Here is a 115343-nt window from a genome sequence, read left to right as displayed (position 1 = left end):
CACATCGCCGTCGGCGAGGCTCGCAAGCTGAAGATCCCGGTCATCGCGATCCTGGACACCAACTGCGACCCCGACGTCGTCGACTACCCGATCCCGGGCAACGACGATGCGATCCGTTCCGCTGCACTGCTGACCAAGGTCGTCGCTTCGGCCGTCGCCGAGGGTGTCCAGGCTCGCGCCGGACTGAACACCTCGTCCGACGCCAAGCCCGAGGTCGGCGCAGGCGAGCCGCTCGCCGAGTGGGAGCTCGAGCAGCTGGCACAGGCGTCGCCCGCAGCCGAGGCCACGCAGGAAGCTGCTGCCGAGGCGCCGGTCGCCGATGCTCCGGCCGGAGAAGCGTCCGCAACTCAGGCATGATCTTCGAAGGTCCCGAACGGCGTGACCACGCCGCTCGGGACCTTTCTTGCGGATCACCGAGATTCAAGCTCTGCCCACCCACAGCATTCGAGGAGGGTCGCCCAACATGGCGAACTACACCGCCGCTGACGTCAAGCGGCTCCGCGAGCTCACCGGCTCCGGAATGATGGACTGCAAGAACGCACTCGCGGAGACCGACGGCGACTTCGACAAGGCCGTCGAGCAGCTTCGCATCAAGGGCGCGAAGGACGTCGGCAAGCGTGCCGAGCGTTCCACCGCCGAGGGCCTCGTCGTCGCCAAGGGCGGCGTACTGGTCGAGATCAACTCGGAGACCGACTTCGTCGCGAAGAACGAAGAGTTCCAGGCGTTCGCCGACTCGGTTGCCGCTGTTGCCGAGGCCGGCAAGCCCGCCGACGTCGACGCTCTGAAGGCGCTCGATCTGAACGGCAAGACCGTCGACACCGCTCTGCAGGAGCTCTCGGCCAAGATCGGCGAGAAGCTCGAGATCCGTCGCGTCGTGTCCTTCGACGGACCGGTCGCCACCTACCTGCACAAGCGCAGCGCAGACCTGCCGCCCGCCGTCGGCGTGCTCGTCGAGTACACCGGAGAGGGCGAGGCGGCAGCCGAGGCCGCTCGCGGTGCTGCCATGCAGGTTGCCGCGCTCAAGGCCAAGTACGTCACGCGCGACGAGGTCCCCGAGGAGATCGTCGCGTCGGAGCGTCGCATCGCCGAGGAAACCGCTCGCGAAGAGGGCAAGCCCGAGCAGGCACTGCCGAAGATCATCGAAGGCCGCGTCAACGGCTTCTTCAAGGACGTCGTGCTGACCGAGCAGTCTTCGGTCCAGGACTCGAAGAAGACCGTGAAGGCGATCCTCGACGAGGCAGGCGTCACCCTGGTTCGTTTCGCTCGCTTCGAGGTCGGCTCCAACTGATCTCGGCTTCACACCAGTAACACGCGCGATGCCGCTCGCCCGGCCGAACAGCCGGGGCGAGCGGCATCGCTGTGTGGGGACATTCCCCGCGGGCGCGTCACGTCACGAGTGGCGGATGCGTCGGTCGTGTCCCGAATAAGGCAGGATAAGGGTGACGGCGTAGGTGAACGCGCCGTGTTCACCGTGCGCATTCGACAGGCGAGTACCGAGGAGAGCAATGACCGATCCCGCCACCGACCGCCCCGGATTCAAGCGTGTGATGCTCAAGCTGGGTGGTGAAATGTTCGGCGGAGGGCAAGTCGGCCTCGACCCGGACGTCGTCAACAACGTCGCGGAGCAGATCGCCGAGGTCGTCGGCACCGGCGTTCAGGTAGCCGTCGTCATCGGCGGTGGCAACTTCTTCCGCGGCGCCGAACTGCAGGTGCGAGGCATGGACCGGTCCAGGTCGGACTACATGGGCATGCTCGGAACGGTCATGAACTGCCTTGCGCTACAGGACTTCCTCGAAAAGCAGGGCGTCGCCACTCGCGTCCAGACCGCCATCACGATGGGCCAGGTCGCCGAACCGTACCTGCCGTTGCGTGCGCGCAGGCACCTCGAGAAGGGCCGAGTCGTCATTTTCGGTGCAGGCATGGGTATGCCGTACTTCTCGACCGACACCACCGCAGCGCAGCGCGCGCTCGAGATCGGCGCCGAGGTACTCCTGATGGCGAAGGCCGTCGACGGTGTGTACTCGGCCGATCCCCGTATCGATCCCGACGCGACGATGTACGACTCGATCACGCACCGGCAGGTCATCGAGAAAGGGCTGAAGGTCGCCGACGCGACTGCTTTCAGCCTCTGCATGGACAACCAGATGCCGATCATGGTGTTCAATCTGCTGACTCAGGGCAACATCGCTCGCGCGGTCGCGGGTGAGAAGATCGGAACACTGGTCCAGTCGTGACCGGGCCGACCACGGACACAGACTTGCCAGCAACACGAACGAGGACGATGGAGGACAGATCGTGATCGACGAAGCGCTCTTCGACGCCGAGGAACGAATGGAGAAGGCGGTCACCGTAGCCCGGGACGACCTGTCGACCATCCGTACCGGTCGTGCGAACCCCGGCATGTTCAACCGCATCGTCGTCGACTACTACGGCGCGCCGACACCCATCACGCAGCTCGCGAGCATCAACGTTCCCGAGGCTCGCCTCGTCGTCATCAAGCCGTACGAGCAGGCGCAGCTCGGACCGATCGAGACGGCCATCAGGAACTCCGATCTCGGCGTCAACCCGACCAACGACGGCAACCTGATCCGTATCGGTGTGCCGCAGCTGACCGAGGAGCGCCGCCGCGAGTTCGTGAAGCAGGCGAAGGGCAAGGGCGAGGACGCGAAGGTGTCCATCCGCAACGTTCGTCGCAAGACCATGGAAGAGCTCAAGCGCATCCAGAAGGACGGCGAAGCAGGCGAGGACGAGGTCGTGCGCGCCGAGAACGAGCTCGACAAGACCACGTCCAAGTACACCGCGTCGATCGACGAGCTGGTCAAGCGCAAGGAAGCCGAGTTGATGGAGGTCTGACACCTCGTTCGACCAGGGACCGGAGAGTTTTTCGATGCAAGGAGATGGCGGCGTGGTGGGATCGGAACGACCGCGAGGGCCGGCCACGCCCGACCCGGACGGCGAACCCATGGCCGGCGAGAACGGGTCGGCCACCGGCGCGGTCGCGAGTCCAGCCGGGTCCGACCGGAAATCGCCGGGGCGCGCCGGACGTAACCTTCCCGCCGCGATCGCCGTCGGCGGCGGACTCGGTATCGGCCTCATCGCTGTCATGGTCTTCGCGCCGCTGGTGTGGATCGGAGTCGTCGCCGTCGCGCTCGCGGTCGCGACCTACGAGGTATCCAAGCGGCTTCGTGAAGCAGGAGTGCTGGTTCCGCGCGTTCCGCTGATTCTCGGTGGTCAAGCAATCATCTGGTTCGCCTGGCCGTGGGGTACGACCGGCGTCCTGACTGCGACGGCAGGCACGGTGCTCGTGTGCATGGTCTGGTTGCTGTTGCAGCAGGGGCTCGGCTCTGCTCCCAAGAACTACCTTCGAGAACTCGCGGTCACCATCATGGTCGCGTGCTGGCTACCGCTGCTGGCCTCGTTCGCCGTTCTGATGGTGCTCGACGACGACGGTGCAGGCCGCGTGCTCGTGTTCCTCATCGCGGTGGTGTGCTCGGACGTCGGTGGGTACATCGCGGGTGTCCTGTTCGGCAAGCACCCGATGGCTCCTGCCATCAGTCCGAAGAAGTCCTGGGAAGGGCTGATCGGTTCGCTGCTCTTCTGCGTCATCGGCTGTCTGCTGACCGTCACGCTCATCCTCGACGCGAACTCGATGATCGGCGTTCTGCTGGGCGTCGTACTGGTGGTGACGGGCACGCTCGGTGACCTGATCGAATCGCAGGTCAAGCGTGACCTTCGGATCAAGGACATGGGCACGTTGCTGCCCGGCCACGGCGGCATCATGGACCGTCTCGACTCGTTGCTTCCGTCGGCCTTCGTCGCGTGGTTGGTCTTCACGGTCCTTCTGTGAGCGGTCCACGCATCATCCCCAGTCCGAACATCTGGCACTGGCCCAGGGTGTACGAGGCCGAGAATCGGGCGCAGGACATCGACGGCCGCATTCCCGCAGTACTGAAGCGCGTCGCGCCGTGGGAGGGCGCGACCGTCGTCGACGTCGGATGCGGCAGCGGGTTCCACCTTCCGGAGTTCGCGGCGACGGCTGCCCGGGTCGTCGGCGTCGAACCTCATGCTCCGCTGGTGAGGGCCGCTCGTGCACGTACCGCGTCGCTCGACAATGTCGAGATCGTCGACGGCAACGCGGAATCGCTTCCGCTCGACGACGCGTCGGCGGACGTCGTGCACGCGAGGACGGCCTACTTCTTCGGGGCCGGTTGCGGTCCCGGCATCACCGAGGCCATGCGTGTGCTGCGGCCCGGTGGGATCCTCGTCGTCGTCGATCTGGATGTGTCGGCGTCGCCGTACGGAGACTGGATGCGCGCGGATCTGCCGAAATACGACTGCGCTGCCGTGGAAGCGTTCTTCGACGCGGAAGGATTCTCCCTCGAACGCGTCGACACGCGGTGGCAGTTCGACAGCCGCCAGACGATGCGTGCGGTGCTGGGAATCGAGTTCACCGAACGCACCGCGACCAGGGCTGCGCGGAGCATCCCTGGCCTCGGATTCGACGTTCGATATCGCATTCATTGGCGACGAAGGCCCGCAGGCCTCGTCACCTAGGGTCGATCAGTCTGCGGAGATTCCGAAGACCTCGGCGGCCTCGCGGATCTTCATCGCTTTCGCCAGTCGCGGCAGATCGCTGCCGTCGCGAACACCGGCACCGTCGACTCCGAGATCCTCGATGACCTCGTTGGACCAACTGACATCGCCGGGGGTCGGCGCGAGTTCGCGGTTGACGGTCGGCGCCTGCTCGGAGCGCATGCAGAGCTTGCCGCTCATGCCCATCGACAGTGTCAGCGCAGAATCCCGGCTGAGGATGGCCTCGTCGGCGGCGAGCGTCGGTCCGTCGATCGGGCCAGGCAGGCGTGCCGCACGTGACGCCACGACGAGGCGCGAGCGCGGGTACGCCATCGCCAGGGGCTCGTCGCTCATGCCGGTGTCACGCCGGAAGTCGCCGCTTCCGAATGCAAGTCGGAACGTGGCGTCGGCACGTGCGATTTCGGGCGTCGCCTCGAGACCCATGGCAGACTCGATGAGCGCGAGGACACGGGTGCCCTCGGGGAGGCGAGCAGCAGTTGCCTCGACCTGGCTGCCGCTCTCGGTCTTGGCCAGCATAACGCCGGCGAGACTCTTCAGGCCGGACAGTGCGGCGAGATCATCGGCCCAGAACGACGTGGTCGCGTCGTTGATGCGAACCCAGGCAGAGTTGCCGGCTTCGAGCCACTCGACGACGGCTCGACGCGCTGCGGGCTTCGCGGCGGGTGCGACAGCGTCCTCGATGTCGAGGATGACGGCGTCGACCTCGGATTCGACTGCGGCAGAGAAGGCCTCGGGCTTGGTAGCGGGAACCAAGAGCCACGAACGGGCGCGGTCGGGCGCGACGCCGGACGTCACGGGGGTCTCCATGAAAGTGGTCACGTAAGGCTCCTTGCGGTGAAATCGGGCACGACCAACCTTATCGATTCAGTCCGCAGGTGCCAGCTTGCGTGCATAGTGTTCAGCGAGCTGTGATCATTTTCGCTTCGCCGCCCGACGAATCTGCAGGATCCGGACGCCGCCCGCGAGAGCCATGACCAACGCGCCTGCGATCGCCGCGAGAAGCATGCTGACGCCGAGCGGAAGTTCGAACGTCCAGACGAAGATGTTCACCGGCACCGAGCCGAGATTCTGCAGGATGAAGATCAGCAGAATCACCAGAACGATCGCGCCGACCACCAGTCCGGTCCAGGTAGCCGCGGCCTTGGTGTGGGCGATACCTTCCGGCGACTTCCCGACGGGTCGGCGCGTGTCGCGAACCGCCTCGGGGTCCGGTGCGCTGTGGTCGTCGGAGTCCGGGTTCGTGATCGGGGCGGGCGTGCGGTCGTCGAACGTATCGGGGACCGGGGTGGTCTCGTGAATTCGGTCGTTGCGGTCACCTGATGCTGTGGACATGATCGGATCCTTTCGCACACCGGAACTGGATGCACTCTCTTCGCTGACGGTTCGCTTACCCGTCGGTCACCTCCCGAAACCGAGCAGAATATGCGGAAACGCGCACTAGTGGGACACTGGGAGCACTATGAGTGACTCCGCCACGACAACCGACGATTCCGCAACACCGAACCCCCGCACGCAGACGAGGCCGTCGCTGCCGTTGGTGTTCGCGGATCGACGTCGAGGGATGCCGCCGCGGCATCTCGCGGACCTCGACAAGGAGGGTCTGCAGGCTGCGGTCAAGGAGCTCGGGTTGCCCGCTTTCCGTGCCGACCAGCTCGCGCGGCACTACTACGGTCGCCTCGAAGCGGACACCTCGAAGATGACCGATCTTCCGGCTGCGGTCCGCGAGAAGGTCGGTGCCGATCTGTTTCCGCCGCTGCTCACGCCGCTGAAACACCTCGCATGTGACGACGGGGACACTCGGAAGACTCTGTGGAAGGCGAACGACGGCACACTGTTGGAAAGCGTGCTGATGCGGTACCCGGACCGAGCGACGCTGTGCATCTCGAGCCAGGCGGGCTGCGGTATGGCGTGCCCGTTCTGCGCGACGGGACAGGGTGGTCTCGATCGGAACCTCACGACGGCGGAGATCGTCGACCAGGTCCGAGCGGCAGCTGCCGACCTGCGGGACGGCGTCGTGCACGGGGGAGAGGGAAGACTCTCGAACGTCGTCTTCATGGGTATGGGCGAACCGCTGGCCAATTACAAGCGTGTCGTCGCTGCCGTGCGCAAGATCACCTCGCCTGCACCGGAAGGGCTCGGTCTGTCGCAGCGATCGGTCACGGTCTCGACCGTCGGTCTCGCGCCCGCGATTCGGAAGCTGGCCGACGAAGGCCTGTCGGTCACGCTGGCCGTGTCGCTGCACACACCGGACGACGAACTGCGCGACACACTGGTGCCGGTCAACAACCGCTGGTCGGTGGCCGAGGTGCTGGCGGCTGCGCGGTACTACGCGGACCAGACGGGCCGACGGGTGTCGATCGAGTACGCGATGATCAAGAACGTCAACGACCAGCCGTGGCGGGCGGACATGCTCGGCAAGAAGCTGCACAAGGCGCTCGGGTCACGCGTGCACGTCAACCTGATTCCGTTGAATCCGACGCCCGGCAGCGAATGGGATGCGAGTCCGAAGGACGTCGAGCGCGAATTCGTGCGTCGCGTCATCGCGCACGGCGTGTCCTGCACCGTTCGTGACACGCGCGGTCAGGAGATCGCCGCGGCATGCGGGCAGCTCGCCGCCGAGAACTGAGCACATACGACGAAGCCCGGTACGAGATTCTCGTACCGGGCTTCGTGGCGTGACGGGTGTTACCGAGGCTTGCGCTTGACGATGACGTCGCGGACCACGAGACCGACCAGGACGATCGCAAAGCCGATGAGCCACAGGTCCTCGACGAAGCCGTGGTGGTTGCCATGCATCATGAACAGCAGCATCGCCGCGACGACCAGGGCTGCGACGCGCATCGCCTTGGGCGATTCACCGCTCCAACCCCACTTGGCCGACGGGACCTCGGCGATGTCCTCGTGCGTGTACTCGACCGGGTCGTACGAAGCGGGGTTCAGCTCGGTTTGTGCCACCGGTCGATCCTCTCGGGTCAAAGGCGCGCCGACATGCTCGGCGCGTGTGTGGTCACAATATTTGCATACGACCGTCCGTCGTAGCGAGGTGGGTGCGACGCCCGGCGTGCCTTTCGCCGGGCATGAGGTCGTCATTGCTGGGAGACTCCTGATTCGTGACCTCGGAACGACTCTCGCACCCACTCGTCCCGTACCCGCGAGACATGGTCGGTTACGGCGCACACCCGCCGGACCCGAAGTGGCCGGGTGGGGCGAACGTCGCCGTGCAGTTCGTCTTGAACTACGAGGAAGGCGCCGAAAGCACCGTTCTCGACGGCGACGCGACGTCCGAGACCTTTCTGTCCGAGATGATCGGCGCTCAGGCCTTTCCGAACCGCCACATGAGCATGGAGTCGTTGTACGAGTACGGATCTCGGGCCGGAGTGTGGCGGGTGCTGCGCGTGTTCGAGCGCCGGGGTCTGCCGCTGACGATCTTCGCCGTCGCGCGCGCAATGCAACGCAATCCGGACGCGGCAGCGGCGTTCGTCGAACTCGGGCACGAGATCGCATGCCACGGTCTGCGGTGGCTGAGCTATCAGCAGGTCGACGAGCAGGTCGAACGCGAGCACATGGCCGAGGCCGTCGAGATTATGACCGAACTCACGGGCAGCGCGCCCCAGGGGTGGTACACCGGACGCGACTCGCCCACCACGCGTTCGCTCGTCGTCGAGCACGGCGGTTTCGTCTACGACTCGGACTCGTACGCCGACGATCTGCCGTACTTCCTCCGCGTCGGTCGTGGTTCGAGGACCGTCGACCATCTCGTCGTGCCGTACACGCTGGATACCAACGACATGCGCTTCTCGTCGCCTGGCGGTTTCTCGACGGGGGAGGAGTTCTTCGCGCATCTACGCGACGCGTTCGACGTCCTGTATGCCGAGGGGAAGGCCGGAGCGCCGAAGATGCTGTCGATCGGGTTGCACTGCAGATTGGTGGGCAGACCCGCACGCACTGCCGCGCTCGAACGATTCCTGGACCACGTCCAGTCACACGACAAGGTGTGGGTCACCCGTCGGATCGACATCGCCCGGCACTGGCTCGAGAACCATGCCCCTACGCCGCGGCCCGCATAGCTGCCACGTATCGGTCGGTGAACCAGCGCTGCACCGCACGGCCGATCGGCCCGCCGAGCTTCGTGTACCAGGTGCCCGGTCGCGAGAAGGCTCTGATGTGGGCGTACACCTCGCCGTCGTCGTCGATCTCGACGAGGAAGCATTCCTCACCCCGCTCGGGATGACCGGGAAGGGTTCCGTAGGCGAACCCGGCACGCTGCGGTTCGTCGACGACGTACACGACGCGGCACGGAATGCGCACGGGCCCGAGATGCAGCACGACCGTCGTCCCGTCGTCCGCTGTCGGCGACGACGCCTCGGCGCGTAACCCGGCTCGGCGGTGTACCTCCCAGCTTCGGAGCGCAGCCGCGACGGAATCGAACGAAGCGCGGCCGTCGCCGATCCGTACGCGCCGTTCGACGTGGTGATAACCACTCGGCAGACGGCCCCGGGTTGCGCCGATCTCGGCGTAGGAGAGGTCCATGTCGGCCAGCGTGCCATGCGTAACCAAACCGCACAGCAGACTCTCAGGCGCGATCAGGAACAATGGACGGGTGCCAGAGCCCAGAGCGCCACACGAACCGTCGTCGGACACCCCGAAACGGGTCCTTCTCCTCGGCAGCACCGGATCGATCGGTACCCAAGCGCTCGACGTCATCGCGGCGAATCCGTCCCTCTTCGAGGTGGTGGGTCTTGCCGCAGGCGGCGGCAACATCGACCTGCTCAACCGTCAGATCAGGGAGACCGGCGTCGAGTCGGTCGCCGTCGCGCGGTCGGCAGGGGAGCTGCACTGCCCGAACGTCCTGACCGGTGACCGCGCGGTCACCGAACTCGTCGAATCGACGTCGGCGGACATCGTGCTCAACGCCCTCGTCGGGTCGCTCGGCCTCGAGCCGACACTCGCCGCGCTGAAGACCGGTGCGACACTCGCACTCGCCAACAAGGAGTCGCTGGTCGCCGGCGGCGAGCTCGTCCAGGCCGCAGCAGCGCCCGGCCAGATCGTGCCGGTCGACTCGGAGCACTCGGCGCTGGCACAGTGTCTGCGCGGCGGCCGTGCGGACGAAGTCGAGCGATTGGTCCTCACCGCGTCCGGCGGGCCGTTCCGCGGCTGGTCCGAGACCGAGCTGAAGTCGGTGACGCCCGAGCAGGCGGCCGCGCATCCCACCTGGTCGATGGGTCCGATGAACACGCTGAATTCGGCGACGTTGGTGAACAAGGGCCTCGAGCTCATCGAGACGCATCTGCTGTTCGGCGTACCCTACGACCGGATCGACGTCACGGTGCATCGACAGTCGATCGTGCACTCGATGGTCACGTTCTTCGACGGCTCGACCATTGCGCAAGCGAGCCCGCCCGACATGCGTCTGCCCATCGCATTGGCCCTCGGATGGCCCGACCGCGTGCGTGACGCGGCCCGCCCCCTCGACTTCACGACGGCGTTCACCTGGGACTTCGAGCCGCTCGACGACCGCGTGTTCCCCGCGGTCCAGCTCGCCCGCGAGGCCGGCATCCTCGGCGGATGCATGACGGCGGTCTACAACGCGTCGAACGAGGTTGCGGCCGAAGCGTTTCTGGCCGGGCGTATCGATTTTCCGCAGATCGTCCGGACCGTCGCCGAGGTCGTCCAGTCCGGTAGTTCGGAATGGACGTCGACTCCGACGAGTGTCGACGACGTACTGGCAGCCGATTCCTGGGCTCGTCGGCAGGCCCGCACACTTCTGGATCGGAAGGACTAGTCGCGATGGTGTTCGTGTTCGGCGTCATCCTCTTCGCGTTGGGGATCACGGTGTCGATCGCCCTGCACGAGGCGGGTCACATGTGGACGGCCCGGGCCACCGGCATGAAAGTGCGACGGTTCTTCGTCGGGTTCGGTCCCAAGGTCTTCTCGTTCCGACGGGGCGAGACCGAGTACGGGCTGAAAGCGATTCCGGCAGGCGGGTTCTGCGACATCGCGGGCATGACGGCCATCGACGAACTGGCGCCGGACGAAGTCGACCGCGCGATGTATCGGCAGAAGACCTGGAAGCGTCTCGTCGTCATGATGGGCGGAATCGGGATGAACTTCGTCCTGGGATTCCTGCTGATCTTCATCCTCGCCGTCGGATGGGGGCTGCCGAACCTGAACCCGCCGGGCGGTGCGATGGTCGGCAACATGCCGTGCGTCACCGCGACGCAGAACGACGACCTGACCTACCCCGACTGCACCGGCACGAGCCCGGCGTACGACGCGGGGATCCGTCAGGGCGACGTCATCACGAAGGTCGGTGACACCGAGACGGCAACCTTCGCCGACGTCGTCGCCGCGACCCAACCGTTGTCCGGAACGGTCGACTTCGTCGTCGAGCGTGACGGCCGGGAACTGACCTTCCCGGTCCAGGTGCAGCAGGTTCAACGCTGGGTGTCCGACGGAACCGAGACCGGCAGGAAGTCCGCGACCGTCGGCGCCGTCGGCGTCCAGATGGAGACGTTCGGCCCGACGAAGTACAACCCGCTCGCGGCGATTCCGGCATCGGTCGCGTTCACCGGGGACATGTTCGTCGAGACGGCGCATCGCCTGGTGCAGATGCCGAGCAAGGTTGCGGACCTGTGGACGTCCGTCACCGGCGGCGAACGCGATCCGGAGACACCGATCAGTGTCGTCGGGGCGAGCGTCATCGGTGGCCAGCTCGTCGAGCGTTCGCTGTGGCCGGTGTTCGTGCTGCTGCTCGCGAGCCTCAACTTCTTCCTGGGAATCTTCAACCTCCTGCCGTTGCTTCCGTTGGACGGCGGGCACATGGCAGTGACGATCTACGAGCGGATCCGCAACTTCTTCCGTCACCGTCGGGGTCTGCCCAACGGCGGACCCGTCGACTACATGAAGCTCATGCCCGTCACGTACGTCGTGATCGTCATCGGCGGGGCATACATGTTGCTCACGTTGACGGCGGACATAGTGAACCCCATCAAGCTGTTCTAGCTAAACTCACGGATAGAGCTAGGAAAGAAGGCATCGAAGTGACTGTTCCCGTCGGACTCGGCATGCCGGCACCGCCGGTACCCGTGCTCGCCCCTCGTCGCAAGACTCGTCAGCTGCAGGTCGGTTCGGTCGGGGTGGGCAGTGACCATCCCATCTCGGTTCAGTCGATGTGCACCACCAAGACTCACGACATCAACGCCACGTTGCAGCAGATCGCCGAGTTGACGGCGTCGGGCTGCGACATCGTTCGGGTGGCGTGCCCCACGCAGGACGACGCCGACGCGCTGGCGACCATCGCGAAGAAGAGCCAGATCCCGGTCATCGCAGATATTCACTTCCAGCCCAAGTACATCTTCGCCGCGATCGATGCCGGATGCGCTGCGGTGCGCGTCAACCCGGGCAACATCAAGGAGTTCGACGGTCGGGTCAAGGAGGTCGCGAAGGCTGCGGGCGATGCGGGCATTCCGATCCGTATCGGTGTCAACGCCGGTTCGCTCGACAAGCGCATGATGCAGAAGTACGGCAAGGCGACGCCCGAGGCGCTCGTCGAGTCCGCGCTGTGGGAAGCGGGACTGTTCGAGGAACACGGCTTCGGCGACATCAAGATCTCGGTCAAGCACAACGACCCCGTCGTCATGGTCGAGGCGTACGAACAGTTGGCGGCACAGTGCGACTATCCGTTGCACCTCGGTGTCACCGAGGCCGGTCCCGCGTTCCAGGGCACCATCAAGTCGGCCGTCGCGTTCGGCGCGTTGCTGTCACGGGGCATCGGCGACACGATTCGTGTCTCTCTGTCGGCTCCGCCGGCCGAGGAGATCAAGGTCGGCAACCAGATTCTGCAGTCGCTCAACCTGCGTCCGCGCAAGCTGGAGATCGTGTCCTGCCCGTCGTGCGGCCGCGCGCAGGTCGACGTCTACACACTGGCCGACGAGGTGACCGCGGGTCTCGAAGGCATGGAAATTCCGCTGCGCGTCGCCGTCATGGGATGCGTCGTCAACGGTCCGGGTGAGGCGCGCGACGCCGACCTCGGTGTGGCGAGCGGTAACGGCAAGGGCCAGATTTTCGTCAAGGGCAAGGTCATCAAGACCGTCCCCGAAGCTCAGATCGTCGAGACCCTGATCGAGGAAGCAATGCGCATCGCCGAGGAATTCGACGAAGACGGAAGCGCCGAGGCAGGCGCGCCGGTCGTGACAGTGAGCTGAATCGCCCACTTCTCGGCCTGCGTCTGGCACGCTGTCATCGACGGACGAGGCACGCGTTGATCTGGAGGTGACCATCGGTGCTCAAGCTCCTCGGCGCGAAGCCATTGGGCAGCAAGGACACTGCCCATGTGCTGCGTGTGCTGGACGCCGACCCGATCGCGTCCTGCATGATCGCCGCGCGCGTCCAGGAGTCCGGTCTGGATCCTCGATCGTTCCACGGTGAGCTGTGGAGCCGGGGCGGCCCCGACGAGTCGCTGTGTTTCTACGGCGCGAATCTCGTGCCCCTTCTCGGGTCGACGGACGACCTTCGATCGTTCGCGGACCGCGCATGTCGCGGTCCGCGCATGTGTTCGTCGCTCGTCGGGCGGGCGGAGCTGACGCTGCCGCTGTGGGAGATGCTCGAGGCGGATTGGGGTGCGGCTCGCGAACTTCGCAGCGATCAACCGCTGTTGGCGACGTCGCAGTACTCGTCGTACCCCGCGGATCCGCACGTGCGTCTCGTCCGCGCTGACGAACTCGACGTGTACCTCGCGGCCGCGGTTGCCATGTTCATCGAAGAGGTCGGCGTCGACCCTCGTGCCAACGACGGTGGCCGCGGTTACCGTCGTCGCATCGCCAGCTTGATCGCGGCAGGACGCGCCTGGGCGCGGTTCGAGGACGGTGCAGTCGTCTACAAGGCCGAGGTGGGGTCGCAGTCCGCGTCGGTCGGGCAGATTCAAGGCGTCTGGGTCGATCCGGTCCACCGAGGGAACGGCCTCGGATCCGCGGGCACCGCCGCAGTCGTCGACGCGGTCGTGCGGAGCGGACGCGTCGCGAGCCTGTACGTCAACAGTTACAACTACGCCGCACGACGCGCATACGAACGCATCGGTCTGACACAGGTGGCCACGTTCACGACAGTTCTCCTCGACTGACCGCGATTCGTTCGACGACGGTGGGGCACCGGCGATCTACGATGAGCGCGATGAGATTCTCCGATGTTCGGCGCGTTCGCCGGTGTGCAACAACTGTGGTGGTGGGCGTCGTCCTCGTCGGTTCGATCTCCGCCTGCACACCGGGTCCCGACGGTCCGGAACCCGCGGCTCAGGCGTTTCTCGCGGCGTTCTCCGAACGCGACATCGACACCGCGTCGGCCGACACCGACCGTCCGGACGCGGCCGCTACGGCCCTGAACGACGCGTGGAACAACCTGCAGGCCGAATCACTGGACGCGCGAACGACTTCCGTGGAGGTGAACGGCGACACGGCGACCGTCGGGTTCACCTACGACTGGCATCTGCCGAAGGACCGGGTCTGGACCTACGACGGCCAACTTCGGATGGGCCGCACCGACGGTCAGTGGGGTGTCCGGTGGTCGTCGACGAACATTCACCCCGGCCTCGGCGACACGCAGACGATGGCGCTGCGTTCGACGGCTCCTCCTCGGGCTCGTGTCAACGAACGATCCGGATCCGATGTTCTCGTTCCCGGAACTGTGCACCGCATCAAGATCGATGCGTCCGAGTCGAGCGACATCGTCTCGGCGGCCACGGGATTGGCGAGACTCCTGGCGCCGTTCGACAACACGATCTCGGCGCAGAGCATCGTCGAGTCGGCGACGTCGACCAAGGGTGACTATCCCGTCGCCTTGCTGCGTGACGAGGACTACAAGACCGTCGCCGCAGCGCTGACGGCGCTGCCGGGGGTCACCGCGTCGGACGAATCCGACCTGATCTCCACCGACCGGACGTTCGCGCCGGATCTGGTGTCGCAGGTGAAGAAGACGGTCATCGACGAGGTCGACGGCAAAGCCGGCTGGAGCGTGGTGACGGTGAATCGCAACGGCGTCGAGATCGACGTGCTCACCGATACGCCGCCCGAGCCTGCCCCGTCGTTCTCGATCAGTCTCGACCGTAACGTCCAAGTTGCCGCCCAGAACGCCGTGAATGCTCGCGTCGAGCAGGCGATGACGGTCGTCATCCAGCCGTCGACAGGCGCCGTGCTCGCCGTGGCTCAGAACAAGGAAGCCGATCGAGACGGGCCGGTGGCATCGGCAGGTCTGTATCCGCCCGGGTCGACGTTCAAGATGGTCACCGCCGGTGCGGCGATCTCGAACGGTCTGGCCGGTCCGGACACCATCGTGCCGTGCCCGGGCCGAATCACGATCGGCGAGCGGAGCGTCCCCAACTACAACGAGTTCTCGCTCGGCAACGTGTCGATGGGCACGGCGTTCACTCGGTCGTGCAACACCTCGTTCGCGAAGCTCGCCAGCGAGATGCAGCCCGACGCGTTGACGGTGGCCGCGTCGCAGTTCGGCATCGGAACCGACTACGAGGTCGTGGGACTGCCGACCGACAGCGGATCCGTCCCTCCCGCAGAGGAATTGGTGCAGCGTACCGAGGATGGGTTCGGTCAGGGCAAGGTCGTCGTCTCCACGTTCGGGATGGCCCTCGCGGCGGCGACTGTCGCTCACGGTTCGACGCCGGTGCCGAACCTGATCGTGGGTCGAGAGACCAAGGTCGAGGGCGACCATCCGCCCATCACGCCCGAGATGGTCGACGGCCTTCGCGGCATGATGCGGTCGGTGGTCACGAGCGGCACGGCCGAACGCATCGCCGACCAGGGTGAGGTGTACGGCAAGACCGGTGAGGCCGAGGTCGAAGGCGGATCACATGCCTGGTTCGTCGGCTACCGAGGTGACCTGGCCTTCGCGACGCTCGTGGTGCGCGGCGGTAGTTCGGACAATGCCGTCGCCGTGACCCGAGAGATGTTCGAGCAGCTGCCCCCCGGCTATTACGCCTGAGGTCCTACGGCAGCAGGCCATGACGTCGAGCCGCGACGACCGCTTCGTGACGCGACCGCGTGCCGAGCTTGCCCATCGCAGACCGCAGATAGGACTTCACCGTCTCGGGCCCGAGCGACAACCGTTCGGCCGCTTGCGCATTGGTGCACCCGAGCGCGATCTGCGCCAGCACGTCGATCTCCCGCGCGGACAGCGTCACCGTGCCGTCGGGTGCGTCCTGATGCAAGGCGCGAGCGATGCGCTCCGACAGCTGCGTCAGCGACGACCGCAGGGACGCGTCGTCGGCTTTCGTTGTCAGCGTACGAAGTTCGGCGTGTACATCTCGCAGGATCTCACCGGCAACCGTGGATTCGGTGTTGACGGTCCTCGCGGCGAGCATGCGTATCCGTCGATCCACCTCGTCGCGTACCTCGATCTCCCGGGAGAGCCGTCGCGACGCGTGCACCATCGACGTCGCGACGCGATCGCCGATCGGCCCGCGTTCCCTCACGGCCGCGTACATGACAGCGCGCGAGGTGCCGGCGACGACGACGGGCACCGCCAGGATGGACCGAAGGCCCTCTCCGAGCACGGGCTGGTCGAAGTCGTGGGTGATGTATTCCGAGCTTCCGTAATCGCTGACCGCGGCCGGGCGAAGCTGATCCATGACCCGGCCACCGAGCCCGAACATGCTCGGAATAGTCAGCCCGTCCAGGCCGCGGGTGCGGGTGCCGTGGAACTCGGTCAGATGCAGCGTCGTCGCGGACACCTCACCGCCGAACACCACCGGCACGCCCGAGGCCTTCACGACGTGACGAAGTTCGGCGCGGAGCGCGTCCCCATCGCGGGGGCGGAGCAGATCGGTGGTCGGCACGGGTCCACTGTAAGCGTCTGCGGTACCCGTGCGTGCAGGTTTGCCTACGCTGTTACCACGCACGCACGGATGCTGCAGGCGCACGGACTACCCTGGTCCCCATGTCTGTGACCGCCGAGAGCAAGCCCCGTCAGCCACTCGTGCCGGGTGTCGTATCGCCCATCCGTTCCGTGCCGAAAGCGATCGAACGACCGGAGTACGCATGGAAGCCGACGGCCGTCGAGGGCAACGAGCCGTGGGTCCAGACGCCCGAGGTCATCGAGAAGATGCGTGTTGCGTCGAAGATCGCGGCGCAGGCCCTGCAGGAGGCAGGTAGAGCCGTCGCACCGGGTGTGACGACGGACGAGCTCGATCGCATCGCGCACGAGTACATGATCGACCACGGTGCCTACCCGTCGACGTTGGGCTACAAGGGTTTTCCGAAGTCCTGCTGCACGTCTCTGAACGAGGTCATCTGCCACGGCATTCCGGATTCGACGGTGATTCAGGACGGTGACATCGTCAACATCGACGTCACCGCGTACATCGACGGCGTGCATGGAGATACCAATGCGACGTTCCTCGCCGGCGACGTCTCCGAGGACGTGCGACTTCTCGTCGAGCGCACACACGAGGCCACGATGCGGGCTGTGAAGGCCGTCAAGCCAGGCCGTGCGCTCAACGTCGTCGGCCGTGTCATCGAGTCGTACGCCCACCGGTTCGGCTACGGCGTCGTCGAGGACTTCACGGGGCACGGCATCGGCACGACGTTCCACAACGGTCTCGTCGTGCTGCACTACGACCAGCCGTCGGTCGAGACGATCATCGAGCCGGGCATGACTTTCACGATCGAGCCGATGATCAACCTCGGCGGCATCGAGGCCGAGATGTGGGACGACGGCTGGACCGTCGTGACTCGCGACCGGAAGTGGACGGCGCAATTCGAGCACACTCTCGTCGTCACCGAAACCGGTGCCGAAATCCTGACGTTGCCGTGAGTGGAGCCTGCGGAATGAATCGAGAAGATCTGCCGTGAGTGGAGCCCTGCTGGTTGCGGGGACGACGTCGGATGCGGGAAAGAGTGTTCTCGTCGCCGGGATCTGCCGCCTGCTGAGGCGTAAGGGTCTGTCGGTCGCCCCGTTCAAGGCGCAGAACATGTCGAACAATTCCGTGGTCACGCTCGACGGCGGTGAGATCGGTCGCGCGCAGGCGTTGCAGGCGCGCGCGTGCGGCCTCGAGCCCAGCGTTCGGTTCAATCCTGTTCTGCTGAAACCCGGAAGCGACCGTACGTCGCAATTGGTGGTTCGTGGCCGGGCGACGGCTCAGGTGTCGGCGTCGAACTACATCGAACATCGGCAGGCTCTGCGCGCGATCGTCGCCGACGAACTCGCCTCGCTGCGTGAGGAATTCGACTATGTCATCTGCGAGGGTGCGGGTTCGCCCGCCGAGATCAATCTGCGTGCAACGGATCTCGCGAACATGGGCTTGGCCACCGCGGCATCGCTTCCGGTGATCATCGTCGGCGACATCGACCGCGGTGGAGTGCTGGCGCATCTGTACGGCACGGTCGCGGTGCTGTCGCCCGAGGATCAGGCACATATCGAAGGCTTCGTCATCAACAAGTTCCGCGGCGATCAGGCGCTGCTGGCGCCGGGGCTCGACCAACTCGAACGCCTCACCGGCAAGCCGACTCTCGGTGTCATCCCGTACGCCGACGGTCTGTGGATGGACGCCGAGGATTCGTTGGGCACCGTCGCCGATGCGCCGGTGGGGAGGCCGCGGCCTCCCGTCGGTGCCACGTGGTTACGCGTCGCTGCCGTCAGATTGCCCCGTATCTCGAACACCACGGACGTGGAGGCGCTGGCGTGCGAACCCGGTGTGTCGGTGCAGTGGGTGACCGAGCCGTCCCGCGTCGTCGACGCCGATCTCGTGGTCGTCCCCGGCAGCAAGTCGACGGTCTCCGACCTGGAATGGCTGCGCCGGACCGGAATGGCCGACGCCGTCCTCGCGCACGCCGGGGCAGGCAAACCCGTCCTGGGTGTGTGCGGCGGCTATCAGATGCTCGGGAAGACCATCGTCGACGGAGTCGAATCGTCTGCGGGTCGGGTCGACGGGCTCGGATTGCTCGACCTCGCAATCGAATTCCATGCCGACAAAGTGTTGGATCGCGTGTCGGGTCGATCCTCGTTCTTCGACGCCGACGGCGCATCCGGGTACGAGATCCATCATGGACGGGTCGTGCACTCCAACGATGCCAACCTGTTGGTCCACGACGACGGTCGCCCCGAGGGCAGTGTGCGCGGTTCGGTCCTCGGTACTCATTGGCACGGTGTGCTCGAGTCGGATGTCTTTCGACGGGCTTTCCTGCGATGGGCCGCGCGTCGCGCCGGACGGACGGGCTTCGAGGTGGCGGACGACACCGTCGTCGCGGCGATGCGCGAGCAGCAGCTGGATCTGTTGGCCGATCTCGTCGCCGACGGACTCGACGTCGACGCCGTGCTCGAGGTCATCGAGCGCGGCGTCGTGCACCTCTGACGTCGTCCTACGCCGTCGCTCTGCGAATTCCGGTCCATCCTGCCCCGGTGAACGCGATGCCGAGCGTGAGGGGGATTACCGCGAGCACCACGTACCGTGGGGTGTCGACGACGAAGTCGATGACGTCGGGCCACCATCGTTGCCAGGTGATCAGAATTGCCCCTCCGCCGAACAGGACGATGCCGACGAGAAGAAGTCCGAACAGCCCGTTGACGCGGTAATGCTGATAGACGACGCCGATGAACAGACCTATGGTGGTGACGAGTAGAAGCGTCGCGAAGAGTGCCGCCCATTCGAGGGCGGCACTGTCGGTCGCATACCGGAAGATGCCGAACATGCGTAACTTGACTCCGAACCCTCCGGTTGCGGCCTCCAGCGCTGACAGCGCGAACAGCACTGTTGCCAGAGCGGCAGACTGAATGACTCCAACCAAGGCGCTGGCAGTATAGAATTCGCGGCGAGTTACGCTGAGCCCCACTGCAAACGGGAACGTCTGAGTTATCGCCTGTATGTAGAACGCCACGGCGAACCCGTAGACCGAGAACACGGCGCCGGTGAAATTGAACTGCGCGTCGGTGGTCGGGATGAGTGCGAATATCGCGTAGCAGATAGCAAACGATAAGGCCAGAATTCCCACGGGCCACCCGATGATCAAAGGCCAAGCGACGGTATGCATGCGGGCGACGTCGAGTGTGCGTTTCATGAAGCCGACTCCTTGTCCACAGCGGTCTCGCGACCGAAAGCGGTGTTCTGAACGATGAGCTGCTGCAGCGACAACGGCTCCACGTCGAGACGCTGCGAAGCGGCGTGCGCGCGCTCCTCGGCGGTAAGTGCACCGTCGACGCTGACGCGCGCAACGGACCCGAGTGCGTCGCGGTGCAGGATGTGTTTGCCGTCGACGAATCTGTCGACGGTCTTCGATGGCCCGGACACGACGTGCGCTCGTTGCCGGAGCTCGTCGGCGTCGGCGTCCATCACGACTCTGCCCTTGTCGATCAGCAGGACGTGTTCGATGAGATCGCTGACCTCGTCGATGAGGTGGGTGGACAGCACGACGGTGCGCGGGCGCTCCGCGTAGTCGGCAAGCAGCCGGTCGTAGAACATGTGCCGTGCGACCGCGTCGAGCCCGAGATACGGCTCGTCGAAGAACGTCAGGGGAGCGCGGGCAGCAAGCCCGATGACGATGCCGAGTGCCGACGTCATCCCGCGGGAGAGTTTCTTGACCTTCCGCCCGGCCGGGAGGTCGAAGTCGCGCATCAGGTCGTCGGCAAACTCGTGGTCCCAATTCGGGAGAAGCCGTGCGGCGCAGGTCAACACGTGTCGAACCTTGAAGTCGTCGGGATATTTCTGGCTTTCCTTGACGAAGCAGACTCGCGACAACGCGGACGAGTTCTCGTACGGATGTGCCCCGAACACCTCGATGTCGCCCGACGTGTGATGCGACTGTGCGGTCATCATCTGCATGATCGTCGTCTTGCCTGCGCCGTTGCGGCCCAGCAGTCCGTAGATCTTGTCGGCGCGCAGATCGAAGCTGACGTCGTCGACTGCGGTGACGGCGCCGAACCGTTTCGTCAGTTTGCGCGCCGACGCGATGACCGGTGCGTCGTCGACCAGGGTGAGGTCGCTGCGATCGATCACGGTGTTTCCTCCCATTCGTCGAGCATGGATTTCAGTTCGTCGACACTCATACCGAGCTTGTCCGCTTCGGCGACGAGTGGCGCGATGTATTGACGTGCGAACTCGTCGCGGCGTCGGAAACGCAGTGCGTCCCGTGCTCCTGCCGTCACGAACATTCCGATTCCCCGCTTCTTGTAGAGGATCCCGTCGGCGGCGAGCTTGGCGAGGCCCTTCCCTGCCGTGGCGGGGTTGATGCGGTGGAAGGCGGCCAGTTCGTTCGTGGACGGCACTTGGCCCTCTTCGACGAGCGAGCCGTCGATGATCGAGTTCTCGATCATCTCGGCGATCTGTACGAAAAGCGGGCGACCCTCGTCCATCAACCCGATCTCCCCGGAGTTCGCCGGTACAGTGGTTCACTACTCATGTAATGAACCATAGAACGTCGGATACGTGATGGCAACAGCGAACCGAATGCAAATTCACCCGCGTGCGGTGCAGTAGCGTCGTGACCCATGGATTACAAGCAAGTGACTGCCCTCGGCGGACGCTGTTCGGTGCGCGTGGCGGGCCCGGAGTCGAGGCACACCGTATTGCTGCTTCCCGCGGTGGGCGACGCCCCCGACGTGTACGACGAGGTGGCCGAGAAGCTGCACAACTCGGACCTGAAAACCGTTGCGGTGGAAGATGTCACGGGTCTCGACCACGAAACGGTTCTTGCCGTTCTCGACGAGCTGTCGCTCCCGTGGGTGCATCTCGTGGGCAGTGGGGAAGGGGCGGAACTGGCGTGGAGTCTCGCCGCGCGGACGTTCGGCCGTTTCGCGAGTCTCGTCGTGTGCGATCGGGGGCATCCCTCCGTCGCCGACGATCAGGGTGTCGTCCTCGCCGCGGACTGCCCGCCGGTCGAACTGCCGACGACGCTCGTCATCTCGAGTTCGCTGAGGCGCGGCAGTGCCGACGCCAGCGGCCGCGTCGTGTACTCGGATTTCCGTGTGGTGCAGCTGGACGGAATCGATTCGATTCCGGCCGGCGCCACCGCGGAACTCGCGACGGAGATCACGCTACGCACCAGCCCCTGGTGACGTGCCGTGCTTGGATAGTCGGCCCCTGGGCCAACTATCCACGCACGAGCCGCGCAGCGGCACTACAGGCCCAGCAGAGCGTTCTCGACGACCTCCGGCAGACCCGGGTGAATCCAGTACTGACCTCGGGCCATCTCGGGCGCCGTGAGCCCGAAGCTCATCGCCTGGATCAGCGGCTGGATGACCGTCGGAGCTTGATCGCCGATGATGTGGGCACCGAGAATGCGTCCCGTCTTCTTCTCGGCGATGATCTTGACGAATCCCTCGCGGTCTTCCATCGCCCAGCCGTAGGCGACGTCTCCGTAGTTCTGGATCTTCACGGTGATCTCGAGACCGGCTTCGTGGGCTTCGAGCTCGCTCATGCCGACCGCGGCGATCTGCGGGTGCGTGAACACCGCGGCGGGGACGAAGCGATGATCGAACGCCTGGAACTTCGCAGTGTCGTCCCACGTGCGCTGCAGGAGATTGTGCTGCACGACGCGACCCTCGTGGTTGGCGACGTGCTTGAGCTGGAACGGCGACGAGACGTCGCCGATCGCGAAGACGCCCTCGGCGCTGGTGCGTCCGAACTCGTCGACGACGATGCGGCCGTCGTCGAGTTCGATGCCGCCTGCCTCGGCGCCTATGCGGTCGCCGTTGGACTCACGACCGATGGCGACGAGCAACGCGTCGCCGAGTACCTTGTCCCCGTCGCGAAGCTGGACGCCGACCTTGCCGTCTTCCGAGATCGCCGTGGACTCGCCGACATTGAGGTGGACGTCCCAGTACTTCTGTGCCAGCTCGGTGAACCGGTCGGAGATGTCCGGGTCGAGTCCGCGCAGCAGGTTGTCCTTGCGAGCGATGATCGACACCTCGGATCCCAGTGCACCGAAGACGTGCGCGAATTCTGCTGCGATGTAACCGGATCCGAGAATGACGAGATGTTTCGGCAGCGTCGGCAACCGCATGATGTCGTCGTTCGTGTGGTACGGCACGCCGCTGTCACGAACCTGCTGCGGGATGATCGGGCGCGAACCTGCTGCGACGACGATCTGGTCGGCGGTGATGATCTCGCCGGTTCCGGTGTCGATGGTGCGCGGTCCGACGAACGTCGCATGGCTGGAGTACAGCGTGACGTTCGGGCTGCCGTTCTCGCGATAGTGCTTGCCGCCCTCGGAGATCGGATCGATGCGACCGAAGACGCGATCGACGATGTCCTCCCAACGAACCTTGTCGATCGACGCGTCGATCCCGTAGCGCGCCGAGTCACGGATGGTCTGGGCGACCTCGGCCGCGTAGACGAACATCTTCGTCGGGATGCATCCGACGTTGAGGCACGTGCCGCCGAACGGCGAATGTTCCTCGAACAGGGCGATCTTCATGTCGGAGAAGCGTTCGTCGGCGATGGAATTGCCGGAGCCGGATCCGATGACGACGAGGTCGAAGTGCTTCCGGTCGCTCACGAAATGGCTCCGATCTCGGTGTGGTTCTTGCCCGACGGGTGTTCGACGCGGCTGCGGTCGAGCCAGCCCAACCATTCGTCGACTTCGGCGAATGCTCGTGCGCGTGGCTCCTCCTGCGAGAGAAACACGTCGTGGCGCGCGCCTTCGATCGGAACGACGGTCGTTCGGTCGCCCAGGCAGCCTGCCCAGCGTGCGATCTGCTTCACGTCGAGCACGGCGTCGGCGACGTCGATCCTCGAGCTGTACTTCCGTGAGAAATGCGTCACCTTCGAGCGCAGGATCAGCGACGGCACTCCGATGTCGAGTCCGCGGTGCAGTGCGGCGTGTCCGTGCCGGATCGCGCGGATCCACCCGAATCTGACGGGGAAGCCGGTCAGAGGCTTCCATTCGAGGTTGTAGGTCCACTCGCCCTCGTGTGAGCTGGCGAGTGAACGGCCGTAGGTGTCGAGCCCTTGGCCCGGCACCGGAGTCTTGGCCCTGAATCGTCCGATGACGTCGATGGCGGTCGTGCCGACGCTGCGGATCGCGGCAGGTCCCTGCAGGTCGAACCACGGGCTGTTGAGAACGACGCCCGCGATCCCCAGGCCCGCGCTTCCGCCTCGCCGACGGTTCAGCCGGTCGAGCCACAGCGGCAGGATCAATCCGCCGGTGGAATGCGCGACCAGCACGATGGACCGACCGCTCGGCTCCGCGGACACGATGCCGAGCGCGGCGTTCAGCTCGGCGTCGTAGAAGGACAGGTCGGTCACGAAGTGCGGGGTCTGCCCGTCGCGAAGCGAGCGGCCGCACTTACGCAGGTCCAGCGCGTAGAACGCGTAGCCCTGCGCGGCGAAGAACTCGGCCACGTGCTGCTGGAAGAAGTAGTCCGTGAATCCGTGAACGTAGACGACCGCCTTTTCGAACGGCGGGGAATCGGCCGGTTGATAGCGGACGAGGGTGGCCTCGACCTGGCCCTCGCCGTCCGGGTCGTCACCGAGGGGAATGGTCGTCTGCTCGTAGCCGTCGCCGAGGACATCGGGCATCCAGGTAGTCACAGATCACAACTGTAGTGGTCACGGCAGGGGCGTCACGAGGAGCACAATCGAGGTATTGCGCAAAGGGCGTCGGGACGGTGTCGTACGGACGGGTAACGTAACCGCCATTCGTACACCACTCGGTAGCCGAGAACTCACGGACAAAGGAAGTCGAAACTCCAGTGTCAAATGAACAGCGGTCGAATCAACAGCAGGTCACGAACGTGAAGACCGACGTGGTCCTGGTCGGCGCCGGAATCATGAGTGCCACTCTGGGTGCGCTGCTGCGGCAGCTGGAGCCGGAATGGTCGATCGACGTGTACGAGCGGCTCGACGCGGCGGCAGCCGAGAGCAGTGACGCATGGAACAACGCGGGCACCGGCCACTCGGCCCTGTGTGAGCTCAATTACACGCCGCAGAACAAGGACGGCTCGGTCGACATCGCCAAGGCGTTGAACGTCAACGAGCAGTTCCAGGTGTCGCGACAGTTCTGGGCCCACAGCATCGAATCCGGTGTTCTGTCCGATCCGAAGAACTTCATCAACCCGATTCCGCACGTCAGCTTCGTGCACGGCGAATCCAACGTGAAGTACCTGCGCGCTCGGTACGACGCTCTGGCGTCGAACCCGCTCTTCGAGGGCATGGAGTACATCGACAGCCCCGACGAGTTCACCCGTCGTCTGCCGTTGATGGGCAAGGGTCGTGACTTCTCCGATCCCGTCGCCCTGAACTGGAGCGATGAGGGTACCGACGTCGATTTCGGCGCTCTGACGCGTCAGCTGTTGAACTACGTGTCCGAGTCCGGCGGCACCGTCCACTTCGGTACCGACGTCAAGAACATCTCGAAGCAGTCCGACGGCACGTGGGACGTCAAGATCGCGAACCTGCGAACCGGCGCGAAGAAGACCGTCAACGCGAAGTTCGTCTTCGTCGGCGCGGGCGGCGGGGCGCTGCATCTGCTGCAGAAGTCCGGCATCGCCGAGATCAAGGGCTTCGGCGGATTCCCCGTCAGCGGCGAGTGGCTGCGGTGCACCAACCCCGACCTCATCGCCCAGCACTCGGCGAAGGTGTACGGCAAGGCGTCGGTCGGTGCACCTCCGATGTCGGTTCCGCACCTCGACACTCGCGTCATCGGCGGCAAGCCGGGTCTGCTGTTCGGACCGTACGCAGGCTGGTCGCCGAAGTTCCTCAAGCAGGGTAAGTTCACCGATCTTCCCGGCTCGGTCAAGCCCGGCAACTTGATGTCGATGCTCGGCGTCGGCGTCACCGAGCTCGGTCTGGTCAAGTACCTCGTGGGCGAGCTCGCGCAGTCGCAGGCCGACCGCGTGGAGACGCTCCGCGAGTTCGCGCCCCAGGTGATCGGCAAGGACTGGGAGCTCGTCACTGCAGGCCAGCGCGTGCAGGTCATCCGCAAGAAGGGGCGCGGCGGCGTGCTCGAGTTCGGCACCGCCGTCATCAACGCCGCGGACGGATCCATCGCCGGTCTGCTCGGTGCGTCGCCCGGTGCGTCGACCGCCGTGCCTGCGATGCTCGACGTGCTCAAGCGCTGCTTCGGCGACCGCTACACGGCGTGGCAGCCCAAGCTCACGCAGATGGTTCCGTCGCTCGGAAAGAAGCTCGCCGAGGAGCCTGCGCTGTTCCGTGAGGTCTTCGACTGGACGTCCAAGACGTTGCAGCTCGACGAGACCACCCGGCTCGCACAGCCCACCGGTGTGTGATAGCAACAGCAGATGACTACGCAAGCGGCTGCCCTCAAGCGATCCTGGGCCTTGGATCTGTCCAACAAGACCCTGTACGACTTGCTCAAGCTGCGTGTCGAGGTGTTCGTCGTCGAGCAGGCGTGCGCGTACCCGGAGCTCGACGGCAGAGATCTGCTCGCCGAGACCCGTCACTTCTGGCTCGAGCGTGACGGCGACGTCGTCTGCACGCTGCGCCTGCTCGAGGAACACGACGACGGCGAGAAGTCCTTCCGGATCGGGCGTCTGTGCACGCAGCGCTCGGCCCGAGGACAGGGGCATACGACGCGTATTCTGCGGGCCGCTCTCGCCGAGGTCGGCTCGGCTCCGTGCCGCATCAACGCGCAGAGCTACCTCGTCGACATGTACGCCAAGCACGGCTTCCTTCCCGATGGCGAGGAAGTGCTCGAAGACGGCATTCCGCACACCCCGATGCGTCGTGGTGGCGGTTCGCCGTGGAGCGAAGCCTGAAGTTTCTGGAGCGAAGCCTGAAGACTCTGGAGCGAAGCCTGGAGTCGTGCAGTAACCGATCGACACGCCGATGCGGGGAAGTCCTGTGTGATTCAGGCGCGGTCCCGCCACTGTGTACCGAGTACCCGTGGGCACTCGGAAGCCAGATCACCGCGCGGCGCGTCATGGCCCACCGATCCCGGTGGTCCGTCCCAGTCCTCGGCGAGGAGTCCGAGGGATGAAGGAGAGTGTGTCGTGCAGCCCGGATATCCGTTCAGTGCGGTGGTCGGTCAGGATCAGCTCCGGCTGTCCTTGATTCTCTGCGCCGTGCACCCCGGCATCGGCGGTGTGCTGGTGCGCGGTGAGAAGGGCACCGCGAAGTCGACGGTGGTGCGCGCACTCGCGACGCTTCTGCCCGCCGTCGAGGACGAGGGCGGTAGCCGTCCGGCCCGTCTCGTCGAACTACCGGTGGGCGCCACCGAGGATCGCGTCGTCGGCTCGCTGGATCTCGAGAAGGTGCTGCGCGACGGCGAACGCGCGTTCCAACCCGGTCTGCTGGCCGCGGCTCACCGAGGCGTTCTCTACGTCGACGAAGTGAACCTGCTGCACGACCACCTCGTCGACGTGCTGCTCGACGCGGCCGCGATGGGGCGCGTCCACATCGAGCGCGACGGTGTATCCCATTCTCACGCAGCACAATTCGTGCTCGTCGGCACGATGAACCCCGAAGAGGGCGAGTTGCGACCGCAGTTGCTGGACCGTTTCGGTCTCGCGGTCGACGTGACGGCCTCGCGAGACGTCGACACCCGCATGGACGTCATCCGACGACGTCTGGACTACGAACGGAATCCGTCCGAGTTCGCAGGTCGATACGCCGACGAGGACGCCGATCTCGCCGCTCGTATCGTCGCTGCCCGGGCGGCCATCGACGACGTCGTGTTGAGCGACACCGAACTACGACGGATCGCAGCGCTGTGTGCGTCCTTCGACGTCGACGGCATGCGCGCGGATCTGGTAGTCGCGCGCACGGCGACGGCCCACGCGGCGTGGCGAGGGTCGGCGGCCGTCGAAGAATCGGACGTCCGCGTTGCTGCGGAACTCGCGCTGCCGCACCGTCGCAGGCGAGATCCGTTCGACGAACCGGGAATCGACGAGAGCGCCCTCGACGACGCCATGCGTGACGCAGCCGAGCAGGCGGAGCAGCAGCCCGAACCCGAGCCCGATCCGGATCCCGACGGGGGAGGCGCGCCGCCGCCCCCTGCCGGCGAATCTCCCGAGTCGAACGGCTCGGACGCGCCTGAACGGCAACAGAGCGGCGACAACTCGCGTGACAAGCAGGCGGCGGCTCCCGGGTCGCAGTTCCGTGCGCGGTTGATGCAGGTCCCCGGCGTCGGGGAAGGCGCTCCGGGGCGTCGGTCGCGTTCTCGGTCCTCGCAGGGTCGTGTCGTGCGCGCAACGACGGAGCGCGACAAGGGAATTCACCTCCTGGGTACCCTGTTCGCTGCCGCCGAGCAGCAGGTCGCTCGCGGTCGGACTGCTGGACGGTTCCGGTTGGAGCCGGCCGATCTGCGGGGCGCGCTTCGCGAGGGGAGGGAAGGCAACCTCATCGTCTTCGTCGTCGACGCCTCCGGCTCGATGGCTGCGCGTGATCGGCTGTCGGCGGTGACGGGCGCGGTCCTGTCCCTGCTGCGCGACGCGTACCAGCGGCGAGACAAGGTCGCCGTCATCACGGTGCGTGGACGTGACGCCGAGGTCGTGCTGCCGCCGACGTCGAGCGTCGACGTCGCGGTCACCCGGCTGCGTCGCATGAAGACCGGCGGCAGATCGCCGCTGGCACAGGGGTTTCTGACAGCGCGCGAGGTGGTCCAGCGGGAGAAGGTACGTGACCCGCTGCGCCGCGCACTCGTGGTCGCGCTGACCGACGGTCGTGCGACCGGGGGAGTCGACCCCGTCGAGCGAGCGCGCATCGCCGCATCACGGATTGCCGCGGACGGCACCGCCTCGGTCGTCGTCGACTGCGAGACGGGCATGGTCCGGCTCGATCTCGCGCGCGAGTTCGCCGAGCATCTTGCCGGGGGATACGTACGACTCGCCGACCTGTCGGCCGAGCAGGTCGCGGCCGTCGTCCGCGCCGCGGCGTAGGGGGCGCGACATGCCACAGGGAGTACCACTGCCAGGAACCGTGCCTGCCGACGGCTTGACGACGCGGCAGCGTCGGAATCAGCCGGTCCTCGCGGTCCATACCGGGCCCGGGAAGGGCAAATCCACCGCTGCATTCGGTATGGCTCTGCGCGCGTGGAACCAGGGCTTCGATGTCGGTGTCTTCCAGTTCGTCAAGAGTGCGAAGTGGAAGGTGGGCGAGGAAGCTGCGTTCCGGACGCTGGGCGAACTGCACGAGCAGTCCGGTGTCGGCGGCGGCGTCGAATGGCACAAGATGGGCGAGGGCTGGTCGTGGACCCGCAAGAAGGGGTCGGACGTCGACCACGCGGCGGCAGCAGCCGATGGCTGGCGCGAAATCGCCCGCCGGTTGGGTGAGCAGACGCACCGCTTCTACGTCCTCGACGAATTCACGTATCCGCTGAAGTGGGGATGGGTCGACGTCGACGAGGTCGTCGAGGTGCTGACGCATCGGCCGGGCAACCAGCATGTCGTCATCACCGGCCGAGACGCCCCGCAGGCACTGATCGACGCTGCCGACCTCGTCACGGAGATGACCAAGGTCAAGCATCCGATGGACGCGGGCCGCAAGGGCCAGCGGGGGATCGAGTGGTGAGTGTCCCCGCGGTCGTGATCGCGGCCCCGGCGTCGGGAAGCGGAAAGACCACGGTCGCAACGGGATTGATGGGTGCACTGCGTGCCGCAGGCCATCGCGTCGCCCCGTTCAAGGTCGGACCCGACTACATCGACCCCGGATATCACTCGCTTGCGACGGGATTGCCCGGACGTAACCTCGACGCCGTCATGGTCGGCGCCGACCGTATCGGACCGCTGTTCCGGCACGGAAGTGCCGGGTGCGACATCGCCGTCGTCGAGGGCGTGATGGGACTGTTCGACGGCAAGATCGACCCCAGCGGCGCGGGTGATGCGTCGGCCGAGGGGTCGACGGCATCCGTGGCCTCGATGCTGGGTGCACCCGTCGTGCTCGTCGTCGACGCGCGCGGACACAGCCAGAGTCTCGCCGCAGTGCTGCACGGTTTTTCGACGTTCGACTCCTCGGTGCGCATCGGCGGAGTGATCCTGAACCGCGTCGGAAGTCCGCGTCACGAGGAAGTGCTGCGGCATGCGTGCGACCGCGTCGGCATTCCGGTACTCGGCGTGCTGCCGCGGATGTCCGAATTGGCCGTGCCCTCTCGGCATCTCGGGTTGATCACCGCCGTCGAACACGGGCAGTCCGCAGGCGCGGCGGTCGATGCCATGGCGACGCTCGTGGCCGAACACGTCGATCTCGACGCACTCCGTGCGTTGGCTGCCTCGTCGGTCTCGTCGGCCGCGTGGAACCCGGCCGACGAGGTGGGCGCGCCCGTGTCGGAAACTCCTGTCGTCGCCATCGCCGGTGGTCCGGCGTTCACGTTCGGTTACGCCGAGCATGTCGAACTGCTGCGGGCAGCCGGCGCGGACGTGACGGTGTTCGACCCGCTGACCGACGGGCTTCCCGCCGGCACGGCCGGTGTCGTCGTTCCCGGTGGCTTTCCGGAGGAGCATGCCGAGCAGCTGGCGTCGAACGAGCGTCTGTTGGCGGACATTCGCCGTACCGCGGCCGCCGGAATGCCGATTCATGCGGAATGTGCTGGGCTGCTCTATCTTTCGCGCAGTCTCGACGGTCATGCGATGGCAGGGGTGATCGACGTCGATGCCTGCTTCTCGGCATCGTTGACGCTCGGCTACCGCGACGCCGCTGCTCTGCACGACTCGGTGCTGTTTCCTGCGGGCGCACGGGTGACCGGACACGAATTCCACCGCACGATGCTCGTCGACGTCGCGGACGAGAATCCGACGGCTGCATGGGGATGGCGTAACCCGAGCCGTGCCGCCAGGAAGAACGTCGTGCGGGAGGGGTTCGTGCACGGCAACGTGCACGCGTCGTATCTGCACACTCATCCGGCGGGTATACCCGAATCGGTTGCGCGTTTCGTCGCTGCCTGCGCGCGGTTCGCGTCCCGTGACTGACCGCGTCGTCGCGGGAGTCGGGGCGTCCAGCACCGCCCCGATCGACGACATCGTCGACGCGATTCTCACCGTCGTCGGAGCGGATAGGACCTTGGTGTCCGTCGCGACGATCGACACCAAGGCGGACGTCCTGGCGCCCGTCGCTGCTGCGTTGGGTGTCTCGTCGACGTCGTGGACCGCGGAGCAGCTGAACCGGGTCTCCGTGCCGAACCCGTCGGCCCGTGTGCGGCGCGAAACCGGGACCGCCAGCGTTGCCGAGGCTGCCGCGGTTCTCGGAAGCGGCGGCGGACGCGTCGTCACCCCGAAGACGAACATCGGAGCCGTCAGCATCGCGCTTGCTTGCGCAGCGGACTAGAACACGTTCTAATGCGAGCATGCGCTTCGGCCTCGTGCTGTTCACCTCCGACCGCGGGATCACCCCTGCCGCCGCTGCAGCGGCCGGGGAGCACCTGGGGTTCGACTCGTTCTACGTACCCGAACACACGCACATCCCGGTGAGACGAGAGGCGCCTCATCCACTGACCGGTGACGCGTCGCTTCCCGACGATCGGTACGCGCGCACCCTCGACCCCTGGGTGTCGCTCGCGACGGCAGCTGCGGTGACCTCGCGGATACGGCTGGGCACAGCCGTCGCGATACCCGTCGAGCACGATCCGATCACTCTCGCGAAATCGATTGCCTCGCTGGATCATCTGAGTGGCGGACGGGTGGTGCTCGGTGTCGGATTCGGCTGGAACGTCGACGAGTTGACCGACCACGGCGTGCCGCCGAAGCGTCGACGGACGATGCTGCGCGAGTATCTTGCCGCCATGCGCACCTTGTGGTCCGACGAGCAGGCCGAGTACTCGGGCGAGTTCGCCCAGTTCGGGCCGAGTTGGGCGTGGCCGAAACCGATTCGAGGTGACGCGATTCCGACCTACGTCGGGGCAGCAGGCACGGACAAGAATTTCGCGTGGATCGTGCAGTCGGCGGACGGGTGGATCACGACGCCGGGTGAGCAGGACATCGAGTCCCGTGTCGTGCGGTTGCAGCAGATGTGGCGGGACGGCGGACGCGTCGGGGACCCGGAGATCGTGGTGCTCGATGTCAGGCCCGACGTCGACAAGCTCGCGCGATGGGGCGAGCTCGGCGTCACCGAGGTGGTCTACGGCATGCCGGACAAATCCGAAGCCGAGGTGACTGCCTACCTCGATCGGCTTGCGAACAAGCTTCCTGCCCTGCGCTGACTGGCGCAATTCGCCGCGTCGGTGCACTGTGTGAAAGATGAAATCCTCGCCCCTCGTTCTCGGCCCGCTGGTTCGCTACGTCGGTGCCGACGACGCGACCTTCTGGTTCGAATTCGACACCCCTGGTGCCGTCGAGGTGCGGACATCGGTGGGGCAGCACGTGGAGGTGCCCACCTGGGGCGTGCACGGCCACCACTATGCACTCGTCGCGCTCACCGACCTGCCCACGAACACCACGATCACCTACGAGGTGCTGTTCGACGGCAACCCGGTGTGGCCGGTCTCCGATACCGCCGCCATCCACACGTGCGACCCCGAGGGCCCGGTGACCTTCGCCCTCGGCTCGTGCCGACGCGGGGACAACTACGGCGACGAATCGCTGCAGCGTATCGGCGCCGACGCGCTCGCCGGTCTCGGCAACCGTATGCGCACCCAGGACCCGAGCGAGTGGCCGCAGGCGTTGCTGTTCCTGGGCGACCAGGTCTATGCGGACGATCCGTCACCGGAGATTCTCGAACGCCTGCACGCCCGACGCGCCGCAGGCGACGGCCCGGCCGGAGCCCGCGGTACCGAAGCCGAGAACGAGATCTGCGATTTCGAGGAGTACTCGTGGCTGTACCACGAGTCGTGGGGTGTCGAACCTGTCCGAACGCTGCTCGCGAGCGTGCCGTCGTGCATGATCCTCGACGACCACGACCTCCGCGACGACTGGAACTCGTCGGCGTCGTGGCGGGCGGACATCGAGACGAGGCCGTGGTGGCACGACCGGGTCGTGGGCGCGTTCTCGTCGTACTGGGTCTATCAGCACCTCGGCAACCTGTCGCCCGACGAGTTGTCGCGCGACGAGCTCTACGAGAAGGTTCGTTCCGCGACCTCGGACGCCGAGCGGGAGAAGTTGCTCGCGGACTTCGCGCTGCGCGTCGACGAGCATCCGGAGACCGGCAGGTGGAGCTTCTATCGCGACTTCGGCACGACGAGGTTGATCATGATCGACTCACGGTGTTCGCGGAGTCTCGACGCGGACGATCGGCGTATGGTCGACGCCGCCGAGTGGGCCTGGGTGCGTGAGCGGGCGCTGGAGAGTCCGTCGCGTCACGTGCTGTTCGGATCGTCGCTTCCGTTCTTGATGTTGCCCGCGTTGCATCACCTGGAACAGTGGAACGAGGCGGTGGCACAGGGCAGTTGGGGCCGCCGGATGTCCTGGATCGGTGAGAAGCTTCGGATCGCGCTGGATCTGGAGCATTGGGCGGCGTTCGGAAAGTCGTTCGTCGACATGGCAACGCTGACGCGGGAATTGAGTCGGACGGACGATCCACCCGCCTCCATCCTGTGGCTCTCGGGCGACGTGCATTGCTCGTACGTGGCGCGCGCCGATTTCGGGGTCGGCGGTGAGAACGTCCCGGTGACCTATCAGCTGACGATGTCGCCGTTCCGCAATCCGCTGGATCTGCCGATTCGCGCGGTGAACCGGCTGGCCATCCGAAAGCCTGTCGCACGCATGCTCGGCCGCCTCGCGCGATCCGCGAAAGTTCCACCCGTCGACGTGGCCTGGGAGGCCGAAGCCGGGCCATGGTTCGACAACGGCGTCATGTTGCTCACCACCGACGGCGAAACTGCCTCGGTGAGAGTCGAACACGCGCACGTCGACGTCGTCGGCAGGCAGACGCTCGAACAGACTGCGGAAAAGAAGTTGACCGTCTGACATAGATTGGCCGATGTGGCTCATCTCGAACTGACCGACATCGACTACTTCCTTCCCGACGGGCGGCAACTGCTCGGCGGCGTCGGATTCCGCGTCGGCGACGGTGCGAAAACCGCCCTGATCGGGCCGAACGGAACCGGCAAGACGACGTTGACGCGCATCGTCGCCGGCGACATCGAACCCGACGATGGATCGGTGACGCGGTCGGGTTCGCTCGGTGTGATGCGTCAATTCGTCGGCCAGGTCCGTGACGATTCGACGGTGCGGGACTTGCTGCTGTCGGTGGCGGCGCCTGCTGTTCGTCACGCTGCAGAGGCACTCGATGCCGCCGAGAACGCGATGATCGAGGCCGACGACGAGAAAACGCAGCTGAAATATGCTTCGGCGCTGTCGGATTGGGGCGATGTCGGCGGCTACGACATCGAACCGTTCTGGGACGAGGTCACGATGGCAGCCCTCGGCATGCCGTTCGATCGGGCGAAATGGCGTACCGCAGCGACACTCAGCGGCGGCGAGCAGAAACGGCTGGTGCTCGAAGCGTTGTTCGGCGGACCCGACCAACTTCTGCTCCTCGACGAGCCGGACAACTACCTCGACGTACCGGGAAAACGCTGGCTGGAGAAGACGATTCGCGAATCGCCCAAGTCGGTTCTGTTCATCAGTCACGACCGTGAGCTGATCGCGAACGCCGCGACGCGCATCGTCACACTCGAGCCGGGAGCGGCTGGGGCGTCGTCGTGGGTGCACGGCGGCGGGTTCGACACGTACTACCGGGCGCGCGAGGACCGGAACGCCCGACTCGACGAACTACGACGTCGATGGGACGAGGAGCGCGTCAAACTTCGTGCGCTCGTGTTGCGCCTGCGCGAGAAGGCCAAGTTCAACGACGGCGTCGCCGCGCGGTATCACGCGGCGCAGACGCGTCTCGCCCGATTCGAGGAGGCAGGCCCACCGGAGGCCGTGCCGCTGAAGCAGAAGGTGACCGTCCGTCTGCACGGCGGCCGCACCGCGAAGCGCGCGCTCGTGTGCACCGACCTCGAGATGACCGGGCTGATGAAGCCGTTCGACACCGAGATCTGGTTCGGCGATCGCGTTGCGGTGCTCGGCTCGAACGGTTCGGGCAAGTCGCACTTTCTCCGATTGCTCGCCGGCGGTGGGACCGACCCGGAACGCGAACACCTGCCCGTCCAGGAACTCGCACTCACCCCGGTGCCGCACACGGGTACCGCTGTTCTCGGCGCGAGGGTTCGGCCGGGATTGTTCGCGCAAACGCACACACGACCCGACCTCGCAGGTAAGACGCTGCTCGACATCCTGCACATGGGTAACGAGCACCGCGACGGAATGGGACGCGAGGCAGCCAGTCGCGCACTCGATCGATACGGACTGGCGTCGGCGTCCGAGCAGGTGTACGACAACCTGTCGGGCGGACAGCAGGCGCGGGTGCAAATTCTGCTCCTCGAACTGTCGGGCGCCAGCATGCTTCTGCTCGACGAGCCGACCGACAACCTCGATCTGCTGTCGGCGGACTCGCTGCAGGACGCCATCGCCGCGTTCGAGGGAACCGTGATCACCGTCACGCACGACCGCTGGTTCGCGAAGAGTTTCGACCGATTCCTGGTCTTCGGATCCGACGGACAGGTTTACGAATCCGACGAGCCGGTATGGGACGAGAAACGTGTTACACGCGCACGGTAGCGCGTAACACGAGGGCGGTAAGTTGCCTTCCGTGATCGAAAACGAAGGTGATGCGACCGACTCTCCCTATCTCGTCGGCTTGAATCTGTCGGGTCGACGCGTCGTCGTCGTCGGTGGTGGCACCGTGGCGCAGCGACGGCTGCCGCTGTTGATCAGCTCGGGTGCCCGGGTCCACATGATCACGCGCGCGGCGACGCCAGCGGTGGAAGCGATGGCGTCGTTCGGGCAGATCACGATGGAACTGCGTGAGTACGCCGACGGCGATCTGGACGGCGCCTGGTACGCGATCGCATGCACGGACGAGGCCGGCACCAACGCGGCGATCGTCGCAGAAGCAGAGCGGTCGAGAATCTTCTGCGTCCGCGCCGACATCGCGCGGGACGGCACAGCCGTCACCCCGGCATCGGCCGAGTACGACGGGCTCACCCTCGGTCTTCTGGCCGGCGGTGACCATCGCCGATCCGCGGCGGTGCGCAACGCCGTCGTCGAAGCCATGCACTCCGGGCTGATCGCCGACTCGACGGACACGCCGCATACCGGCGTCGCACTCGTCGGCGGTGGTCCGGGCGATCCGGATCTCATCACGGTTCGCGGACGCAAACTGCTCGCGTACGCGGATGTCGTCGTCACCGACCGTCTCGCGCCGCCGGAGCTGATCGCCGAGCTCGGACCGCATGTCGAGGTCATCGATGCGTCCAAGATTCCTTACGGCCGCGCGATGGCGCAGGAGGCGATCAATCAGGCGTTGATCGACCATGCGAAGGCGGGCAAGTTCGTCGTCCGGCTCAAGGGCGGCGACCCGTACGTGTTCGGGCGCGGCTACGAAGAGTTGGAGGCGCTGGCGGCCGAAGGCGTACCGGTAACGGTCGTACCGGGAATCACGAGCGCGATCTCCGTTCCGTCGGCTGCCGGGGTTCCGGTGACCCACCGGGGTGTGACGCACGAGTTCGTCGTCGTCAGCGGTCACGTCGCGCCCGATCACCCGGACTCGCTCGTCGACTGGAATGCACTGGCGAAGCTGAAGGGCACGATCGTCCTGCTGATGGCCGTCGAACGCATCGAGAAGTTCGCGACGGTTCTGATCGACGGCGGCAGGCCCGCGTCGACGCCGGTGCTCGTGGTTCAAGAGGGAACGATGCGAACGCAGCGCGAAGTGCGCGCCGATCTGGCGACCGTCGCCGAGAAGGTCAAGGCCGAGGGCATCAGGCCTCCGGCGATCGTCATCATCGGGACCGTTGCTGGTTTTTCGGCGGACTCTCGGTAACGTGAACTCTCGTGCCCGACCACTCGCAGCCCGCAGCGGCCTCCACGCAGATCGTCTATCCGGTGACCACCAGGGCCTTCGGCCTGGCGATCATCGTGCTGAGTGGTCTCCAGCTGATGGTGGTTCTCGACGGAACCGTCGCGAACCTGGCCCTGGCCCCGTTGCAGGCCGACCTCGGGCTGAGTGACGCCGGCCGAAACTGGGTTCTGACGTCCTACGCACTTGCGTTCGGCGGGCTGATGCTGCTCGGTGGGCGGCTCGGTGATGCGTACGGTCGAAAGAAGATGTTCCTCGGCGGCGTCGTGTTGTTCACGGTGGCATCGTTGCTGTGCGGGCTCGCGGTCAACGAGGCGACACTGGTTGCCGCTCGCGCACTGCAGGGCGTCGGTGCGGCGGTCGCGTCGCCGACGGCGTTCGCCCTCGTTGCGACCACGTTCGCGCCGGGCCCGGTCCGCAATCAGGCCGTGGCGATCTACGCGGCGATGACGGGTGTCGGATCGATCGCCGGGCTAATCATCGGTGGTGCGCTGACTCAGGTGTCGTGGCGATGGATCTTCCTGATCAACGTCCCGATCGGCATCGGCATCGTCATCCTCGCGGTGGTGTCGCTTCGCGAGACCAGCGGAATGCGGCTGGCCTTGGATTTCCCGGGAGCGATACTCGGCACGCTCGGATGTACCGGAGTGGTGTTGGCGCTGAGCGAGGGCACCGAACTCGGCTGGACCAGTCCGCTGGTGATCGGCTCGTTCGTCGCGGGTGTCGTGCTGCTCGGGCTGTTCCTCGTCGTCGAGCGCCGTGCCGACAATCCGCTGCTACCGTTCTCGCTCTTCTCCAGCAAAGACCGTGTCGCAACGTTCGTCGCCATCTTCTTCGCGGGTGGCGTCATGTTCTCGCTTGCAGCGTTCGTCGCGTTGTTCGTGCAGGACGTGCTGGGCTACAGCCCGCTGGCGGCCGGTCTTGCGTTCGTTCCGTTCGCGTTCGGACTCGGTGCCGCTGCGTTCATCACCTCGCAGCTCGCCGTCCGAATCCAGCCCCGCTTTCTCGTCATGGCCGGTGCCGCGATCATGGTCGGCTGGCTGCTGTTCTCGGTGCTGACGATGGACGGCGATTCGTCGTACTTCCCCGGCATCTTCTTCCCGGTCATCGGCATCGGGTTCGGCGTCGGTATGGCGTCCATTCCGCTTCCGCTGTGTGCCATCGCCGGTGTCCAGCCGACCGAGATCGGACCGCTGACGGCGATCGCGCTCGTCGCGCAGACGTTGGGCGGCCCTGTCGCCCTGGCCGTCATCGGCGCACTGGTGACGTCGCGGACCTTGTCTCTCGGCGGCACGACCGGACCTGCGAACCTGATGAACGCAGCGCAGCTCGACGCGCTCAGTTCCGGCTACATGTTCGCGTTGTTCTGCTGCGCGATCGCGGCCGTCGTCGCGGGCATCGCGGCGTACTTCATCCGATTCAGCCCACAGCAGGTCGCGCAGGCGCAGGCCGCGCAGGAGGATGCGCAGAAGGGCTGACGGTCACACTCCGAGCACGAGCTTCGCGATCGCGAAATACACGATCAGCCCCGAAGCATCGCAGAACGTCGAGATGAACGGCGTCGAGAACACGGCAGGATCGACGCCGATCTTCTTCGCGATCAGCGGCATCGCCCCGCCGACCGTCGCGGCGAGCGTGCAGATGGCCAGGAGTGTCGAGCCGATGACGAGGCCGAGATGGAAGTCGTATACGAGCCCGGCGATCACGAATCCCAGCGAGCCGAGCATCGCGCCCATCGTCGCGCCCACGCGCACTTCGCGGAACAACACCGCCGCGATGTCACGGGGTCGGACGTCGCCGACCGCGAGTGCACGCGTCACCGTCGTCGCGGCCTGCGACCCGGTGTTGCCGCCCGTGCCGGTCAGCAACGGAATGAACAGAGCCAGGGTGACGACGGCAGCGAGCGCATGCTCGAAGATCTCGAGAACCTGAACCGTCAGGATCGCGGACAACGCCAGCACGAGCAGCCACACGACTCGGGAGCGCACGATCGACAGGACGGGCGTCGACAGATAGGGCCGTCGAAGGGGCTCGGTACCGCCTGCCCTCGCGGCATCCTCGTCCTCGGCTTCCTCGAGAATCCGCGACGCCTGTTCGATCGTCACGATCCCGATCAGGCGGTGCTCGGAATCGACGACGACCACCGCCGGACTGCGATTGCCGAGACACATGCGTGCGGCGTCCTCGGCGGAGATCTCGGCGGTGACGACGGGTCCCGCACTAGCGAGATCGCCGATCGTCGTGTCCGGTGCAGCGGTGGCGACGTCGGCCAGAGTGGCGACACCGACGAGGCGTCGACGGTCGTCGGTGACGGGCAGCATGTAGACCGACTCGGCATCGGCGCCGGTGGTTCGCACCTGGTGCAGCGCCTGGGCTGCCGTGGTCGACGGGTGCACGCGGATGTACTCCGGGCTCATTCGTCGGCCGACCGAACCCTTCGCGTAGCCGAGCATCGGTGCCGTCAGGTCACGTTCGGTCGCCGACAGTCCCTGCATCAACCGGTGTGCGACGTTCGACGGTAGTTCGTCGACGAGTTCGACGCGATCGTCCGGGTCGAGTTCCTCGAAGAGCGTGATGACGTCGTCGTCGCGCAGAGCGCCGAGCAGTTCGCCGCGCAGTGAGGCGTCGAACTGCTCGAACACGTCGAGGGCTTGGTCCTTCGGCAGAAGTCGGTACAGCACAGCTCTTTCCGCCGAATCCGCGCGTTCGAGGACCCGAGCCGCATCGGCCGGGGACAAGTCGGCGACGAGCTCGGACATCGCAGCCAGATCCTTGCGCTGCAGCAGCTCGGTCGCCCGGGCGATCGTGTCATCGAAAGTGTTCTGCACTGAACCCATTGTGCCCGGCGGGGTCGACGCGTGTTCGCGCACGTGTTCACCAGCTGCGCACCGGACTCCGTCGGCAGATGAATATTTCGTCGGCAAACCCGATTTTAGCTACCGCAACTCCGCCTTGTCCGCCGCTGCCTGCCCCGATTCCCAGCCCTCCGCGTCGAGCCGCGGTCCGCGCATCGCCTTCACCCTCGGGAAGAGTCGGTCGAATGCCTCTTCGACGGCGACGGTCTTGGCGGCGAGCATGGGAAGGAGGTCGCGGGAGTCTCCCGATGCTTCGTCCAGGGCGTGCGCGTCGGCGTCGGCGAGGCGTTCACCGATCCGCACCGCATACGCGAACAGGAACGCCTTGCCGAACGCGGCCGACGCGGAACCCTTGCGCCGCTTGGCTTTCGGAGAGTGCGACAATGCGCGTGTCGCCTGGATGAGGAGCGAGGTGAACAACACGACGGTCTGCTCGACGTCGATCGGTGACCCGACGAGCGTCGCTACGGCGAACTCGGGATCCCAGATCGACTTCACCCGGTTGACCTCGCCGACCACGTGCAGCAATTGAGCTTTCGCCGGCGCGTGCGGATTGTCGATGTGTACGCGGCGGCTGTCGACGTCGACGTTTCCCTCGCTCAGAAGAAGCGAGTCGATCGAGTACCGGGTCATCAATTCCTGCGCCTTGGCCGTCAGGATTTCGGCTTCCTCGTCGAAGTCGGTGGCGTCGGCCTTGGCGAGCAGGCCACGAATACGGCCCAGTACCTTCGAGTTCGGAGAATCCGCACCGGCCGTTGCCGTGACGCGTGGGGTTGCCCGCTTCCTCGGCCACTGCGATGGCAGCGGGCCGATCTGCGGCCACCGCGGCAGGGTCTGCCACTGGCCGAGCAGCGCGAGCACCGCGATCCACTGATCGCTTGCCGCGATGTAGTCGGACTTGCCGCTCGAACGAAGCAGCGCTGCAAGAAAACTGGGCGACGCCTCCACGCGCGACGCAGCCTTCGGATACAGCGCGCAGATCTCCGACAACTGGTCGACCCAGAACTCGGGCGCGCGGTCGTTCGCGTTCGTCAGATCCGACTGATGGAGAATCACCGCAGCCGCGAGCGACGACACGGCGACGGTCTGTTGGCGTCGCACGATGTGCAGCAGATCGAACGGCTGCCACCCGGCCTCGTACATCGTCTGAATCATGTTGGTCAACGCGAGCGACCCCAGCGCCATCGCATCGAAGTCTTCCAGCCCGATCAGACGGTCCGTGATGTCGTCGACGACGCGTAAGTCCTTGTCGCGCCCGAACGACGCGTCGGCGCCCGCCCTGAGCAGCTTCGGCACGGGATTCATTCGGTAACCACGATCAGTTCGGTCGACGACGCGACCTCGACGCGCAGCCCTGCCTTCGACGCGACTCTGGCGAGTCCCTTCACGTCCTTGGGTTCGGCTGTCGTCAGCGTCAACGCGCGAGCCAGCAGTCCCTTGTGATGCTTGTTGAAATGGCTGACGACCGACCGGGATCCGTCGGGCTTCTCGGTCAGCACGGTCGCTGTGATCGCACCGGGTATCGGTCCGAGCTGTTGATACGTACCGGATCGCAGATCGACGACGACGCCGTCGGCCGCGGAGACCACCGCGTCGGTCAGCTCCGGCTTCCAATGCGAACGCAGTGTTCCGAACCCGGGGATCTTCGAACCACCGGACAGACGGTACGTCGGGATCGGGTCGTACGCGCGGACGACACCGAACAGTGCCGAGCCGATCCACAACCGGGCGGCCGCACGGGCGCGACCGGCCTTGGTGAACGATTTCGCGTCGAGCGCGTCGTAGAGAACACCGGTGTAGCGGCTCAGCGCCGGGGCTGTCGGCGACGTGAACAACGACGCATTGCGTTCGATCTCGTCGTCCTGCGTCGGCCCGAGACCGAGTGCCGCGCGCGAGCCGGGGACATCGTCGGCGAGTTCGACGAGGGCGTCGGCCAGCTTCTGCCGAAGTGGGTTGAGCTCGGGCAGCGACAGGCGGGTCAAGTCCAGCGGGGAGTCCTCGCCACCGTCGGACTTCGTTTCGGACGGGGGCAGCAGAACGATCACGGGCACCAACGTTACCCACCGCCGGCAAGAGGTGGGCGGCTGCCGGTCTGCGCCGGGCCACCGACTATTCTCGTACCCCGTGATCACCCGCCTCTCTCAGCTGTTTCTCCGCACTCTCCGCGACGACCCCGCGGACGCCGAAGTCGACAGCCACAAGCTGTTGGTTCGCGCCGGATACGTCCGGCGCATCGCGCCCGGCGTCTACTCCTGGTTGCCGTTGGGGCTCAAGGTGTTGCGGCAGATCGAGAAGGTCGTTCGGGAAGAGATGAATGCGATCGGCGCGCAGGAGATCTCGCTGCCCGCACTGCTACCGCGTGAGCCCTACGAAGCGACGAACCGCTGGACCGAATACGGCGACGCGCTGTTCCGGCTGCAGGACCGCAAGGGCAACGACATGCTGCTCGGTCCGACGCACGAGGAGCTGTTCGCGCTGACGGTCAAGGGTGAGTACAACTCGTACAAGGATTTGCCGGTCACGCTGTACCAGATTCAGACCAAGTACCGCGACGAAGAGCGTCCGCGTGCAGGCATCCTGCGCGGCCGCGAGTTCGTGATGAAGGACTCGTACTCGTTCGATCTCGACGAGGACGGTCTGAAGGCGTCGTACAACGCACATCGCGAGGCGTACCAGCGCATCTTCGAACGTCTCGGTGTCAAGTACGTCATCGTGACGGCGACGTCGGGAGCCATGGGCGGAAGCGCGTCGGAAGAGTTCCTGGCCGAGAGCGAGATCGGCGAGGACACCTACGTGCGCTGCGTCGAATCGGGCTATGCGGCCAACGTCGAAGCCGTCACGACGCCTGCGCCGGACCCGCTGCCGATCGAGGGTCAGCCCGCCGCGGTGGACCACGAGACGGGCGACACACCGACCATCGCGACGCTCGTCGACTGGGCCAACTCGGCCGACCTCGGCCGCACGATCACCGGCGCCGACACCCTCAAGAACATCCTGCTGAAGGTACGGAACGCGGAAGGGGAGTGGGAACTTCTCGCGATCGGCCTGCCCGGCGACCGCGAGGTCGACGAGAAGCGGCTCGAGGCAGCGCTCGAACCTGCGGAGTTCGAACTGCTCACCGACGCGGACTTCGCGGCCAATCCGTTCCTGGTCAAGGGCTACATCGGTCCGCGTGCACTGCAGGCGAACGGTGTTCGCTACCTCGTCGATCCCCGGGTCGTCGACGGCACGTCGTGGATCACCGGCGCCGACATCGAGGGCAAGCACGTCGTGAACCTCGTCGCCGGCCGTGATTTCACACCCGACGGCACCATCGAGGCAGCCGAGGTGCGAGACGGCGACCCGTCGCCCGACGGCCAGGGCACGCTGGTCTCGGCGCGCGGAATCGAGATCGGCCACATCTTTCAACTCGGCTACAAGTACACCGACGCGTTCTCCGTCGACGTTCTCGGCGAGACCGGCAAGCCGGTTCGACTGGTCCAGGGTTCGTACGGTGTCGGAGTGTCCCGGCTGGTCGCCGTCGTCGCCGAGCAGATGCACGACGACAAGGGCCTGCGCTGGCCTGCCGAGATCTCGCCGTACGACGTGCACCTCGTCATCGCCAACAAGGACGACGCCGCCCGCGAAGGCGCCGAGTCCATCGCGTCGGCGCTCGACGTGCAGGGGCTCGAGGTCCTGTTCGACGACCGCAAGGCATCGCCTGGCGTGAAGTTCAAGGATTCCGAGCTGCTCGGCATGCCGCTCGTGGTCGTGGTCGGTCGCGGATGGGCCGACGGCAAGGTCGAGATCCGCGATCGATTCTCCGGTGAGAGCCGAGAGGTCGACAAGGATGCCGCCGTCGCGGAGATCGTGAAGGCAGTCCGCCCTACCGCCTGATTTCCACTCGGGCTCGGTTACCCCTTGATAGCTTCGGGGGTAACCGAGTGTGAGAGGTGATTCGCCGTGGCCGGTTTCTCGCTGTTCGATCCGACGACATTCGACGGTGCTCAGTTCGACGACGAGACGGCGCGGCAACTCCGTGCCGTGATCGACTGGTTCGAGAACCGAGGCAAAGCCAGGTTGCTCGACGACGACCTGAATGCGGTCTGGACGGCTGACTTCCTCGACTTCGTCGCCGAGGAGAAAATCTTCGCGACGTTCTGCACCCCGCAGGCCTATGCGAACGGGGACCCGAACAAACGTTGGGATGCGTTTCGCAACGCTCAGTTGAGCGAGATCCTCGGGTTCTACGGGCTGTCCTACTGGTACGCCTGGCAGGTCACCGTTCTCGGCCTCGGGCCGATCTGGATGAGCGACAACGACGCGGCCAAGCGTCGTGCCGCCGAGCAGTTGGACGCAGGTGGCGTCATGGCGTTCGGCCTGTCCGAGCGCGCGCACGGCGCCGACGTCTACTCCACCGACATGCTCCTCACGCCCACGGACGACGGTTTCATGGCGTCGGGGGAGAAGTACTACATCGGTAACGGCAACGTCGCAGGCATGGTCTCGGTCTTCGGTCGGCGCACCGACACCGTGTCTTCTGGTGACTCCGCGGGCTCCGCTCCTGCCCAATCCGGTCACTCCGCGGGCTCCGCTCCTGCCCAATCCGGTCACTCCGCAGGCTCCGCTCCTGCCGGCCCAGATGCCTATGTCTTTTTTGTCGCAGACTCGTCCCACCCGAATTTCGTGTTGCGCGGCAACGTGGTTCACGGTCAGATGTACGTCAGCACGTTCGCGCTCGAGAACTACCCGGTGCGTGAGGAGGACATCCTCCACACTGGGGCCGACGCGTTCTCCGCGGCGCTGAACACTGTCAACGTCGGCAAGTTCAATCTGTGCACCGGATCGATCGGCATCACCGAGCATGCCTTCTACGAAGCGATCACACATGCGCACAATCGAATTCTCTACGGCAACCGCGTCACCGAGTTTGCGCACGTGCGAGCGAGTTTCGTCGACTCCTACGCGAGGCTGGCGGCGATGAAACTGTTCAGTGCACGCGCGGTCGACTACTTCCGGTCTGCGACGCTGGACGACCGTCGCTATCTGCTGTTCAATCCGATGACGAAAGCCAAGGTCACGTCCGAAGGCGAGACGGTCGTGCGGTTGCTGCACGACGTCGTCGCCGCCAAGGGCTACGAGAAGGACACGTACTTCCGGGAGGCGGCGCAACTGATCGGCACGCTTCCAAAACTCGAGGGGACAGTGCACGTCAACGTCGCGCTGATGCTCAAGTTCATGCCGTCCTACATGTTCGCGCCCACCGAGTACCCGGAAGTCGGTGTGCGCGACGACGCCTCCGACGACACCTTCTTCTTCGCGCAAGGTCCGGCCCGTGGCGCGAGCAAGGTGCGATTTCACGACTGGAAACCCGTGTACGAGAAGCACTCTCACGTGCCGAATGTCGCCCGCTTCCACGAACAAGCCCTGGCGTTCGAGCAGTTCCTGGCCGAGGCGGCACCCGACGAGACCCAGCAGACGGATCTCGACTTCCTGCTGAATGTCGGCCACTTGTTCTCGCTGATCGTGTACGGGCATCTCGTTCTCGAACTGGCGGAACGTATTTCGACGCCCTTGCTGGATCAGATCTTCGACTTCCAGGTTCGCGACTTCTCCGGCTATGCCGTCGCGCTGCACGGAAAGCCGTCGTCGACGGAGGCTCAGCAACGTTGGGCGCTCGGTGCGATCCGCAAGCCCGTCGCCGACAAGGCACGTTTCGACGCGGTGTGGAACGAAGTCGTTGCCTACGACGGTGCCTACGAGATGAAAGCCTGAGGTTATCGACGACTCTCGACCCGGGAAAACGTACAAACTGCGGCTACCTTGATCCTAGAACGGTGCTGGGTCATCGGCGTCTACCCTTTCTTCGCCGGTGATGTCGACGTTCCAGGGGTCGGTGGGTTGATCGTGGGTGGTTGTCTCGCTGGCCTTCTCGGCCTGGCTGGTCTTTTCTGTCGCGTTGGTCTTGTCGGGCTCGACGGGCGGTGGGGCTGTCGATTCCGGTTCGGCGGGTTCTTCTTTGCATGTGGGTCTGCGTTTGCGGGGTATGTGTGGTGTGAGTGTGTGGCCGGTGAGATCGGTTGCGCCGACGCTGCTTCCGGGGAGGGTGACGGCGGTGCTGCCGGAGTTCGATGTCCAGTGTTCGATGGCTCCGGCGAGCATGGTGGTGTGCCAGGCGCCCATGGTTTTGAGGGAGTGGTGGTAGCGGCACAGGCAGTGCAGGTTGGTCAGGATCGTCCAGCCGCCGCGGGCGGGGTCGTGGTGGAGGTAGGGGATGATGTGGTCGAGTTCGCAGCTGGCTGCGGGTACGTCGCAGCCGGGGAATCGGCAGGTGCGGTCGCGGTGGCGGACCAGGTCGGCGAGCTGTGCGCGGGGCTTGTACTGCAGTGCCCCGGCGGGTGATTCGATGAATCCTCCGTGACCGTCGGGGTAGAGCGCTTGCGCGACTGCGGGATTGGCGGCGATCGCTTTCTCAAGAGCGGCGATGAGCGTGTAGGAGCCGCGGTAGGGGCCGGTGTCGGCGGGGACGGTCTGTGCGCGAGCGGCGCCTACAGCCGGTTTCGGCAGGCGTAGTCCGCGTCGGCGTCGCCCGCGTCCGAGTGGGTGGAATGTCAGATGATCGACGGGTGTCGAACGGCCGGTAGCTGCGGGGTTATTCTCGGGTTCGGTCGCGGCGTCCCCGGCATCACCTTCCTGCTCGGCGCTTTCGGTGTCGGTCACGGTGTCGGTGCCGGTGTCGGTGTCTTCCGTGGTCGCGGCTTCGTCGTCGTTGTCGGCCGTGTCGGTGGTGTTGTCGAGGGTGATGTGGAGTTCGTCGGCGATGTTTCTGGCTTCGGTGATGACTATTTGCCAGTCGCTGTTGGCGGCGAGTTCGCGGGCGTAGGCGGCGTCGATCAACCCGTGTCCGGCGAGGTAGGCGGGTAGATCGTTCAATGCGGCGAGGGTGGCGAGGTCGATGGTGATCGACGTCAACGGCACCCGCCGGTCGGGCAGGGTTCGGTTGGCGGTGCAGGGGTGGTCTTCGTCGGCTTCGCAGGTGCAGGCGAGATGGGTTTCGCGTCGTATGCATGCGGTGTAGGCGGCGGCGAGGCGTTGGCTGCGGGTGCGGGGGTCGCGCGGGCATAGTGTGGCGGCCATTTCGGTGATCGATTGCCAGCAGGCGGCGGCGTCGGCGGCGTCGAGGGTTGCTTCGATGGTGGCGATCAGGTCTTTGTCGCGGTAGCGCACTCCGGTGATTTTTTTCAGGTCTTCTCGTGTTTCGGCGACTTCGTCGGGTGCGGTGCGCTGGATGATGGCGGCGATTTCGGTGGCCAATGGTCCGGGCGAGAGCCTTCTGGCGGCGTGTAGTACTTCGGCTTCGATCCGTGTGGCGGCATCCAGGGACAGCGGGGAGGTGACGCGGTAGATCGCGCGGACGCGGGCGAGGTCGAGTTCGCCTAATTCGAATGCTGTTTTGATCGCGGGCAGTCGTAGGCGTAGGTCCATGCCGATTTCGGCGAAGGTGTCTGCGACGGTTTTCGAGCAGCCGAGGATTTTCGCGGTTTCGGAGGCGGCGTAGTTGCCGGCGTCGGTGATCAGGTCCCCGACTTGGATGGTTTGGTGGATGCAGGAATCCCATATGTGGGCTGCGAGAGCGACTTTGCGTGCGCAGGCCTGGTTTTCCAGGACCGCGACCTGCGACAGTTCACCCAACAGGTCGGTGTCGATGACCGGTTTCTTCTGTGGTCCGATGTATTTCGCGAACGCGCTGCGCTCCGTGAACGGCATGGATTCAAGCCCCCCGACTCGATTCGAACTTGTGTTCGACTATATCACCGGAGATCGGATTGTCAAGGAAACTGGTTGTCTCGCAGTGCATTACGATCGAACAGCACTATCACATGCCACCGACAAGAACCGCGAATCGGCGAGCAGCGTCCATCGTGCTCGTCCTGTGAGTGGGGCGCGCTCGGTAAGCGAGCGCCGCCTCGGGGGATAGCGGACAACTGTGTCTCCCGACTTCGTGAACTAGATTGTAGTGAACCGCTGATATACCGCGGCTCGATGAGCGTCAGTGCGCAGCCTGCGGCCCCGAATTATCCACTCGCACAGAGCTCCGAAGCTGTTCCAGGGTCGGCCCGAAGGAGCATGACGCGAGTTCGCTCAGTGCATGGTCGTCGGTGTGTTCGGGTGCTTGCATCGCGAGTAGGCAGTTGAGCAACATGCCGTGGGCGATGAAGTCCCGTGCCTCGTCGGGTGTGCATCCGGTGCCCTCGCGAATCTGGGTGAAGATTGCACCCATCCCGGCGCGGCCCTGAGCTCCGATGTCCGGGGTGCTTCCGGCGGTGAAGCCGTGCATCATGACGAGCAGCAGATCGCGGTCTGCGACGAGTTGGGTGTAGGCGGCACCGAGTGCTGCCCACACGTCGTCGTCGGGGTACGGCTCGTCGCCGCTCAGGACTTTCTCGAACGCGGCCATGATGCCGTCGATGGCGCGTTGGAACACCAGGCGGAACAGTTCGCCCTTGGTCCCGAACATGCGTACGACGTAGGGCTGCGACACACCTGCTTCCTTGGCGACGGCGTCGGTGCTGGTGCCGGCGAACCCGCCCCTCGCGAACGCGCGCATCGCGGCGTCGAGCACGAGCTCGCGTCGGTCCGATGCATCCATGCGTGTGGTCTTCGTCGGCGCTGCCATGTTGACAGATTATCAGTCGATTACTAGCGTCACTGCACAAGTAATCATTCGATGCTTACAACTCCCGTGACAGCGAAGGTGACTCCGATGACCACGACATCCCCGCCAGTTCCACCACCGAGCGAGCGCACCATTCCGATCTGGGTCGGAATCGTGGCCGCGTCGCTCCCGATGTTCATGGCAACACTCGACAATCTGGTGATGACCAGTGCACTTCCGGTGATTCAGGCCGACCTCTCCGCATCCGTCGCGGAACTGCAGTGGTTCATGAACGCGTACACCCTGAGCTTCGCGACGTTGATGCTCGTCGCGGCGACGCTCGGAGACAGGTGGGGTCGACGACGCGTCTTCCTCGGCGGAATCGCCGTCTTCACGCTCGCGTCGATCGCGTCGGCCCTCGCCACGACGCCGGCGATGCTGATCGCGGCTCGTGCGGTGCAGGGTGCGGGCGCGGCAGCGATCATGCCGTTGTCGCTCACGCTGCTCGCGTCGGTCGTGCCCGCGGCCAAGCGTCCGCTCGCCATCGGAATCTGGGGTGGCGTCTCCGGGCTCGGTGTCGCGCTCGGTCCCGTCGTCGGTGGTGCCGTTGTCGACGGCGTCGCATGGGAGGGCATTTTCTGGATCAACGTCCCCGTCGCCTTGATCGCGGTTCCGCTCGCGCTCGTCGCGTTGAAGGAATCGTTCGGGCGCAGACAGCCGCTCGACTACACCGGAGTTCTGTCGGCTGGGGTGAGCGTGTTCCTGCTCGTCTGGGCTGTCGTGCACGGAAACGACGACGGATGGGCCTCGACCTCGGTGCTTCTGACGTTCGCCGGATCCGCCGTCGCGATGATCGTCTTCGTGGCGAGGCAACGACGCGCATCGTCCCCTGTGGTGCCGTTGCGTCTGTTCCGCTCGCGCAGCTTCGCGCTCGCGAACGTGATCGGAGTGACGTTCACTCTCGGCATGTTCGGTGCGGTGTTCCTGCTGTCGCAGTATCTGCAGATCGTCATGGGCTACAGCCCGTTCCAGGCTGGTCTGCGGACGCTGCCGTGGACAGCGGCACCGATGGTCGTCGCGCCGCTGGCCGGGCTTCTCGCGCCGAGGCTCGGTCTGCGAGCCTTGCTCGTCGCGGGCCTGACGCTCCAAGCCGGATCTCTGGTGTGGATGGCCGCGATTCTCGAGCCGGGAACGTCCTACGCGAGCATGGTGCCCGCGCTGGCGATGGCAGGCATAGGTATGGGGTTGACCTTCGCGCCCTCGGCCACCGCCGTCCTGGCCGACATGGCCGAGGTCGACCATGCCACTGCGAGCAGCACCAACTCGACGATCCGCGAGATCGGCGTCGCGCTCGGCATCGCGGTACTGACCGCCGTGTTCCTCGGGGCAGGCGGTGCCCTGACGCCCACCGGCTACACCGACGCGCTCGCTCCCGCGCTTCTCGTCGGCGCCGGAGCGGTCGCGCTCGGAATCGTCGCCGCGCTGTTCATGCCGGGAAGAACCGGTGCCGAGTCGGTCAGGGTTGACCGGGGAACGGAACCGACGACGGAGACACTCCCAGGATCTCGCGCCAATTCGCCAGTCGCAGTGCCGCTTCCGTGAGTGCAGCGATTCCGGTCTCCCGTGTGGGACCGGAATTGCTGCGTTCGATCACCGACCGCCACGCGATCGACGTGTCGACCTCGGCTTGGGCTGCGAGTTGTGCTGCTGAGACAGGGTCGGTCACGGCGAACGGAATCGAGTAGGCCGGACTGGGAAGCGGCGCAGTCACGCTCGCAGCTTTCAATGCATCGATCGTCGCGTCGCGTCGGGCTCGATGCGCCGCGGCGTTCGTCGCGACGAGGTCCGCACGCGTCGGATTCGAGAAGGCGCCGACGACGCCGTAGGCGAATACTGCCGCGTACTCGGCGTTCAGCGCGTCGACGAGAGCCTGCTGTTCTTCTCCGAGCTCGTTCATGCGAGCACCACCGACACCTCGACGGCGCATGCCGCGCTGACGGATCCGAGAAGGCCTGCGCGGTAGCCGGACTCTTCGCGCGCGGAACCGGCTGCGGCACGCTGGGATTCGCTCAGCAGGCTCTTCAACTCGTCCAGTGTCGGTGGGGGAGTTGGTGCCTGGGTGGTCGTCGGACTCGCGGTCGTGGTCTCGTTCGGGTCGGTCCCCGCGACGCGGTCGATCTCCGCGGAAATCGCCGACGCATGGGCTTCCCGTTCGGACTGCACGACCCCGAGCGGGCCTGCGAGATCGGGCAGCGTCGCGATTGCGGCACCCGCGGCCGCCGCGTCGCGGCGCGCGAGATTCAGGTGCTGAGTCAGTGTGTCGACGGTGGCTGCGGTCTCGGCGCCGGACGAACATCCTGCGGTCGCCGCCAGCCCGACGGTGGAGAGAACGACACCGCCGGTCAACCGCAACGCGGTTCGACGACTGAGTGTGGGAGAAATCGCGGACGTCGGCACGTTCGACATCGTGCCAGGTGTCCTTCGGATCCGGCGAACCCGCACCTGGTCACGAACACCTCGAAATGGCGCTAGGCTGTACGTTCGATCCCCGAGACGTTCGACCCCTGTGTCGAACGCGACCACAACTGAACGAGGAGTTCGCGAGAGATGCCTGTTCCGTCGAAGGAGAGGGTCGTCGCGCTCCTGTCCGATCTGGTCCACGACCGAGGTTTCGACCTCGAGGACGTGACGGTCGTCTCGGCGGGCAAGCACAGCGCCGTGCGCATCATGGTGGACCGTGAAGAAGGTACGGGCCTCGACGCGCTTCCTGCTCTCAGTCACGAGATCTCGGAATTGTTCGACGGCGTCTCCGATTTCGGTGAAGCGCCGTACACGCTCGAGGTGACGACGCCGGGGATCGATCGCCCGCTCACCGAGGAGCGTCACTGGCGACGCGCCCGCGGCCGCAAGGTCCGCGTCGAGGTGGCGGACGAGAAGTTCGACGGCCGAGTCGGTGCTCTGGACGGCGGATCGGTCACGTTGGTGACGCGGACCAAAGGCGTACTGGCGACTCGGGTCGTCGCATTGTCGGATATCTCGAAAGCCGTTGTGCAGGTCGAATTTTCGCCGCCCAAGGAAGACGAGATGGAATTGGCGGGCGGGGTGTTCGGCAGTCGTCCCAGGCCGGCAGACGCCGACGAGATCGTGAACGTGGACACACCGGAAGAAGGGTTCGACAAGTGAATATCGACATTGCAGCGCTCCGCGCCATCGAGGCGGACAAGGGAATCTCGATCGACATGGTCATCTCGACCATCCAGACCGCCTTGCTGACTGCATACCGCCACACCGAGGGACACCAGCCGCACGCGTGGATCGACGTCGACCGCAAGTCCGGCTCGGTGCGTGTGATGGCGAAGGAAATCGACGCCGACGGCAACACGATCTCCGAATGGGACGACACTCCCGAGGGCTTCGGCCGGATCGCGGCGACCACCGCGCGTCAGGTCATTCTCCAGCGCCTCCGCGACGCCGAACACGAGAAGTCGTTCGGCGAGTACGCGACGCACGAGGGCGAGATCGTCGGTGGCGTCATCCAGCGTGACACTCGAGCAAACGCCAAGGGCACTGTGATCGTGCGGATCGGCAGCGACGCCAACGGCGCGGACGGCCTGTTGCCGCCCGCGGAGCAGGTCCCGGGCGAGACGTACGAGCACGGCGAACGCATCAAGTGCTATGTCGTCGGCGTCACACGCGGACAGCGCGGACCGCAGATCACGCTGTCGCGTACGCACCCGAACCTGGTACGCAAGCTCTTCGCGCTCGAAGTACCCGAGATCGCCGACGGCTCGGTGGAAATCGTCGCGGTGGCACGTGAGTCCGGTCACCGATCCAAGATCGCCGTTCACTCGACCGTGTCGGGCCTCAACGCCAAGGGTGCGTGCATCGGCCCGATGGGTCAGCGTGTGCGCAACGTGATGAGCGAGCTCGCCGGCGAGAAGATCGACATCATCGACTTCGACGACGATCCCGCCACCTTCGTCGGTAACGCGCTGTCGCCGTCCAAGGTGGTGTCGGTCACCGTCGTCGACGCGGCTGCCCGCGCCGCTCGCGTCGTCGTGCCGGAATACCAGCTGTCGCTCGCGATCGGCAAGGAGGGTCAGAACGCCCGACTCGCTGCTCGTCTGACCGGTTGGCGTATCGACATCCGCAGCGACGCGGCCGCGGCACCCGAGTCGACCAGCGCATAAGGGTGGAATGCGGAGATCGGGGCAAGACAGCGCTAGACTGGTCGATGGTTCGGAACGATCTCACTGCCCGAGGTCACGAGAGCACCGGTTCGATGCATGACAGTCGGCCGGTGCGCACTTGTGTCGGATGCAGGGAGCGAGCTCCGGCCTCCGATCTGCTGAGGGTCGTGGTTCGAGATCGGCATTCTTCGGAATCCGTCGTAGTACCCGACCTTCGTCACCGGCTTCCCGGACGTGGTGCATGGCTGCACCCCGTAGCGGTTTGTCTGGAGAACGCAGAACGGCGCCGAGCTTTCGGTAGAGCGTTACGCGTGTCGGGAACAGTCGACACGTCGGAGGTTGTTGCTTTCATCGAAAGCAGAAACCTGTGAGGTCTCGGCCTCGCACACGCATCGAGGCGGCAAATCTTTACCAGCGACAGAGCTTCACCCGTCGAGAAGAACAGGCAACAGCACTGATGAGCACACCGTGAAGCACCAACGATGAACGTCCATCGGAGATAACCCGAGGTCGTGCGGGCTTAATGCCTCGCTCGGCCTCTCAGTGAGGAGAGCAGTGGCAGGCAAGGCCCGCGTGCACGAGTTGGCCAAAGAACTCGGTGTCACAAGCAAGGAACTACTCGCACGGCTCAAAGAGCAAGGCGAGTTCGTCAAATCTGCATCGTCCACGGTCGAGGCGCCGGTAGCGCGTCGTATCCGTGAGTCGTTCCCGTCCGCGAAGTCGGACGCCCCTTCGGGCAACGGTCGTAGCTCGGATGCACCCAAGCCCAGCACCGGCGCGAAGCCCGGTGGACCGCGTCCCGGTCCCAAGCCGGCACCCCGTCCGGCTCCGTCCGCGCCCGCAGCACCTGCGGCGCAGACTCCCGCAGCACCTGCGGCGCAGACACCGGCTGCCCCTGCGGCACCGGCTGCATCCACCCCGGCGCCGACGTCGGCGCCCCGCCCGACCCCGGCTCGGCCGGCTGCACCGTCGCCGTCCGCGCCTGCGGCACCTGCTCCTCAGGCGCCCGCAGCGTCGGCTGGATCGCGTGAAGCAGCACGTCCGGCAGCTCCGAAGCCCGGCGCTCCCGGCCCGAAGCCGGGTCCGAAGGCGCCTCGCGTCGGTAACAACCCGTACTCGTCCGCTCCGGCGGAACGGCCCGCGCCTCGTCCGGCACCGGGTGGACCTCGTCCGGGCGGCAACCGTCCGGCTCCCGGCCAGGGTGGACCTCGTCCGGCTCCCGGCCAGGGTGGACCTCGTCCGGCTCCCGGTCAGGGCGGTCCCCGTCCGGCTCCCGGTCAGGGCGGACCTCGTCCGGCTCCCGGCCAGGGCGGACCTCGCCCGTCTCCCGGCTCGATGCCTCCTCGCCCGAACCCGGGCGCGATGCCGTCTCGTTCGGCGCGCCCCGCACCGGGTGGTCGTCCGGGTCGTCCCGGCGGAGCACCGGGCGGTCGTCCCGGTGGTGGCGGCGGTGGATACCGCGGCGGCGGCGGAGCTCCCGGTGCACCCGGCGGCGCCCCCGCAGGCGGAGCAGCAGGTGGTTTCCGTGGTCGCCCCGGCGGCGGCGGTCGTCCCGGACAGCGCGGCGCTGCAGCAGGTGCTTTCGGTCGTCCCGGAGGCGCACCTCGTCGTGGACGTAAGTCGAAGAGGGCGAAACGCGCCGAGTACGAGAGCATGCAGGCTCCCGCAGTCGGCGGCGTGCGGTTGCCCCGTGGCAACGGCGAGACCATTCGCCTCGCCCGCGGTGCATCGCTGTCCGACTTCGCGGACAAGATCGACGCGAACCCGGCTGCACTCGTGCAGGCGCTGTTCAACCTCGGCGAGATGGTCACGGCAACGCAGTCGGTCAACGACGAGACGCTGGAGCTTCTCGGCAGCGAGATGAACTACGTGGTCCAGGTCGTCAGTCCCGAGGACGAGGATCGCGAGCTGCTCGACAGCTTCGACCTGACCTACGGCGAGGACGAGGGCGGCGAGGAAGACCTCGAACAGCGTCCTCCTGTGGTCACCGTCATGGGCCACGTCGACCACGGTAAGACCCGACTGCTCGACTCGATCCGCAAGGCCAACGTCCGTGAGGGCGAGGCAGGCGGCATCACGCAGCACATCGGTGCCTACCAGGTTCTAACCGAGCTCGAAGGCAGCGAACGACTCGTCACCTTCATCGACACCCCGGGTCACGAGGCGTTCACCGCCATGCGTGCTCGTGGTGCCAAGGCGACGGACCTCGCGATCCTGGTCGTCGCAGCCGACGACGGCGTCATGCCGCAGACGGTCGAGGCGATCAACCACGCGCAGGCAGCAGATGTGCCGATCGTGGTCGCGGTCAACAAGATCGACAAGGAAGGCGCGAACCCGGACAAGATCCGGCAGCAGCTCACCGAATACGGTCTCGTGGCCGAGGAGTACGGCGGCGACACGATGTTCGTCGACATCTCGGCGAAGCAGGGCACCAACATCGACGCACTGCTCGAAGCAGTGCTGCTGACGGCGGACGCTGCTCTCGACCTGCGAGCGAACCCGGACATGGACGCTCAGGGTGTCGCCATCGAGGCGCACCTCGATCGTGGACGCGGACCGGTGGCGACCGTGCTCATCCAGCGCGGAACGCTCCGCGTCGGAGATTCGATCGTGGCCGGAGACGCCTATGGACGTGTCCGTCGCATGGTCGACGAGCACGGCGAGGACGTCACCGAGGCGCTGCCGTCGCGGCCCGTCCAGGTCGTCGGCTTCACGTCGGTACCGGGTGCAGGTGACAACCTGCTCGTGGTCGACGAGGACCGCATCGCACGTCAGATCGCCGATCGACGCAACGCCCGCAAGCGCAACGCGTTGGCAGCGAAGAGTCGTAAGCGCATCAGCCTCGACGATCTCGATGCAGCGTTGAAGGAGACGTCGCAGCTGAACTTGATCCTCAAGGGCGACAACTCGGGAACCGTCGAGGCTCTCGAGGAGGCGTTGCTCGGGATCCAGATCGATGACGAGGTCGAGCTGCGCGTCATCGACCGCGGTGTCGGTGGCGTCACCGAGACCAACGTCAACCTGGCGTCGGCATCCAACGCGATCATCATCGGCTTCAACGTTCGAGCGGAAGGCAAAGCCACCGAGCTCGCCAACCGCGAGGGCGTCGACATCCGGTACTACTCGGTCATCTACCAGGCGATCGACGAGATCGAGAAGGCCCTCAAGGGCATGCTCAAGCCGGTGTACGAAGAGGTCGCTCTCGGCCAGGCCGAGATTCGCGCGCTGTTCCGTTCCTCGAAGGTCGGAAACATCGCCGGTTGCCTCGTCACCTCCGGTACTGTGCGTCGCAATGCGAAGGCACGACTGCTGCGTGACAACGCGGTGGTCGCCGAGACGGTCACGATCTCCTCGCTTCGCCGCGAGAAGGACGACGTCGTCGAGGTTCGCGAGGGGTACGAATGTGGTCTCACGGTCACGTACTCGGACATCAAGGTGGGCGATGTCATCGAGGCGTACGAGCTTCGCGAGAAGCCACGCGACTAGTTCGCGCGGTGCGAGTGGTAGTGGAGCAAGGGGAGTAACACTGCACTCGATCGGACAACCGGCGGCGGTACTTTCGGGTACCGCCGCCGGATCGTTCGGTCGAACACGATCGAAGGATGGCCGCGTGTATCTGGGTGCTCTCGAGCTGGACGTGCTGCTGGGAGACGTGCGTTCGCTCGACGAAAAGCGTTCGATGGTCGAGCCCGTTCTGGCTGCGCTCAAGCAGTTCGGAGTGTCGGCGACCGAGGCAGGGGAAAGATCGCGCATGCGCCGGTCCCTGTTCGGCGTCGCCGTGGCGGGGTCGGATGTCGACGGTTTGCACGACATGCTGGACGAGTGCGAGCGTCACGTCGCCGAACGCCAGGATCTGGAATTGTTGGCGGTCAGAAGAAGAGTGTTCGGCCCCGAGGACTGAACCGGGGATAGTTGTTCGAGGAGCGTGAAAGATCATGGTGGATCAAGCGAGAGCTCGTAGGCTCGCCAAGCGGATTTCGTCCATCGTCGCGACAGCGATAGATCACGAGATCAAGGATCCACGCCTGGCGTACGTGACGATCACCGACTGCAAGGTGACCGCAGATCTGCACGACGCGACGGTGTTCTACACGGTGCGAGGCGAGAGCCTCGACGCCGAGCCCGATCTCGCCGGTGCAGCCGCCGGACTGGAGAAGGCGAAGGGCGTGCTTCGCTCGAAGGTCGGTGCGGGCACGGGCGTCCGGTTCACTCCGACGTTGACGTTCGCGACGGATACCGTCCCGGATACTGCACGTCACATGGAAGAACTGCTCGAGCGTGCCCGTCAGGCCGACAGCGAGGTGGCTCGCGTCGCCGCGTCGGCGAAGCCAGCGGGTGAGGCCGATCCGTACAAGGCCCCGCGCGAGACGACCGAGAGTTCCGAGTCCACCGACCTGGACTGAACGAGGTGACGATGACTCCAGGCACGTCGTCGGACACGACGGTCGACGACAAGTTCGCCCAGGCGATTTCGTTGCTCGAAGCAGCGAGCACGGTCACCGTGCTGTGTCACGTGCAGCCGGACGCGGACACCATCGGCAGCGGTCTCGCGCTGGCCATCGTGCTGAAGCGTCGCGGCGTCGACGTCGAGGTGTCCTTCGCCACACCGAGCGAACTGCCGGAGTCCATGAGCGAGCTTCCCGGCCGCGAGATGTTGGTCTCGGCCGGGGAGGTTCGTCGCGGTGTCGATCTGGTGGTGTCGGTCGACGCGGGTAGCCGCGGGCGGCTCGGCGATCTCGGCGACTGCCTCGACGCGGCGGACGCGTCTCTCGTCATCGACCACCATCGGTCGAACACACGGTTCGGCACGTTGAACGTCGTCGATCCGGCTGCGGAATCGACGACGGCCGTCATCACACGCCTGCTCGACGCCTGGAGTGTCGACATCGACGCCGACATCGCGCACTGTCTGTTCGCCGGTCTCGTCACCGACACCGGCTCGTTCCGGTGGGTTCGTCCCGGATCCCATTTGCTAGCCGAGCGTCTGCTCGCGACGGGTATCGACGGGGCCGCCATCGCCCGCCGGTTGTTGGACAGTCACCCGTTCGGGTGGTTGCCCATGCTCGGTTCCGTGCTCGGCTCGGCGACGCTCGTGCCGGAGGCCGTCGCGGGGCTCGGACTGGTGTACGCGGCCATCCTCTGCTCCGATTCCGCCGGTCTGCGATCCGAGGAGATCGAGAGCGTCATCGACATCGTGCGCACGACGTCCGAAGCCGAGGTCGCGGCGGTGTTCAAACAGCAGACCGCCGACGAGTGGACGGTGTCGCTGCGGTCGAAGTCGTCCGTCGACGTCTCGGTCGTCGCGGCGACGCTCGGAGGCGGCGGGCATCGCAACGCCGCCGGCTTCACCGCGTTCGGGACCAAGGAAACCGTCGTCGCGGCGCTGATCGAGGCGCTCGGCTGATCGATGGCTTCGACAGACGCGTTCGTTGGCCGTGACGCGAGTGCTCGCAGGATTCTGGGTCTTGCGCTGCCCGCCCTCGGTGTACTGGCGGCCGAACCCCTGTATCTGTTGTTCGACGCCGCTGTCGTCGGTCGACTCGGTGCGCTTCCCTTGGCGGGTCTGGCCGTGGGCGGCCTCGTCCTCGCTCAGGTCAGTACCCAACTGACCTTCCTGTCCTACGGCACGACGGCCCGTGCGGCACGCATGCACGGCGCCGGACGCGAACGCGACGCCATCGGGGAGGGCGCACAGGCCACGTGGCTCGCCCTCATGCTCGGTGTCGCGATCATCGGGGTGATGCAGGTGCTGTGCGGTCCGATTCTGTCGGTCATCGGTGGCGGCGGTGACATCTCGGCGGAGGCGACGCTCTGGTTCCGCGTCGCAGTGCTCGGCGTCCCGTTCATTCTGGTGTCGTTGGCTGGAAACGGCTGGATGCGCGGGGTTCAGAACACTAGGCGACCGCTGGTGTTCGTGGTGTCCGGCCTCGGTCTGTCCGCGATTCTGTGTCCGCTGCTCGTGCACGGGCTGTTCGGTTTTCCGCGGCTCGAACTCGTGGGATCGGCGGTTGCGAACGTCGTCGGCCAGGCGGTGGCCGGAGCGTTCTTCATCGCCGCAGTGCTCCGAGCAGGCGTGCCGCTGCGGCCCGACTGGTCGATCATGCGCGCTCAGCTGGTGCTGGGGCGTGACCTCGTTCTGCGGAGCTTGGCGTTCCAGGCGTGTTTCCTGTCGGCGGCAGCAGTCGCGTCGCGCTTCGGTGCGGCGGCCGTCGCGGCGAACCAGGTCGTCCTGCACCTGTGGAATCTCGTTTCGTTGACACTCGACTCGTTGGCCATCGCCGCCCAGACGCTCGTCGGTGCCGCACTGGGCCGAGGAGACAGCAGGGGCGCGACCCGACTCGGCTGGCGGCTGACGGTCTGGTCCACCGTGTTCGCGCTCGTCCTCGCGGCGGTGTTCGCGCTAGGACTGCCGGTCATCCCGAACCTGTTCACCAGCGACGGCGCAGTCATCGACGAGATGGCGTCGATCTGGTGGATCTTCGTCGTCATCGTTCCGATCGCAGGCGTCGTGTTCGCGCTCGACGGGGTACTGCTCGGCGCAGGCGATGCCGCGTTCCTCCGTACTGCCACGCTGGCGTGCGCGCTCGTGGGTTTCCTGCCGGCGATCTGGCTGGCGCTGGCGTTCGACTGGGGCTTGCGCGGAATCTGGTGTGGCCTCGGCATCTTCGTGACCCTGCGGATGGTCGCGGTGGTCGCGCGTACCTTGTCGGGTAAATGGACCCTCGTGGGAGCCGACATCCAGCGCAGGTCGGCCTGACGGTCATCGGGACGCCGGGTGCAGCGCCACCTCGTGACTCTTGACGACGAAATACACCTGCTTGCCGGGTTCGAGATCGAGCTCCCGCGCGGCCGTGGGCGTCACATCCGCGGCGACGCCGGGGGAGCCGTCGGGGTTGTCGGACCCGCGAAGCCGAACCGTCGCGCCGTGCACGTCGATCTCGGCGAGGGTCACCGGCAGCACGTTGCGAGGGCTGCCGTGGGGTGGCTCGGAATACACGGCGACGGAGGCAGGCGAGAAGACCGCGACCGCCGAGCCGTCGGCGACATCTCCGTGACCGAACACCTCAAGGCCCCACGGCGTTCGAATAGACCCCGAACCGTCGACGTGGCCCGGCAGCAGATTGACCCCCGCGATGCGGGCGGCGAACAGACTGCGGGGTGCGGTGAGGACCTCCGTCGTCGTACCGCGTTCGACGATTCGGCCCGACTCGACGACGACGACGGTATCCGCGAGCGCGAGAGCGTCGAGCAGGTCGTGGGTGACGATGACGGCCGTTCGATGCTGCTCACGTAGGACCGTGCGGAGCAGCCGTCGCACGGCAGGCGCGGTCCCGACGTCCAGTGCCGACATCGGCTCGTCCAACAGCAAAACACGGGGGTCGGCGGCGAGGGCGCGTGCGATCGCGATGCGCTGAGCCTGACCACCCGACAGCTGCGACGGTCTGCGTCCGGCGAGGTCGGCGGCGTCGACGGCCGTCAACCAGTCGTGCGCGATACGGCGTGACTCTCGACGTCCGACGCCCCGGCTCCGGGGTGCGAAGGCGACGTTGGCCTCGGCGGTCAGATGAGGAAACAGCAGCGCTTTCTGCGTCAGTGTTGCGACGCCACGCGCATGGGCGGGGACGAACGTGCCGTCCGTCGTGTCGGCGACGACGTCGGATCCGAGAACGACGCGTCCGCGGTCGGGACGTAGGAGTCCCGCGACGAGAGACAGCAGTGTCGTCTTGCCTGCGCCGTTGGGCCCGAGCACGGCCACCACCTCGCCGTCGTCGATCTCCATGTCGAAGTCGACGTCGCGGCCGGTGATCTCGGCGCAGAGGGAAACGGACGTCACAGTGCACCTGCCAGTCGGCGGCCTCGTGCCGCGAGCACGATGACTGCGGCGACGGCGATCAGCAGCAGCGACAGTGCCACCGCGGCGTCGGCGTCGGTCTCACGCTGGAGATAGATCTCCAGCGGCAGCGTTCTGGTGACGCCCTGCAGTGAGCCGGCGAAGGTCAGGGTTGCGCCGAATTCACCGAGTGCGCGCGCAAACGCCAGCACGGCGCCCGACACGAGACCCGGAAGAACCAGAGGAACGGTGACCCGTCGCAACACCGTCGTCGGGCGGGCTCCGAGTGTGGCGGCGACCGTCTCGAAGTCGCGTCCCGAACTGCGCAGTGCGCCTTCGAGGCTCACGACGAGAAACGGCAACGACACGAACGTCTGCGCGAGAACCACTGCTGTCGTCGAGAAGGCGATGCCGATGCCCCACGCGTCGAGATATTCGCCGAGCAGCCCGAGCCGGCCGAAGGTGTAGAGCAGTGCGATACCGCCGACGACGGGAGGCAGGACGAGGGGGAGCAGCACGAGTGCGCGCAGCACGGACAAGCCGGGAAAGTCCGTGCGGGCGAGCACGAGTGCCATCGGCACGCCGAAGACGACGCACAGGCAAGTGCTCGTCGCGGCGGTCTTCAGACTCAGCAGAAGTGCGCTCTTCGACGCATCCGACGTGATCAGCGGCACGAAATTCGGCCAGTCGATCTTCAGGATGATCGCCACGAGAGGTGCGACGACGAAGAGCGCACCGATCGCGGCCGGAACGAAGACCCACGCCGGAATCTCGACGCGTACGTCGTTCCCGCGCCGAGCAGAGGTCACGGCGCGCCGAATCCTGCCTCTGTCAACACGCGTCGGCCGGTATCGGACGTCACGAGAGCAACGAATGCTGCTGCGGTGCCGGCATTGTCGCTGCTGTTCAGTGTTGCGATCGGGTAGGTGTTGACGGCTTCTGCGGATTCCGGGAAGTCGACCGTCGCCACCTGGTCGCCGACGCCTGCTGCGTCGGTCACGTAGACCAGTCCGGCATCGGCCTGGCCCGAGGTGACCTTGCCGAGCACGTCGGTCACCGCGGATTCCTCGCTGACGGCGGGGATTTCGGTGCCTGTGGCGTCTTCGACCTTCTTCGTCGCGCTGCCGCAGGGCACCTGAGGTGCGCAGATGACGGTCAGTACGTCGGGGTCGGCCAGGTCGGCGAACGAGGTGACGTTCTTCGGGTTTCCGGGCGCGGTGACGATGGTCAGCGTGTTGGTGGCGAAGTTCGTCGGATCGCCCGCGACCAGATCGCCGTCGACGGCCTTCGTCATGTTGCTGGTGTCCGCAGACGCGAACACGTCGGCTGGGGCGCCCTGGGTCAGCTGCGTGACGAGGTCGGACGATCCCGCGAAGTTGAACTCGACGTCGGTGCCGGGGTTCTCGGTCTCGAACATCTCTCCGAGTTCGGTGAACGTCGTCTTCAGCGACGCGGCGGCGAACACCGTGATGTCACCGGTGACGGCGCCGCTCGATGCCGTGGCCGATGCGTCGGAGTCGCTGTTGGTATCCGAGTTCGAACAGCCGGCAACGAGAGCCGCGGATGCTCCGAGAGCAACGAGGGTGGCGAGAGTGCGATGCACGAAAAGTTCCTTCGTCTGTCGTGGCCTGATTCAGGGTGCTTCGACGATGACCGTCGTCGCCTTCACGACGGCGACGGCCACGGTGCCGGGTTCGAGGCCCAGAGTGCGCACCGATTCGGTGCTCATGAGCGAGACGACGGTGAACGGTCCGCACTGCATTTCGACCTCGCTCATGACGGTGTCCGAGGTGACCTTCGTGACCAGGCCGACGAGGCGGTTGCGCGCCGAACTGCCCGTCCCGGTCGGGTCGGGAGGAGGCGACGCGTTCTCCCGGGCGAACCTCGCGAGATCCTGTCCGTCGACGACCTTCCGGCCTGCCTCGTCCTTGGTCGACGCTAGTGTGCCGCCGTCGATCAACCGCCGGACGGTATCGTCGCTCACTCCGAGGAGGGCGGCGGCGTCCTTGACGCGAATCCTCGAATGCGGCATGAACCGAACTCTAGACCAGCACGTGCGGCTCTGGACGGCCGGGTCAGCGGCGTCTGCGTGCGTTGACGATACGTGCGAGAACCATCGCGGCCATCAGCGCGATGCCGCAGACGACGGCGGTCACGAGGAAACCGGTGACGAAATCGTCCGACGCGATGCCTGCCAGGAGTGCTGCCATCACCGTGATGATGATCGCGGCACGCATGCCGCCCTTCTCGGAGGCGGAGAGATTTCCCATGGCTCGATTGTGTCATCGGGGTGTCTACCCGCCCGCACGCCTGCGGGAATCGTCGAGCAAGATAGGGCGTTGGTAGTTCTTCGAATCGAGTAACGCTACATCGGAAGGACCGCGTAGTTGACAGCCAAGCTCTGGGCAGTGAGTGACATCCATATCGGCCACCGAGGCAATCGTCCGGTGACCGAGGCGATCGCACCCGAGTCGCCGGAGGACTGGCTGATCGTCGCCGGCGACGTCTCGGAGAAGACCGACGACATCAAGTGGGCGCTGGAGCATCTGCGCAGCAAGTTCGCGAAGGTGATCTGGGTCCCCGGAAACCACGAACTGTGGACCACCGCCAAGGATCCCGTGCAGATCCACGGCGTCGCCCGGTACGAGTACCTGGTCAACCTGTGCCGCGAGATCGACGTCGTCACCCCCGAGGATCCTTACCTCCTGTGGGAGGGCGAAGGCGGCCCTGCGACGCTCGTGCCGATGTTCCTGCTCTACGACTACTCGTTCCTCCCGCGCGGCGCGATCGACAAGGAGCACGGTCTGACGATCGCGCGGGACAAGAACGTCGTCGCCACGGACGAGTTTCTGCTGTCGCCGCAGCCGTACGCGACCCGAGACGCGTGGTGCCATGCACGAATCGACTCGACACGGGCACGGCTCGACGCGCTCGACCTGTCCATCCCGACGGTGCTCATCAACCACTTTCCATTGGTGCGGCAACCGACGGATGTGCTGATCTATCCCGAATTCGCGCTGTGGTGCGGTTCGACGCTCACCGCCGACTGGCACACGCGCTACAACGCTGTGTGCTCGGTGTACGGCCACCTGCACATTCCGCGCACCACGTTCTACGACGGAGTTCGGTTCGAAGAGGTATCGGTCGGCTACCCGCGGGAATGGCAGCGACGCGGGTTGCCCGAGCAGGTCCTGCGTCAGATACTTCCCGTGCCCGAGTATCCGGCGGGGTCGTTGAACAAGTGGGGTGGCCATTTCAAGGTGACACCCGAGATGGAAGCCGAAGTCGAGAAGATGAGGTCGCAGCGTTGATCGAGTCCATTCTGCCGAGTGGCGTCGTCGCCGCGGAACTCTACGAGGACCCGCCCGGTCTCGCGCCGCATCCACTCGAGGCCCCGCTGGTGGCGAAGGCCGTCGACAAGCGCAAGCGGGAGTTCACGTCGGCGCGACACTGTGCGCGGGTCGCGATGGAGAAGTTGGGTGTCGAGCCCGCACCGGTAATGCGGGGCGCGTCGGGTGCGCCGCAGTGGCCGAAGGGCGTGGTCGGCAGTCTCACGCACTGCGACGGATACCGTGCGGCAGTCCTCGCGTACTCGATGCAGGTGCGTTCGGTCGGTATCGACGCCGAACCGCACGGGCCGCTGCCCGACGGTGTTCTCGACGCGGTCAGCATCGCCGCGGAACGGGACTGGCTCGCATCGCAGAACGACGACGGCACCCACTGGGATCGACTGCTGTTCTGCGCGAAGGAAGCCACGTACAAGGCATGGGAGCCGCTGACCGGCCGCTGGCTCGGTTTCGAGGACGCGCACATCACGTTCGAACGCACCGGGGTCGGCGAGGACGTCTCCGGGACCTTCCATTCACGACTGCTGGTGCCCGGCGACACGCAGGCCGGACCGGCGCTGACGTCGTTCGACGGGCGTTGGCTCGTCCAGGGCGGTCTGATCGTGACGGCGATCGCGGTCGTCTAGCGCGCGTCGGCCGGTCTACGGCGTTCGGGTGGTCCGCCGCCTGGCAGAATGGTCACTCGTGTCTGCGCGTGGAAAATTGTCGTCCGGTCTCGTCGGAGCCGGTTTGTTGGTCGTCGACAAAGGTCAGGGAGTGACGAGTCACGACGTGGTGGCGTCGTGCCGCAAGCTGTTGAACACGCGCAAGGTCGGGCACGCGGGCACGCTCGATCCGATGGCGACCGGTGTCCTGGTCCTTGGTGTCGAGCGGGCGACGAAAATGCTGGGCCTGCTCGCGCTCACGACGAAGGCGTACACGGCCACCATCCGCCTCGGTCGGACCACGACCACCGACGACGCCGAGGGAGACACACTGGCCGACGTCGACGCGTCCGCGGTCACGGACGACGCCATCGCCGCCGAGATCGCGCGGTTGACCGGTGACATCGAGCAGGTGCCGTCGAGGGTGAGCGCGATCAAGGTCGACGGCCAGCGTGCCCACAAGCTCGTTCGAGCGGGCGAGGAATTCACGATTCCTGCTCGACGCGTCAGCGTGACTCGCTTCGACGTCGTCGCCCGACGGGACGTCGAGGACGGTGGTTTCGTGGATCTCGACGTCGAGGTGGACTGCTCGTCGGGAACCTACGTGCGCGCCTTGGCACGGGATCTCGGTGCGGCGCTCGGAGTCGGTGGCCATCTGACGGTGTTGCGTCGGACGAGGGTCGGCCCGTTCACGCTGGCGCATGCTCGCACGCTCGAACAGTTGGCGGACGAGCCCGGAGTGAGTCTCGACATCGACGAGGCAGCGCGAACGGCGTTCCCGCACAGGCAGATCGATGCCGCGGAGGCCGAGTCGATCAGTCAGGGACGGTGGCTCGACCCGATCGGTATGTCGGGCGTCTACGCCGCGATCGACCCGAGCGGACACACGATCGCGCTGCTGCAGGAGAAGGGCAAGCGGGCCAGTTCGGTCATGGTCGTTCGCCCGGCAACCCTGCGTGGGCTGTAGTCAGGACGGAACCATCCAGATCGCCTCGGCCGCACGCTGTCCGAGGTCGATTGCGTTCTTGCTCGGCTGGCCGAGTTCGATGGCGACGGTACCTGCATAGTCCCGTCGCTCGAGCACGGTGATCGACAGATCGAGCTTGATTCCGACGGAGTCGAAGTAGCGCAGCATCGCGGGATCCGAATCCGAGATGCGGGCGACTCGCCCGCGCTGACCGTCGGTGTACTCGCTCAGACGCGTCGCCTCGGGGGAGGAGATCGCACCGTCGACCGACGGAATCGGATCCCCGTGCGGATCTCGTTGCGGGAAGCCCAGTTTCGCGTCGATGCGCGCCATCATGAGATCGGACACGGCATGTTCGAGGATCTCGGCTTCGTCGTGCACCTCGTCCCATCCGTAGCCGAGTTCTCGGACGAGGAAGGTCTCGATGAGGCGATGCCGACGAACCATCGCGACCGCTGCGGTGCGTCCACGATCGGTCAACGAAATCGCGCCGTAGCGCGCATGATCGACCATTCCCTGATCGGCGAGCTTGCGGATCGCTTCCGAGACGGTCGACGCCGACACCCCGATACGTTCGGACAACATCTTCGTGCTGACCGCTTCCTCGCTCCACTCGCTGGCGGTCCAGATGACCTTCAGATAGTCCTGCGCGACGGCGGACAACTGCACGTCGTCGGCCGTGCCGGGCTCATCGGTTCGTTCCACCACGGCACCGAGCTTAGGCAATCGCATCCGAAATGACACGTCGTCGCCTGAGCCGACGCGTCACCATTCCCTGCGTCGGGCTGAACAGGTACGCCAGCGTGAATGCGATTCCCTGTGCGAGCACGACGGTGCCGCCGGACGAGACGTCGAGATAGAAACTGACGTAGATACCGACGACAGCGCATGCGACGCCGATGCTCGGGGCGAGAACCAGCATGCGGCCGAACCGGTGCGTGAGCAGATAGGCCGTCGCGCCCGGAGTGATGAGCATGGCAACGACGAGGATGACGCCGACGGCCTGAAGCGCGACGACGGTCGTCAGCGCGAGCAGCGTCAGCATCAGACCCGACACGACGGTCGGCGAGATGCCCACCGCACGGGCCTGCGTCCGGTCGAACGCGAACAACGTGAAGTCCCGACGCTTGGCGACCATCACGACGAGCGCGATTCCGCCCAGCACGAGGACCTGCCACATGTCTCCTTGCGACACGCCGAGCAGGTTGCCGAACAGGATGTGGTTCAGGTCGATCTGGCTCGGAAACTTCGACACCAGAACGACGCCGAGCGCGAACAGCGTCGTGAACACGACGCCGATGGCCGCGTCCTCCTTGACCGGTGTCGTGTTACGGACGAGACCGATCGTGCCGACCGCGACGAGGGCGAACAGCAGCGCACCGATCGCGAACGGAGCACCGAGCAGATACGACAGCGCGACGCCCGGCAGCACCGCATGCGAGACGGCGTCGCCCATCAGCGACCAGCCGATCAGTACGAGCCAGCAGCTGAGCACGGCGCACACGACGGACGCCACGACGGTCACGAGGAGTGCGCGTCGAATGAACGTGTACTGCAACGGTTCTACGAAGAAATCGATCAGGTACATGTCAACTCTTCTCGGTGACGGACGTGCGCAGCGGGTCCATTCCGAACGCCAACGCCAGGTTCTCCGGACGCAGCACGTCCTGCGGCGTTCCGTGCATCAGCACTCGTTGCTGCAGCAGTACGGCTTCGTCGCACAGATCGGGGAGCCCGTGCAGGTCGTGCGTCGACACGAGCACCGACGCGCCCGCCGACGTCAATTCGCGAAGCAGCCGCGTGATGGTCGACTCCGTCCGCTTGTCGACGCCCGCGAACGGTTCGTCGAGCAACAACAGCGCGGCTTCCTGCGCGATGGCCCGTGCGACGAACGCGCGTTTGCGCTGTCCGCCCGACAGCTGGCCGATCTGCCGGTCGGCAAGCTCGGTCAGTTCGACGCGATCGAGAGCCTCGGTCACCGCGCGACGGTCCTGTGCGCGCGGCGATCGCATCCAGTTCTGCTTGCCGTAGCGGCCCATCATGACGACTTCTCGCACGCTGATCGGGAACGTCCAGTCGACGGATTCGCTCTGCGGGACGTAGCTGACGGTGCCGGACTTGCGTGCGTCGACGGGCGGGCCGCCGAAGATGCGGATGGATCCGGAGTCCGGGCGTACGACGCCCATGATCGCCTTGAAGAGCGTCGACTTGCCGGATCCGTTCATCCCGACCAGGCCGCATATCCGGCCCGGCTGGAGTGTCAGGGACGCGTCGACCAGGGCGGTGACGTCGCGGTAGCGGACGCCGACTCCGGCGACGTCCAACGCGGGTGATGACGTGTTCATCGGTCCTTCCCCAGTAGTGCGTCGGTGATGACTCGTGCGTCGTAGGTGAGCAGATCGAGGTAGGTCGGTACCGGTCCGCCGTCCTCGCTCAGCGAGTCGACGAAGAGTTTGCCGCCGAACTCTGCGCCCGTGTCCTCGGCCACCTGGAGCTGTGCCTTGTCGGACACCGTCGACTCGCAGAAGACGGCAGGAACGTCGTTCTGTTTCACGAAGTCGATTGCGGCGACCACCTGTTTGGGCGTACCTTCCTGTTCCGCGTTGACAGGCCACAGGTAGGCCTCGCGTAGGTCGAAGTCACGGGCCAAATAGCCGAACGCGCCCTCGCACGACACGAGCGCGCGCTGGTGCGGCGGCAGTTCGTCGAGGTCGGTCCGCAGTTCCTCGCCGACCGCCCGTAGTCGTGCCGTGTAGTTCTCGGCGTTGCGGCGATAGTCGTCGCCGTGCACCGGATCCAGCCGGACGAAGGCGTCGGCGATGTTCTTCACGTACGTCTCGGCGGCCACCGGCGACATCCACGCGTGCGGATTCACCTTGCCGGCATAGGCGTCGGAACGGATGTAGACCGGCTCGACGCCGTCGCTGACGACGGCATGTGGAGCGGGAACACGCTCGACGAACTTCTCGAACCACGCTTCGAGACCGAGACCGTTGTCCAGAATCAGCGCCGCCCGCTCGGCGGTGCGCAGGTCGCCCGGCGTGGGTTCGTAACCGTGGATCTCCGCGCCCGCCTTCGTGATCGACTGCACGTCGAGATGCTCGCCTGCGACGTTGCGTGCCATGTCCGCCAGAACCGTGAACGTCGTCAGGACGAGCGGTCTGGCGTCGCCCGTGAACTCCGCATCGGTCTCGCCGACCGACCGCGCACACCCGCCGAGCAGGCCGACGCACAGCACCACCGCTGCGAGCATGCGAAGAAATAAGTTCGGCACACCGAAATCTTTGCACCGGCGGCGAACGTTTGTCCACCTGTGTCGCATGAGACGTCCGATCCGGAAGTGACCCGACGGCACTCGGCCCGTAGGCTCTGACTCGTGCAGAGATGGCGAGGTCTCGACGATGTACCTGCCGACTGGGGTCGTTGTGTTCTCACGATCGGCGTATTCGATGGCGTGCACCGCGGTCACGCCCAACTGATCACCCGGGCGGTGAAGTCGGCGAAGGAACGTGGAATACCCAGCGTTCTCATGACTTTCGACCCACACCCGATGGAAGTGGTTCGGCCCGGATCGCATCCGGCGCAACTGACCACACTCACCAGGCGAGCCGAGCTCGCCGAAGAACTCGGCATCGACGTCTTCTGTGTCATGCCGTTCACTCCCGAGCTCATGAAGCTGACGCCCGAGCGCTACGTCCACGAAATCCTCGTTGAGAGACTGCATGTCGCCGAGGTCGTCGTGGGCGAGAACTTCACGTACGGCAAGAAAGCGCTCGGCAACGTCGCCTTGCTCCGGAAGATCGGTGAACGGGCCGGCTTCGCGGTCGACGGCGTCAACCTGTTGGCCGAACATGCGGTGACGTTCTCGTCCACCTACATCCGATCGTGCGTCGACGCAGGCGATGTCGCTGCGGCCGCCGCGGCGCTCGGTCGGCCGCATCGGGTGGAAGGCGTCGTCGTCCACGGCGACGGGCGCGGCAGGCAGCTGGGATACCCGACGGCCAACGTCGCCCCACCCATGTATTCGGCTATCCCGGCCGACGGCGTCTACGCCGCCTGGTTCACGGTGCTCGGCCCCGGCCCGATCATGGGAACCGTCACACCAGGGGAGCGTCATCGCGCCGCGGTGTCCGTCGGTACCAATCCCACGTTCTCGGGTCGCACGAGGACCGTCGAGGCGTTCGTTCTCGACAGCGACGGAGACCTGTACGGGCAGCACGTCGCCGTCGACTTCGTCGAACGACTGCGCGGGATGGAGAAGTTCGACTCGATCGACGACCTGATCGAGGAGATGGGTCGTGACTCGGACCGTGCACGCGCGGCGCTGACGGAACAGACGTCCTGGTAGGATACTTCCTCGGCGCATGCTGCGGTCCGCGGTGGCTGCGTCCGGTTCGATCCAGGTGATCGAACTTCCTTGCACGCGGACGTCAGTGAGATGGAGTAGTACCAGTGGCATTGACCACCGAAGAGAAGAAGGCCGTACTCAGCGAGTACGGCTTGCACCCGACCGACACCGGTTCGCCCGAGGCTCAGGTCGCGATGCTCACCAAGCGCATCACCGACCTCACCGAGCACCTGAAGAAGCACAAGCACGACCACCACTCCCGCCGCGGCTTGCTGCTGCTGGTCGGTCGTCGTCGCCGCCTTCTGAAGTACGTCGCGAAGGTGGACGTCACCCGTTACCGTTCGCTCATCGAGCGTCTGGGACTGCGTCGCTAGTTTCGGCGCCGACGCGCCCGTACGATGGGCGGTCATCGAAATATCGCAGTAGCCAACGAGGCAGTGCTTAGACTGTTCCTCGTTGGCTATCTGTGTTGGCAGAGCCGGCAAGACCCGCGGGCACATGGGTGCTCGCACATCGCCGTGCACGCCGTTGGACGACGTGGTGTCGGTCTTCGGTAGTGGCCTGTCGGAGGGTTCGCCCATCCGACGGGCTTCGATCGACGGCCGCCTCCGCTCGCAGACGATTCGGCCACGCGAAGAGGACATGGGTTCCTTCACGGACCGGACGAGGCTGGGCACGGCAAAGACGAGAGGACGAGAAGAAAAGACATGACAGAAACCACCACCGTCGACGTCGAAGAGGGCGTCTACGAAGCAACCGCCGTCATCGACAACGGCACCTACGGCAAGCGCAGCATCCGTTTCGAGACCGGCCGCCTCGCGCAGCAGGCTTCCGGAGCAGTCGCCGCCTACCTCGACGAAGACACCATGCTTCTGTCCGCCACGTCGGCGGGCAAGAGCCCTCGCGAAGGATTCGACTTCTTCCCGCTGACGGTCGACGTCGAAGAACGCATGTACGCGGCAGGACGCATTCCCGGATCGTTCTTCCGCCGCGAAGGTCGTCCGTCGACCGACGCGATCCTGACCTGCCGCCTCATCGACCGGCCGCTGCGTCCGACGTTCGTCGACGGACTCCGCAACGAGATCCAGGTCGTCATCACGGTCCTGAGCCTGAACCCCGCCGACTTGTACGACGTCGTCGCGATCAACGCGGCCTCGGCGTCGACGCAGATCGCCGGCCTGCCGTTCTCCGGCCCCATCGGTGGCGTGCGGGTTGCGCTCATCGACGGCCAGTGGGTTGCATTCCCGACAGTCGAGCAGCTCGAGAAGGCCGTGTTCAACATGGTCGTCGCGGGCCGCATCGTGTCCGGTTCGGGTGCAGACGCCGACGTCGCCATCATGATGGTCGAGGCCGAGGCCACCGAGAACGTCATCGACCTGATCGAGGCCGGTGCGGTCGCGCCGAACGAGACCATCGTCGCCGAGGGACTCGAGGCATCGAAGCCGTTCATCGCCGCGCTGTGCACCGCACAGCAGGAACTCGCTGCCAAGGCGTCCAAGCCCACCGGTGACTTCCCGCTGTTCCCCGCGTACCAGTCGGACGTGTTCGACGCCGTCGCCGCAGCAGCGCAGATCCCGCTGTCGCAGGCTCTGACCATCGCGGGCAAGGCCGAGCGCGAGAGCAAGCTCGACGAGGTCAAGGCTCAGGTCCTCGAGCAGGTCTCCGACCAGTTCGAAGGTCGCGAGAAGGAGATCGGCGCGGCGTTCCGTGCACTCACCAAGAAGTCGGTCCGCCAGCGCATCCTGACCGACCACTTCCGCATCGACGGCCGCGGTGTCACCGACATCCGTTCGCTGTCGGCCGAGGTCGCGATCATTCCGCGCACCCACGGAAGCGCACTCTTCGAGCGCGGCGAGACGCAGATCCTCGGCGTCACCACGCTCGACATGGTCAAGATGGCGCAGCAGGTCGACTCGCTCGGACCGGAGACGTCCAAGCGGTACATGCACCACTACAACTTCCCGCCGTACTCCACCGGTGAGACGGGCCGCGTCGGATCGCCGAAGCGTCGTGAGATCGGTCACGGTGCGCTCGCCGAGCGTGCGCTCCTGCCAGTGCTCCCGAGCCAGGCCGACTTCCCGTACGCGATCCGCCAGGTGTCCGAGGCGCTGAGCTCCAACGGCTCCACGTCGATGGGTTCGGTCTGCGCATCGACGCTGTCGCTGCTCAACGCCGGTGTGCCGCTGCGTGCTCCGGTCGCCGGTATCGCCATGGGTCTGGTGTCCGACGAGGTCGACGGCGAAACCCGTTACGTCGCACTGACCGACATCCTCGGCGCCGAGGATGCCTTCGGCGACATGGACTTCAAGGTCGCGGGCACCAAGGACTTCGTCACGGCTCTTCAGCTCGACACGAAGCTCGACGGGATTCCGTCGCAGGTTCTTGCCGGCGCACTGTCGCAGGCCAAGGACGCGCGCACGACCATCCTCGAGGTCATGGCCGAGGCCATCGACACGCCCGACGAGATGAGCCCGTACGCACCTCGCGTCACCGCTATCAAGGTCCCGGTCGACAAGATCGGTGAGGTCATCGGACCCAAGGGCAAGATGATCAACTCCATCACCGAGGAGACCGGCGCCAACATCTCGATCGAAGATGACGGCACCGTCTACGTCGGTGCAGCGGACGGCCCGTCCGCACAGGCCGCGATCGACAAGATCAACGCCATCGCCAACCCGCAGCTGCCGAAGGTCGGCGAGCGCTTCCTCGGAACCGTCGTCAAGACGACGGCTTTCGGTGCATTCGTCTCGCTCCTGCCCGGACGCGACGGCTTGGTGCACATCTCCAAGCTCGGCGGCGGCAAGCGCATCAACAAGGTCGAGGACGTCGTCAGCGTCGGCTCGAAGCTGCGCGTGGAGATCGCCGACATCGACAACCGCGGCAAGATCAGCCTCGTCCCCGTCGAGGACGAGAACGCTGCTCCTGCAGCGGACGCGCCCGCCGAAGCATCTGCCGAGGCCAGCGCTGAGTAAGAAGCACCAGAGCCGAACGGTACGTTCCCTCGGGACGTACCGTTCGGCCGTTTCGGATCACATCGAGCAGGGCGTGCAGCGCACCACCCTGCCCGGTGGACTACGCGTCGTCACCGAATTCGTGCCAGGCGTGCGCTCCGCATCGGTCGGAGTGTGGGTCGGCGTCGGCTCGCGTGACGAACAACCGAGCGTCGCTGGGGCTGCGCACTTCTTGGAGCATCTACTCTTCAAGTCGACCCCGACACGTACCGCCCTCGACATCGCACAGGTCATGGACGGCGTCGGCGGTGAACTCAATGCGTTCACCTCCAAGGAGAGCACGTGCTTCTACGCGCACGTGCTCGACGACGACCTTCCTCTCGCGATCGACCTGGTCAGCGACGTGGTCCTGCGAGGGCGTTGTCGCACAGCGGATGTCGACATCGAGCGTCAAGTCGTACTCGAGGAGATCTCGATGCGCGACGACGATCCCGAAGATCTGCTGGGTGATCTGTTCCTCGAAGCCATGTTCGGCGACCACCCGATCGGACGGCCGGTCATCGGCACCGTGGAGTCGATCGAGGACATGACGCGCGCGCAGATTCGTTCCTTCCACGTGCGGCGCTACACGCCCGACCGGATGGTCGTGGCGGTCGCGGGCAACGTGGACCACAAGCATGTGGTGTCGTTGGTCAGGCGGGCATTCGCCGGAATGCTGGCCAGGGGAGTCAAGCCGGCGCCGCGCCGCGAGGGTTCGATTCGATTGCGCAGCAGGCCGGAATTGCGGTTCGAGAAGCGCGACAGCGAGCAGGCGCACCTGTCGCTCGGTGTTCGTGCCTTCGGCCGTCACGAAGGTCACCGCTGGGCGTTGTCGGTGCTGAACGCCGCTGTGGGAGGTGGGCTTTCGTCCCGGCTATTCCAGGAGATCCGTGAGGAACGCGGCCTGGCTTACTCGGTCTATTCGTCGGTGGACACGTTCTCCGACTCGGGCGCCTTCTCGGTGTACGCCGGGTGCCAGCCCGAAAATCTCGCGGAAGTCACCACGGTGATCCGCGAGGTGCTCGCCGACGTGGCGGCCGAGGGGATCACCGAGGACGAATGCGCCCGCGCGAAGGGCTCGCTACGCGGCGGACTCGTTCTGGGACTGGAGGATTCGGGCTCCCGGATGAACCGTATCGGCCGCAGCGAGCTCAACTACGGCAACCATCGCGACGTGTCGCACACATTGGCCCGTATCGACGCGGTCACCGTGGACGAGGTTCGTGACGTCGCCCAGGTACTACTCACGCGGCCGTTCGGTGCGGCCGTCGTAGGACCGTTCAAGAGCGCTCGTCAGCTACCTGCGTCGGTCAAGTCGCTCGTGGGCTGAGCCGTCCCGACCATCGACGCGACCGTCGCCTCCACGAGGCCGGTCGCGTCGATCGAGGCGGCTTGAACCGTGGTCAGTTCTTGCGGCCGAACAGTAGCTTCCACGGGACCAGCGCCGATTCGAGCTGGACGTACAGGCTCATCTTCGACTCGCCGTCGTTGCGCTCCTCGAACCGGATCGGCGTTTCGGCGATCTTCAGTCCGTGACGAACGGTGCGGTAGTTCATCTCCACCTGGAACGCGTAGCCATTGCTCTCGACGGATGCGACGTCGATGGTGCGGAGCGTCTTCGCGTGCCAGGCCTTGAAGCCTGCGGTTGCGTCCTTGACCTTCAACCGAAGAATGGCGTTGACGTAGAAATTCGCCCATGCTGACAGGGCTTTGCGATGCCACGGCCAATCGCTCGCCAGAGCGCCACCGGGGACGTAGCGGGACCCGAGGACGACGGCAGCGTCGGTGGTCGTCAACGTGTGGACCATCGTCGGGATGACCTCGGTCGGGTGGGACAGGTCGGCATCCATCTGGACGACGATGTCCGCGCCGTCGTCGAGCGCCCGCGTCATGCCTGCGACGTAGGCACGGCCCAGGCCGTTCTTCTCGGTGCGATGCAGAACTGTCACCGGAATGGGCCCGGTCTCGGCGAGCTCGTCGGCGATCTTCCCGGTGCCGTCGGGCGAGTTGTCGTCCACGACCAGAACGTGCAGGTTCTCGAGGTCGAGATCCGCGAGCAACCCGACGAGCTTGGGTAGGTTCTCGCGTTCGTTGTAGGTGGGTACGACGACGGTCGTCTTCGGGGCGCCGTTCGGAAAAGTCACGCTCGTATGATCCGTGATCGGGTAGCGAGAACCAAATAATGCAGGGAGCTACGTAGCTGCCACCGAAGTTTCACCAGCTCGCGAGGGCCGCCCGGTGTCAACAGTGTTGCACGCGTCACAACAACGACCTTCGTCGATGTGGCGCTAGGGCGCCTGCTGCGACGTCGTGGTCTCGTACGGCGACGGGCCCTCCGGTGGTCCGAGGACCTGACGTACGACCAGCGTCGCCACGGCGGCGAGAATCGCGACCGCGACGACCACAGCCACGACGATCAGCAGCCCTCTGGGTCCTCCGAAAAGATTGTTCGAACTCATGGCACCATCATGAGCCATCGCCGGGTCGGCGGAGGCATCGGACCGACTCACCGTCCGCTCCGTCGACGACGACGGAATCTCCGCCGAGCCGCTTGGCTTCGTACATTGCAGAGTCGGCGTGGTGGAGCATCTCGGTCAGCTGTGTCGCGGTGTCACGTGCTTGAATCGGACGGTAGTGAACGCCGATGCTGGTCGTGGTCAGGCCGGCCGGGTTGCAGTCCGGGGCCGCGCGACGCAATCGATCCGCGGCGTCGAGTGCGGTACTCAGGGGGCCGACGACGATCGCCACGAATTCCTCTCCGCCGGTCCGTGCGGTGACCGCGGGCATCGGAAATGCGGTGACGATGGTGTGCGCGGTACGTCGTAGTACGTCGTCGCCATAGCGGTGGCCGTGGCGATCGTTGACGGCTTTGAAGTTGTCCAGGTCCACGACGATCGCTGCAACGCCGACCGCGGCGTCGGCGAACTGCGCGACGGCCGTCTCCAGCCCTCGACGGTTGCGAAGACCTGTCAGCGGATCGAAGTGTGCGACGGCAGCATCTCGGCGGAGAAACATCAGCAGCGACTGCGTCAGCACCGGGGACGACACCAGAACGAGAATCAACACGACCAGGTAACCGGTGTACTGGGCGAAATAGGCTTCCGGTTCCGACACCGCACGGATGTACAGGACGGCGCAGACGAGCATCGTGCACACCTGATGTCCGACGAACACCTTGGCGCTGTGAAACGCGGCGATGTAGTTCCCGGCGACTCCGAGCAAAGCTGCGCAGGGCAGGATGGCCGTCGGGCCGTCGAGAATGATCAGGACACTGGCCACCCCGACGTCCGCGTACACCACGAATGCGAGTGACCAGTTGTACGAAGGAAACGGACCTCTGATCCACGCATAGCCCACGAACAGCGTCGTGGCGGCGATGGCGATCAGTATCCATCGCGCGTTGCCGAGTCGAGCTGCGTACGGGGTCAGAAGGGCGAGCGTGCACGCAAGACCGTACATCCAGCAGTACACGCCGATGAGGTAGCCCGTGACTCGAATGATCGGGTGGGACAGCGTGTAATCGACGGTCCACGCGTAATCCGACGGTTCCGACCACCATTGACGCAGCGAACCCATCGACCAAGAACCTCTGCACTCCCCGACCCGCGTGTGTTGATGGATATTGAATCAGAACCGCGGACCGCGCGGTTCGAAACCCGGGTTCGGCGGCCCGGACTCGCACGAACAGGTGTGGCGACGCGTAAATCCATATGGGCCGAACGGTAGTGATCGGGCGCGAAGTGGCCGTACACGGCGGAAGTTCTCTGACGAATGTCAGACGCTGTTTTGCCTGTTCGGATCGATTCAGTGACCGGGTTTCAGGTGGGAGGGGCTTGTGATCCAGTTCTCAGCGGACTATGAATATGTCAAGACATACGTACAAGGGAACCCCGCAAGCGAACGATTGGATTCGAACAGCACCTCCGGCGCACGCTGTCGGAAGCGGTCTCGGTCGAGCGGACGCGTGCGAATCAGATTGGATCTTCGATGACCCATAGTGACGGATCGGCCGGTGCAGTTCTGCCACCGGATACAGCAGGCAAGCACAGTCATCGGCTCGGCATCATCGCCGTGATCGCGACCTTCGGCGGATTGCTCTTCGGTTACGACACCGGCGTGATCAACGGAGCGCTCGAGCCGCTGAAGGAAGACCTCGGGCTCACCTCGTTCACCGAAGGCTTCGTCGTCAGTATCTTGATCTTCGGTGCGGCGATCGGCGCACTCGTCGGTGGCCGTCTGTCCGACAAACACGGACGTCGTCACAACATCCTGCTGCTTGCGATCGTGTTCATGATCGGAACGCTCGGCTGCGTACTGGCACCGAACTGGGAAACTCTCGCCGTCTTCCGCTTCATCCTCGGCCTTGCCGTCGGTGGCGCATCGGCGACGGTACCCGTTTATCTCTCCGAGATCTCGCCCGTCGAACGCCGCGGTAGCGTGGTCACGCGCAACGAGGTCATGATCGTGAGCGGCCAGTTCGCTGCGTTCGTCATCAACGCGATCATCTTCAACATCTGGGGCGAACACGAATCGGTCTGGCGCTTCATGCTGCTGGTCGCTGTCGCACCTGCGATCGTGCTGTTCATCGGAATGCTCCGCATGCCGGAGAGTCCGCGCTGGCTCGTTCTCCAGGGCCGCGACGCCGAGGCGCTCGAAGTGCTCAAGCAGGTGCGCTCGGAAGAACGCGCCGTTGCGGAGATGGCCGAGGTACACCGGCTCGCCGAGGAAGAAAAGCTGTCCAAGACCGGTGGCGCAACCGATCTCACGGTCCGTTGGATCCGTCGTCTGATCTTCATCGGCGTCGGGCTCGGCGTCTTTCAACAGTTCACCGGCATCAACTCGGTGATGTATTACGGCACGCAGTTGCTCGGTGATGCAGGGTTCTCGTCGAGTGCAGCCATCATCGCGAACACTCTCAACGGCCTCTTCAGCGTTCTCGGAATCACTGTCGGCCTCTACCTCATGAACAAAGTCGACCGTCGCAAGATGCTTATCGGTGGTTTCGCACTGACCACGACGTTCCACCTCCTCGTCGGTCTGTCTGCGCTGTTCCTGCCGGACGGCACCGTCAAGGCGTACTTCATTCTCGTGTTCGTCGTTCTGTTCGTCTTCTGCATGCAGGGCACGATCGGGCCGCTGGTGTGGCTCATGCTGGCCGAAATCTTCCCGCTCAAGATCCGCAGCTTCGCCATCGGTGTCTGTGTCTTCGCGCTGTGGATCGCCAATGCGGCTGTCGCACTTCTGTTCCCGCCTGTGGTGGGTGCACTCGGTATCGCCCCCACGTTCTTCATCTTCGTCGTACTCGGCATCCTGGCGTTGATCTTCATCGTGACGCAGGTGCCCGAGACACGCGGCCATTCGCTGGAGGAGCTCGAGGAGCGGTTCCGCAAGGAATACTCGTAAACGTCTCAGACCGAGAAAGGTAGTGACATGTCTGTTCTGGTTGCAGTAACCGACAGCCCCGAGGGCATCTACTCGTTGTCCGCCGCTGCCGACGAGGCGGCTCTGCTGAGCACCGACCTGATCGCGGTGAACCTGACGCTCGGAAAGCTCGACCTGACGGTGTTGCCCGCGGACTGCAAGGTCACCGTCGTCGAGCGTGTGGGACGTGAAGATCGCGATCCCGTTGCAGCCGTCCTCGACGAGCTCGACGAGTTCCCCGACGTCAGTCGCATCGTCATCGGGATCCGCAAGAGGAGTCGCGTCGGAAAGGCGTTGCTGGGCAGTGTGAGTCAGCGACTGCTGTTGACCTCGCCGGTGCCGGTGCTCGCCGTCAAGGCGCCCTAGCTCAACGCACGAAGACCGCCGCGTTGTCGGCGAGGGTCAACAACGGCTGCGGGAAGATGCCGAAGACGACGGTTGTCGCGACGCCGAGACCGATCGCGGTAGTCGTCGCGAAACCGGGGGTGACGACGGTGGGAATGCCACCGTCGTCACCCCCTTTCGGTTCCGCGAAGAACATCAGCACGATCACCCGAACGTAGAAGACCGCAGCCACGGCACTGCTCAGCACGCCGACGACGACCAACAGTGCGGCGCCCGATCCCGCTGCCGCTTGAAAGACCGCGAATTTCGCGACGAAACCGCTGGTGAGTGGAATTCCGGCGAACGACAACAGGATCAGAGCGAACGCTGCGGCGAGCAGAGGGGACCGTCGACCGATGCCTGCCCATCGCGAGATGTCGCCGACTTCGCCCGATTCGTCGCGCACAGTCGTGACCACCGCGAACGCAGCGACCGTACCGAAGCCGTACACGAACAGGTAGAACAGCGTCGCCGACAAACCCTGTTCGTCCAGCGCCACGATTCCGGTCAGGATGAAGCCGGTGTGTGTGATCGACGAGTAGGCGATCATGCGTTTGATGTCCTTCTGCGTCACCGCGAACAGCGCGCCCACGACCATCGTCGCGATCGCGACCGCCCACAGTGCCGGGCGCCAGTCGTCCTCCAGACTCGGCACCGCGACGTAGAAGACGCGCAGCAAGGCCCCGAACGCCGCGATCTTGGTCGCCGCAGCCATGAAAGCCGTGATCGGTGTCGGGGCGCCCTGATAGACGTCGGGAATCCACGAATGGAACGGAACGGCACCGACTTTGAACAACAGGCCGACGCCGACGAGTGCAGTGCCCAGAACTGCGAAGACGTTGCTTCCAGCGTTCAGTGCGAGCGCGTCACCGATACCGCCGAGGTCGACCGTGCCCGCGTACCCGTACAGGAAGGCGGCGCCGAACAGGAAGAACGCCGACGAGAACGCACCCAGCAGGAAGTACTTCATGGCCGCCTCCTGGGAGAGCAGGCGACGCCGACGCGCCAGGCTGCACAACAGGTACAGCGGTAGCGAGAAGACCTCCAGTGCAACGAACATCGTCAACAGATCGTTCGACGCCGGGAACAGCAACATGCCGCCCAACGCGAACATGGTCAAGGGGAACACCTCGGTCTGCGCGGCGCCTGCCTGTGCGGCCTGTCGTTCGGCGAGACTGCCGGGGACCGCGGACGCCTGAGGAGCGAACGCGTCGGCCGGTTTTCGTTCGAGCGAGCGTTCGGCGACGAGCAGTACCGACGGCACGGCCACGAGAAGCAACGTCCCTTGCAGGAACAGCGCGGGCTTGTCGACGGCAACGGAGCCCATCACCGCGATCGTTCCGGCCGCGCCGAAGTCGTGCGTGACGGCGATCGTCACGACAGCGACCAGAGCGGCGACCGTGCCGCCGAGAGCCAGCGATGCCTGGGTGCGGTAGCGGACCGCGCGAGGTAGGAACGCCTCGGCGAGCACTCCGAGAACCGCCACCCCGAACACGATCAGCATCGGAGTCAGCAGGCTGTATTCGACGCTCGGGGCAGTCAGCAGCTCGTCGTTCATCACCGGCCTCCAGCCTGGCTCGTGTCGCCGTCGACCTCGACGACGGTGGCCTGAACCGCCGGAGAGACGATGTCCAACAACGGTTTCGGATACACGCCGAGCACGATCAAGAGCGCGATCAGCGGGGTCACGACGAGCAGTTCACGCGGAACGAGGTCTTTCATCCCGTCGTTCGCCGACGACCGCGGGCCGGTCATGATGCGCTGATACAGCCACAGAATGTAGATCGCCGACAGGACGAGCGCGGCCGTGGCGACGACGCCTGCCACGTGGTAGCGCGCGAACGTTCCGATGAGAACGAGGAATTCGCTGACGAACGGAGCAAGACCGGGAAGCGACAGTGTCGCCAGCCCCGCGATCAGGAACGTGCCCGCGAGGACCGGCGCAACCTTCTGGACACCGCCGTAGTGCGCGATGACACGAGTGCCGCGCCGCGACACGAGAAAGCCCGCGACGAGAAAGAGTGCAGCCGTGGAGATTCCGTGGTTGACCATGTACAGGGTCGACCCGGCCTGACCTTGTGCGGTCATCGCGAAGATGCCGAGGATGATGAACCCGAAATGGGAGATCGACGTGTACGCGATGAGTCGCATGACGTCGGTCTGCGCGATGGCGAGCACGGCGCCGTACACGATTCCGACGACGGCGAGCGTCACGATCAGGGGTGCGAAGTACCGCGACGCGTCCGGGAACAGTTGTAAGCAATAGCGGAGCATGCCGAACGTGCCCACCTTGTCGACCACGGCCATCATCAGGACGGCACTCGCCGGAGTCGACTCGACGGCCGCGTCGGGCAACCACGTGTGGAACGGCCACAGCGGAGCTTTGACCGCGAACGCGAACATGAACCCGAGAAAGAGAGCGTTGAGCACGGTCGAACTGACACCCAGTTCGCCTGCCGAGGCGGCGGCTGCGATCTCGCGGAAGCCGAACGTGCCCGCCTCGAACGCGTCGGACCGTGCTGTGACGACGTACAGCCCGACGACCGCGGCCAGCATGACGAGTCCGCCTGCGAGGTTGTAGAGCAAGAACTTCACCGCCGCCGCTGCGCGTCCCGGCCCACCGAAGCCGCCGATGAGGAAGTACATCGGAATCAGCATCGCTTCGAAAAAGACGTAGAAGAGCAGTACGTCGAGCGCGCAGAACGACATCAACACCATGGACTCGACGAGCAGCATCGACGCGACGTACGTGTGCGCCGACCGACCGCCCCGGGGATCGTGCCAGCCGGCAAGCAACAGCAGCGGCAACAGGACCGTCGTGAGCAGCACGAGAACGAGCGCGATCCCGTCGACACCCAGTTCGTATCGCGCACCGAAAGACTCGATCCACCAGTGCGATTCGACGAACTGGAAGTCGTCACCGCCGGGTTGGAACTGCACCACCAGCGCGACGGCGACGGCCAGCGTCAGCACGGACGCCACGAGCGCGACGATCTTGGCCGCGCCGGGGCGAGTGCGCGGCACGACGACCACCGCGATCGCGCCGAGAAGCGGCAGAGCCCACAGCGTCGTCAGCCACGGAAACGAGGTCACCACACCATCACCGCCACCATCATCGCGAGAACGACCGCCGTGCCCGCCAACATCGTCAGCGCATACGACCGGACGTAGCCGGATTGAACCTGCCTGATCCGCGTCGACAGACTCGACACGCCCTCGGACACCCCGCGTGTGACTCCCGCTATCGCAGCCTCGTCGAATCGTGCTGCGGCGCGGGTCAATTCCTGGCCTGGGCGCATCAACAGCGCTTCGTTGACGGCGTCACCGTAGAGGTCGCGTCGCGCCGCCGCCGTCAGTGCCGAGACGGGCTCGGGAGCGACCGACGGAACTGCCGACCGCGCATAACGCATGTACGCCACGGCGATTCCCACCGCCACGACGCCCAGCGCGAGGACCGTCACGACCCACGCGGGCAGCATGTGTGCTTCCTCGGCCTCGCCGACGACGGGAACGAGCCAGTTCGACAGCGAACCTCCGACGGTCAGAAGCGCTCCCGCAGCGATGGATCCGACAGCGAGGACGATCATCGGTGCTGTCATCACCGACGGCGACTCGTGTGGGTGTGAGCCTTCCCTAACTTGGTCGTTCCTGCCGGCTCCACTCTCGTCCTCAACTGGGTCGTTCCTGCCGGCTCCACTCCCGCCGTCCCACCGAGCGTCACCGAAGAACGTCATGAGCATCACCCGCGTCATGTAGAACGCGGTGAGGCCCGCGCCGACCAAGGTGGCGACACCGAGGACGACGCCCTGCACGCCGCCGGCGCCGAAGGCGGTCTCGATGATCTTGTCCTTCGCGAAGAAGCCGGAGAACGGCGGGACGCCGATGATGGCGAGATATCCGAGGCCGAACGTGACGAACGTGATGGGCATGGCAGTGCGCAGAGCACCGTATTTGCGCATGTCCACCTCGTCGTTCATGCCGTGCATGACCGAACCCGCGCCGAGGAAAAGACCTGCCTTGAAGAAGCCGTGCGTCAGCAACAGCATGATCGCGAACGTGTAGCCGGCGGGACCGAGCCCCGCCGCGAGCACCATGTACCCGATCTGGCTCATCGTCGACGCCGCGAGAGCCTTCTTGATGTCGTCCTTCGCGCAACCGATGACGGCGCCGAACAGCAGCGTCACGGCTCCGACCGCCACGACGGCGGCCTGAGCGGCCGGCGCGGACTCGAAGACGGGTCCGGCTCGGACGATCAGGTAGACCCCGGCCGTCACCATCGTGGCGGCATGGATCAAGGCCGACACCGGCGTCGGTCCTTCCATGGCGTCGCCGAGCCACGACTGCAACGGCACCTGCGCGGACTTGCCGCATGCCGCCAGAAGCAGGACGAGCCCGAGCGCGGTCAGCGTCCCGGAACTCGTGTCGTCGACACCAGCGAAGACGTCGTCGAACGAGACGCTGCCGTACGTCGCGAACATGATCATCAGCGCGACCATCAGTCCGATGTCACCGACCCGGTTGACGACGAACGCCTTCTTGGCCGCCGTCGCCGCCGACGGCTTGTACTGCCAGAAGCCGATCAACAGGTACGACGCAAGTCCGACGCCCTCCCAGCCCACGTACAGGCCGAGGAAGTTGTCGGCGGTGACGAGCAGAAGCATCGCCGCCAGAAACAGGTTGAGATACGCGAAGAACCGTCGGCGATCGGGATCGTCGGCCATGTAGCCGATGGCGTAGACGTGGATGAGCGAACCCACTCCGGTGATGAGCAGCACGAAGCACATCGACAGCTGATCGAGCCGGAATCCGAAGTCCACCTGCAGTTCCGCGACCGGAATCCAGCTGAACAACGTCTCGGACAGTGCGCGCTCGTCGGCGGGCTTGCCGAGCATGTCGGCGAACAGTACGAGCGCGTACACGAATGCCGCCGACGACATCGCCGTGCCGACCAGATGACCGAAACGATCCGTCCGCCGACCGAGTAGCAACAGAACGACCGCTCCCAGCAACGGCAACGCGGGGAGAATCCAGATGGCGGTCATGTCAGTTCTTCAGCAGTCGGGCGTCGTCGACCGAGGCCGTCCGTCGGGTGCGGAAGATCGTCATGATGATGGCGAGGCCGACGACCACCTCGGCTGCGGCGACGACCATCGTGAAGAACGCGAACACCTGGCCCTCCAAGTTCCCGTGCATGCGAGCGAACGTGACGAACGCGAGATTCGCTGCGTTGAGCATCAACTCGACGCACATGAACACGACGATCGCGTTGCGGCGCAGCAGCACCCCTGCAGCGCCGATCGTGAACAGCAACACCGACAGATACAGGTAGTTCTCGGGATTCACGATGCGCCCCCGTCCGGATTGCCTCGGTGCCCTCGGTGCATCGGATTGACCGACAGTTCCGACGGGGACCCGTCGGGCAGCCGCGCGGGCCAGTCGACGGCGTTGTGCCGGGCGTAGACGCCGGGGCTCGGCATCGGAGTCACGTGCGAGCCGTCCTTGAAGCGTTGCTCGGACAGTGCGCGCTGACCCTTGCGTTCCTCGAAGTGCTCGCGATGCGCCAACACCATCGCACCGATCGTCGCGATGATCAGCAACGCGCCCGTCAGTTCGAACGCCCACAGGTAGCGGATGAAGATGAGTTCCGCGAGGCCCTCGACGTTACCGCCTGCGTTGGCGGCATCCATGCCGACGAAGTCCGGACGTCCGGACTCCACCGACGCATTGCCGATGGCCCCGATCACGACGAGTCCGAAGCCGATTCCCGCGGCGACGGCGGCAGGACGTTGCCCCTTCATCGTCTCGGTCAGCGAATCGGCCGAATCGACGCCGACGAGCATCAGCACGAACAGGAACAGCATCATCACGGCGCCGGTGTAGACGACGACCTGCACGACACCGAGGAAGATTGCGCCCTGCGCGATGTAGAACACCGCCAGGATGATCATCGTGACGGCGAGGAAAAGCGCGGAGTAGACGGCTTTCGTCGCGCAGACCATCGCCACCGCGCCCAGAACCGCGAGACCGCCGAGGAGCCAGAATTGCACGGCCTCGGCGGTGGACGTGGTCACCGGACTTCTCCCCGGTAGTAGTCGGCCTCGGTCGCGCCGTCGGCCATCGGGTGTGGTGCCGGTTCCACGCCTGGCTCGACGGGCGCCAGCAGACGATCCTTCTCGTAGATCAGGTCGGCGCGATTGTCGTCGACGAGTTCGTAGTCGTTCGTCATCGTCAGCGCCCGGGTGGGACAGGCCTCGATGCACAGCCCGCATCCGATGCAGCGTAGATAGTTGATCTGGTAGACCACGCCGTACCGTTCACCGGGCGAATAGCGCTCCTCGTCGGTGTTGTCCGCACCCTCGACGTAGATCGCGTCGGCCGGGCACGCCCATGCGCACAGCTCGCAGCCGATGCACTTCTCCAGGCCGTCGGCGTACCGGTTCAGCCGGTGGCGTCCGTGGTAGCGCGCCGCGGTCGGCGCCTTCTGTTCGGGATAGAACTCGGTGACGGGTTTGGTGAACATCGTCCGGAACGTCACGCCGAATCCTGCGACGGGGCCGAGAAAATCAGGCATCGCTGCGCTCCTTCTCTGGGGTCGGCACCGTCTGCCCCGGCAGGGGTGGGACGGGGAAGCCGCCGGCCATCGGGTCGAACGGGGGGAGTTCACCGGTCGGAGGCGCCGGTTCCGGCTCACGACCGCGCCTGCGCCACAAGGCGTAGGCCACGGCCACAGCGACGATCGCGCTGGCGACGACGAGGGCGACAGCGGACGAACCGTAGCCCTCGACGCGGAAGGCGCGGACGGTCGCAACGAGAACGATCCACACGAGGGACACCGGAATCAGCACTTTCCAGCCCAGACTCATGAACTGGTCGTAGCGCAGGCGAGGGAGCGTCGCCCGCAGCCAGACGAACACGAACAGGAACGCCCAGACCTTCAGCGTGAACCACAGCACCGGCCACCACCCGGAATCGGCGCCGTCCCACAGGTCGATCGGGAACGGTGCGTGCCACCCACCGAGGAACAGCGTCGTGGCGAGCGCCGAGACGGTCACCATGTTGACGTACTCGGCGAGCATGAACAGCGCGAAATTGAGCGACGAGTATTCGGTGTGGAAGCCTCCGACGAGTTCGCCTTCGGCCTCGGGGAGGTCGAACGGCGCGCGATTGGTCTCACCGACCATCGACGTCAGATAGATGACGAACGACGGGAAGAGCAGGAAGATGTACCAGGTGTTCGATTGCGCCGCAACGATTCCCGACGTCGACATCGTCCCGGCGTGGAGGAACACCGCGACGAAGGACAATCCCATCGCGATTTCGTACGAGATCACCTGCGCCGTCGATCGCAGTCCGCCGAGCAGGGGATAGGTCGAACCGGATGCCCATCCCGCCAATACGATTCCGTACACGCCGACGGACGTGACAGCCAGGATGTACAGCACACCGACCGAGAAGTCGGTCAGTTGCAACGGAGTTCGGTGACCGAAGACGGACACCACGGGTCCGAACGGAATGACCGCGAACGCCATGAACGCCGGCACGATCGCGATGACCGGGGCCAGCAGGTAGACCGGTCTGTCGATTCCTTTCGGAACGATGCCTTCTTTCAGTGCCAATTTCACGCCGTCGGCGAGGCTCTGCAGCATGCCGCCAGGTCCGACGCGGTTCGGTCCGACCCGACTCTGCATGCGCGCCATCACTTTTCGCTCGGCGAGGATCGCGATCAGCGGGGTCAAGATCAAGAACACGAAGATTGCGACAGCCTTGGCGACGACGAGCCACCAGGGGTCGACGCCGAATCCTTCGATCACTTAGGTCACCTCACTTGCGGCGTGGATCCGCACCACTGCACCGTTACCGACGGCCAACGCCGCATTGACTTCGCTGCCCGGCGATCGACGCGGCAGCCACACCACGCGATGGGGGAGGTCGCTGATCGCGAGCGGCAGCGTGATCGCTCCGCGCTCGGACGTCACCGTCACCCACTCGCCGTTCGATGCTCCGATCTCGTGAGCCGTGCCCGCGGACAGGCGGACGACCGGCGTCCTGGCCGTGCCGGCGAGATGCGGCTCGCCGTCCTGCATCCGGCCTGAGTCGAGCAGCATGCGCCACGTCGACAGCACTGCCTCGCCGGGACCGGGCGTCGGCGCTCGGTGCGGTGGGTAGGTCGGCGACGCGTGGCGCGTGCCCGACCATGCCGGAAGAGCCGCGATCTCGGCGCGAGAGGATGCGACGTCGGGCAGGCCGATCGGAGCACCCATCTCGGCGGCCAACGCGTGCAGCACGCGGCCGTCCGGGACGGCACGCGTGCCGGTGACCGCGACGTCGAACGGACGGGGACGCCCTTCCCAATCGAGGAAGGTACCCGCCTTCTCGCTCACGGGCGCCACCGGGAAGACGACGTCGGCGCGTTCGGTGACGCGGCTGCGCCGAAGCTCGAGACTCACGACGAACGGCGTCGCGTCGATGGCCGCGGCCGCCGACGACGGATCCGGAAGGTCGGCCAGTTCGACGCCACCCACCACGAGCGCTCCCAGCGATCCCGACGCGGCCGCGTCGAGCATCCCGGTCGTGTCGAGACCGACCGAGGTGGGTAGGTGCGGGACCGACCAGGCCGCGGCGAGACCAGCGGACGCTCGTTCGTCGGTGACGGGTATGCCGCCTGGAAGTACGAGGGGAAGCGCCCCGGCGTCGAGTGCGCCCCGGTCACCCGCACGCCGCGGCACCCAGGCGATCGTGGCACCTGTCGCGCGAGCGAAACGGACCACGGCCGAGAGCGCCCCGGGGGATTCGGCGAGTCGTTCGCCGACCATGACGACGGTTCCCGGAGCCGCGGTCATCTCCGATTCCTGCGATGTCGCCAGACCGTCGAGCACCTCCGCCTCGCCGGACGGCACGCACCGGATCAACCGCGCTCCCAGTTTGACGACGCCTGCAGAGGCGAACGGCGCGATGGCACACACGTTCAGGCCCGACGCGCGGACGGCCTTGCGGAGTCGGAGGAACACCATCGGCGACTCCTCCTCCGGTTCGAATCCGACGAGCAGGACTTCCGGTGCTTGCTCGAGGCGCCTGTACGTGACGTCCGTCGACCGTGCCGCGACGTGGGACGCGAGGAACTCCGTCTCCTCACGGCTGTGCGGGCGGGCGCGGAAGTCGATGTTGTTGGTACCGAGAGCGACACGAGCGAATTTCGAATACGCGTAGGCGTCCTCGACGGTGGATCTGCCTCCGACGAGCACTCCGACGTCGCTGCCTGCGGACGCGAGACCACCGGCGGCGGCTGCGAGTGCCTCGGACCACGACGCCGGGACGAGTTCTCCGCCGCGACGGATCAACGGGGTGGTCAGTCGATCGGGCTCGGTGGCATAGGTGAACGCCCACCGACCCTTGTCGCAGTTCCACTCCTCGTTGACCTCGGGATCGTCACCGGCCAAGCGTCGCAACACTTTTCCGCGGCGATGGTCGGTGCGCTGCGCGCATCCGCCGGCGCAGTGCTCGCATGTGCTGGGGGAGGACACGAGGTCGTACGGGCGGGCGCGGAAGCGGTAGGCAGCACCGGTCAACGCGCCCACCGGGCAGATCTGCACCGTGTTGCCGGAGAAGTACGACTCGAACTCCTCACCCTCGTTGATGCCGACCTGTTGCAGCGCACCACGTTCGAGAAGATCGATGAACGGGTCTCCGGCGATCTGCTCCGAGAAGCGGGTGCATCGTGCACACAGCACGCACCGTTCGCGATCGAGCAGAACCTCGGACGACAGCGGAATCGGTTTGGGGTACGTGCGTTTGACGTCGACGAATCGCGACTCGGAGCGCCCCGACGACATCGCTTGGTTCTGCAGCGGGCATTCGCCACCCTTGTCACAGATGGGGCAGTCGAGCGGATGATTGATCAGCAGCAGCTCCATGACGCCCTTCTGCGCCTTCTCGGCGACGGGCGAGCTGAACTGGGTGTGGACCACCATTCCGTCCGTCACGGTCGTGGTACACGACGCAAGTGGCTTGCGTTGTCCCTCCACCTCGACGAGACACTGGCGGCACGCGCCGACCGGGTCGAGAAGTGGATGATCGCAGAACCTCGGAATCTGAATGCCGGTCATCTCGGCGGCACGGATGACGAGAGTGCCTGCGGGCACGTGCATTTCGATGCCGTCGATGGTGACGGTCACGGTTTCGGTCACGGCGGTCACGATGTCAACGCTCCTGCCATGACGGTGCTGCGGTGTGGGTCGAACGGACACGGTGCGCCGATGTGTTCGACGTACTCGTCTCGAAAGTGCTTCAGTGAGGACGTGATCGGACTGACCGCGCCGTCGCCGAGCGCACAGAACGATCGGCCGAGGATGTTGTCGGAGATGTCGAGCAACGTGTCCAGATCCTCGGCCGTCCCGAGGCCCGTTTCGAGCCGTGCGTAGATCTGCACGAGCCAATACGTGCCCTCGCGACACGGGGTGCATTTTCCACACGACTCGTGAGCGTAGAACTCGGTCCAGCGTCGTACTGCCCGCACCACGCACGTGGTGTCGTCGAAAATCTGTAACGCCTTGGTGCCCAGCATCGATCCTGCCGCGCCGACGCCCTCGTAGTCCAACGGGACGTCGAGGTGTTCCTCGGTGAGGATGGGCGTCGACGACCCTCCTGGCGTCCAGAACTTCAGACTGTGACCTGCCCGCACGCCTCCGGCGTATCCGAGCAGTTCTCGTAGTGTCACCCCGAGCGGTGCTTCGTACTGTCCTGGCCTGGTCACATGACCCGACAACGAATACAACGTGAACCCGGGAGACTTCTCCGAGCCCATCGATCGAAACCAGTCGACGCCGCTGCGCAGAATGGACGGGACGCTTGCGATCGACTCGACGTTGTTGACGACCGTCGGGCACGCGTACAGCCCGGCGACCGCGGGAAACGGCGGACGCAGGCGAGGTTGGCCGCGCCGACCCTCCAGCGACTCGATCTGCGCGGTCTCCTCGCCGCAGATGTAGGCGCCGGCACCGGCGTGAACGATCACGTCGAGGTCGAAGCCGCTTCCGAGAATGTTCTTGCCGAGATAGCCCGCGTCGTACGCCTCGGCGACGGCGGCGTGCAGGCGCCGGATCACCGGGACCACTTCGCCGCGAACGTAGATGTACGCCCGATGAGCACGAATGGCGTACGCGGCGATGACAATTCCTTCGAGCAAGACCTGCGGTGTCGCGAGCAGCAGGGGCATGTCCTTGCACGTACCGGGTTCGGATTCGTCGGCGTTGACCACCAGGTAGTGCGGCTTGTCGTCGCCCTGTGGGATAAAGCTCCACTTCATCCCCGTCGGGAAACCCGCGCCACCTCGACCGCGCAGGCCGGCGTCCTTCACCAGAGCGATGACGTCGTCCTCGGGCATCGCGAGTGCATTACGCAGGCCTCGGTAACCGTCGTGACGCTCGTACGTGTCGAGCGTCCACGATTCGGGATCGTCCCAGTAGCGGCTGAGCACCGGAGTCAATGGCACGTCAACGTCCTTTCTCCGGCGGTACCGATGCCGACGGCGCAGGTGCGGGCTTGTCCTTCGTCGTCTCGGCGGCGGCGGTGTCCTCGGAGCCGAGCGGTGCGGGTCCGCTGTCGGTCGCCTCGGGCGCAACGGGTGCGGTCATGCCCTCGTCGCGCGCGACGCGTAGGCCGGCCAGAGTGGGCGCCCCCGGTTGTCCGCCTGCCTGCACCGCGCCGAGCCGGTCGTCCGGGAAACCCGCGAGAATTCGTTCGGTCTCACGGAACGGAATCAGCGACGCGCCCCGCGTCGGTACCACCTCGCGGCCGGATCGAAGGTCGTCGACGACGGCACGCGCGGATTCGGGCGTCTGGTTGTCGAAGAATTCCCAGTTCACCATGACCACCGGCGCGTAGTCGCACGCGGCGTTGCACTCGATGTGCGTCACCGTGACCAGGGGATCGTCGTCGGGTACATGCTCGCGCAGCGCGTCGTGGATGGCGTCACCGCCCATGACGGCGCACAGCGTGTTGGTGCAGACCCCGACGAGATAGTCACCCGTGGGCTCGCGCCGGTACATCGAGTAGAAGGTCGACACCGCAGCGACCTCGGCGCCGGTGAGGCCGAGTCGGTGCGCGCAGAAGTCGATCCCGGTCGGGCTGACGTAGCCCTCCTCCGCCTGCACGAGGTGCAGAAGCGGCAGCAGTGCAGACCGCGCCATTCTCGAATCAGGTTGTTCGGGAGGAGAATACCGAGCGATGACGCGGTCGGCGTCCTTGTCGAGGCGTGCGCGGACGTCGTCGGGATACGGCGCAGGTGGGGTCGCGAGACGGACGAAGACAGGATCGCTCATCGGTCCACCCCGCCCATGACCGGGTCGATGCTGGCGACCGCGGCGATGACGTCGGCGACCATGCCGCCCTCGCACGTCGCCGCGACGGCCTGCAGGTTGGTGAACGACGGGTCCCGGTAGTGCACTCGGAACGGGCGTGTACCGCCGTCGCTGACCATGTGAACGCCGAGCTCGCCGCGCGGAGATTCGACGGCGACGTACACCTGACCTTCGGGCACCCGAAATCCCTCGGTCACCAGCTTGAAATGGTGGATCAGCGATTCCATCGACGTGTCCATGATGTCGCGTACGTGCCCCGGCGAGCTGCCCATCCCGTCCTTGCCGACGGACAGGTCGGCGGGCCACGCGATCTTCTTGTCCTCCACCATGATCGGGCCGGGACGCAGGCGATCCAGGCACTGCTCGACGATCCGCAGCGACTGCTTCATCTCGTCGATCCGAACGAGGTATCGGCCGTACGCGTCGCAGCCGGTGTCGGTGGGGACGTCGAACTCGTATGTGTCGTAGCCGCAATACGGCTCGGACTTACGCAGATCGTGGGGGAGACCGGTCGAGCGCAGCATCGGACCTGTGATGCCCAACGCCATGCAGCCCGTCAGGTCGAGGTAGCCGATTCCTTTCGTACGGGCCTTCCAGATCTTGTTCTCGTTCAGCAGATCCGACATGTCGCGCAACCGGATCGGTAGAGCCTTCGTCAGTTCACGTACCTTCTCGACGGCTCCTTCCGGAAGGTCCTGCGCCAGCCCTCCCGGCCGAACGTACGCATGATTCATGCGAAGACCGGTGACCATCTCGAAGACGTCGAGAATCAGCTCTCGTTCCCTGAACCCGAACAGCATCGCCGTGACGGCTCCGAGTTCCATGCCGCCGGTGGCCAGCGCCACGAGGTGCGAGGAGATGCGATTGAGCTCCATCAGCATCACTCGAACGACGGTGGCCCGCTCGGGAATGTCGTCGGTGATGTCGAGGAGTTGCTCGACGCCCAGGCAGTACGCCGTCTCGTTGAAGAACGGCGAGAGATAGTCCATGCGGGTGACGAACGTGACGCCCTGTGTCCAGGTACGGAATTCGAGGTTCTTCTCGATACCGGTGTGCAGGTAGCCGATTCCGCATCGCGCTTCGGTGACGGTTTCCGCCTCGATCTCGAGGATCAACCGGAGAACACCGTGCGTCGACGGATGCTGCGGTCCCATGTTGACGACGATGCGTTCCTCCGAGGCGGAGCCTGCGGATTCGGCCGCTGCCGCGACGATGTCGTCCCAGTCCTGCCCGGACACGGTGAAGGACTTGTCGTGTCGTGCGATGTCGGTCATCAGTTGTACCCCCGTCGCGTGTCGGGTGGCGGGATGCTGGCACCCTTGTACTCCACCGGAATTCCCCCGAGCGGATAGTCCTTGCGCTGCGGGTGGCCGACCCAGTCGTCGGGCATCTCGATGCGCGTCAACGACGGATGACCGTCGAACTGGATGCCGAAGAAGTCGTACGTTTCGCGCTCGTGCCAATCGTTGGTCGGGTAGACGCCCACGAGCGTCGGGATGTGCGGATCCGACTCCGGCACCGACACTTCGAGCCTGATGCGGCGGTTGTGCGTGATCGACAGCAACGGGTAGATCGCGTGCAACTCGCGGCCCGAGTTCTGCGGATAATGGACGCCACTCACTCCGAGGCACATCTCGAAGCGAAGTGCCGGCTCGTTGCGCACCATCGTCGCCACCGGCACGAGGTGCTCGCGTCGGACGTGCAGCGTCAACTGTCCGCGGAAGACCACGACTTTCTCGATGGCGTCGTCGAACGACAGCCCACGCTCGGGCAGGCGCTGCTCCAATTCGTCTGCAACGGAATCGAAGTAGCTGCCGTACGGTCGGGCGGAGCTGCCCACCACGTGCGTCGGCCGTACCAGTCTTCCGTATCCAGATGTGTCACCGGTACCGCGAACACCGAACATTCCTCGTCGATCGGCCGTCACCGCAGCAGTCCCTTCGACTCGATCGTGGGCTTCGACGCCAGCGCGGCGGCCTCGGCTGCGCGCGCGACGGTGTCGCGGTCGGCGCCCAACGGCATGTCCTGGATCTTCTCGTGCAGCATCAGGATCGCGTTCAACAGCATCTCGGGCCGCGGCGGGCATCCCGGCAGATAGATGTCGACGGGAACCACGTGATCGACGCCCTGGACGATGGCGTAGTTGTTGAACATTCCGCCCGACGACGCGCAGACACCCATGGCGAGAACCCATTTGGGCTCGGCCATCTGGTCGTAGATCTGGCGCAGCACCGGGGCCATCTTCTGACTGACGCGGCCCGCGACGATCATCAGATCCGCCTGCCGCGGTGAGGCGCGGAACGCCTCCATGCCGAATCTCGCGATGTCGAAGCGGCCGGAACTGGTCGCCATCATCTCGATCGCGCAACAGGCGAGACCGAACGTCGCGGGCCACAGCGATCCCTTTCGCACGTAGCCGGCGAGAGACTCGACAGTGCTCAGCAGGAAGCCGCTCGGCAGCTTCTCCTCGAGACCCATATGAGATCCTCCTGCTCGGTGCGTGGTGATCGGAAGGCGTTCAGTCCCAGCTCAGGCCGCCCCGTCGCCACTCGTATGCGTACGCCACCGCGGCGCTGACGATGAACATCCCCATGGCCAGGAGCCCGAACAGGCCCAGCGCGTCGAAATGAACCGCCCATGGGTACAGAAAGACGATCTCGATGTCGAAGATGATGAACAGCATGGCCGTCAGGTAGAACTTGACGGGGTAGCGACCGGCGCCCATCGGCTGCGCAGTCGGTTCGATGCCGCATTCGTAGGCGTCGAGCTTTGCCCGGTTGTAGCGCTTCGGTCCGACGACTGCTGCGACGACCACGGACACGGCCGCGAACACGACAGCAACTGCACCCAGGGCGAGAACGGGGATGTACTCGTTCATCTGCGTGTCACCTCTGTCGTCGTGCCTTGTGGGCAGTGCTGACGCTGTCGGCGAGAGTTACTCGACCGTTAGAAAATGTGAACTGAAACACAGCCTACCGGTGTCGCACCCCGAGTTGTCTCGATTTTCGGTGTGCGAGACAGGTGTGTCGGGCGAGAAAGTCGATCTTGTGTCCAGTGAGGTGCGCTCGAACCGGGAAACGTTTGCCGATAAAGGCTTTCGGTCAGTGGCTCAGTAGGCCGACGACCGTCTCGGTGAGCACGAAGGGATCGATCGGATGCGGAACCGCCGCTTCGGCTCCGGACCACTCCGCGAGCCATGCGTCGTCGGGACGACCCGTCAGAACGACGAGTGGGGGACAGTCGGTGAGCTCGTCCCTCAACTCCTTCGCGACGCCCATCCCGCCTGCGGGTGCCGCTTCGCCGTCGAGAATCGCGAGGTCTATGCCCCCGCGGTCGAGGTAGTGCACCACCATCGGCCGACTGGCGACCTCGATGTACTCCAACGCGGGCAGCGACGGGTTCGGGTGGGTTCCGATTGCCGTCGTCACGTCCGCGCGCGTGTTCGTGTTGCTGCTGTAGACGAGGATGCGCAACGGGGCGGTCACGAGTGGGATGCTACGTCCTCTTTTCCCGGTCGCGTCGCCGAATGACCACAGCGGTCGGTCGGTGAAACTCGGTGTGACGCGAGGGTGGACACGACGAGAACTGCACGCCGAAACCGGGATGCATCCGTTTCGTGTCACTTTCGTGATCGTTCCACTTGGCGGGCATCTGTAACGTCGGGTGCGGAGGGGTCGATGAACTTCTCGACTCCGGAGTGCGGCATCGGCAACCCCCGACTCGATACCGCCCCGGGGTCACCTGACCGACGAGGCGTCGAAGGAATGCGAATGCTCGATCTCGAGACCGGACAGTTCCCGCACGTCGACGGACCGGACGACGACGTGCTCACCGAATTCGGCATCAGCCGGGAGGGCTTCGTCACTCGGCTCCGCGAGATCCTGCTGCAGGATTCGCCGCCCGAGGGACTGCACGACGCCGACGTCGCGACCCTGCTCGCGGCCTGTTCCTGACTCCGTCGTCCACTACCGGACCGCCGGTGGCTTACCGTGAGTGCGATCGGCTCCCGGCGGAAGGCGCAACGTGGCACACGAGTTCGAGCATCTTCGACCCTCGCTGTTCATCGACGGAACGTGGTCGGGTGCGTCGGACGGCCGGACACGCGATGTCGTCGATCCTGCAACCGGTCGCGTTGTGGTCGCGGTCGACGAAGCCTCGCCGGACGACGCGCGTCGCGCCGTAGCGTCGGCACGCCGAACGTTCGACGACGGCGCCTGGGCCGCCGGATCCGCGTCGGAGAGAGCGCTGCTGTTGTCGAGGGTGGCCGATCTGCTGCAGCGGGACAGGGAACAGCTCGCCCGGATCGAGACGATCGACACCGGCAAGACCTTGGCCGAGAGTCGTATCGACATCGACGACGTCACGTCGGTCTTCCGTTACTACGCGGGCCTCGCGCGCGTCGACCCCGATCGGTCGGTCGACGTCGGGCGCACCGACGTCGTCTCGCGAGTGGTCCTCGAGCCGATCGGCGTATGCGTGATGATCGCGCCGTGGAACTACCCGCTCCTGCAGATCTCCTGGAAGGTCGCGCCCGCGCTCGCGGCGGGATGCACGATGGTGCTCAAACCCAGCGAGGTGACACCGCTCAGCACCATCGCGTTCGTCCGTCTGCTGCAGGAAGCGGGCGTGCCGGACGGTGTGGTCGCTCTGGTGCAGGGGAGCGGCGCCGACATCGGCGACGCACTGACGTCGAATCCCGACGTCGACTTCATCTCGTTCACCGGCGGACTCGCCACCGGTCGCGCGATCGCCGTCGCGGCTGCCGAGAACGTCACGAAAGTCGCTCTCGAGTTGGGCGGGAAGAACCCCCACATCGTGTTCGCCGATGCGGCGTCGGATCCCGAATCCTTCTCGACTTCGGTCGATCACGTGCTCACCGGTGCGTTCCTGCATTCCGGGCAAGTGTGTTCCGCGGGGACACGGCTGATAGTCGAGGACAGCATCGCCGACCGCGTCGTCGCATCGCTCGTCGAACGGGCAGGCCGGATCAAGGTCGGTCCTGGGCTGGATCCGACCAGTGAAACGGGCCCGCTCGTGTCCGAAGCGCATCGCACGAAGGTCGAGAACTACGTCGCCCTCGGAGTGCAGGAGGGGGCCGAACTCGTCGTCGGTGGGTCGCGGCCGGACGAGAAGGCGCTTGCCGACGGCAGTTACTTCCTGCCGACGATCTTCGACAGGTGCGACCGCACGATGCGCATCGTGCAGGAAGAGACGTTCGGACCGATTCTGACCGTCGAACGTTTCTCCACCGAGGACGAGGCGCTCCGACTCGGGAACGACACGAAGTACGGTCTCGCAGCGGGTGTTCGTACGGCGGATCCTGCCCGCGGCGAACGCCTCGTGCGAGGGCTGAGGCATGGAACGGTGTGGCTCAACGACTTCGGGGTCTACACTCCCGCGGCCGAGTGGGGTGGGTTCAAACGCTCGGGCACCGGTCGCGAACTGGGTCCGGCCGGTCTGGCGGAGTACCGGGAAGCGAAACACGTGTGGCACAACGTCTCACCAGCGGCGGCAAGGTGGTTCGGGGCCTGAGCGATCGGGTCGGCGTGCGATCGAGACGTCGAGATAGCACACTGGACGCGTGACAGACGCCGCTGACTCTCCTGCCGCACCGCCCTCCGTCGAGCATGCACGTCTCGCAGAATCCCCCGGGGTGAGCGGGCCGTGGCGCCAGTGGGGTCCGTACCTCGCCGGACGTCAATGGGGCACTGTCCGAGAGGACTATTCGGCCGATGGCGACGCGTGGCAGTCGTTTCCGTTCGACCAATCGCACCTTCGGGCGTATCGATGGGGCGAGGACGGGCTCGGCGGGATCAGCGATCGCTTCGGATTCCTCAACTTCGCGTTCGCGCTGTGGAATCGCAAGGACCCCATTCTGAAGGAGCGCCTGTTCGGTCTGACCAACGGCGAGGGCAACCACGGGGAGGACGCCAAGGAGTACTGGTGGGTCGTCGACGGCACCCCGACGCACAGTTGGATGCAGTGGCTCTACCGCTACCCGCAGGCCGAGTACCCGTACCAGCAGTTGCGTGAGGAGAACGCGAGCCGCGGACGGGACGATCGCGAATACGAGCTGTCCGACACCGGAATTCTCGACGAGAACCGATTCTTCGACGTGCAGGTGACGTACGCGAAGGCGTCGCCCGACGACATCTGCATCGTCATCTCGGTGACCAACCACGGACCGGATGCGGCGTCGGTCGACCTGCTGCCGCACCTCTGGTTCCGAAACACGTGGGCGTGGGGACGCGACGAGCGCCGCGGCACGCTCGACGAGGTCGATCCGTCGCATCTGCAGTCCGGGGCCGTACGAGCAGTAGAGGCGCAGCACGGATTTCTCGGCCGCTACTACCTCGCTGCCGAGGGTCGACCTCGGGTTCTGTTCTGCGACAACGACACCAATGCGGCCGCCTTGTGGGGGCAGGAGAACCGAAGCGCTTACAGCAAGGACGGAATCGGCCGACGCGTCGTCGACGGGGACGAGAGCGCGGTCGATCCCGCGCAGACCGGGACGAAATCGGCGTTCTGGTACAGCCTCGACGACGTCGCACCCGGAGAGACCCGTGAGGTCAAGTTACGCTTGTCGACCGCCGCCCCGGACGAGCAGACGTTCGGCCGCGGGTTCGACGCCGTCGTCGCCGACCGGCGCGCCGAGGCGGACGAGTTCTATCGCGCCGTCATCGGGCCCGACCTCTCCGACGACGACCGCCACGTGGCGCGTCGCGCGTACGCCGGTCTGCTCTGGACGAAGCAGTTGTATCGGTACGACGTCGAGCAATGGATCGAGGGAGACAAGGTCGGCGAGCCCTCTCCCGAGGCACGCCGCGGCACCGGCGCGCGTAACTCGCGCTGGCAGCATCTTGCCCTGGCGGACGTGATCTCGATGCCAGACGAGTGGGAGTACCCGTGGTTCGCCGCGTGGGACTTGGCTTTTCACACCATTCCGCTCGCGCACGTCGATCCGGATTTCGCGAAGGAACAGCTCGTACTCATGTGCCGCGAATGGTCGATGCATCCCAACGGCCAACTGCCGGCGTACGAATGGGAATTCGGCGACGTCAACCCGCCCGTACACGCATGGGCGGCATGGCATGTCTACCGTATCGACGGCTACCGCGATCGCGAGTTTCTCGTACGGGTCTTCACGAAGTTGCTGCTCAACTTCGCGTGGTGGGTCAATCGCAAGGACTCGGAGGGGTCGAACATCTTCGAGGGCGGGTTCCTCGGAATGGACAACATCGGTCTGTTCAACAGGTCCGCGCCGTTGCCTCCCGGGTTCCGGCTCGAGCAGTCCGACGCGACGAGTTGGATGGCGTTCTACTGCCAGCAGATGTTCAAGATCGCGCTCGAACTGGCACGACACGACCGCGCGTGGGACGACGCCGCCACCAAGTTCTTCGCGCACTTCCTGTCGATTGCCCGTGCGGTCAAATCGTTCGGCTCACAACATATTTCGCTGTGGCACGACGAGGACGGCTTCTTCTACGACGTTCTCGTACCGCCCGAGGGCGATGCGACGCCGATGCGTGTGCGATCGATGGTCGGTCTGCTGCCGATCCTCGGCGCCACGGAGATTCCGTCGTGGGTCGAGAAGGAATGTCCTGATCTGACCGCTCGATTGCGGTGGGTTCAGCAGCGCAGGCCGGAGATGGTGAGCCCTTTGCTCGCTCGCAAGGACGGGGACGAGGTACGTGTGCTGTTGTCCCTCGTCGAACCCGAACGTCTGAAGCGTGTGCTGTCCCGCATGTTCGATTCCGAAGAATTTCTGTCGCAGTACGGCATTCGATCGTTGTCGGCGTCCTACCGTGACGCCGTCACCTACGAGATCGACGGACGGCACGTGTCGATCGAATACGAGCCCGGCGAGTCCAGAACCGGAATGTTCGGCGGCAACTCGAACTGGCGAGGGCCCATCTGGTTCCCGGTCAACGTGCTGCTCGCGGACAAGCTGCGCGCCTACGGCCGGCACTACGGCGACTCGTTCACGATCGAAATTCCCACCGGCTCCGGCAATCACCGCACCCTGACCGAGGCTGCCGACCTGATCGACGACGGCCTCGCGTCGTTGTTCCGCCCCGTCGACGGCAAACGACCGGCCGACGGTGACCGAATCGAATCGACCGACGATCCGCTGTGGAGCGTGCACCCGACGTTCAACGAGTACTTCGACGGCGACACCGGTGAGGGGCTCGGGGCGTCGCACCAGACCGGGTGGACGGGACTCGTCGCGCATCTGTTGAGGCCGCGTCTGCCGCTGTAGGCGACGTCGTCGCACGTGAGCGCGAATGTATAGAGGGCTATACATTCGCACTCACCTGGAGACATTTCTGCTCACCTAGAGTGGGGTCATGAAGATCCGCGGCGCTGTACTCGAAGAAATCGGACGCTCACGGCCGTTCGCCCACTCGCATCCCATCTCCATCTCGGAGCTGGAACTCGCACCTCCCGGTGAGGGCGAACTGCTCGTGCGGATCGAAGCCGCGGGCCTGTGTCACTCGGACCTGTCGGTGGTCGACGGTAACCGCGTGCGACCGGTGCCGATGCTCCTCGGACACGAAGCCGCGGGCCGCGTCGAAGCCGTCGGCGCGGGAGTGCACGACGTTCCGGTCGGCACCCGCGTCGTCATGACGTTCCTGCCGCGGTGCGGGGAGTGCGACGGCTGTCGCACCGACGGCCAGATGCCGTGCATCCCGGGCAGCGCCGCCAACAACGCCGGAACGCTTCTCGACGGCGGCCGGCGCTTGAACCGCGACGGCGTCGAGGTCAAGCACCACCTCGGGGTGTCCGGATTCGCGACCCATGCCGTCGTCAGCCGCAAGTCCGTCGTGCCCGTCGACGACGACATTCCGGCCGACGTCGCTGCGGTACTGGGCTGTGCCGTGTTGACGGGCGGCGGTGCGGTACTCAACGCGGGCCGTCCCACGCCGGGGCAGTCGGTCATGGTGATCGGTCTCGGTGGGGTCGGGATGGCGTCGATTCTGACGGCCGTGTCCGTCGGAGCGGGACAGGTCATCGGCGTCGACGCGGTGCCGGACAAGCTCGCCACCGCGCGTGAACTCGGTGCGACACAGACCTATTCGCCGGCCGAGCGTGAAGAGCAGAACATCAAGGCCGACGTCGTCATCGAGGCGGCGGGCAATGCGCGCGCGTTCGAGGCAGCGGTGGCCGCGACGGCACCGGGCGGCACGACGGTCACCGTCGGACTTCCGGCACCGGATGCGCGGTCGTCGATCTCGCCGCTCGGACTCGTCGCCGAAGCCCGCACGATCGTCGGAAGCTACCTCGGTTCGGCGGTGCCGTCGCGAGACATTCCGAAGTATGCGCAGATGTGGCGCGAAGGCCGGCTTCCCGTCGAGAAGCTGATCAGTTCGCGAATCACGCTCGACGAGATCAACCGCGGCATGGACGAACTGGCCGACGGCAACGCCATCCGTCAGGTCATCACGTTCTAGCGACTTCGGGCGGTGGCTACCCACCGCCCGTTACGTCGTGCGATCTCGATGGGGTGATCGAAGCATTCGCTGATGTTCTCGGTGGTGAGGACGTCGTCGACGTGGCCGATGGCCATGATGTGGCCGTCGCGCAGCAGCACTGCATGCGACGTCGACGAAGGAATCTCCTCGAGATGATGTGTGACGAGAATGCTCGAGAGCGTGGGATGCTCGGCCCGGATGCCGTCCAACGCCGTCAGAAGTTGTTCTCGCGCAGCAAGATCGAGACCGGTCGCGGGCTCGTCCAACAGCAGCAGCGCGGGGTCCGGCAGGAGCGCGCGAGCGATGAGTGCCCGTCCGCGTTCGCCCTGCGACAGCGTGTACCACGGCGAATCGATGCGATGCGTGACGCCGAGTGCGTCGATCAACGACGTAGCCCGTGCCACCTCGTCGTCGGTGGGGGACCAGCGCGGAACCAGATCGGGAGTGTTCGTCATCCCGGTCAACACCGTCTGGAGCAGCGTCAACGACGGCTCGACACGCAGGCGTGGGTCGACGTGGCCGATGTGAGTGCGCAGCTCGCGCATGTCGACGCGCCCGAGCCGGTGACCGAGGACGTGCACACTCCCGTGCGTGGGGTGGACGAATGCGCCCAGCAGGCTCAGCAGCGTGCTCTTGCCGGCTCCGTTCGCGCCGAGAAGTACCCAGTGTTCGCCCTGTTCGAGGCGCACCGAAGCGTCGCGCAGAAGGTATCGCCCGTTTCGCACGAGGTCGACGTTCTCTGCTTGCAGGACCGGTATCGAGTCGTTGGTCACCGAACGACGGTAGCGCCGACTCCGGTGACCCCACTGCACCGGATCAGGTGGTGTGATGTTTGACTCACTAATGAACCGGACACAGTATCGAGAAACCACGAACTAGGGGTACGCATGACTCTGCCCATCCTCGAACGCGCGCGAGTCGTCGCGACTCCGGAATGGAATCGTTGGCTGATTCCGCCCGCGGCGCTGTCGATTCACCTGGCGATCGGATCGGCGTACGCCTGGAGCGTGTTCAAGAGCGCGATCTCCGCGCCGACCGCCTCGGACCTCAGCGGGACCGTGACCGCGATCCCGTTTCAACTCGCAATCGTCATGCTCGGACTGTCCGCGGCGATCTTCGGTACCCGCGTCGAAGAGAACGGGCCCCGCTGGGCCATGGCCGTCTCGCTGATCTTCTTCGTCAGCGGATTGTTGTTGTCCGCGTTGGGAATGAGCCTCGGTCAGTTCTGGCTCGTGATCTTCGGCTACGGGTTCGTCGGTGGAATCGGGCTCGGTATCGGCTACATCTCACCGGTCTCCACACTCATGAAGTGGTTCCCCGACCGACCCGGCATGGCCACCGGTATCGCAATCATGGGTTTCGGTGGCGGCGCATTGATCGCCTCGCCGCTCACGACCCAATTGCTTTCGGGCTTCGGCGGATTCACCAACGCGTCCATCGCCAAGACGTTCCTCGTGTTGGCCGTCGGCTACGCGATCTTCATGGCGCTCGGCGTCGTCCTCATCCGCGTTCCGGCCGACGACTGGAAGCCGAAGGGGTGGAATCCCGACACGTCGTCGCCGCTGGTGTCCACGCACAACGTCTCGGCTGCGAATGCCGTCAAGACCCCGCAGTTCTGGTTGCTGTGGATCGTGCTGTGCTTCAACGTGACTGCCGGCATCGGAATTCTGGAGCGCGCGTCGGGTATCTACCAGGACTTCTTTCCCGACGCCCTCTCCGCCGAGTCGTTGGCTGCTGCCGCAGCCGGTTTCGTCGCCTTCCTGTCCTTGACGAACATGATCGGCCGGTTCGTGTGGTCGTCGGTCTCGGACCTGGTGGGACGGAAGAACATCTACCGTCTGTACCTCGGGGTCGGTGCCTTGCTGTATCTGTACATCGCGTTGTTCACCAACTCGAACAAGGTGCTGTTCCTGATCTCGGCGCTGTTGATCCTGTCGTTCTACGGCGCAGGTTTCGCGACCATGCCCGCGTACCTCAAGGACATGTTCGGCACGTATCAGGTCGGTGCCATCCACGGTCGACTGCTGACCGCGTGGTCGGTCGCAGGCGTGCTGGGCCCGCTGATCGTCAACGCCATCGCCGACGCGGGTGACACCGGTTCGACGAGCCGCTATCTCCCGGCGTTCTACGTGATGATCGCTCTCCTCGTCATCGGGTTCGTCGCCAACGAATTGATCAAACCGGTGGACGAGAAGTTCTACGAGAAGGAGGCGTCGGCATGAACGAGACACGTCAACGAACGGTGATGGTCGTGGCCTGGATCTGGGTCGCCGTTCCGTTCGCCTACGGGCTGTACGAACTGACCCTCAAGGCGAAGAACCTCTTCGGAGGGTGACGCGCGACCAGCGTACGAACGACGGCTCCACAGTCAGTAGGCTTCCACCTGCATGGATTTTCCGGTCGGAGCACAGAGTGGAGCAGTCGTGAGTTCAGAAGCACCTATCCGGGTCGGCGTTCTCGGAGCCCGTGGCAAGGTGGGGCAGGCCATCTGTTCTGCCGTCGACGCCGCATCCGACCTGGAACTAGTTGCGACCGTCGATCAGGGCGACTCGATGTCGACGTTCGTCGACGCCTCCACGCAGGTCGTCGTCGACTTCACCCATCCCGACGTCGTCATGGACAATCTGCGGTTCCTCGTCGAGAACGGAATCCACGCCGTCGTCGGCACCACCGGATTCGACGACGAGCGACTCGCGACCGTGCGGTCCTGGCTGGAAGGCTCCCCCGAGACGGGAGTTCTGATCGCACCGAACTTCGCCATCGGAGCTGTGCTCACCATGCGTTTCGCCGAGCAGGCCGCGCGGTTCTTCGATTCGGTCGAGGTCATCGAACTGCATCACCCGAACAAGGCCGATGCGCCGTCGGGTACCGCGTACCGCACCGCCGAGGTCATCGCCGACGCACGTGCGAAGGCAGGTGTCGCGAAAAGTCCCGACGCCACGACGGCCGAATTCGATCACGCCCGCGGCGCGGAGGTCGACGGAGTGCGCGTTCACTCGATCAGGCTCGCAGGTCTCGTGGCGCATCAGGAAGTGTTGTTCGGAACCCTCGGCGAGACGCTGACCATCCGTCACGATTCGCTCGACCGCACGTCCTTTGCGCCGGGCGTGCTGCTCGGTGTGCGGGAGATCGCCGGTCGTCCCGGCCTGACCGTCGGACTCGATCCGTTCCTGGATCTGTAGAACCCATGAACAAGGCGACGAAGATCCTGCTCACCATCGCTGTGATGGTGGCGATTCTGGCGTTCTACTTCTACTTGTTGGGTCGACGCGGTGTCTCGTTGATCCAGACCGGTGGTGCGGTGAACGTCGGGCTGGGTGTCGGAGTGATTCTGCTTCCCGTCATCGGACTGTGGATCGTGTGGGCGACGCTGAAGGCAGGTTTCGAGCACCAGCACCTGGCGTCGCGAGTTCGCGACGAGGATCTCGAGCTCGACGTGTCCGATCTTCCGCGGATGCCGTCGGGACGCATCTCCCGAGACGCCGCCGACGAGCTGTTCCAGCAGGTCAAGGGGGAGTGGGAGAAGGACCCCGACAACTGGCGCAATTCCTACCGGCTGGCTCGGGCGTACGACTACGCGGGCGACCGGGGTCGGGCTCGCGAGACGATGAAGCGCGCGGTTGCACTGGAGCGTGCGGAGTCGGCGTCGAAGTGACCACACTCCTCGTTATCCATCACACGCCGTCCCCGTCGACGCGGGAACTGCTGGAAGCGGTTCTGGCGGGAGCAAGTGATCCGGAAATCGAGGGTGTGACGGTTCGGAGTGTCCCTGCACTGGGCGCGACGGTGCCGGACGTGCTGGAGGCCGACGGCTATCTGTTCGGCACGTCCGCGAACTTCGGTTACATGAGCGGGGCGCTCAAGCACTTCTTCGACACCACGTACTACCCGTGCCTCGACGCGATCGCCGGGCGTCCGTACGGAATGTGGGTGCACGGCAACAACGACACGACGGGCGCGGTCACGGCCATTTCGAAGATCGTGACCGGGTGGGCGCTCGAACAAGTCTCTGCTGCAGTGGAAGTCACGGCCGTGGACAAGTCGGCCCGCGATTCCTGCTACGAGCTCGGAGGAACCCTCGCGGCGACGCTGATGGGTTGACGTCTCGGCGGACCCGCGCCGTTGCTTGTGAAAGCAGGCGCGTCCGTGTTCGGACGTGTGCGCGTGCCGGTGCGGTGGCTCATGGACGCCGGCAACACTTGTGCACCCGGCCGAGGATCGGTGGACTCCGGAGGACATGGCGCGACAGTATGGCTGGGCGCCGGAGACGATCCGTGTCGGTGCCCCGTGGCAAGGTGGCGTGTATGCGCGAGATGAGTGCAGCGATGGCGAGGCGTACAGCTCTTGCTGCCCAGGGATTGGCGTCGCCGCATCCGGTGACCGATCGTGGGGCGTCGACGCGTGCTGTGCAGAAAGTGATCGACAGGAACCGTCTGCTACAGATCGACTCGGTGTCCGTGCTTGTGCGCGCACACTACGCACCCTTGTTCAGCCGCGTCGGGAAGTACGACCGCACTCTCGTGGACAGGGCTGCGTGGACGGACACCAAGCGCAGTCCACGCACGCTCGTCGAATACTGGGCGCACGAGGCCGCGCTGATTCCCGTCGAGGACTGGCCGCTGATGCGTTGGCGCACCGAACTCTACGAACACGGCCGGTGGGGTGGCGCCAAGTCCGTGCTCGAGCGAAACCCCACTCTTGCCGACGACATTCTGGCCGTCATCACCGACTCGGGTCCGTCCAGCGCAGGCGAGATCGAGCGCGCGTTGGACGTGGAGCGGCCGGGCCGCAAGGGGCCGTGGTGGGATCGCAGTGACGTCAAAGTCGTGTGCGAGCAGCTGTTCGCAGCCGGTGTCGTGTCCGTCGGTACTCGCGCCGGTTTCGTCCGGCACTACGACCTCACCGAGCGGGTCATCCCGGCGGACATCCTCGCTCGAAACGTCGACGAAGCCGATGCCGTGCGCCAGCTCGTCACGAATTCCGCTGTGGCACTGGGAATCGCGACCGAACCGGACCTGCGTGACTACTACCGACTCTCGCAGAGGCAGACCAAGGCGGCGATCGTCGACCTCGTCGAGGCGGGGACGCTCGAACCCGTCGAGGTCGACGGGTGGGGCGCGCCTGCCTACCTGCACGTCGACGCACGAATTCCCCGCTCCGCCAACGGTGCTACTCTGCTGTGCCCGTTCGACCCGATGATCTTCTTTCGGCCACGGGTGGAGCGAATCTTCGACTTCCACTACCGCATCGAGATCTACACCCCACAGCACAAGCGCATTCACGGCTATTACGTCTTCCCGTTTCTCATGGACGGGGAACTCGTTGCGCGCGTCGACCTCAAGGGCGACCGAGCCCGATCGGAACTGCAAGTTCTCGGGGCCTTCGTCGACGGCGACCGCGACGCGGCCGTCATCGCGGACCGGCTCCTGCCTGTACTACGCGAAATGGCCGACTGGCTCGAACTGGGGACCATCGTCATCGGGGAGCGTGGGGATCTGGTTGCAGCACTCGCGGCGTCGGCGTGATGATGACACCATTCATTTCATGACCGCGCCCACCGAAGAACTGCCACCCCAGGTCGTCGTGCTGTTCGGAGCGACCGGCGACTTGGCACGCCGAAAGCTGTTGTCCAGCTTCATGCATCTCGTTCTGTCCGATCTGGCGCCGCGCATCCGCGTCGTCGGAACGTCGCTGGAGGAGATGACGAGCGACGAGTTCCGGCAGATGGCACTCGAAGCGATCGACGAGTTCTCGTCTCGTAAGGTGTCCGAGGAGCAGTGGCGGGAATTCGCAGGCAAACTCAGTTACGTCTCGCAGAAGGACGGGCCTGCCGCGCTCGCGGAAGCGGTCGCACACGCCGAAACGGAACTCGGGCCCGACGTCCGACGCCTGCACTACCTGAGCGTCCCGCCGAAGGCCGCTCTGGCAGTCGTGGACATGCTCGGCGAGGCCGATCTGGTGAAGCGGTCACGCATCATCATGGAGAAGCCGTTCGGCACCGACCTGGACAGCGCGATCGCGCTCAACGCCAGACTGCACGAGACGTTCGACGAGGAGCAGATCTTCCGCATCGACCACTTCCTGGGCAAGGAACCCGCACAGAACATTCTGGCGTTCCGGTTCGCGAACGGTCTGTTCGAACCGATTTGGAACCGCAATTTCATCGACCACGTTCAGATCGACGTTCCCGAGTCGCTGTCGTTGGACGGCCGCGCCAACTTCTACGAGTCGACCGGAGCATTCAAGGACATGGTGGTCACCCACCTGTTCCAGATCCTCGCGTTCATGGCGATGGAGCCGCCGACTGCCCTCGAACCGGGCGCGATCGGCGAAGAGAAGAACAAGGTCTTCCGATCCATGGTTCCCCTCGATCCGCGCAAGGTCGTACGCGGGCAGTACAACGGCTACCGCTCGGAACCGGGCGTGGCACCCGATTCCGAGACCGACACGTTCGTCGCGTTGCGGTGCGAAATCGACAATTGGCGCTGGGCAGGCGTGCCGTTCTACCTACGCACCGGAAAGAAGATGGCCGAGGGACAACGCATCATCTCCATCGCGTTCCGCGAGCCACCGAAGAGTATGTTCCCGGCAGGCTCCGGCGTCGGCGCACAAGGTCCCGACCACCTGACGTTCGACCTCGCCGACGCGTCGAAGGTGTCGCTGTCGTTCTACGGCAAACGCCCCGGCCCCGGCATGAAGTTGGACAAACTGAGCATGCAGTTCGCGATCGGCGACACCGAAAGGGCCGCAGACGTTCTCGAAGCCTACGAACGACTGATTCTCGACGCAATGCACGACGACCACACCCTGTTCACGACGGCCGAGGGCATCGAACGGCTGTGGGAGGTGTCGGCACCGCTACTCGCGGACCCGCCGCCCGTGCGTCAGTACGCGCCGGGATCGTGGGGTCCCAATGCCATTCATCAGCTGATCGCTCCGAACGCCTGGCGGCTGCCGTTCGAGCGTGCCTGGCGTGAGAACACCGAATCGACGAGGAGCAACTGAATCAGTACGGACGTTCCTTGCGCATCTGGTCGCGCAACGCGCCCTGAACCGCTTGCGACAGCCACGAATTGAGGGACACCCCGTTCATCGACGCGGCCTCCTCGGCCCGTTCCTTCACGTGCTCGACCATGCGCAGCGTGACGCGTCGCATTTCGCCGGTGACGTCCTCCATCGTCGGATAGTCCTCGGGCTCGGGTGTCGTCGCCTCGGTCTCGGCCGGGTCGACGTCACGGGTGACATCGGCTACGGCCTCGTTCCCGGTCAGACGCAGGTGCACCGAGTGGCCGTCGATCAGCGCCGAGATCTCCTCGGCGAAATCGGACAGGGCCTGCAGCAACATCAACCTGGCCGACGCCTGGGCTGCAGACCCGAGGGCGTCGGCGGTCTGTCGTGTCCGTTCGTCGCCGAGGGCAGCCGCGGCAAGGAGGTCGGCACGCAACGACGCGGTGTACGAATCGAGTTCCATGACGCCAGTGTGACGTCATAACTGACGTCACGCAAGGCGTCACAGTGACGTACGACTACAGTCGCACTGATATTTCAGCAGCAGGGGCGGAAGGGATGCGGTGTCGAAGACGGTTTCGCTGAAGGTTCAGTTGGTGGCGAAGACCGATTTCGTCCAGCCCGAGGACATCCCGTGGGAGACCGACGCCGACGGCGGACAAGCGCTGATCGAATTCGCCGGGCGCGCCTGCTATCAGAGCTGGTCCAAGCCGAACCCGCGGACGGCGACGAACGCGTCGTATCTCCAGCACCTTCTGGACGTCGGGCATCTGTCGGTGCTCGAGCACGCGTCCGTGAGCTTCTACATCACCGGCATCTCGCGCTCGTGCACCCACGAGCTCATTCGTCACCGCCATTTCTCGTACTCGCAGCTGTCGCAGCGGTTCGTCAACGAGCGCGACGCGAACGTCATCGTGCCCCCCGCGATCGAAGGCGATCCCGAGCTCGAAGCGCTGTTCACGTCCGCGACCGACGCCTCCCGCGAGGCCTATGCCGAACTGCTCGCGGCGCTGGAGCACAAGCTCGAGGGCGTCACCGGTGCGGCGATGCGCAACAAGCAGGCGCGTCAGGCGGCTCGGTCCGTGTTGCCCAACGCCACCGAGACCCGGGTGGTCGTCACCGGTAACTACCGGGCGTGGCGTCATTTCGTGTCGATGCGCGCGTCCGAGCATGCCGACGTCGAGATTCGACGCGTCGCCGTCGCGTGTCTGCGTCAGCTGGCGACGGTAGCGCCGGACGTCTTCGGCGACTTCGAGATCTCGGTCCTCGCCGACGGCTCGGAGGTGGCGCACAGTCCGTTCGTCACCGAGGTCTGATCGAAGCGGTCGAGACCACCGGGTAACCTTTCCGACCATGACATACGGTGATGCCGCTCCGCCCATCCAGTCTCCGTTCGGCACGGTGCTCACCGCTATGGTGACCCCGTTCTCGGCCGACGGAAAGCTGGACATCGACGCGGGCGTGCGTCTTGCGCATCACCTCGTCGAGCAGGGCCACGACGGTCTCGTGCTGGCAGGTACGACCGGCGAGTCTCCCACCACCACCGAGAACGAGAAGCTCGATCTCATGCGCGCTGTCATCGCCGCCGTCGGCCACCGCGCTCGGATCATCGCAGGTGCCGGTAGCAACGACACCGCGCACAGCGTCGAACTGGCTCGTGACGCAGCCCGCGCAGGCGCGCACGGCCTCCTCGTGGTCACCCCGTACTACTCGCGTCCGCCTCAGTCGGGCATCTACGCGCACTTCACCGCCGTCGCCGACGCGACCGACCTTCCGGTGATGCTGTACGACATCCCTCCGCGCTCGGTCGTCCCGATCGAAACGGAGACTCTGCGTCGTCTCGCCGACCATCCCCGCATTCTCGCGGTGAAGGACGCCAAGGGCGACCTCAACGCGGGCGCCGAGCTGATCGCGTCGACCGGCCTGCAGTACTTCTCCGGAGACGACCCGTTGAACCTTCCGTGGCTGTCGGTCGGTGCCACCGGCTTCGTCAGCGTCATCGGACACCTCGTTCCCGCTCGCCTACGCGAATTGCACACCGCGTTCATGATGGGCGACATCGCCCGCGCACAGGCGATCAACGTCAGCCTCATCCCGGTCATCAAGTCCGTCGCACGCCTCGGTGGCGTCAGCGCGGCCAAGGCCGGACTGCGTCTCATCGGCCTCGACGTCGGTGAACCACGACTTCCCCAGGTGCCGCCGAGCATCGAACACATCGAATTGCTCGCAGCAGATCTGCGGGCAGCAGGAGTACTTGTATGAGCAGACCAGCACGATCACGCGGCCGCGCAACTCGAAGCGCAGGACCGCCCACTTCACGTCCCGCCCAGCAGTCACGACCCGTCGTGCAGAACTCGGCACGGACGCAGCGACCGGACAACCGTCGCGAGATAGACCCCACCGAGCGTCTCGGGACGCCGCCGAAGGCACCGTTCAAGGGCCTGCGTGTTGTCGCGCTCGGCGGCATCGGCGAGATCGGCCGCAACATGACGGTGTTCGAGCACCAGGGCAAGTTGCTGATCGTCGACTGCGGCGTCCTGTTCCCGGAGGACCAGCAGCCCGGCGTCGACCTGATTCTCCCGGACTTCCGGCACATCGAGAACCGCATGGCCGACGTCGAAGCCGTCGTGCTGACCCACGGCCACGAGGACCACATCGGCGCGGTGCCGTTCCTGCTGCGTCTGCGTCCCGATGTTCCCGTCGTCGGCTCGAAGTTCACGCTCGCGCTGGTCGCCGCGAAATGCCGTGAGCATCGGCTGCGCCCCAACCTCGTCGAGGTCACCGAGGGGGAGAAGACGACCCACGGGCCGTTCGAGTGCGAATACTTCGCCGTCAACCACTCGATTCCCGACGCGTTGGCCATCGCGATCCGTACCGACGCGGGCCTCGCATTGCACACCGGTGACATCAAGCTCGACCAGCTGCCCCTCGACGGCCGACTGACCGACCTGGCAGGCTTCTCGCGGCTCGGTGACGAGGGTGTCGACCTGTTCCTCGTGGACTCGACCAACGCCGAGGTGCCCGGATTCGTCACTCCCGAGCGAGAGATCGGCGGTGTCCTCGACACCGTCATCGGCAAGGCCAAGCAACGCGTCATCGTCGCGTCGTTCGCCAGCCACGTGCACCGCATTCAGCAGGTCATCGACGTCGCCGAGCGCTACAACCGCCGCGTCGCGTTCGTCGGCCGGTCGATGGTTCGCAACATGCAGATCGCTCAGGACCTCGGTTACCTCCGGGTTCCGGACGGTCTCGAGGTGAACGTCGACGTCGCCGCGACGCTGCCGGACGACCGACTCGTGTTGATCTCCACCGGATCTCAGGGCGAGCCGCTGTCGGCGCTGTCGCGTATGGCTCGCGGTGAGCACCGCCAGATCAACGTCAAGGCCAACGATCTCGTCGTGCTGGCGTCGTCGCTGATTCCGGGCAACGAGAACTCCGTCTTCGCCGTCGTCAACGGTCTCGCGAAGCGGGGCGCCACCGTCGTGACGCAGCAGAACGCCAAGGTGCACGTCTCCGGACACGCATCCGCCGGTGAGCTGCTGTACCTGTACAACGCGGTGCGTCCGACCAACGCCATGCCGGTGCACGGCGAGTGGCGCCACCTGCGCGCCAACGCCGCGCTCGCGAAGGCCACCGGTGTGGCCGAGGATCGCGTCGTGCTCGCCGAGGACGGCGTCGTCGTCGACATGGTCGACGGTCTCGCGCGCATCGTCGGCCAGGTACCGGTCGGCCACGTCTACGTCGACGGTCTGTCGGTCGGCGACGTCGGCGACTCCACGCTGTCGGACCGCCTGATTCTCGGCGAGGGCGGCTTCATCGCGATCACCGTCGCCGTCGATTCGACGACCGGACGTGCAGTCGCAGCTCCCGAGGTGTCGGGCCGCGGATTCTCCGACGACCCGGCCGCGCTCAAGGAAGCCGGCCAGCTCGTCGAAGCCGAGCTGCAGCGCCTCGCATCCGACGGCGTCACCGACACGCACCGCATCGCGCAAGCCGTGCGACGCGTCGTCGGTCGGTGGGTGGCGGAGAAGTATCGCCGCAAGCCGATGATCGTCCCGACGGTCATGGAAGTGGGATAACGCTCCTGCAGTATCCGTGCGTGCGTAGTCGGTCTCCGGACCGACTACGCACGCATCGGTCGTTCAGGCCAACAACCGCCACAGGCCGATGATGCCGAGCGCGACGATGGTCGCACGAAGTGCGGTGGGGGACAAGCGCCGTCCGTAGCGAGCGCCGATCGACCCACCGACCAGAGAGCCGACGGCGATCAATCCCGCTGCGGCCCAGCTGATCCGGTCGAACGCGACGATCGTGTACGCGATGGCCGCGACGATGTTGACGATCAGCGACAGCAGGTTCTTCGCCGCGTTCATGCGCTGGATCGACTCCGGTAGCAGCGCTCCCATCACGCCGATCAACAAAATCCCCTGCGCCGCAGTGAAATAACCGCCGTAGATGCCGACGAGGAAGGTTCCGATCGTCAGCATCACGAGATGCCCTCGGCCGACGTGGTCGGCTGCCTTGCCCGCGGCCTCCGACCGTGATCGCGCCCAGGCTTGAATCCGAGGCTGCGCCACGACCAGGATCAGTGCCCCGACGAGCAGCACGGGAACGACTGCAGCGAACACGGTTTCCGGAAGGTGCAGCAGCAACCACGAACCGAGCAGAGCTCCGAGGAACGACGCAGGAATCTGCCACCGCAGTCGGTTCCACTGGCCGCGCAGTTCGCGGCGGTATCCCCACGTGCCGGACACGCCTCCCGCCACGAGTCCGACGGCGTTGGACATCGTCGCCACGACAGGCGGATAGCCGAACGCGACGAGCGTGGGGAACGTGATCAGCGTTCCCGAGCCGACGACGGCGTTGATGGCTCCGGCACCGAGTCCTGCAACGAGGATGATCACAATTTCGGAGATCGGCACCGGCCCGAGATTACGGCTCGCCCTGCGGCGCATCGCCGACGGGGCACGTACGGTGTATCGGTGTGAGCCTCGCACAACACGAACGCGCCGAACTCGTCTCGACTCTGACCGCGGTGGGGGAGTCCGCGCCGACGCTGTGCGGAGAGTGGACCGCACGCGATCTCGCCGCGCACCTCGTCGTTCGAGAACGGCGTCTCGACGCGGCGCCGGGAATTCTGTTGCCCTTCCTCGCCGGCTACACCGAACGGGTCCAGAAGGGCGTGGCGCGACAGCCGTTTCCGGAACTGGTGGCCGCGGTCGCGTCGGGACCCCCGGTCTGGTCGCCCTTCAAGGTGCTCGATCCGGTGATCAACGTCGGCGAGATGTTCGTGCACCACGAGGACCTGCGGCGCGCTCGGCCGGGATGGGAGCCGCGCGTGCTCTCGGAGGCGATGGAGAACAAGCTGTGGTCGATCGCGTCGAAGATCGGACGTCTCGCGTATCGCGGCGCAGGCGTCGGCGTGATCCTTCGCACGCCTGACGGCCGGACTGCGACGGTGAGCAAGGGCGATCGATCCGTCGTCCTGATCGGGTTGCCGTCGGAGCTGCTGTTGGATGCGTTCGGCCGCTCCGAAGTCGTGATCGAGGCCGACGGCGACGCCGCCGACGTCGACGCTGTCCGAGAACTCGATCGCAGCTTCTAGCCTGTTACTCGTGTTGCGGATGGTTTCGAAGGTGCTCTTGCGACTAGCCTGAGGGCATGGCAGGAAAGACCAGCACTCGAAGTTCGCGAGCCGGCGGTGCCGGGGATTCGACGACGTCGCGTGCTTCGGGGGGATCGCGGAAGTCCTCCGGAGGACGAACGACGCGGACGGTGTCGACACCACGCAAAGCCACGGCACCGCGTAAGTCCAGCCCGGCGAAAGCCACCACGCGCACACCGGCTGCACGCAGGCCCGCCAAGAAGAAGTCCGGCGGGGGTGCGCTGAACGCGGTTGGCCGCGGCATCTCGTCGACCTGGTCGATGGCAGCCAAGGGCGTCGGCGCGACGACACGGACGGTCAGCAAGGCCAAGGACATCGAGCACGGTCACCGCCGCGACGGCATTGCCCTCGGGTTGATCGCCGTCAGCGTCGTCGTCGCAGCAGCCGTCTGGGTCAGCGCAGGCGGCCCCGTCGGTGAGTGGATCGAAATCGCGGTACGCGCCCTCGTCGGCGACGCCGGGTACATCGTGCCGGTACTCGGCGTGGCGCTCGCCGTCGTACTGATGCGGTCCGAGCCGAACCCCGAGATTCGCCCCCGGCTGGTTCTCGGTTCGATTCTGGTAGCTCTGCCGATTCTCGGAATGTGGCACCTGGCCGCAGGATCGCCCGCGGATTCTGCGGGCCGCGCGACGGGCGGCGGCTTCTTCGGCTACGTCGCAGGCGGCCCGCTGGCCGACGGTGTCACGGTCTGGCTCGCCGTTCCGCTGCTGCTCCTCGCCGGGCTGTTCGGCGTACTCCTGCTGACCGGAACGACGGTCCGTGACGTCCCGGATCGGATGCGGTCGCTGTTCGGCACCGACAGCCGGGGCGACGAGTACGGCGACTACGACCCCGCCGATTTCGGGTCCGAATTCGACGACGGCTACGGCGGTTACGACGACAGCGCTCTCGACGGTTACCCCGTCGACGGTGCCGATCCGTACAGTTCCACAGGCTCCACTCCTGCCGAAAACTATCCGACCGAGGAATACGTCCCGGTCAAGCGCCCGCGGTCGCGTCGAACGCCGCCGCCCGAGGCGCCGACCGAGGTCATCCCGCCGGGACCCGAACCCACGCCGGAACCCGTCGCGGCACCTGCTGCCGACGCGCCTTCCCGTCCGAAGCCGAAGCCCGTCGTCAAGGCGACCGAACCGAAGCCGACGTCCGACGAGGACAAGATCGTCGTCGATCGCGTCGTGGACGGCGACTACACACTGCCGTCGCTGTCGCTGCTGATCGACGGGGATCCGCCCAAGACGCGCAGCCAGGCCAACGACGCGATGATCGAGGCCATCTCCGAGGTACTCGAGCAGTTCAAGATCGACGCCGCGGTCACCGGCTTCACCCGAGGCCCGACGGTCACCCGGTACGAGGTCGAGCTCGGTCCCGGTGTCAAGGTCGAGAAGATCACCGCGCTGCATCGCAACATCGCATACGCAGTGGCCACCGACAACGTGCGTCTCCTCGCGCCGATCCCGGGCAAGTCCGCCGTCGGCATCGAGGTGCCCAACTCCGACCGTGAGATGGTGCGTCTCGCCGACGTGCTGACCGCGCCGTCGACGCGCAAGGATCACCACCCGCTGGTGATCGGGCTCGGCAAGGACATCGAGGGAGACTTCGTCAGCGCGAACCTCGCGAAGATGCCGCACCTCCTCGTCGCCGGCTCCACCGGTTCGGGTAAGTCGAGCTTCGTGAACTCGATGCTCGTCTCGCTGCTCGCACGCGCGACGCCCGAGGAAGTGCGGATGATCCTGATCGACCCGAAGATGGTCGAGCTGACGCCGTACGAAGGAATCCCGCACCTCATCACCCCGATCATCACGCAGCCGAAGAAGGCGGCGGCGGCGCTCGCGTGGTTGGTCGAGGAGATGGAACAGCGCTACCAGGACATGCAGGTCAACAAGGTCCGGCACATCGACGACTTCAACAAGAAGGTCAAGTCGGGCGAGATCACGGCGCCGCTCGGTAGCGAGCGCGTGTACCGGCCGTACCCGTACATCCTGGCGATCGTCGACGAACTCGCCGACCTGATGATGACCGCGCCCCGCGACGTCGAGGACGCGATCGTCCGCATCACGCAGAAGGCGCGTGCGGCCGGTATCCACCTAGTGCTGGCCACGCAGCGACCGTCCGTCGACGTCGTCACCGGTCTGATCAAGACGAATGTGCCGTCACGACTCGCGTTCGCTACGTCGTCGCTCACCGACTCGCGCGTCATTCTCGATCAGCCGGGCGCCGAGAAGCTCATCGGAATGGGCGACGCCCTGTTCTTGCCGATGGGTGCCGGAAAGCCGACGCGTCTGCAGGGTGCATTCATCACCGACGAGGAAATCGGCGCTGTCGTCGACTTCGCGAAGAACCAGGCGGAGCCGGAATACAACGAGACCGTCACCGCGGCCAAGGCGTCGGACAAGAAGGATGTCGATCCGGACATCGGCGACGACCTCGACGTGCTGCTGCAGGCGGTGGAGCTCGTCGTGACGAGTCAGTTCGGTTCGACGTCGATGCTGCAGCGCAAGCTCCGCGTCGGATTCGCGAAAGCGGGCAGGCTGATGGATCTCATGGAGAACCGGGGAGTGGTCGGGCCGAGCGAAGGCTCCAAGGCCCGCGAAGTGCTCGTCAAGCCGGAGGAGCTCGACGGTCTGCTCTGGTCGATCAAGGGCGGCGATCCGGACGAGGCGCCTGCCGAGGAGTGATGCGCCTGCGGTGCCCGTGCGTGGTTGGTACGACCCTGGGCCAACTACCCACGCAGTGATACTGGAATGGTTCGTCGATGCAGTGGTTTGACTCGTTTCCGCGCTGACGCCGATGGCTGTCTTTCCCGTGATGTGTCGGCTGCTGCATCGATGGACACCTGAAGCACACGCGACCGGT

Annotated in this window: 109 protein-coding genes (1 of these 109 running past the window's edge); 62 read left to right on the top strand and 47 right to left on the bottom strand. The window is 65.6% G+C overall.

What is annotated here, in order from left to right; translation table 11 throughout:
• From rpsB to DK926_RS15965, 6 genes are all read left to right on the top strand, one after another.
• On the top strand, nucleotides 1-357 hold the end of the coding sequence (gene rpsB / locus DK926_RS15990; RefSeq protein WP_068428601.1) for a 30S ribosomal protein S2. 507 nt of this gene lie to the left of the window's left edge; 357 of the gene's 864 nt are visible here — the last part of the coding sequence; its start codon lies off the left edge, out of view; its stop codon occupies nucleotides 355-357.
• A 106-nt stretch (nucleotides 358-463) separates the two neighbouring features.
• A complete protein-coding gene (tsf, locus tag DK926_RS15985; protein WP_068428604.1) occupies nucleotides 464-1288 on the top strand; it encodes a translation elongation factor Ts in 825 nt (274 codons plus the stop codon).
• A gap of 217 nt (nucleotides 1289-1505) precedes the next feature.
• Entirely contained in the window at nucleotides 1506-2234 is a 729-nt protein-coding gene (gene pyrH / locus DK926_RS15980) for a UMP kinase (RefSeq protein WP_068428607.1), read from the top strand.
• A gap of 61 nt (nucleotides 2235-2295) precedes the next feature.
• Nucleotides 2296-2853, top strand: coding sequence for a ribosome recycling factor (gene frr / locus DK926_RS15975; protein ID WP_068428610.1), 558 nt, complete (start codon nucleotides 2296-2298; stop codon nucleotides 2851-2853).
• A gap of 109 nt (nucleotides 2854-2962) precedes the next feature.
• Entirely contained in the window at nucleotides 2963-3847 is an 885-nt protein-coding gene (locus DK926_RS15970) for a phosphatidate cytidylyltransferase (RefSeq protein WP_068429160.1), read from the top strand.
• Nucleotides 3844-4554 (top strand): class I SAM-dependent methyltransferase, encoded by a 711-nt coding sequence (locus DK926_RS15965; protein ID WP_114331234.1) that lies wholly within the window; start codon nucleotides 3844-3846, stop codon nucleotides 4552-4554. Before DK926_RS15970 ends, DK926_RS15965 begins: the two co-directional genes overlap by 4 nt.
• A gap of 6 nt (nucleotides 4555-4560) precedes the next feature.
• On the opposite strand, the gene DK926_RS15960 is transcribed toward DK926_RS15965, so the two are convergent.
• Together DK926_RS15960 and DK926_RS15955 are read right to left on the bottom strand one after the other, a co-directional pair.
• Nucleotides 4561-5400 carry an aldolase/citrate lyase family protein gene (locus tag DK926_RS15960; protein ID WP_114331233.1) on the bottom strand — a complete coding sequence of 280 codons (840 nt, stop codon included), beginning with the start codon at nucleotides 5398-5400 and terminating at the stop codon, nucleotides 4561-4563.
• Nucleotides 5401-5505: 105 nt separating this feature from the next.
• Nucleotides 5506-5925, bottom strand: a complete 420-nt coding sequence (locus DK926_RS15955) for a lipopolysaccharide assembly protein LapA domain-containing protein (RefSeq protein WP_068429161.1) — start codon at nucleotides 5923-5925, stop codon at nucleotides 5506-5508.
• A gap of 229 nt (nucleotides 5926-6154) precedes the next feature.
• On the opposite strand from DK926_RS15955, the gene rlmN reads away from it, so the two are divergent.
• The gene (gene rlmN, locus DK926_RS15950; protein WP_243636852.1) at nucleotides 6155-7219 is read left to right on the top strand and encodes a 23S rRNA (adenine(2503)-C(2))-methyltransferase RlmN; all 1065 of its coding nucleotides are present in this window, start codon (nucleotides 6155-6157) and stop codon (nucleotides 7217-7219) included.
• A 59-nt stretch (nucleotides 7220-7278) separates the two neighbouring features.
• Here rlmN and DK926_RS15945 read toward each other — a convergent pair whose 3' ends face one another.
• Entirely contained in the window at nucleotides 7279-7548 is a 270-nt protein-coding gene (locus DK926_RS15945) for a DUF2631 domain-containing protein (protein WP_068428624.1), read from the bottom strand.
• 203 nt (nucleotides 7549-7751) lie between these two features.
• On the opposite strand from DK926_RS15945, the gene puuE reads away from it, so the two are divergent.
• Nucleotides 7752-8660, top strand: coding sequence for an allantoinase PuuE (puuE, locus tag DK926_RS15940; RefSeq protein ID WP_114331231.1), 909 nt, complete (start codon nucleotides 7752-7754; stop codon nucleotides 8658-8660).
• On the opposite strand, the gene DK926_RS15935 is transcribed toward puuE, so the two are convergent.
• Complete coding sequence (locus tag DK926_RS15935; protein ID WP_068428630.1) at nucleotides 8641-9123, bottom strand: DUF1990 domain-containing protein; 483 nt, start codon at nucleotides 9121-9123, stop codon at nucleotides 8641-8643. The genes puuE and DK926_RS15935 overlap by 20 nt on opposite strands.
• Before the next feature lie 70 nt (nucleotides 9124-9193).
• Between DK926_RS15935 and dxr the strand changes: the two genes are divergently transcribed.
• The 5 genes from dxr (at nucleotide 9194) to DK926_RS15910 (ending at nucleotide 15579) form a co-directional block, all read left to right on the top strand.
• Entirely contained in the window at nucleotides 9194-10375 is a 1182-nt protein-coding gene (gene dxr / locus DK926_RS15930) for a 1-deoxy-D-xylulose-5-phosphate reductoisomerase (RefSeq protein WP_243636846.1), read from the top strand.
• Nucleotides 10376-10380: 5 nt separating this feature from the next.
• Nucleotides 10381-11595 carry a site-2 protease family protein gene (locus tag DK926_RS15925; RefSeq protein ID WP_114331229.1) on the top strand — a complete coding sequence of 405 codons (1215 nt, stop codon included), beginning with the start codon at nucleotides 10381-10383 and terminating at the stop codon, nucleotides 11593-11595.
• 38 nt (nucleotides 11596-11633) lie between these two features.
• Entirely contained in the window at nucleotides 11634-12797 is a 1164-nt protein-coding gene (gene ispG, locus DK926_RS15920) for a flavodoxin-dependent (E)-4-hydroxy-3-methylbut-2-enyl-diphosphate synthase (protein WP_243636845.1), read from the top strand.
• Between the two features lie 77 nt (nucleotides 12798-12874).
• The gene (locus DK926_RS15915; RefSeq protein ID WP_068428638.1) at nucleotides 12875-13711 is read left to right on the top strand and encodes a GNAT family N-acetyltransferase; all 837 of its coding nucleotides are present in this window, start codon (nucleotides 12875-12877) and stop codon (nucleotides 13709-13711) included.
• A gap of 50 nt (nucleotides 13712-13761) precedes the next feature.
• The gene (locus DK926_RS15910) at nucleotides 13762-15579 is read left to right on the top strand and encodes a penicillin-binding transpeptidase domain-containing protein (RefSeq protein WP_114331280.1); all 1818 of its coding nucleotides are present in this window, start codon (nucleotides 13762-13764) and stop codon (nucleotides 15577-15579) included.
• Between the two features lie 4 nt (nucleotides 15580-15583).
• Here the strand turns inward: DK926_RS15910 and DK926_RS15905 are convergent, their stop codons facing one another.
• Entirely contained in the window at nucleotides 15584-16432 is an 849-nt protein-coding gene (locus tag DK926_RS15905) for a LuxR C-terminal-related transcriptional regulator (protein ID WP_114331228.1), read from the bottom strand.
• A 101-nt stretch (nucleotides 16433-16533) separates the two neighbouring features.
• Here DK926_RS15905 and map point away from each other — a divergent pair, with 101 nt between their 5' ends.
• Both map and DK926_RS15895 read left to right on the top strand, forming a co-directional pair.
• The gene (gene map, locus DK926_RS15900; protein ID WP_068428645.1) at nucleotides 16534-17409 is read left to right on the top strand and encodes a type I methionyl aminopeptidase; all 876 of its coding nucleotides are present in this window, start codon (nucleotides 16534-16536) and stop codon (nucleotides 17407-17409) included.
• Nucleotides 17410-17443: 34 nt separating this feature from the next.
• Entirely contained in the window at nucleotides 17444-18946 is a 1503-nt protein-coding gene (locus DK926_RS15895) for a cobyric acid synthase (RefSeq protein ID WP_114331227.1), read from the top strand.
• A 7-nt stretch (nucleotides 18947-18953) separates the two neighbouring features.
• On the opposite strand, the gene DK926_RS15890 is transcribed toward DK926_RS15895, so the two are convergent.
• Genes DK926_RS15890 through DK926_RS15880 form a run of 3 tightly spaced genes read right to left on the bottom strand, consistent with a single transcriptional unit; the run spans nucleotide 18954 to nucleotide 20943 of the window.
• The gene (locus DK926_RS15890; protein WP_114331226.1) at nucleotides 18954-19649 is read right to left on the bottom strand and encodes an ABC transporter permease; all 696 of its coding nucleotides are present in this window, start codon (nucleotides 19647-19649) and stop codon (nucleotides 18954-18956) included.
• Entirely contained in the window at nucleotides 19646-20599 is a 954-nt protein-coding gene (locus DK926_RS15885; protein ID WP_207890840.1) for an ABC transporter ATP-binding protein, read from the bottom strand. The genes DK926_RS15890 and DK926_RS15885 overlap by 4 nt, the downstream gene beginning before the upstream one ends.
• On the bottom strand, nucleotides 20581-20943 hold the full coding sequence (locus DK926_RS15880) for a GntR family transcriptional regulator (RefSeq protein ID WP_165839589.1): 363 nt from the start codon (nucleotides 20941-20943) through the stop codon (nucleotides 20581-20583). Before DK926_RS15880 ends, DK926_RS15885 begins: the two co-directional genes overlap by 19 nt.
• A gap of 132 nt (nucleotides 20944-21075) precedes the next feature.
• On the opposite strand from DK926_RS15880, the gene DK926_RS15875 reads away from it, so the two are divergent.
• A complete protein-coding gene (locus DK926_RS15875) occupies nucleotides 21076-21642 on the top strand; it encodes an alpha/beta hydrolase (RefSeq protein ID WP_114331224.1) in 567 nt (188 codons plus the stop codon).
• Nucleotides 21643-21704: 62 nt separating this feature from the next.
• Here DK926_RS15875 and mtr read toward each other — a convergent pair whose 3' ends face one another.
• Both mtr and DK926_RS15865 read right to left on the bottom strand, forming a co-directional pair.
• Nucleotides 21705-23084, bottom strand: coding sequence for a mycothione reductase (gene mtr / locus DK926_RS15870; RefSeq protein ID WP_114331223.1), 1380 nt, complete (start codon nucleotides 23082-23084; stop codon nucleotides 21705-21707).
• Nucleotides 23081-24118, bottom strand: coding sequence for an alpha/beta hydrolase (locus DK926_RS15865; RefSeq protein ID WP_207890839.1), 1038 nt, complete (start codon nucleotides 24116-24118; stop codon nucleotides 23081-23083). The genes mtr and DK926_RS15865 overlap by 4 nt, the downstream gene beginning before the upstream one ends.
• Nucleotides 24119-24321: 203 nt before the next feature.
• Between DK926_RS15865 and mqo the strand changes: the two genes are divergently transcribed.
• The 11 genes from mqo (at nucleotide 24322) to DK926_RS15810 (ending at nucleotide 37854) form a co-directional block, all read left to right on the top strand.
• Nucleotides 24322-25815, top strand: coding sequence for a malate dehydrogenase (quinone) (gene mqo, locus DK926_RS15860; protein ID WP_347812643.1), 1494 nt, complete (start codon nucleotides 24322-24324; stop codon nucleotides 25813-25815).
• A gap of 12 nt (nucleotides 25816-25827) precedes the next feature.
• Nucleotides 25828-26304, top strand: a complete 477-nt coding sequence (locus DK926_RS15855) for a GNAT family N-acetyltransferase (protein ID WP_068428661.1) — start codon at nucleotides 25828-25830, stop codon at nucleotides 26302-26304.
• Nucleotides 26305-26538: 234 nt separating this feature from the next.
• Complete coding sequence (locus DK926_RS15850; protein ID WP_068428664.1) at nucleotides 26539-28425, top strand: VWA domain-containing protein; 1887 nt, start codon at nucleotides 26539-26541, stop codon at nucleotides 28423-28425.
• Nucleotides 28426-28435: 10 nt separating this feature from the next.
• Nucleotides 28436-29056: a cob(I)yrinic acid a,c-diamide adenosyltransferase gene (cobO, locus tag DK926_RS15845; RefSeq protein ID WP_068428667.1), complete on the top strand. Its 621-nt coding sequence runs from the start codon at nucleotides 28436-28438 to the stop codon at nucleotides 29054-29056.
• Nucleotides 29050-30450, top strand: a complete 1401-nt coding sequence (locus tag DK926_RS15840; protein WP_114331221.1) for a cobyrinate a,c-diamide synthase — start codon at nucleotides 29050-29052, stop codon at nucleotides 30448-30450. The genes cobO and DK926_RS15840 overlap by 7 nt, the downstream gene beginning before the upstream one ends.
• Nucleotides 30443-30805, top strand: a complete 363-nt coding sequence (locus DK926_RS15835) for a cobalamin biosynthesis protein (protein ID WP_165839587.1) — start codon at nucleotides 30443-30445, stop codon at nucleotides 30803-30805. Before DK926_RS15840 ends, DK926_RS15835 begins: the two co-directional genes overlap by 8 nt.
• A 19-nt stretch (nucleotides 30806-30824) precedes the next feature.
• Nucleotides 30825-31676, top strand: a complete 852-nt coding sequence (locus DK926_RS15830) for an LLM class F420-dependent oxidoreductase (RefSeq protein WP_114331219.1) — start codon at nucleotides 30825-30827, stop codon at nucleotides 31674-31676.
• Nucleotides 31677-31713: 37 nt separating this feature from the next.
• Nucleotides 31714-33378 (top strand): alkaline phosphatase D family protein, encoded by a 1665-nt coding sequence (locus DK926_RS15825; protein WP_114331218.1) that lies wholly within the window; start codon nucleotides 31714-31716, stop codon nucleotides 33376-33378.
• Nucleotides 33379-33393: 15 nt separating this feature from the next.
• On the top strand, nucleotides 33394-35076 hold the full coding sequence (locus DK926_RS15820; protein ID WP_068428682.1) for an ATP-binding cassette domain-containing protein: 1683 nt from the start codon (nucleotides 33394-33396) through the stop codon (nucleotides 35074-35076).
• Between the two features lie 31 nt (nucleotides 35077-35107).
• The gene (cobA, locus tag DK926_RS15815; protein WP_114331217.1) at nucleotides 35108-36340 is read left to right on the top strand and encodes a uroporphyrinogen-III C-methyltransferase; all 1233 of its coding nucleotides are present in this window, start codon (nucleotides 35108-35110) and stop codon (nucleotides 36338-36340) included.
• Between the two features lie 50 nt (nucleotides 36341-36390).
• Nucleotides 36391-37854, top strand: coding sequence for an MFS transporter (locus DK926_RS15810; RefSeq protein WP_207890846.1), 1464 nt, complete (start codon nucleotides 36391-36393; stop codon nucleotides 37852-37854).
• Between the two features lie 3 nt (nucleotides 37855-37857).
• Here the strand turns inward: DK926_RS15810 and mgtE are convergent, their stop codons facing one another.
• From mgtE to yaaA, 3 genes are all read right to left on the bottom strand, one after another.
• Entirely contained in the window at nucleotides 37858-39204 is a 1347-nt protein-coding gene (gene mgtE, locus DK926_RS15805) for a magnesium transporter (RefSeq protein ID WP_068429174.1), read from the bottom strand.
• A 108-nt stretch (nucleotides 39205-39312) separates the two neighbouring features.
• A complete protein-coding gene (locus DK926_RS15800; protein WP_114331215.1) occupies nucleotides 39313-40536 on the bottom strand; it encodes a DUF2786 domain-containing protein in 1224 nt (407 codons plus the stop codon).
• Nucleotides 40533-41276 (bottom strand): peroxide stress protein YaaA, encoded by a 744-nt coding sequence (gene yaaA, locus DK926_RS15795; RefSeq protein ID WP_068429175.1) that lies wholly within the window; start codon nucleotides 41274-41276, stop codon nucleotides 40533-40535. Before yaaA ends, DK926_RS15800 begins: the two co-directional genes overlap by 4 nt.
• Nucleotides 41277-41355: 79 nt before the next feature.
• Here yaaA and DK926_RS15790 point away from each other — a divergent pair, with 79 nt between their 5' ends.
• A complete protein-coding gene (locus DK926_RS15790) occupies nucleotides 41356-43107 on the top strand; it encodes a proline--tRNA ligase (RefSeq protein ID WP_114331214.1) in 1752 nt (583 codons plus the stop codon).
• Nucleotides 43108-43173: 66 nt separating this feature from the next.
• The gene (locus DK926_RS15785) at nucleotides 43174-44985 is read left to right on the top strand and encodes an acyl-CoA dehydrogenase family protein (protein ID WP_114331213.1); all 1812 of its coding nucleotides are present in this window, start codon (nucleotides 43174-43176) and stop codon (nucleotides 44983-44985) included.
• Between the two features lie 54 nt (nucleotides 44986-45039).
• On the opposite strand, the gene DK926_RS15780 is transcribed toward DK926_RS15785, so the two are convergent.
• Both DK926_RS15780 and DK926_RS15775 read right to left on the bottom strand, forming a co-directional pair.
• Entirely contained in the window at nucleotides 45040-46977 is a 1938-nt protein-coding gene (locus DK926_RS15780; RefSeq protein ID WP_114331212.1) for an HNH endonuclease signature motif containing protein, read from the bottom strand.
• A 283-nt stretch (nucleotides 46978-47260) separates the two neighbouring features.
• The gene (locus DK926_RS15775) at nucleotides 47261-47887 is read right to left on the bottom strand and encodes a TetR/AcrR family transcriptional regulator (protein WP_114331211.1); all 627 of its coding nucleotides are present in this window, start codon (nucleotides 47885-47887) and stop codon (nucleotides 47261-47263) included.
• A gap of 87 nt (nucleotides 47888-47974) precedes the next feature.
• Here DK926_RS15775 and DK926_RS15770 point away from each other — a divergent pair, with 87 nt between their 5' ends.
• Nucleotides 47975-49468, top strand: coding sequence for a DHA2 family efflux MFS transporter permease subunit (locus tag DK926_RS15770; RefSeq protein ID WP_114331277.1), 1494 nt, complete (start codon nucleotides 47975-47977; stop codon nucleotides 49466-49468).
• On the opposite strand, the gene DK926_RS15765 is transcribed toward DK926_RS15770, so the two are convergent.
• Complete coding sequence (locus DK926_RS15765) at nucleotides 49383-49823, bottom strand: ferritin-like domain-containing protein (RefSeq protein WP_068428712.1); 441 nt, start codon at nucleotides 49821-49823, stop codon at nucleotides 49383-49385. The two genes, DK926_RS15770 and DK926_RS15765, sit on opposite strands and share 86 nt — an antisense overlap.
• Nucleotides 49820-50332 carry a hypothetical protein gene (locus DK926_RS15760; protein ID WP_243636844.1) on the bottom strand — a complete coding sequence of 171 codons (513 nt, stop codon included), beginning with the start codon at nucleotides 50330-50332 and terminating at the stop codon, nucleotides 49820-49822. The genes DK926_RS15765 and DK926_RS15760 overlap by 4 nt, the downstream gene beginning before the upstream one ends.
• Before the next feature lie 141 nt (nucleotides 50333-50473).
• Between DK926_RS15760 and rimP the strand changes: the two genes are divergently transcribed.
• From rimP to DK926_RS15720, 8 genes are all read left to right on the top strand, one after another.
• Complete coding sequence (gene rimP / locus DK926_RS15755) at nucleotides 50474-51049, top strand: ribosome maturation factor RimP (protein ID WP_114331210.1); 576 nt, start codon at nucleotides 50474-50476, stop codon at nucleotides 51047-51049.
• Nucleotides 51046-52056, top strand: a complete 1011-nt coding sequence (gene nusA / locus DK926_RS15750) for a transcription termination factor NusA (protein ID WP_068428719.1) — start codon at nucleotides 51046-51048, stop codon at nucleotides 52054-52056. Before rimP ends, nusA begins: the two co-directional genes overlap by 4 nt.
• 92 nt (nucleotides 52057-52148) lie before the next feature.
• Nucleotides 52149-52427 (top strand): YlxR family protein, encoded by a 279-nt coding sequence (locus tag DK926_RS15745; RefSeq protein ID WP_240930997.1) that lies wholly within the window; start codon nucleotides 52149-52151, stop codon nucleotides 52425-52427.
• A gap of 184 nt (nucleotides 52428-52611) precedes the next feature.
• Nucleotides 52612-55542 (top strand): translation initiation factor IF-2, encoded by a 2931-nt coding sequence (gene infB / locus DK926_RS15740; protein ID WP_114331209.1) that lies wholly within the window; start codon nucleotides 52612-52614, stop codon nucleotides 55540-55542.
• Between the two features lie 124 nt (nucleotides 55543-55666).
• Nucleotides 55667-55957 carry a DUF503 domain-containing protein gene (locus DK926_RS15735; RefSeq protein WP_068428733.1) on the top strand — a complete coding sequence of 97 codons (291 nt, stop codon included), beginning with the start codon at nucleotides 55667-55669 and terminating at the stop codon, nucleotides 55955-55957.
• A 34-nt stretch (nucleotides 55958-55991) separates the two neighbouring features.
• Complete coding sequence (gene rbfA, locus DK926_RS15730) at nucleotides 55992-56459, top strand: 30S ribosome-binding factor RbfA (protein ID WP_068428737.1); 468 nt, start codon at nucleotides 55992-55994, stop codon at nucleotides 56457-56459.
• Between the two features lie 11 nt (nucleotides 56460-56470).
• Nucleotides 56471-57460 (top strand): bifunctional oligoribonuclease/PAP phosphatase NrnA, encoded by a 990-nt coding sequence (locus tag DK926_RS15725; RefSeq protein ID WP_114331276.1) that lies wholly within the window; start codon nucleotides 56471-56473, stop codon nucleotides 57458-57460.
• 3 nt (nucleotides 57461-57463) lie between these two features.
• A complete protein-coding gene (locus tag DK926_RS15720) occupies nucleotides 57464-58813 on the top strand; it encodes an MATE family efflux transporter (RefSeq protein ID WP_114331208.1) in 1350 nt (449 codons plus the stop codon).
• A gap of 3 nt (nucleotides 58814-58816) precedes the next feature.
• On the opposite strand, the gene DK926_RS15715 is transcribed toward DK926_RS15720, so the two are convergent.
• From DK926_RS15715 to DK926_RS15695, 5 genes are read right to left on the bottom strand one after another with little or no spacing between them, the layout of a single operon-like run.
• Nucleotides 58817-59890 carry an ATP-binding cassette domain-containing protein gene (locus DK926_RS15715; RefSeq protein WP_207890838.1) on the bottom strand — a complete coding sequence of 358 codons (1074 nt, stop codon included), beginning with the start codon at nucleotides 59888-59890 and terminating at the stop codon, nucleotides 58817-58819.
• Nucleotides 59887-60696: an ABC transporter permease gene (locus tag DK926_RS15710; protein ID WP_114331207.1), complete on the bottom strand. Its 810-nt coding sequence runs from the start codon at nucleotides 60694-60696 to the stop codon at nucleotides 59887-59889. Before DK926_RS15710 ends, DK926_RS15715 begins: the two co-directional genes overlap by 4 nt.
• Nucleotides 60693-61490: a molybdate ABC transporter substrate-binding protein gene (gene modA / locus DK926_RS15705; protein WP_114331206.1), complete on the bottom strand. Its 798-nt coding sequence runs from the start codon at nucleotides 61488-61490 to the stop codon at nucleotides 60693-60695. The genes DK926_RS15710 and modA overlap by 4 nt, the downstream gene beginning before the upstream one ends.
• 30 nt (nucleotides 61491-61520) lie before the next feature.
• Nucleotides 61521-61919 (bottom strand): TOBE domain-containing protein, encoded by a 399-nt coding sequence (locus tag DK926_RS15700; protein ID WP_114331205.1) that lies wholly within the window; start codon nucleotides 61917-61919, stop codon nucleotides 61521-61523.
• 43 nt (nucleotides 61920-61962) lie between these two features.
• Nucleotides 61963-62157, bottom strand: coding sequence for a hypothetical protein (locus DK926_RS15695; RefSeq protein ID WP_114331204.1), 195 nt, complete (start codon nucleotides 62155-62157; stop codon nucleotides 61963-61965).
• 117 nt (nucleotides 62158-62274) lie between these two features.
• Here DK926_RS15695 and DK926_RS27050 point away from each other — a divergent pair, with 117 nt between their 5' ends.
• The 3 genes from DK926_RS27050 to truB are packed head-to-tail and all read left to right on the top strand — an operon-like array spanning nucleotide 62275 to nucleotide 64845.
• Nucleotides 62275-63198: a metallophosphoesterase gene (locus tag DK926_RS27050; protein WP_114331203.1), complete on the top strand. Its 924-nt coding sequence runs from the start codon at nucleotides 62275-62277 to the stop codon at nucleotides 63196-63198.
• Nucleotides 63195-63860, top strand: coding sequence for a 4'-phosphopantetheinyl transferase Npt (gene npt, locus DK926_RS15685; RefSeq protein ID WP_114331202.1), 666 nt, complete (start codon nucleotides 63195-63197; stop codon nucleotides 63858-63860). Before DK926_RS27050 ends, npt begins: the two co-directional genes overlap by 4 nt.
• Before the next feature lie 58 nt (nucleotides 63861-63918).
• Entirely contained in the window at nucleotides 63919-64845 is a 927-nt protein-coding gene (truB, locus tag DK926_RS15680) for a tRNA pseudouridine(55) synthase TruB (RefSeq protein ID WP_114331274.1), read from the top strand.
• Here truB and DK926_RS15675 read toward each other — a convergent pair whose 3' ends face one another.
• Genes DK926_RS15675 through DK926_RS15660 form a run of 4 tightly spaced genes read right to left on the bottom strand, consistent with a single transcriptional unit; the run spans nucleotide 64846 to nucleotide 68098 of the window.
• Nucleotides 64846-65553 (bottom strand): metal-dependent transcriptional regulator, encoded by a 708-nt coding sequence (locus DK926_RS15675; RefSeq protein WP_114331201.1) that lies wholly within the window; start codon nucleotides 65551-65553, stop codon nucleotides 64846-64848. It abuts the gene before it with no gap.
• A 10-nt stretch (nucleotides 65554-65563) separates the two neighbouring features.
• Nucleotides 65564-66433, bottom strand: coding sequence for a metal ABC transporter permease (locus DK926_RS15670; protein ID WP_114331200.1), 870 nt, complete (start codon nucleotides 66431-66433; stop codon nucleotides 65564-65566).
• Between the two features lies 1 nt (nucleotide 66434).
• The gene (locus DK926_RS15665) at nucleotides 66435-67190 is read right to left on the bottom strand and encodes a metal ABC transporter ATP-binding protein (protein ID WP_114331199.1); all 756 of its coding nucleotides are present in this window, start codon (nucleotides 67188-67190) and stop codon (nucleotides 66435-66437) included.
• Nucleotides 67187-68098, bottom strand: a complete 912-nt coding sequence (locus tag DK926_RS15660) for a metal ABC transporter substrate-binding protein (protein ID WP_165839585.1) — start codon at nucleotides 68096-68098, stop codon at nucleotides 67187-67189. Before DK926_RS15660 ends, DK926_RS15665 begins: the two co-directional genes overlap by 4 nt.
• Before the next feature lie 123 nt (nucleotides 68099-68221).
• Here DK926_RS15660 and DK926_RS15655 point away from each other — a divergent pair, with 123 nt between their 5' ends.
• The 4 genes from DK926_RS15655 to DK926_RS15640 all read left to right on the top strand — a co-directional run bounded on the left by DK926_RS15655 (nucleotide 68222) and on the right by DK926_RS15640 (nucleotide 73513).
• A complete protein-coding gene (locus DK926_RS15655) occupies nucleotides 68222-69193 on the top strand; it encodes a bifunctional riboflavin kinase/FAD synthetase (protein ID WP_068428773.1) in 972 nt (323 codons plus the stop codon).
• Between the two features lie 104 nt (nucleotides 69194-69297).
• Nucleotides 69298-69567 (top strand): 30S ribosomal protein S15, encoded by a 270-nt coding sequence (gene rpsO / locus DK926_RS15650; protein WP_068428774.1) that lies wholly within the window; start codon nucleotides 69298-69300, stop codon nucleotides 69565-69567.
• 333 nt (nucleotides 69568-69900) lie between these two features.
• Nucleotides 69901-72165, top strand: a complete 2265-nt coding sequence (locus DK926_RS15645; RefSeq protein ID WP_068428775.1) for a polyribonucleotide nucleotidyltransferase — start codon at nucleotides 69901-69903, stop codon at nucleotides 72163-72165.
• Between the two features lie 61 nt (nucleotides 72166-72226).
• Nucleotides 72227-73513 (top strand): pitrilysin family protein, encoded by a 1287-nt coding sequence (locus tag DK926_RS15640; RefSeq protein WP_068429185.1) that lies wholly within the window; start codon nucleotides 72227-72229, stop codon nucleotides 73511-73513.
• 73 nt (nucleotides 73514-73586) lie between these two features.
• On the opposite strand, the gene DK926_RS15635 is transcribed toward DK926_RS15640, so the two are convergent.
• The 3 genes from DK926_RS15635 to DK926_RS15630 all read right to left on the bottom strand — a co-directional run bounded on the left by DK926_RS15635 (nucleotide 73587) and on the right by DK926_RS15630 (nucleotide 75759).
• Nucleotides 73587-74327 (bottom strand): polyprenol monophosphomannose synthase, encoded by a 741-nt coding sequence (locus DK926_RS15635; RefSeq protein ID WP_114331197.1) that lies wholly within the window; start codon nucleotides 74325-74327, stop codon nucleotides 73587-73589.
• A 144-nt stretch (nucleotides 74328-74471) separates the two neighbouring features.
• The gene (locus DK926_RS26655; protein ID WP_165839584.1) at nucleotides 74472-74642 is read right to left on the bottom strand and encodes a hypothetical protein; all 171 of its coding nucleotides are present in this window, start codon (nucleotides 74640-74642) and stop codon (nucleotides 74472-74474) included.
• A 7-nt stretch (nucleotides 74643-74649) separates the two neighbouring features.
• A complete protein-coding gene (locus tag DK926_RS15630; RefSeq protein WP_114331196.1) occupies nucleotides 74650-75759 on the bottom strand; it encodes a GGDEF domain-containing protein in 1110 nt (369 codons plus the stop codon).
• Between the two features lie 411 nt (nucleotides 75760-76170).
• On the opposite strand from DK926_RS15630, the gene DK926_RS15625 reads away from it, so the two are divergent.
• Complete coding sequence (locus DK926_RS15625) at nucleotides 76171-77586, top strand: sugar porter family MFS transporter (protein ID WP_114331195.1); 1416 nt, start codon at nucleotides 76171-76173, stop codon at nucleotides 77584-77586.
• Between the two features lie 27 nt (nucleotides 77587-77613).
• The gene (locus tag DK926_RS15620) at nucleotides 77614-77970 is read left to right on the top strand and encodes a universal stress protein (RefSeq protein WP_114331194.1); all 357 of its coding nucleotides are present in this window, start codon (nucleotides 77614-77616) and stop codon (nucleotides 77968-77970) included.
• A 1-nt stretch (nucleotide 77971) separates the two neighbouring features.
• On the opposite strand, the gene nuoN is transcribed toward DK926_RS15620, so the two are convergent.
• From nuoN to DK926_RS15545, 15 genes are all read right to left on the bottom strand, one after another.
• Entirely contained in the window at nucleotides 77972-79546 is a 1575-nt protein-coding gene (gene nuoN / locus DK926_RS15615; RefSeq protein ID WP_114331193.1) for an NADH-quinone oxidoreductase subunit NuoN, read from the bottom strand.
• Nucleotides 79546-81084 carry an NADH-quinone oxidoreductase subunit M gene (locus DK926_RS15610; RefSeq protein ID WP_114331192.1) on the bottom strand — a complete coding sequence of 513 codons (1539 nt, stop codon included), beginning with the start codon at nucleotides 81082-81084 and terminating at the stop codon, nucleotides 79546-79548. Before DK926_RS15610 ends, nuoN begins: the two co-directional genes overlap by 1 nt.
• Nucleotides 81078-83030: an NADH-quinone oxidoreductase subunit L gene (gene nuoL, locus DK926_RS15605; RefSeq protein WP_114331191.1), complete on the bottom strand. Its 1953-nt coding sequence runs from the start codon at nucleotides 83028-83030 to the stop codon at nucleotides 81078-81080. The genes DK926_RS15610 and nuoL overlap by 7 nt, the downstream gene beginning before the upstream one ends.
• Nucleotide 83031: 1 nt before the next feature.
• Nucleotides 83032-83331, bottom strand: a complete 300-nt coding sequence (gene nuoK, locus DK926_RS15600) for an NADH-quinone oxidoreductase subunit NuoK (protein WP_068428793.1) — start codon at nucleotides 83329-83331, stop codon at nucleotides 83032-83034.
• The gene (locus DK926_RS15595) at nucleotides 83328-84059 is read right to left on the bottom strand and encodes an NADH-quinone oxidoreductase subunit J (RefSeq protein WP_114331190.1); all 732 of its coding nucleotides are present in this window, start codon (nucleotides 84057-84059) and stop codon (nucleotides 83328-83330) included. The genes nuoK and DK926_RS15595 overlap by 4 nt, the downstream gene beginning before the upstream one ends.
• Nucleotides 84056-84559 (bottom strand): NADH-quinone oxidoreductase subunit NuoI, encoded by a 504-nt coding sequence (gene nuoI / locus DK926_RS15590; protein ID WP_068428799.1) that lies wholly within the window; start codon nucleotides 84557-84559, stop codon nucleotides 84056-84058. Before nuoI ends, DK926_RS15595 begins: the two co-directional genes overlap by 4 nt.
• On the bottom strand, nucleotides 84552-85799 hold the full coding sequence (gene nuoH / locus DK926_RS15585) for an NADH-quinone oxidoreductase subunit NuoH (RefSeq protein ID WP_347812642.1): 1248 nt from the start codon (nucleotides 85797-85799) through the stop codon (nucleotides 84552-84554). The genes nuoI and nuoH overlap by 8 nt, the downstream gene beginning before the upstream one ends.
• A complete protein-coding gene (locus DK926_RS15580; protein WP_114331189.1) occupies nucleotides 85800-88181 on the bottom strand; it encodes an NADH-quinone oxidoreductase subunit G in 2382 nt (793 codons plus the stop codon).
• Nucleotides 88178-89476: an NADH-quinone oxidoreductase subunit NuoF gene (nuoF, locus tag DK926_RS15575; protein ID WP_114331188.1), complete on the bottom strand. Its 1299-nt coding sequence runs from the start codon at nucleotides 89474-89476 to the stop codon at nucleotides 88178-88180. The genes DK926_RS15580 and nuoF overlap by 4 nt, the downstream gene beginning before the upstream one ends.
• A gap of 1 nt (nucleotide 89477) precedes the next feature.
• Nucleotides 89478-90305 carry an NADH-quinone oxidoreductase subunit NuoE gene (nuoE, locus tag DK926_RS15570; protein ID WP_114331187.1) on the bottom strand — a complete coding sequence of 276 codons (828 nt, stop codon included), beginning with the start codon at nucleotides 90303-90305 and terminating at the stop codon, nucleotides 89478-89480.
• Nucleotides 90302-91618: an NADH dehydrogenase (quinone) subunit D gene (nuoD, locus tag DK926_RS15565; protein WP_114331186.1), complete on the bottom strand. Its 1317-nt coding sequence runs from the start codon at nucleotides 91616-91618 to the stop codon at nucleotides 90302-90304. Before nuoD ends, nuoE begins: the two co-directional genes overlap by 4 nt.
• Nucleotides 91618-92250, bottom strand: a complete 633-nt coding sequence (locus DK926_RS15560) for an NADH-quinone oxidoreductase subunit C (protein ID WP_243636850.1) — start codon at nucleotides 92248-92250, stop codon at nucleotides 91618-91620. The genes nuoD and DK926_RS15560 overlap by 1 nt, the downstream gene beginning before the upstream one ends.
• Before the next feature lie 17 nt (nucleotides 92251-92267).
• Complete coding sequence (locus tag DK926_RS15555) at nucleotides 92268-92822, bottom strand: NADH-quinone oxidoreductase subunit B (protein ID WP_068428817.1); 555 nt, start codon at nucleotides 92820-92822, stop codon at nucleotides 92268-92270.
• 40 nt (nucleotides 92823-92862) lie between these two features.
• Nucleotides 92863-93222 carry an NADH-quinone oxidoreductase subunit A gene (locus tag DK926_RS15550; RefSeq protein WP_068428819.1) on the bottom strand — a complete coding sequence of 120 codons (360 nt, stop codon included), beginning with the start codon at nucleotides 93220-93222 and terminating at the stop codon, nucleotides 92863-92865.
• Between the two features lie 223 nt (nucleotides 93223-93445).
• Complete coding sequence (locus DK926_RS15545) at nucleotides 93446-93829, bottom strand: hypothetical protein (RefSeq protein WP_068429191.1); 384 nt, start codon at nucleotides 93827-93829, stop codon at nucleotides 93446-93448.
• Between the two features lie 192 nt (nucleotides 93830-94021).
• Here DK926_RS15545 and DK926_RS15540 point away from each other — a divergent pair, with 192 nt between their 5' ends.
• The 4 genes from DK926_RS15540 (at nucleotide 94022) to DK926_RS15525 (ending at nucleotide 99796) form a co-directional block, all read left to right on the top strand.
• Entirely contained in the window at nucleotides 94022-94297 is a 276-nt protein-coding gene (locus DK926_RS15540; protein ID WP_243636843.1) for a hypothetical protein, read from the top strand.
• 70 nt (nucleotides 94298-94367) lie between these two features.
• Nucleotides 94368-95876, top strand: a complete 1509-nt coding sequence (locus DK926_RS15535; RefSeq protein WP_114331184.1) for an aldehyde dehydrogenase family protein — start codon at nucleotides 94368-94370, stop codon at nucleotides 95874-95876.
• Nucleotides 95877-95925: 49 nt separating this feature from the next.
• On the top strand, nucleotides 95926-98604 hold the full coding sequence (locus DK926_RS15530) for a glucosidase (RefSeq protein WP_114331183.1): 2679 nt from the start codon (nucleotides 95926-95928) through the stop codon (nucleotides 98602-98604).
• Nucleotides 98605-98692: 88 nt separating this feature from the next.
• A complete protein-coding gene (locus DK926_RS15525) occupies nucleotides 98693-99796 on the top strand; it encodes an alcohol dehydrogenase catalytic domain-containing protein (protein WP_114331182.1) in 1104 nt (367 codons plus the stop codon).
• Here DK926_RS15525 and DK926_RS15520 read toward each other — a convergent pair.
• The gene (locus tag DK926_RS15520; protein WP_114331181.1) at nucleotides 99793-100590 is read right to left on the bottom strand and encodes an ATP-binding cassette domain-containing protein; all 798 of its coding nucleotides are present in this window, start codon (nucleotides 100588-100590) and stop codon (nucleotides 99793-99795) included. The genes DK926_RS15525 and DK926_RS15520 overlap by 4 nt on opposite strands.
• A 114-nt stretch (nucleotides 100591-100704) precedes the next feature.
• Here DK926_RS15520 and DK926_RS15515 point away from each other — a divergent pair, with 114 nt between their 5' ends.
• The 6 genes from DK926_RS15515 to zwf all read left to right on the top strand — a co-directional run bounded on the left by DK926_RS15515 (nucleotide 100705) and on the right by zwf (nucleotide 106822).
• Complete coding sequence (locus DK926_RS15515) at nucleotides 100705-102039, top strand: OFA family MFS transporter (RefSeq protein ID WP_114331180.1); 1335 nt, start codon at nucleotides 100705-100707, stop codon at nucleotides 102037-102039.
• A 201-nt stretch (nucleotides 102040-102240) separates the two neighbouring features.
• Nucleotides 102241-102999 carry a 4-hydroxy-tetrahydrodipicolinate reductase gene (gene dapB / locus DK926_RS15510; protein ID WP_243636842.1) on the top strand — a complete coding sequence of 253 codons (759 nt, stop codon included), beginning with the start codon at nucleotides 102241-102243 and terminating at the stop codon, nucleotides 102997-102999.
• A gap of 5 nt (nucleotides 103000-103004) precedes the next feature.
• Entirely contained in the window at nucleotides 103005-103472 is a 468-nt protein-coding gene (locus tag DK926_RS15505; protein WP_068428837.1) for a hypothetical protein, read from the top strand.
• Nucleotides 103469-103918 (top strand): flavodoxin family protein, encoded by a 450-nt coding sequence (locus DK926_RS15500; protein ID WP_114331178.1) that lies wholly within the window; start codon nucleotides 103469-103471, stop codon nucleotides 103916-103918. Before DK926_RS15505 ends, DK926_RS15500 begins: the two co-directional genes overlap by 4 nt.
• Nucleotides 103919-104121: 203 nt before the next feature.
• Nucleotides 104122-105342, top strand: a complete 1221-nt coding sequence (locus DK926_RS15495; protein WP_114331177.1) for a crosslink repair DNA glycosylase YcaQ family protein — start codon at nucleotides 104122-104124, stop codon at nucleotides 105340-105342.
• A 19-nt stretch (nucleotides 105343-105361) separates the two neighbouring features.
• Nucleotides 105362-106822: a glucose-6-phosphate dehydrogenase gene (gene zwf / locus DK926_RS15490; RefSeq protein WP_068429200.1), complete on the top strand. Its 1461-nt coding sequence runs from the start codon at nucleotides 105362-105364 to the stop codon at nucleotides 106820-106822.
• 1 nt (nucleotide 106823) lies between these two features.
• Here the strand turns inward: zwf and DK926_RS15485 are convergent, their stop codons facing one another.
• Nucleotides 106824-107288 carry a toxin-antitoxin system HicB family antitoxin gene (locus DK926_RS15485; RefSeq protein ID WP_114331176.1) on the bottom strand — a complete coding sequence of 155 codons (465 nt, stop codon included), beginning with the start codon at nucleotides 107286-107288 and terminating at the stop codon, nucleotides 106824-106826.
• A 100-nt stretch (nucleotides 107289-107388) separates the two neighbouring features.
• Here DK926_RS15485 and thyX point away from each other — a divergent pair, with 100 nt between their 5' ends.
• The 3 genes from thyX to DK926_RS15470 are packed head-to-tail and all read left to right on the top strand — an operon-like array spanning nucleotide 107389 to nucleotide 110904.
• Complete coding sequence (thyX, locus tag DK926_RS15480) at nucleotides 107389-108141, top strand: FAD-dependent thymidylate synthase (RefSeq protein WP_068428845.1); 753 nt, start codon at nucleotides 107389-107391, stop codon at nucleotides 108139-108141.
• 37 nt (nucleotides 108142-108178) lie between these two features.
• Nucleotides 108179-109087 (top strand): 4-hydroxy-tetrahydrodipicolinate synthase, encoded by a 909-nt coding sequence (gene dapA / locus DK926_RS15475; protein WP_114331175.1) that lies wholly within the window; start codon nucleotides 108179-108181, stop codon nucleotides 109085-109087.
• Entirely contained in the window at nucleotides 109084-110904 is a 1821-nt protein-coding gene (locus DK926_RS15470; RefSeq protein WP_240930984.1) for a ribonuclease J, read from the top strand. Before dapA ends, DK926_RS15470 begins: the two co-directional genes overlap by 4 nt.
• A gap of 63 nt (nucleotides 110905-110967) precedes the next feature.
• On the opposite strand, the gene DK926_RS15465 is transcribed toward DK926_RS15470, so the two are convergent.
• On the bottom strand, nucleotides 110968-111747 hold the full coding sequence (locus DK926_RS15465; protein WP_114331174.1) for a sulfite exporter TauE/SafE family protein: 780 nt from the start codon (nucleotides 111745-111747) through the stop codon (nucleotides 110968-110970).
• 62 nt (nucleotides 111748-111809) lie between these two features.
• Between DK926_RS15465 and DK926_RS15460 the strand changes: the two genes are divergently transcribed.
• Nucleotides 111810-112430 (top strand): TIGR03085 family metal-binding protein, encoded by a 621-nt coding sequence (locus DK926_RS15460; RefSeq protein WP_114331173.1) that lies wholly within the window; start codon nucleotides 111810-111812, stop codon nucleotides 112428-112430.
• 56 nt (nucleotides 112431-112486) lie between these two features.
• Nucleotides 112487-115165 carry a DNA translocase FtsK gene (locus tag DK926_RS15450; protein WP_243636841.1) on the top strand — a complete coding sequence of 893 codons (2679 nt, stop codon included), beginning with the start codon at nucleotides 112487-112489 and terminating at the stop codon, nucleotides 115163-115165.
• Nucleotides 115166-115343: the final 178 nt, after the last annotated feature.

This window comes from Rhodococcus sp. Eu-32 (assembly GCF_003336925.1).
Taxonomy (GTDB): Bacteria; Actinomycetota; Actinomycetes; order Mycobacteriales; family Mycobacteriaceae; genus Rhodococcoides; species Rhodococcoides kyotonensis_B.
Note: the sequence above shows the minus strand (reverse complement) of the source record. Positions and strands in the feature narration are given on the sequence as shown.

Coding starts and splice junctions, on each gene's coding strand:
- DK926_RS15890 (WP_114331226.1), bottom strand. CDS start 19,649: ATGAAACGCACACTCGACGTCGCCCGCATGCATACCGTCGCTTGGCCT.
- DK926_RS15560 (WP_243636850.1), bottom strand. CDS start 92,250: ATGTTCGGTGTTCGCGGTACCGGTGACACATCTGGATACGGAAGACTG.
- tsf (WP_068428604.1), top strand. CDS start 464: ATGGCGAACTACACCGCCGCTGACGTCAAGCGGCTCCGCGAGCTCACC.
- pyrH (WP_068428607.1), top strand. CDS start 1,506: ATGACCGATCCCGCCACCGACCGCCCCGGATTCAAGCGTGTGATGCTC.
- rlmN (WP_243636852.1), top strand. CDS start 6,155: ATGCCGCCGCGGCATCTCGCGGACCTCGACAAGGAGGGTCTGCAGGCT.
- DK926_RS15855 (WP_068428661.1), top strand. CDS start 25,828: ATGACTACGCAAGCGGCTGCCCTCAAGCGATCCTGGGCCTTGGATCTG.
- DK926_RS15555 (WP_068428817.1), bottom strand. CDS start 92,822: ATGGGTCTCGAGGAGAAGCTGCCGAGCGGCTTCCTGCTGAGCACTGTC.
- DK926_RS15505 (WP_068428837.1), top strand. CDS start 103,005: ATGAACAAGGCGACGAAGATCCTGCTCACCATCGCTGTGATGGTGGCG.
- nuoD (WP_114331186.1), bottom strand. CDS start 91,618: ATGACCGACATCGCACGACACGACAAGTCCTTCACCGTGTCCGGGCAG.
- nuoI (WP_068428799.1), bottom strand. CDS start 84,559: ATGCCTGATTTTCTCGGCCCCGTCGCAGGATTCGGCGTGACGTTCCGG.
- DK926_RS15515 (WP_114331180.1), top strand. CDS start 100,705: ATGACTCTGCCCATCCTCGAACGCGCGCGAGTCGTCGCGACTCCGGAA.
- DK926_RS15775 (WP_114331211.1), bottom strand. CDS start 47,887: ATGGCAGCGCCGACGAAGACCACACGCATGGATGCATCGGACCGACGC.
- DK926_RS15725 (WP_114331276.1), top strand. CDS start 56,471: ATGACTCCAGGCACGTCGTCGGACACGACGGTCGACGACAAGTTCGCC.
- DK926_RS15550 (WP_068428819.1), bottom strand. CDS start 93,222: ATGAACGAGTACATCCCCGTTCTCGCCCTGGGTGCAGTTGCTGTCGTG.
- nuoE (WP_114331187.1), bottom strand. CDS start 90,305: ATGAGCGATCCTGTCTTCGTCCGTCTCGCGACCCCACCTGCGCCGTAT.
- map (WP_068428645.1), top strand. CDS start 16,534: ATGTCTGTGACCGCCGAGAGCAAGCCCCGTCAGCCACTCGTGCCGGGT.
- DK926_RS26655 (WP_165839584.1), bottom strand. CDS start 74,642: ATGAGTTCGAACAATCTTTTCGGAGGACCCAGAGGGCTGCTGATCGTC.
- DK926_RS15760 (WP_243636844.1), bottom strand. CDS start 50,332: ATGTCGAACGTGCCGACGTCCGCGATTTCTCCCACACTCAGTCGTCGA.
- nuoN (WP_114331193.1), bottom strand. CDS start 79,546: ATGAACGACGAGCTGCTGACTGCCCCGAGCGTCGAATACAGCCTGCTG.
- DK926_RS15910 (WP_114331280.1), top strand. CDS start 13,762: ATGAGATTCTCCGATGTTCGGCGCGTTCGCCGGTGTGCAACAACTGTG.
- DK926_RS15450 (WP_243636841.1), top strand. CDS start 112,487: ATGGCAGGAAAGACCAGCACTCGAAGTTCGCGAGCCGGCGGTGCCGGG.
- DK926_RS15525 (WP_114331182.1), top strand. CDS start 98,693: ATGAAGATCCGCGGCGCTGTACTCGAAGAAATCGGACGCTCACGGCCG.
- DK926_RS15970 (WP_068429160.1), top strand. CDS start 2,963: ATGGCCGGCGAGAACGGGTCGGCCACCGGCGCGGTCGCGAGTCCAGCC.
- DK926_RS15800 (WP_114331215.1), bottom strand. CDS start 40,536: ATGAATCCCGTGCCGAAGCTGCTCAGGGCGGGCGCCGACGCGTCGTTC.
- DK926_RS15495 (WP_114331177.1), top strand. CDS start 104,122: ATGCGCGAGATGAGTGCAGCGATGGCGAGGCGTACAGCTCTTGCTGCC.
- DK926_RS15695 (WP_114331204.1), bottom strand. CDS start 62,157: ATGGGAAATCTCTCCGCCTCCGAGAAGGGCGGCATGCGTGCCGCGATC.
- DK926_RS15540 (WP_243636843.1), top strand. CDS start 94,022: ATGAACTTCTCGACTCCGGAGTGCGGCATCGGCAACCCCCGACTCGAT.
- DK926_RS15630 (WP_114331196.1), bottom strand. CDS start 75,759: ATGGGTTCGCTGCGTCAATGGTGGTCGGAACCGTCGGATTACGCGTGG.
- DK926_RS15925 (WP_114331229.1), top strand. CDS start 10,381: ATGGTGTTCGTGTTCGGCGTCATCCTCTTCGCGTTGGGGATCACGGTG.
- DK926_RS15955 (WP_068429161.1), bottom strand. CDS start 5,925: ATGTCCACAGCATCAGGTGACCGCAACGACCGAATTCACGAGACCACC.
- DK926_RS15935 (WP_068428630.1), bottom strand. CDS start 9,123: ATGGACCTCTCCTACGCCGAGATCGGCGCAACCCGGGGCCGTCTGCCG.
- DK926_RS15665 (WP_114331199.1), bottom strand. CDS start 67,190: ATGAACACGTCATCACCCGCGTTGGACGTCGCCGGAGTCGGCGTCCGC.
- DK926_RS15885 (WP_207890840.1), bottom strand. CDS start 20,599: ATGGGAGGAAACACCGTGATCGATCGCAGCGACCTCACCCTGGTCGAC.
- DK926_RS15825 (WP_114331218.1), top strand. CDS start 31,714: ATGAAATCCTCGCCCCTCGTTCTCGGCCCGCTGGTTCGCTACGTCGGT.
- DK926_RS15470 (WP_240930984.1), top strand. CDS start 109,084: ATGAGCAGACCAGCACGATCACGCGGCCGCGCAACTCGAAGCGCAGGA.
- DK926_RS15770 (WP_114331277.1), top strand. CDS start 47,975: ATGACCACGACATCCCCGCCAGTTCCACCACCGAGCGAGCGCACCATT.
- cobO (WP_068428667.1), top strand. CDS start 28,436: ATGCCACAGGGAGTACCACTGCCAGGAACCGTGCCTGCCGACGGCTTG.
- DK926_RS15700 (WP_114331205.1), bottom strand. CDS start 61,919: ATGCCGCATTCGAGGATTCGCGTCAAGGACGCCGCCGCCCTCCTCGGA.
- DK926_RS15780 (WP_114331212.1), bottom strand. CDS start 46,977: ATGCCGTTCACGGAGCGCAGCGCGTTCGCGAAATACATCGGACCACAG.
- DK926_RS15485 (WP_114331176.1), bottom strand. CDS start 107,288: ATGGAACTCGATTCGTACACCGCGTCGTTGCGTGCCGACCTCCTTGCC.
- DK926_RS15625 (WP_114331195.1), top strand. CDS start 76,171: ATGACCCATAGTGACGGATCGGCCGGTGCAGTTCTGCCACCGGATACA.
- DK926_RS15875 (WP_114331224.1), top strand. CDS start 21,076: ATGGATTACAAGCAAGTGACTGCCCTCGGCGGACGCTGTTCGGTGCGC.
- DK926_RS15960 (WP_114331233.1), bottom strand. CDS start 5,400: ATGGAGACCCCCGTGACGTCCGGCGTCGCGCCCGACCGCGCCCGTTCG.
- DK926_RS15620 (WP_114331194.1), top strand. CDS start 77,614: ATGTCTGTTCTGGTTGCAGTAACCGACAGCCCCGAGGGCATCTACTCG.
- DK926_RS15645 (WP_068428775.1), top strand. CDS start 69,901: ATGACAGAAACCACCACCGTCGACGTCGAAGAGGGCGTCTACGAAGCA.
- DK926_RS15830 (WP_114331219.1), top strand. CDS start 30,825: ATGCGCTTCGGCCTCGTGCTGTTCACCTCCGACCGCGGGATCACCCCT.
- zwf (WP_068429200.1), top strand. CDS start 105,362: ATGACCGCGCCCACCGAAGAACTGCCACCCCAGGTCGTCGTGCTGTTC.
- DK926_RS15720 (WP_114331208.1), top strand. CDS start 57,464: ATGGCTTCGACAGACGCGTTCGTTGGCCGTGACGCGAGTGCTCGCAGG.
- puuE (WP_114331231.1), top strand. CDS start 7,752: ATGGTCGGTTACGGCGCACACCCGCCGGACCCGAAGTGGCCGGGTGGG.
- DK926_RS15660 (WP_165839585.1), bottom strand. CDS start 68,098: ATGCTCGCAGCGGTGGTGCTGTGCGTCGGCCTGCTCGGCGGGTGTGCG.
- dapA (WP_114331175.1), top strand. CDS start 108,179: ATGACATACGGTGATGCCGCTCCGCCCATCCAGTCTCCGTTCGGCACG.
- rbfA (WP_068428737.1), top strand. CDS start 55,992: ATGGTGGATCAAGCGAGAGCTCGTAGGCTCGCCAAGCGGATTTCGTCC.
- DK926_RS15765 (WP_068428712.1), bottom strand. CDS start 49,823: ATGAACGAGCTCGGAGAAGAACAGCAGGCTCTCGTCGACGCGCTGAAC.
- rimP (WP_114331210.1), top strand. CDS start 50,474: ATGCCTGTTCCGTCGAAGGAGAGGGTCGTCGCGCTCCTGTCCGATCTG.
- nuoL (WP_114331191.1), bottom strand. CDS start 83,030: ATGACCGCCATCTGGATTCTCCCCGCGTTGCCGTTGCTGGGAGCGGTC.
- DK926_RS15745 (WP_240930997.1), top strand. CDS start 52,149: ATGCATGACAGTCGGCCGGTGCGCACTTGTGTCGGATGCAGGGAGCGA.
- DK926_RS15670 (WP_114331200.1), bottom strand. CDS start 66,433: ATGTACCTGATCGATTTCTTCGTAGAACCGTTGCAGTACACGTTCATT.